Source organism: Ruegeria sp. YTSA075, assembly GCF_059610245.1.
Genome location: NZ_JBXWNG010000001.1, coordinates 441468 through 556575 on the forward strand (window position 1 = coordinate 441468; position 115108 = coordinate 556575).

The window sequence follows — 115108 nt, forward strand, 5'->3', positions numbered from 1 at the left end:
GGCCATATGGGCCAGCCCGCGGGCGGCATCGGCAAAGGGGTAGACGGCGAACTTCCAGGCGTCGGCTTCGGCTACGACCTGTGTAGGCAACACGGCGTCGATCTTTTCAGCAAGGGACTCGGCTGCAGCCTTGAGATCCGGATCGGCGGCTTCGGCGACGATGGCCATGCCGAGGTTCAGCGCCTCGAGCTCGGACGGGGTCAGGTTCAGCGGGGGCAGGGTGATCTGTTCGCGCACCATGTAGCCCACACCACGCTCGCCTTCGACCGGAATGCCAGAAGCCACCAGCGTGTCCATATCGCGGTAGATCGTGCGGACCGACACCTCAAGCCGGTCCGCGATGTCCTGCGCGCGGTGCAGTTTGCCGTCGCGCAGGATCTGGATGATATCGAACAGACGATCAGTGCGGCGCATGACACGCCATTCTGGAAGCGATTAGGCAGTCATGTTCCATAGCACATTCTCATGCCGCATCTGCAGGCTGTCGGGGTTGATGGCCGCCATCAGGGCCGGGGCGAACTCCTGTTCCGGGAACTGTGCCGCCGCGTTTTGCGCCGCCTGCATATCCTGCCAGACGACATAGTCGGTCCAACGCCCGTCATCGCTCTGGCTGAGCTGGCGATGGGCAAAGCCGGGTGCGGCGCGCACGAAGGCTTCGGTGGATTGGCTGAGCGCGACGAATGCTTCGGGCGAGGTGCCGTCGTTTAAAGTGAAAGTGACGATTTCTGCGACATGGGTCATATGAGTCTCCGTTGACCAGGTTGCGATATCGCTGTTTTAGCCATCCACAACTGACATAAACCTGTCAGTTGAAAAAAGCGAGCCCTGTAAAATCGCAAGTTTAGACCGGATTTTGGGGGCGCCACCTTGTAAGCCCCCTTTTTGCGATGGGGGTTTGGGGCATAAACACAAGACCAGATCATATTCCCGGCGCGATGCGCTGACGTTAAAGGAGAAGAAACATGCTCAATAATATCGGCCTTCCTGGCCTACTGCTGATCGCTGTTGTGGTGCTGGTGCTGTTTGGTCGTGGTAAGATCAGTTCGCTGATGGGCGAAGTTGGCAAAGGCATCACGTCGTTCAAGAAAGGCGTCAAGGAAGGCGCAGATGAACTGGAGCAGGATTCAGCCGAAGTTGCCAAGGACGTCACACCGGAAACCGAAAAAGACAAGGTCTAAGCGCAGATGTTTGATCTGGGCTGGACCGAGCTTCTGGTCATCGGCATCGTTGCGCTGATTGTGGTGGGGCCCAAGGACCTGCCGGTGTTGTTTCGAAATGTTGGCCGCTGGGTTGGCAAGGCCCGCGGTATGGCCCGCGAGTTCAGCAGTGCGATGAACGAAGCTGCGGATCAGGCGGGCGTGAACGAGATCAAAAAGGGTTTGAATGCCGCCACCAACCCGGTGAATACCGCTATGGACGGTGTGAAACAGGCGGCTCAGGATCTGGGTAAGAGCATCGATCCCACCAAGTTTGATCCTCAGAGCGAGACCGGCAAGTTGGCTACTGAACGGGCCGAGCAAGCCAAGAAGATTCAGGCGACGAGCGCTCGTGCAACGGCCGAGCGCAAAGCCAAAGAAGCCGCAGATGCATTGGCCAAGGCCGAAGAGGCCGAAGCCGCGCTGAAGACTGAAAGCAAAACATGAGCAAGACCGACGAAATCGAAGACAGCTCGGCCCCATTGATCGAACATTTGGCTGAGCTGCGCACGCGGCTGATCCACTGCGTTGTGGCGTTTCTGATCGGTATGATCATCTGCTTCACGGTGGCCACGCCGATCTTCAATTTCCTGACGCACCCGTTGTGCGAGGTGCTGAATGAGCGCGGCCAGGATTGCGGGCTGATTTTTATCTCGCCGCAGGAAGGCTTCTTTGTTGCGATTAAGGTTTCGCTGTTGGGCGGGTTCATCCTGGCCTTTCCCTATATCGGAATGCAGATGTGGCGGTTCGTGGCACCAGGGCTTTACCGAACCGAAAAGAACGCGTTTTTGCCGTTCATGATCGCATCGCCATTCATGTTCCTGTTGGGTGCAAGTTTTGCCTTCTACGTCGTAACACCCTTGGCCTATGATTTCTTTCTGGGCTTCCAGCAGTTCGGTGCTGAGGGCGAGGCCGTAACCGATGGAGCGACAGCTGCACCGCTCAGTGTGGTGTTCCAGGGTTCGGCGCAGGAATATCTGAACCTGACAATCAAGTTCATCGTGGCCTTTGGTCTCTGCTTCCAGTTGCCTGTTTTGCTGACCTTGATGGGTAAGGCAGGATTGGTCAGCGCCGAAGGGCTTGGATCCGTCCGCAAATATGCGGTCGTCGCAATCTTGGTGCTCGCTGCGCTGGTCACGCCCCCGGACGTTATCACTCAGGTCATCCTGTTCGTCGTGGTCTATGGTCTCTACGAGATATCGATCTTCCTTGTCGCCCGTGTCGAGAAGAAGCGCGAAGAACAGCTGCGCGCCGATGGCTACTATGATGACGAGGCTGATGCGGATGAGGAGATCATTCAGGAGGAAGAGGGCAGATAACCCGCTCTGAAGACAAAGATAGGCGCGCCGGGTTCGGCGCGCCTTTTTCGTTTGAGGCCCTTGTTGCATCGCCCGGATCATGGTTTGACAGCGCCACACCAAGATCCGGAGGCCCCGATGGATGACCAAGCCCTGAACCGTATCGCCGACGCGCTGGACCGCATGGCCCCTGCGCCCTTGGCTGCTCCGGACTTCAACGCGGCCCCCGCCTTTGTCTGGCATGTCGGCCCGGATCGGTTAGAGCCTGTCACACAGGTCAACCGGGTCGATCTGGACCTGTTGGTGGGGATCAACCGCTCACGCGATACGTTGCTGGACAATACCCGTCGCTTTGCCGAAGGCTATAAAGCCAATAACGCGCTGCTCTGGGGCGCGCGCGGGATGGGGAAATCCAGTCTTGTGAAGGCCGTGCATGGCACACTTCAGGGCGGTCATCCGAACCTGAAACTGGTCGAATTGCAGCGTGAAGACATGGGCTCGGTCGCGCGCTTGCTGAACCACCTGCGCGCCGCGCCGCATCGGTTCATCCTGTTTTGCGATGACCTATCGTTCAGCCATGATGACCAACACTACAAATCGCTCAAAGCTGTGCTGGATGGCGGGATCGAAGGGCGGCCCGAGAATGTGGTTTTCTACGCCACCTCAAACCGCCGCCACCTGATGCCACGGGACATGATCGAGAACGAGCGTTCCAGCGCCATCAACCCGTCCGAGGCGGTTGAAGAAAAGGTCTCGCTTTCCGATCGGTTCGGCCTTTGGCTTGGCTTCCACCCGTGCGATCAGGATGAATACCTGGCCATGATCGATCGCTACTGCAGCGCCTATGGTGTCAGCGTCGACCCCGAAACCCTGCGCGCTGAGGCCATCGAATGGCAAGCGACCCGAGGTGCGCGCTCGGGCCGCGTTGCCTGGCAATTCTTCGTCGATCTAGCCGGGCGCAACGGCGTCAACATCGCCTGATCCCAGCTTCATCTGGCTAGAAATATCCCCGCCGGAGGCATGGCCCAAAGGGCCATTCCCCTACAGCAGTGCCAAAATCCGAGCTGCCTCATCCGCCGTGTTGGTCAACACATCCCGATCTTCACCGGGATGAAACCGCGCGCGCACGGCGGTGGGCATTGGCGCAGGTTGCACGATCGAGACGCGGGGCCCCGTGCGTTCTGTTTCAATCTGCCAACTGCGGGCCAAAGCCATCTGCGCGGCCTTTGTAGCCCCGTAGATACCATAGAATTTCTCACCGGCCTTGGGGTCGTCAAAGAACACTGCGTGACCGGCTTCGCCCAGCAGGGGTGTTACATAGGGGATCAAGACCGATGTGGCATTGGCGTTGATATTCATCGCCTTGGCCCATTCTTTCGGGTCGACAAAATGCGCCGGCGTCAGGGCTGAGCTATGGACGGCTGTGTGCAACCACAGATCCACCTTGCCCCAGCGATCATGGATGCCCCGGCACAGGGTCGCCATGGCATCCGGATCGGTGATGTCCATGGGCGCGAGGGTGGCGGACCCGCCCTTGGCCTTGATCCGATCGTCCAGCTCTTCCAGCCCGCCGGTTGTGCGGGCAACAGCGACGATGTGATAGTCGGGGGCCAGCGCCTCGGCCAGGGCTGCACCCAACCCGCGTGAGGCCCCTGTGATAAGGGCGATTTTGGTCTGATCGGTCATGACTGCGGTTTGAACCCCATCGCGCAGGCCGTCAAGAGGCGTCAGTCCCCAGGGATCGCGATCCGCCGGGTCTGGCCGCTTTGTCGCAGCATCACGCCATGCTCGTCGATGGCCACGATGGTGCCCGACCCAACGCGGCTGCCGGTTTTCACCTCCTTGACGCGACCAGAGGACATTCGCATGAGCGCGCGCAAATCCGCCTTGGGACCAAATATCCCAAGTACAGAGACAGAGTTTTTCTTCAGCGCGCCTTTTTGCGTTGCCGCGCCTTTGACGGTGACATTGGACATAAGCTGTGGTCGGGCAGGGCCTAGACCCCTTTGGTGAGTGGTAGCGGCGGGTTGGTTAACAAAGGCGAAAAGGGAACAAAAGACTGCCGCAACGTCGCATCGCCTGACCTTAAACGCAGGGTTTGCGAAGTCTTTGCATTCGCTGCGATTTCGGGGTCACGCCCGTGTGTCACATTTTCATGAACGGTAGCGGGTTGGTGAAAAACGCGAAACGCGATGTCTCAGCCAACCCATCTGATTCGGGGTGTCAGATCATCCCGAGGCCAGTTTGGCCCCGTTCCATGATCCGCCCACAAGCTCCATGTCCTCGCGCTTTTTGCTGACACGGGTGCTGTTTTCCAGACTGTCGAGATAATCATCACTGACGCTGCCGGTGATGTAATCGCCGTTGAAGCACGAGCAATCGAAGGCCTCGATCTCAGGGTTGCCTTCCTTGGCAGCCCAGACCAGATCATCGAGATGCTGGTAGAACAGAGCATCCGCGCCCAGCTCCTCGCGGATTTCCTCGATCTCTTTGCCATCGGCGATTAACTCGGCCTTGGTGGGCATGTCGATGCCATAAACATTGGGATATTTGACCGGAGGAGACGCGCTGGCGATATAGACTTTCTTGGCCCCGGCCTCGCGGCACATCTGTACAATCTTCTTGATCGTATTGCCGCGCACGATTGAATCGTCGATCAGCAGAACATTGTGATCTTTGAATTCCAGCGGAATGGCATTCAGCTTGCGGCGGACAGATTTCTGCCGCTCTTCCTGACCCGGCATGATGAAGGTGCGGCCGACATAGCGGTTCTTCACCAGACCCTCACGATAGGGGATGCCGGTGATTTTCGCGGCCTCAAGCGCCACGGGGCGGGCGCTGTCCGGTACTGGAATGATCCGATCAATATCCAACCCCGAGTCCTGAATTTGCTTGGCCAAAGTCTGACCCATGCGCATCTGGGTTTTGTAGACGGACACGCCATCCAGCAGCGAATCTGGACGGGCCAGATAGACATACTCGAAGATACAGGGCGTCAGTTTGCCCTCGACCGCCTGGAATTCATGCATGTTGCCATCCAGATCAATCAGGATGGCCTCACCCGCGCGCAGATCGCGCAGTTTATCGAACCCGTTGATGCCGAATGCTACGTCCTCGGAGGCAAAGGCGTAATCACTGCCGCCGCCTTCGGTTTCACGAACAGCGACAGACAACGGGCGGATGCCGTACGGGTCACGGAAGGCCAACATGCCCACGCCTGCGATCAGGCAGATCACGGAATAGGCACCTTGAACCCGCTCCATCGTCATCTTCACGCCAGCAAAGATGTTGCGAATGGGTTCGACATTGCCATTGACTTTGATCGCATCGGCCACCTTGTCGGCCAGCACATTCAGCAGGATTTCAGAATCCGAGGTGGTACGCAGGTGGCGGCTGTATTTGCCCGTGACCTTTTCGCGCTGCTCAGCCGTGTTGGTGATGTTGCCATTGTGGACCAGATATATCCCGTAAGGCGCGTTTACGAAGAAGGGCTGCGCCTCAGCCGCGCTGAGTGAACCGGCGGTTGGATAGCGTACATGCCCCATGCCGACTTTACCCAGGAGGGTTTCAGCATCTGTGGCGTGGAAGACATCCTTGACCAGACCGTTGGCCTTTTTCTCGCGGAAGAACTCACCGTTATATGTGACGATCCCCGAGGCATCCTGACCCCGGTGTTGCAGCATCAGCAAGCCGTCATAGATTTCCGCAAACACATCATGTGTCCGGCTTGCGATCCCCAAAATCCCACACATGTACGGGCTCCAATTCCTATGGCGTTGTGACGAGAGGTTTGACCGACTGTCGGGATCGATAAGGGGATGCTGCCTGCACCATGCGTGCGATTGCCTGTGTTTCATAAGCCAGATGGCAAATCATCGATGCGACGCACGCAGATGAAAACACAAAGAACAAGATCGGCAGCTCCGATTCCGTGGCGGGTTGGCCCTCACATACTGCCTTCGAACGCCCCTGTCATCAAAGGATCACAATTACACAATGCCGCAGGTGGGATTTGTGCTGTCTCGACCGCGCACCAAGTCTGATGACATATGAATATAATTGTGCTGACATGGCGGAAACCGGATCAAAATGCGCATGTTGAACGGGCAAGGGGGCGTGATGTGGCAAAACCGGCCGCCGTCTAAGGCAGAGGAAACACCCAAGCGGCGGTGCCATCGGTGTCGCGGCATGGGGCGCGCGCCTTGTCAGATCTGCAACGGTGCCGGACAGGTCGTCAAAGGCCGCGATATTCATGGCAAACCGATATTCAGCCGCTGCGACGGGTGTTTTGGATTGAAAACCATCCGATGCACAGTGTGCGGCGGGGAAGGGTTCATCTGAAACAAAAAAAGCCCGGGCAGTGCCGGGCTTTTCGAAATACTGATACCTGCTGGATCAGCTGTCGGTGCTCTCTGCAGCAGGGGCCGTTCCGCTCGCGGTGCAGCTGCCTACAAGTTCTTCATATTGTGCGGTTACCCAGCCCAATGCCGCTTCGGGGTTCTGCTCTTCGATCTGTGTGCTGAACTGTTCGAACACCTTGGCCGAGCGGCTTTCATCGACAATCGTATAAGACTGGCCGGTCATGACCGTGTCGTAGACAAAGAAGGCGATGGCCACCAACAGGATGCCGCGCGCGATGCCGAAGAAGAAGCCAAGCGCTTGGTCCAGACCGCCTAGCGCCGAGCGCTGCACCAGCGACGAAAACAGCGGCGTAAAGATGCTGACCACGATCAGGGCGATGGCGAATACGGCGGCAAAGCCCGTGATCACCGACAATTCGCAACTGTCACGCAGGAAATCCCCGACAACCGGGATCTCTTTGACCAGAGGCACAGCTTGCGGTGCAAAGATGAACGCCAGGACCGCAGCAGCGACCCAGCCCGCGATGGCCAGAACCTCACGCATGAAACCGCGCGAATAGGCCAAGAGGCCTGACAGCACGATGATCAGGGCCACAACCCCGTCAATTATTGTAAAACCTTCCATGGCCCTCGCCTGTTCTTTTGCTGCCCCTCGCGGCGCGACTTTAACCTGCTCCGAAGGTTTCGCCAACAAACCCAACCAAATCAGAGGGTCGGGTGAGTGTCAGACCTGCCACAGTGCCGGTTTTGCCACCTGCCGGAGCAACTGCCGCTGTGAAACCAAGTTTTTGCGCTTCTTTCAACCTATTTTCGGTCTGCGGGGCGGGTCTAAGTGCACCGGATAGCGAGATTTCTCCGAAAACGACGGTATCGGCGGGCAGGGCGGTGTCTTCACGGGCGCTCAGCAGCGCGGCGGCAACGGCAAGGTCGGCAGCGGGCTCGCTGACCTTAAGACCTCCGGCGACATTCAGATAGACGTCGAGCCCCGCAAAAGGGATACCGCAGCGGGCTTCGAGCACGGCAAGGATCATGGCAAGGCGCCCGCTGTCCCAGCCCACAACCGTGCGGCGGGGTTGGGAATGAGGGGAGGGGGCGACAAGCGCCTGAAGCTCGACCAATACGGGTCGTGTGCCCTCGATCCCCGCAAAAACGGCCGATCCAGGGCTGGGTTCTCCGCGTTCTGACAGGAACAGGGCCGATGGGTTGGTGACTTGTGCCAGACCCTTGCCCGTCATCTCGAACACGCCGATCTCATCGGCGGGGCCAAAGCGGTTCTTCACGGCGCGCAGGATGCGGAACTGATGACCGCGCTCGCCTTCGAAATAGAGCACGGTGTCGACCATATGTTCAACGACCCGGGGGCCTGCGATCTGGCCTTCTTTGGTGACGTGACCAACCATGATGATCGACACGCCGTGTCGTTTCGCAAACGTGGTCAATTCATGCGCTGCGGCCCGGACTTGTGATACCGAGCCGGGCGCGCTGTCCACATTGTCGGCCCACATGGTCTGAATCGAGTCGATAATGGCGAGGCCGGGTTTTTCGGTTTCCAACGTCGTCAGGATATTGCGCAGGTTGGTTTCAGCAGCCAGTTGAACAGGCGCGTCCTCCAGCCCCAGCCGCCGCGCGCGCATACGGACCTGTGCACTGGCTTCTTCGCCCGAGACATAGATTGTTTTGACGCCTGCACGGGCAAAGCGCGCAGCAGCCTGCAGCAACAGGGTGGATTTTCCGATACCGGGATCGCCGCCCACCAACAGGGCTGAGGCGGGTACCAGACCACCGCCCAGGACGCGGTCCAACTCGTCCACCCCGCTGAGTGTTCGGGGTGGCGGTGTCTCCTCGGTCGACAAGTCCGTGAGCGTGACAGACTGTCCCCGCTTGCCGCCGAGGGATTTCTTGGCCGGGCCAGCCGAAAGCGGCACGTCCTGGGTAATGGTATTCCATTCCCCACAGGCATCGCAACGCCCGGACCATTTGGTGAAGCTCGCACCGCAGGCCGAGCAAGAGAAGGTTGGTTTTGCCATTCCGCTTTGGTGCCCGAGGATGGGCGGTTCTTCAAGCCCTTGCGGGCTTTCATCTCCGCCGGTGGCGCGCTGCGGGTTCGGGCCCTGCGGGCCGTCACCCGCAGCGGGCGCATGCGCGCCGGGTGTCAGATAGAGGTTTGGGCCTTTGCCTGACGTTCGGTCAGAAGGCCCAGCACCAGCGAGGCGAGGATGCAGAGGGTGAAGAGGTAGAGGCCCCAGGCGGTCTCAATGGTGGCGTAAGAGATGCCCTTGGCCAGAGTGATATAGAGCGCGATGAGGAAGATATCGGCCATGGCCAGCTTGCCGAGGATGTTCAGCGCGGGCTGGACGCGGGCGTCCAGCAGGTTCCACTGGATCAGCGCGGTGCCGATGGTTTTGATATACGGCGCAAAGAGCGCGAAGATGGTGACGACCAGCGCGAGGAAGACGTCGGACTTCCATAAGGACTGGAGGCCGGTGATGACGCTGATCTCGCTGAGGCCGAAAATTGGAAGCAAGCCGGCGCGCATCAGCGGGGCAAACCACGCGATGGGGTAGAGGATCAGGAGCGAGAGGGTGGCGAGGCGGAGGGTCATTTATCTGGTTATTACAAAAACACGTAGCCGTGCCTTCTATTGTCTGAGCTGACGACTATTCTAGTCAAGCGGGCGTTTGAAGCGATGGAACTAAATTATTACTTTGGTCGCACCGCGGTAACTTTAGAAGCTCATAATATCTCATAGCTTCCAGCACCTGAAAAAATGCGCAGACAAGAATCGCAATAAGGATTCCGGTAGGGATCAACTCGAACTCTCTGGGTCTCCATCTAGTTTTGAATGCGCCGATCAACCAAATCAATACAAGGAAAACGTAGAGAACGAACAGAGCCAAACCAAAAACAATGCTGTAGTACCTTACAAAGTCTTCGCTTGCTTCAGAAATCATTGGTAGAAACAACCTAGTAAGCGCCAATGCCGTCAGTAGGCAAAAGGAACCGAGCCCAACACCAACTGCGCGCGTTGTGAGACCAAGCTTTCGTTTGATCAAAAGCGACATAAATATTGCGAATGGCAACAACAGAACCAAAGCGAATGTTGCGAAGCCTAAGCTTGAATTCTTAGACCGATATAGTTCGCCAACATCAACGCAGCTCTGTTCCATGCTCAACGCACCGCCTCAATCGGCCCGTCAGCGCTGCCGCTGATGAATTGCTCCATATACGGATCGCCCGAGGCATCCATCTGAGCCACAGGCCCCGTCCACTGGATCACCCCGCCATGCAGCATCGCCACATTGTCGGCAATGGCGCGGACCGAGCTCATGTCGTGGGTGATGGTCATGGCCGTTGCCCCCATCTCGGTCACGATTTCGCGGATCAGATCGTTGATGACGCCGGACATGATCGGGTCCAAGCCGGTGGTCGGCTCGTCAAAAAAGATGATCTCGGGCTCGGCGGCGATGGCGCGGGCGAGGCCGACGCGTTTTTGCATACCGCCGGACAGTTCGGCGGGCAGGCGGTCAGCCACGTCGGGTTTCAGGCCCACGCGGCGCAGTTTCTCGATGGCGATCTCACGGGCTTCCTCGGTAGGGCGTTTCAGCGAGCCGCGCAGCAGGCGGAAGGCGACGTTTTGCCAGACGGGCAACGAGTCAAACAGCGCCGCGCCCTGAAACAGCATGCCGAACCGGGCCAGAAACGCATCGCGGTCGCCCTTGGTGGCGTCTTTGTCGTCCACATAGATCATGCCACTGTCGGGCTGGATCAGGCCCAGAATGCATTTCAGCGCCACCGACTTGCCCGTGCCCGAGCCGCCGATGATGACCATCGAGGTGCCCTTGGGGATCTCAAGGTTCATGCCTTGCAGGACGCGGTTGTCGCCAAAGGCTTTTGTTACGTTCTCCATCCGGATCATAGCGAGAAGAACACCCCTGTGAGGACGAAATTGGCGGCGAGGATCAGCACGGCGGCGGCCTCGACCGAGCCTTTGGTAGCGCGGCCCACACCTTGCGCGCCGCGGCCCGAGGACATGCCATAGTAGCAGCCCATGATGGCGGCGATCATGCCGAAGGCGGCCCCTTTGACCAGGGACGAGACGATGTCGCGGGCCTCAAGAAAATCCACGGTGTTTTTCAAATAAGCCGCCGGGTTGAAGCCCAGATTTTGGGTCGCGACGGTGTATCCGCCCATGATCCCAATGACATCTCCGACCGCGACCAACGCGGGTACGGTGACCAGCGCCGCCAGCACGCGCGGAGCGGTCAGGTATTTCATCGGGTGGGTGGAGAGCGTCACCAGCGCGTCAATCTGTTCAGTCACTTTCATTGTCGCGATCTCAGCCGCGATGGAGGAGGTCACGCGGGCGGCGATCATCAGCCCGACCAGCACTGGGCCAAGCTCGCGCACCATGCCGATGGCGACTATCTGAGGCACCACCGCCTCGGCATTGAAACGTGCACCGCCTGCGTAGATTTGCAGGGCCAGCGCACCGCCGGTGAAGATCGCGGTCAGGCCGACCACGGGCAGGGACAGCCAGCCGATATTCAGCAGCGCCATTGCAAATTCACGCGGGTAAAACGGGGGTCGGAAGATATGAGAGATTGCGTCCAGCGCAAACAGCGCCACCCGGCCAAACGCGGCCAGCAGGGTCAGCGCGGCGCGGCCTAACCCGCTGAGCAGTAAGACAGGGTTCATTCCACATAACCCCGCGAATATCGGCGACCCATCGAGGTCAGGATTTCATAGCCAATCGTGCCCGCCGCTTCGGCCAGATCATCCACGGTTTGATGCCCGTTCAGGATGCGTAGGCGTTCAGGGTCATCGGGCAGGTCGGTGACATCGACCGTGATCAGGTCCATCGAAATTCGGCCCACAACAGGGCAGGGCTGATCGCCCGCAAACGTGTCGATCCCGCCACCGATGGCGCGGTGCAGACCATCCGCATAGCCTGCCGCAACTGTTGCGATGCGCGACGGGCGCCGGGCGCTCCAACTGTTGCCGTAGCCAACGGTTTCGCCGACCTCAAGCGCGCGCACCTGGATGACCGGCAGATCAACAGTGACAACAGGCCGGGCCCCGGCAAAAGGCATCCCGCCATATAGGCCAATGCCCGGGCGGCAGAGGTCGAAATGAAATTCTGGCCCCAGAAGCGTGCCACCGGTGGCCGCCAGCGAACGCGGCGCGGTGATGCCATCGGTCATCTCGCGGAAGGTTTTCAACTGTTGCCGGTTCATCGGATGATCGGGTTCGTCCGCACAGGCCAGATGAGACATCACGACAACCGGGTTCAGCGCCTCGGCCTTGGGGCGCAGTTCGGCCCAGTCAGCAGGTTCCAGGCCCAAGCGGTTCATACCGCTGTCCAGCTGGATACCAAAAGGATGATCCGGCAGCGCTTGCACATGGCGCAGAAACTGCTGGGGTGAGTTGATCAGGGGCGTCAGATCATGGGCGCGCAGCAGGTCTGCATCCCCCTCCATATGGCCGGAAAACACGCAAATCTGCGGCCCCGGTCCAATGGCCTGACGCACGTCTGCACCTTCTTCAGCCACCGCGACGAAAAACTTGCGCACGCCTTCTTCGGCCAACGCATTGCTAACCGGCCCGGCGCCCAGACCATAACCATCGGCCTTGACGACAGCAGCGGTTTCAACATCGGTCTGTGCATCCAGCGCCCGCCAGTTGCCGGCAAGGGCCTGAAGATTGATTGTCAGTCGTGCGGTACTCATGGCGTTGTTCATGACATTGCGCCGTATAAGGTCAAGAGGGAATGACGTTTTTGCGACGCCGTTTCAGCGTTGTACGGGCGACATCCGGCGAAATTTGCCAAGTTCTTGTGAATTCTGGCAGTTTGTTGCTGTGATGATAGTAAGTGGGATTGCGAATGCACGCTGGTCTGGTCAGGTGCGGCCTTCCAGTTTTTGGGCGGTAAAACAGATGCAGTGCCCGGAGGGGATCATGGAGTTTTCGACCGGTATAGGATCAGATGTTCAGGCTGTCGTCGATCTGTTTCAACACGTCTTTTCAGCCTCGGAGAGCACTGATGAAGGCGCGTTGATCGGCGCGTTTGTGCAAGACTTGCTGAGCATGACGCCTGAGACTGATGTAATGCTTTACACCGCGTATCAGGATGCGGAACTGGTGGGCGCTGTGGCGTTTTCTCGGATCAACTACCCGCAGGACAGCCGAGATGTCTTTATACTGTCGCCGATGGCGGTGCGAACGGACCGGCAGAAATCGGGGATTGGGCAGGCTTTGATCACCTTCGGGCTGGACCAGCTGCGCGACTCTGGCGTCGAAGTGGTGCTGACCTATGGCGATCCAAACTACTATCGCAAAACTGGTTTTCTGGCCATTTCGGAAGAGATCGCGCAGCCACCGCTGAGGCTCAGCTATCCACATGGTTGGCTAGGGCAATCTTTGGACGGGCACGAACTGACCCCGCTAATGGGGCCATCGCATTGCGTTGCGTCGCTGAATAATCCTGCCTTGTGGTAGGGGTCAGTAGCCTTCGATCTCGCCGCCTTGTTGCCAGGGTTTGATCAGATTGCCAAAGCGGGTGAACTGGGCCTCGAACGAGAGCTCAACCGTGCCGATGGGGCCGTGGCGCTGCTTGCCGACGATCACTTCGGCCTTGCCATGCAGGCGTTCCATGGCCTGCTTCCACTCTTCCATCTTTTCCAGCTCATGATCGCCGGGCTTTTCGCGTTCCTTGTAGTATTCCTCGCGGAACACGAACATCACCACATCCGCATCCTGTTCAATCGAGCCCGATTCACGCAGGTCCGAAAGCTGCGGGCGTTTGTCGTCGCGGTTTTCCACCTGACGAGAAAGCTGCGACAGGGCGATGACGGGGATGTTCAGTTCCTTGGCGATGGCCTTCATGCCCATCGATATCTCGGCGATTTCGTTGACGCGGTTGTCAGCCATGCCGCGGCAGAGTTGCAGATAGTCGATCACCAGCAGGTCCAGCCCATGTGTTCGCTTCAGCCGACGTGCGCGGGCAGCAAGCTGCGCGATGGGCAGGGCCGGCGTGTCGTCGATGAACAGCGGGCAGGCTTCCAGTTCTTTGGCGGCATCCACAAACCGTCGGAACTCGGCCTCGGTCATGTCGCCCTGACGGATCTTATGGCTGGAAATCTCAGAGGCTTCGGCCAGAACGCGGCCTGCCAACTGTTCGGCACTCATTTCCAATGAGAAGAACCCAACCACGCCGCCATCAATCGCGCCTTCACTGCCATCAGGCTTGGTGCCGCGTTTATAGGCCTTGGCCACGTTAAATGCCACGTTGGTCGCAAGCGAGGTTTTACCCATAGAGGGACGGCCGGCAAGAATGATCAGGTCCGATGGATGCAAGCCACCCAGCTGCTTATCCAAATCGGCCAGACCGGTCGAGATGCCGGCCATCCCGCCCCCACGCTGGTATGCTTCGTTGGTGACATTGACGGCTTCGGTGACCGCCTTGAGGAAGGATTGAAAGCCCTGTTCTGTCTGGCCTTGTTCCGACAGCTGATACAGCTGCTGCTCGGCCTCGATAATCTGTTCCTTCGGCTCGCTGGACACATCAACCCGCGCAGCCTTGTCCGAGATATCCCGGCCCAGCCGGATCAGCTCGCGCCGAATGGCCAGATCATAGATCATCTGGGCGTAGTCATGTACGGCAAAAGCACTGATCGAGGCCCCGGCCAGTTTGACCAGATAAGCCGGGCCACCCAGTTCCTGCAGGCCCTCATCCTCGGCCATGAAGGATTTCAGCGTCACTGGCGAGGCCAGCGCGTTCTTCGCAATCCGATTGGCCGCGACCTCATAAATGCGCGCATGGACCGGGTCATAGAAATGTTCGGACCCGATGATCGAGGCGACCCGATCATAGAGATCATTATTCGTCAGAATCGCACCCAGAAGCTGCTGCTCGGCCTCAATGGAATGCGGCATGGTTTCGGCGTTCTGAATCTGTGCCGCTGCCTGTTCGATACTGCTGATCTCGTTCATCTTGTCCCCGCTGCCCGTTCGGAGGTTTTACACAGGAAACGCTGCCGCAAGCTATCTGGAAATACCTGTGGGTAACCTGCGGTAAGGTCTTGGGATAACTTTCCCGACGGATTGGATGCCCGTGTATGCGTAGCCTATTATGTATGAATTGAGGGGAAAGTCACCAGATATCGTGGCTGCATGGCCGATTCTTCTGGGCTTATCCCCAATTCGTTCACAGGCGGTTTATGTGGATTTGCGCGCGTCCTGCCAGCCGCGCGGGTCGTTCAGAAAGGCCTCGACCCCGTCAAGTGTCTCTTGGTCAAAGGCTTCCTGTGCTTTGGCCTCGGCCAGGACATCCCACCAGGTGCACAGCGAATGCAGTTTCACACCATGATCGCCAAGGGTCTTTTCGGTTTCTGGGAAGATGCCATAGTAGAAAATCACCGCCGTATGGCCACAAGTCGCGCCGGTTTCACGGATCGCATCGACGAAGGACAGCTTTGATCCGCCATCGGTGGTCAGATCCTCGACCAACAGTACCCGTTCGCCTTCGCTCATCGCGCCTTCGATCCGGGCGTTACGGCCGTAACCTTTGGGCTTCTTGCGCACATAGGTCATGGGCAAGGCCATGCGTTCGGCGACCATCGCCGCAAATGGGATACCTGCCGTTTCGCCCCCGGCGATATTGTCGAATGCCTCAAATCCTGCGTCGCGCATCACGGTGAAGGTTAGAAAATCCATCAGCGTCGAGCGGATTCGCGGGTATGAGATCAGCTTGCGACAATCGATATAGGTTGGGCTGGGCAGGCCCGAGGACAATGTGAATGGTTCGCGCGAATTGAAATGAACGGCTTTGATCTCCAGCAGCATCCGAGCGGTCAGGCGGGCGATTTCGGTGCTGTCGGGAAAAGAACTGGGGATCATGGCGCAAACCTCTGGGCTGAAAGAGTGTTGCGGGCTGATAGCCTGACCCTTGGGCCGGAGTCGAGAGGGCGACAAAAGAAAAGCGGACCCTTGTGGGATCCGCTTTTTGCCCTTTCGGGCAGAGCGGCCAAGGTGGGCTTGGCTGCTCGGATCATTGCTCCGATCATGGTCTGCCGATTGATCGAATGCCGGTGTTTCGGTCACAGCGTCTATGCGACGCGGGGTGAGTAGTGCAACCTGTTTGACGGCTGCAAGCGCGGCAAATGACGCAAAGGAAGCAATGTCATCTAGTCGAACTTCGAAAGCGCGTTTTGCAACAGGTTCAGCGCATGATCGCGTGCCGCCTGCCGCACAGCGTCGCGCCCGGGTGCGCCGAACTCCACAGTTTCAGTTAGGGTGGTCAGCCCCTCACCAGCCAGCCCGAAGCACACACGCCCCTCGGGTTTAAACTCGGAACCTCCCGGACCCGCGATGCCGGTGATCGAGACGGCCAATTGCGCCTGAGAGTTTCGTACTGCGCCTTCTGCCATTTCGCGCGCGACCTGTTCTGAGACGGCGCCATGGGCCTCCAACGTCTCGGCCCGGACACCCAGCATGTCCTGCTTGGCGCGGTTGGTGTAGGTGACGAATCCACGCTCGACCACCGCAGAGCTGCCGGGAATGTCGGTCAGCGCAGCGGCGACCATACCGCCCGTGCAGCTTTCGGCAGTGGCGATCATCATGCCATGCGCCTTGGCCAAATCGAGCAGAGCAGCGACGGTCATAGCCCCAGTATTCCATGTGCGATCCCGGCCAGCACCACGATACCGATGGCAGCAAAGACCCCGGCGATCACATCGTCCAGCATCACGCCCATCGCGTCATTGCGTCGATCCGCCCAGCCAACAGGGCCGGGTTTGGTGATGTCGAAAAGCCGGAACAGCAGGAACCCCGCGACCCAACCGGGCCAGAGCGCGGTGATCTCGATTCCATGTGCCCAGCTTGGGTAGGAAATGGCCCAGAGCGCGACGAACTGGCCCGCGACCTCATCTACCACGATTTCGGACGGGTCGTGATCCTCTTGCCCGGCGGTCATCACTTTTGTGGCCCAAAACCCTGCGATGAACACGACGAGCGTCGCAAGCACGAGCAGGGGGAACCCGCCCAAAACGTGCAGGACCCAGACCAGAGGCAGGGCCGCAAGCGATCCCCATGTGCCGGGGGCAGGGCGCAGATATCCGACACCGCAGACGGTGCCGATCAGACGCGCGATACTCATGCTTTTACCAGGCAGGCTGTGGCGAGTGACGCGATGCCTTCGCTACGGCCAGTGAAGCCCAGACGCTCGGAAGTGGTTGCCTTGACCGAGACCTGATCGGTGCGCAATCCCATGATTTTAGACATTTCTTCTTTCATTTTTTGGGCATGAGGGCCGATCTTTGGGTATTCACAAACCAGTGTACAATCGACGTTCGAGATGCGGTAGCCCATGGTTTGGGCAAGATCGACAGCGTGGCGCAGAAAAATCTTGCTGGCCGCACCCTTCCACTGCGGGTCTGACGGGGGGAAATGTTGGCCAATATCCCCCTGCGCCAATGCGCCATAGATCGCATCCGTCACAGCGTGCATGCCGACATCTGCATCGGAATGACCTTGCAGCCCGCGGTCATGTGGCACTTTCACACCGCACAGGATCACATGATCCCCGTCACCAAACCGGTGCACGTCATAGCCGTTGCCCAGCCTTACATCCATATTCAGCCCCAATATGCGTTCTGCCCGGGCAAAATCCTCGGGTCGTGTGATTTTGATATTGTCCGGATCGCCCGGCACGATGGTCACGTCCAGCCCGGCGGCGCGTGCGACCTCGACATCATCCGCCGCGCTGCCAGAATAGGCAGAATGAGCGTCCGTGATCGCATCATAGTGAAAGCCCTGCGGCGTTTGCGCCGCGAACAGGCCCGTTCGATCCTGCGTTCCGGTGACCGAGCTCTTGTCTCCGGTCCAAAGCGCGTCTGTAACGGCCAATCCGGGGGCGGCTGCTTGGCTTGTGCTTAGCGCGTGCAGCACGTTCTGAATGATATCTGCACCCACGCAAGGCCGCGCAACATCATGAATCAAAACGTAATCTACGCCCTGATCTGCCAGCGCAGCCAGCCCATTACGAACGGATGTCGCACGATCCGCGCCACCCGCGGCGAGGATCAGATCGCTGCCCTGATACATTTCCCATGCTTCGGAATCCTCGGGTGACAGTACCAGAACGATCTGATCGACATGCCTGCGAAACCTGTCGATCGTCCAATCTGAAACCACGCGCCCGCCCAGCATGCGCCATTGCTTGGGCGTACCCCCTCCGGCGCGGGTTCCGCGACCGGCGGCAACGATGATGGCGGCGGTTGTCATTCTGTCGTTTGCTCCTGCGATTTAGGCCATTGTTTAGGCGGCGGTGAATGCAGAGGCAATCACCCGCGTCAATCTGCCTAAAAATTAAGCGAGTGATGATTTTGCAGGCTTGTAGGTGGTCGTTTTGTTGTTCATATGCACTGGATTCGATATCTAAAGCCCAACTGCTCAAGGATTAGGCACGTTGACCCTGCATCTTGCTGACAAAACTCTGAACCCACCTGTGCTGCTGGCGCCGATGGCTGGAATCACGGATCGCCCGTTCCGCGATCTTGTGATGCGGTTTGGGGCGGGCATGGTCGTCAGCGAAATGGTCGCCAGCCAGGAGATGGTGCAAGCCAAGCCGGGCGTGCGCGAACGGGCGGAGCTGTCGGCGGATGTCGAGAACACCGCCGTTCAATTGGCCGGGCGCGAGGCGCATTGGATGGCCGAAGCCGCCCGTCAGGTTGCCGACCGGGGCGCGCGGGTGATCGACATCAATATGGGCTGCCCGGCCAAGAAGGTGACCAATGGTTATTCCGGCTCGGCCCTTCTGAAAACGCCAGATCATGCCCTGACCCTGATCGAAGCGGTGGTTGAGGCGGTCGATGTACCCGTCACCCTGAAAACGCGGCTGGGCTGGGATGATGCGCTACTGAACGCGCCTGATGTGGCGCGCCGGGCCGAAGGGGCGGGTATCAAGATGGTCACGATACATGGGCGCACGCGCTGCCAGTTCTACAAAGGCCACGCCGATTGGCAGGCGATCCGAGCGGTGAAACAGGCAGTTTCGATTCCCGTCATCGCCAATGGCGATATTGTTGATACCAAAGCGGCCCGCAAGGCGCTGGATCAGTCTGGCGCAGATGGCGTGATGGTCGGGCGAGGTGCGCAGGGAAAACCCTGGCTTCTGGCGCAGATATGCCACGACATCTACGGCACCGACGCACCTGAAATCCCCAAGGGCGCTGAATTGGTCGCGCTGGTGCGCGCGCACTATCAAGCCATGCTCGAATTCTACGGCACCGATTTGGGCCTGCGCGTCGCGCGGAAGCATCTGGGTTGGTACATGGATGAAGCCGATACACCCGCGCCCCTGCGTCGCACTGTTTTGACCTCACGTGATACGCAAGAGGTGCTGAGCCTGCTTGATGAGGCGCTGGATTGCGCAGCTGAGGTGGCCGCATGAATTCGGATCAAAGCATCTGGAACTCATTGCCCGTTCCGGCCTTTATCATCGATCAGGAGGATCGGATTTCAGATGTGAACTCCTCGGGCGAAGGGTTCCTGAACGCGTCGCGCAAATCGGTGATCGGTCATCCGGTCTGGGACCAGATCGCCGTAGATGCCCCACTGGAAGAGGCGTTCCTGCGCGCGCGTCATCAAGGCACGCCCCTGTTCGTCAATGATGTCGATGTCGGGTCGGGTAACCGCGCACCGCTGCAATGCGCGCTACAGATCGCGCCGCTGGTTGGGCATCCGGGATTAATGATCATGATTATCTCGCCACGCGAATTGGCGGGGCGCATGACACGTGGCAACACGGTTAAGTCAGCAGCGCAATCCGCCATCGGTATGGCAGAGATGCTGGCGCATGAAATCAAGAATCCTCTGGCTGGTATCACGGGCGCGGCGCAGCTCCTTAGCATGAATATCTCAGCGCAAGACCTTGAACTCACAGATCTTATCGTGGCCGAAAGCCGCCGCATCGTGAAGCTGTTGGAGCAGGTTGAACAATTCGGAAACCTGCAGCAACCAGATTTCAAACCGGTCAACATTCACGATGTACTGGACCGCGCCCGCCGTTCGGCCTTGCTGGGGTTCGGTGCGGACATGACCATTATCGAGGATTACGATCCATCGCTGCCGCTGGCCTATGGTGACCCGGATCAAATCCTGCAAGTGGTTCTGAATCTGTTGAAAAACGCGTCCGAGGCCGCTGGCCCGAATGGCGGCACGATTCGCCTGCGCACCTATTTCGAGCATTCGTTCCGCTTGCGTCGTAGTGACGGCTCGGGTCATTCGCTGCCGTTGCAGATTGAGATCATCGATGATGGCCCCGGACTGCCCGAGGACATTCGCAGCGACATTTTCGACCCGTTTGTCTCGGGCAAGGAAAATGGAACGGGTTTAGGGCTGGCGCTGGTCAGCAAGATCATCTCGGACCATCGCGGCTGGATCTCGGCTGATTCCGTTCCGGGACGCACCGTTTTCAAACTGTCACTGCGCCGCGCGCCGGCAGAGAGCATAACGAAGGAGAGCACCTGATGGATGGCACCGTTCTGGTTGCAGATGACGATCGCACGATCCGCACAGTTCTGACTCAGGCACTGACCCGAGCCGGATGCAAAGTGCATGCCACCTCTTCGCTGACCACGCTGATGCGCTGGGTGGGCGAAGGCAAGGGGGATGTGGTGATTTCGGACGTGGTCATGCCGGACGGGAACGGTTTGGAAATGCTGCCGAAAATCGCACAAGACCGCCCCGGTTTGCCGGTGATTGTGATTTCGGCCCAGAATACCATCATGACCGCCATCCAGGCGGCTGAGGCGGATGCCTATGACTATTTGCCCAAACCCTTCGATTTGCCCGATTTGATGAAACGCACCGCACGCGCCCTGGAACAAAAGCAGCGCCTGCAATCAGAACCCGAGGCAGAAGCGAATGAACGCCCGGATGAGTTGCCTCTGGTCGGGCGCACATCCGTCATGCAGTCACTGTATCGATTAGTCGCACGGGTGATGAATACCGATCTATCGGTCATGATTTCTGGTGAAAGTGGCACTGGTAAGTCTCTGATCGCACGGGCAATTCACGATTTCTCAGACCGTCGTACATTGCCGTTTGTAACCGCCACAGCTGCAGATCTGCGTGATTTGGAGGGGCCCGCCCGCGTCATGGCGCGCGTGCGAGGAGGTACGCTGTTGATTGATGAGATCGCCGATCTGGATGATGAGCTTCAGGCCCGCATCGTGCGCATGATGGACACGCCAGGCGATCACGTGCCGCGTTTCATGGCCACCAGCCAGTCGGATCTGGCCGAAGGCATGGAGGGCGGTCGTATCCGGCAGGATCTGTATTACCGCCTGTGCGGGGCGACGATCCATGTACCAGCGCTGCGCGAGCGTGTGGATGATATCACCTTGCTGGCCGAGCATTTTCTGGCACGCGAAGAGCGTGATAGCGGCACCAAACGCTGGCTCAGCCCGGATGCGGTTGAATTGATCCGTCGCTACTCCTGGCCCGGCAATGTGCGGCAGTTGGAGAACGCGGTCCGTCGTCTTAGCCTGACCAGCCGCGCTGATGAAATCTCAAAAGCCGAGGTCGAGATGGTGCTGGGCAGCCAGCCCGAGGCCGAACCTGTGCTGAGTGGGGGCGAGCGCGAGAAGCTGTCCACCTCGGTGGAACGGCATCTGCGGCGTTACTTTGATCTGCACGGCAACATGCTGCCGCCTCCGGGCCTGTATCAGCGTATTTTGCGCGAGGTAGAGGCCCCGCTGATTGAAATTGCGCTGGAGGCAACAGGCGGTAATCAAGCAAAATGCGCTGATTTGCTTGGGATAAACCGAAATACGCTGCGGAAAAAGATTACTGACCTCGATATTCAGGTGACACGCCGTCGCAAACTGATGTAATATCGCCACACAAACCGTGGCATCCGGGTATCTCCGGGGAAACGACCACGACATATGGCGGTCAGTCGCGGAAGCGACACATCAGGATGAGGGCAGACGGTGGCAACCCGAGCACAGAGCGGGATTATCCCATCAATTAGTCGATGGCGAAAATCCCGAAAACTGCGCAATTTCGGCACCTTGGGGCTGGTTCTTCTAGGCCCAGTGCTGGCGCTTGCGACCTATCTGGTCATTGGTCCATTTGACCTGGGCGCGACCGCGCCGACCCTGCGTCTGATTCTGCTTGCCGACCTTGTTTACGTCCTTGTAGTGGCGGCTCTAGTGCTCAGCCAGCTAGGCTCTCTGATCGCAGCCAGACGCGCGAAATCGGCGGGGTCTCGCCTACATTTGCGTCTGATCGGTGCTTTCACACTCTTGGCATTGGTGCCCACGGTCACGGTTGCCATCTTTGCGGGTCTGACCGTGAATATCGGTCTTGAGGGCTGGTTTTCAGACCGTGTGCGTCAGGTCGTCGGGTCATCGCTGACTGCAGCTGAGGCGTATGAGCTGGAACACCGGCAGGGTTTGACCCAGGATGCAGCCGTTCTGGCGCTGTTTCTGGACAACGCGCGGGCCCGCGATTTCTATATCTCGGACGCGGAACTGCGCGAGGTTCTGGCGCAGGGGCAGGCGCAAATTCAACGGGGTCTGCGCGAGGCTTACGTGATTGATGGCAGCGGCGAAATCCGGTCACGCGGGGATCGATCCTACCTGTTCAGCTACGAAGAACCCACGCCCGAGCAGATGGTCGAAGCGGCTGATACCGGCCTGTTGATCATCGCCGATTGGGAGAACAACGAATTCCGCGCGCTTGTTCCGCTGCAGGCCTATCTGGACCGATACCTCTATGTCAGCCGCGAGGTTGATGGTCAGCTACTGACGCTGCTGGACGATACCAAGGAAACGGCGCAGTTCTACCAGCAGCTTGAAAGTGAACGCGGCAGGGTCCTGTTTAACTTTGGCCTTCTGTATCTGGGGTTTGCCTTGATCCTTATCCTTGCCGCGATGTCTCTGGGCATGTGGTTTGCCGAACGCCTGTCGCGCCCTGTCGGTCGTCTGACCACAGCCGCGCAACGCGTCGGTGCCGGCGATCTGAGCGTACAGGTCATTGAAGAGGCCAGCGACGACGAAATCGCGATGCTGGGCCGGTATTTCAACCAAATGACCCGGCAGCTTAAAGGCCAGCGCGATACGCTGCTGGAAAACACGCGCCAGATTGAAAGCCGCCGCCGACTGTTTGATTCCGTGCTGAGTTCGGTCACATCGGGCGTTGTGGGTGTTGACCCCGACGGCGGTATAACCTTCGTGAACCGCTCGGCCGAGCGTTTGCTGGACTGGTCGCGGGGCGAACAACATCTGTCGATCGGTATCGCAGTGCCCGAATTCCTGCCGCTGTTTGAAAGCCTGAAAGAGGGCGGGCAGGAGGCCGTACAGGGCGAGATCAAGGTGACCCGCAAAGGGCAGTTGGAAAACCTGCTTGTGCGCATGGCCACGCGTCGGGGTGAGGATGGCACGCTTGAGGGTTACGTGGTGGCCTTTGACGATGTCACCGATCTGGTCAGCGCCCAGCGTATGGCCGCCTGGGGTGATGTGGCCCGGCGCATCGCGCATGAGATCAAGAACCCGCTGACACCGATTCAACTAAGTGCCGAACGGATTAAACGCAAATTCTCATCCAAACTGGATGAGGCAGATTGCGACACGCTCGAGTCAATGACCGATGTGATTGTCCGGCAAACCAATGACCTGCGGCGCATTGTCGATGAGTTCTCAAAATTTGCACGGATGCCGGAACCAGAGCGGCGACAGGAGGATGTGGTTGCGTTGGTGCGTGAGGCCGTTTTGCTGCAGCAGGCGGGTCAGCCAGATGTGCAAATCGATGCGGATTTGCCGGAACAGTCGATCACGGCTGATTTGGATGCAACCATGCTGAACCAGGCGTTGACAAATCTGATCAAGAATGCGGGCGAGGCCATTGGAACCTTGAAAGAAAAAGGCGCGCCCGAGAACCTGAAGCCACAGATAAAAGTGGCCGTTTCCACGGATGATGCGGGCACGATCATCACCATTGCCGACAATGGTATTGGCCTTCCCGAAGATCGCGCGCGCTTGTTCGAACCTTATGTAACCACACGCGACGAAGGGACCGGGCTGGGCCTGCCCATCGTCAAGAAGATCATCGAAGAACATGGCGGAGCGCTGACCTTGGAAGACGCGCCCGTATTCGACGGACAGGACCATTTCGGCGCAATGGCGGTGATCCGTTTACCGGGGGCGTCCCTCCCACCAAATTCAGCGCCACAAAAACAGGCGATTAAAACCAACAAACTGAAAGCAGGCCAAAGATGAGCGACATTCTGATCGTAGATGACGAACGCGATATTCGCGAACTGGTGTCCGACATTCTGGAGGACGAAGGCTATTCCACCCGGCTGGCGGCAAACTCGGATGAGTGCATGTCGTCGATCAATTCCGAGCCGCCAGGGTTGTTGATCCTGGATATCTGGCTGAAAGACAGCCGTATGGACGGGATCGATATCCTGAAGACGGTGAAGCGCGACAACCCGGATGTGCCGGTGGTGATCATTTCCGGTCACGGCAATATCGAGATCGCGGTCGCCGCGATCAAGCAGGGCGCGTATGACTTTATCGAGAAGCCCTTTAACATTGATCAGTTGATGGTGGTGATCCGCCGCGCGATGGAGACCTCTCGCCTGCGCCGTGAGAATGCCTCGCTCAAGCGCAAAGAAGTCAGCAGCTCGGATATGATCGGCAAATCCGCCTCGTTCCGGGCAATGCAGGGCCAGTTGGACAAGGTCACAAAATCGAATGGGCGCGTGATGCTGAGCGGTCCAGCAGGATCAGGCAAGGAAATTGCCGCTCGGTATATTCACGCGCATTCAAACCGTGCCAACGCGCCTTTTGTGACCGTCAATTGCGCCGGGATCGAGCCAGAGCGGGTCGAAGAGGTTCTGTTTGGCCGAGAATCCTCAGAACGCGGGGTCGAACCAGGGTTGCTGGAAGAGGCCCATGGCGGTGTGGTCTATTTTGACGAGGTTGCCGATATGCCTCTGGGTACGCAGTCGAAAATCCTGCGGGTGCTGGTGGATCAACAGTTCCAGCGCGTGGGTGGCAGCGACAAGGTGCGGGTGGACTTGCGCGTCATATCATCCACCAACAAGGATCTAGACGAAGAGATCGCAGCCGAACGGTTCCGGGAAGAGCTGTATCACCGTCTGAACGTTGTGCCAGTGGACGTGCCATCGCTGGAAGACCGGCGCGAGGATATCCCTGTTCTGGCCCAGCATTTCATCGAAATGTGCAACGAAACCCAAGGCTTGCCGATGCGCGAGCTGTCGGAAGAGGCTGTGGCCCTGCTGCAAACCATGACTTGGCCCGGCAATGTGCGCCAGTTGAAGAACCTGATCGAACGCGTGCTGATCCTTGGTGATGGGACCGGCCCGATTGAGGCGCGCGAGCTGCCAAGCGATGAGGACAAGGCCGAAGAATCGGGCCGCGTCGTTCTGTCGGGTGCTCTCGCGACCCTGCCGCTGCGCGAAGCGCGTGAGGCGTTCGAGCGGGAATACCTGCTGACCCAGATCAACCGCTTTGGTGGCAATATCAGCCGCACCGCCAGCTTTGTCGGGATGGAGCGCAGCGCGCTGCATCGCAAGCTGAAATCGCTGGGTGTTGTAACCTCGAACAAATCCGGGGCGCGGGTGGCGCAAATAGATGAGCCGGAACCGGCAGAGTAATCTGCAGGTCTCATAAGGCAGGGGGCGATGCATACAGTTCCGTCAAAACCGGGTGGTATCAGCCTGAGGTCTTGCGCCTATCCGGGTTTCGGCAAGCGCCTGAAACGCCTGCGTCAATCCATCGGTTACAAGCAATCTCATCTGGCCGAGTTGTTGCAGGTCGATCAGGCAACTGTTTCACGTTGGGAGCGGGGCGGACAAACCCCGCCACCAGATACGCAGCAGGCGGTCTTCGCCGCGTTCGGACCGGCACGCGCAGATGACAGCGCCCTGCGACGACTGGTTGAGACCTCATCGGATTGCCTTCATCTGGTCGAGGAGGCCAGCCATAGATGCCTTGCCTATTCCGCCAGCCGGGCAAGGGACTGGAAAACCAGCCAGAATGCACTGTTGGGCGTATCTCTTTGGCAGTTTGCTACCGAGGAAATTCAACAGGCCGAGGCCGAGTTGGACCGGGAAGGGTGGTGGGATGCCCACACACCCATGCCAAAGTCCTTTCTGACTTCTGAAGCTGTGCATGATCGCATTCGCATCAGTGCCGGAGAGATCATTTGGGAGCGCCTTTATCTGTCGGATGGAACACCGGTGCGACTGGTCAGCGGCGCCCGGCGCCAGGCCGCATAATTTATGCGTTCCCCGACCTGACCGGGCGCTGTAGAAGCGCCTTATGACGCAACTGTTTCAGGTTCTCTTACTTTGGCTGGCGGGGCTGGGTGCCGCGACGCAGTTTGCCAAGATTGCTGTGCCATTTCCCGAGGTATTGCAACTCTACCCCGATCACGCCGAAACCATGGGTTGGCTGCTGTCGATCATCAGCCTGCTTGGTGCTGTTCTTGGCGCCGTATCCGGGTCAATCGTGGGTCGTCTGGGGCCAATCAAACTGTTGATGTTTGGCCTTGTGCTTGGTGGTGCACTTTCTATCTATCAGGCGACCGGGCCGGGCTTTCAGATCATGCTCGCCAGCCGATTTGTCGAGGGATTGTCCCATCTGGCTATTGTTGTGGCTGCACCAACCTTGATTGCACAGATCACAACCGGCAAAGCGCGCAATATGGCCATGGTTTTGTGGAGCACGTTCTTCGGCGTGGCCTTTGCCCTGAATGCCTGGCTTGGGCTGCCCTTGGTCGAAATCTATGGCCTGTCCGTCTACTTTGCGTTGCATGGCATCCTGATGATCGCCATCGCGGCATTGATCCCGATCCTTCGACTGAAGGTCATACAGACAGCCGAACCCGCTCCGTGGCATTGGCGAGAACTGTGGGCAGTGCATCTGCGCACCTACCGCTCGCCATTCGTATCGGCCCCGGCAATAGGCTGGTTTTTTTACACCCTGACGTTCGTCTCGCTGCTGGCGATCCTGCCGGGGCGCTTGCCGGATGACATCAGCGCGACTGTTGCGGGTCTGATGCCGCTGGCCGGGATTGCGCTGAGCTTGGTGGCGGTGCCGGTCTTGCTCAACGTGATGTCAGGCGTTGCGGTGGTTAATCTGGGGTTTGCGCTTGCGATCCTGTCTATCTTGGGCGTTTTTGCTGGTCTGCCGCTGGGTTTGATCTGTGTCGCACTGTTTGCGGTGTTGGGCCTCGTGCAGGGCGGCAGCTTTGCGGCCGTGCCGATTCTGAACCAATCCGCTGAAACTCAGGCGCTCGGCTACGGCGCGATGGCGCAGATGGGCAATGCTGGCAATTTGCTGGGTACGCCGGTTCTGTTGGCGGTTCTGTGGCGGGTCGATGAGGCTGGGATGCTGATCAGCGTCATCGCTATTTACGCACTTGCCATCCTGGCGCATTGGGCGCTGGCCCGCAGGCGTGCCGCTAACAGGGATTCAGCCTGACTGACCGGGCGAAATGATCTGGAATGAGCCGTCATCGAATTTGACGAAACAGGATTGCGTGGTCAGAGGCGGCAATGTCGTGGTGCGCTGCACGGGGACACCTGATTTCACAGCCCGTTTGCAGGGTGGCAGGCTGACCGGGCGATAGCCTTTTTGGGCCATACATTGTGCCTCGACCTTGTTGCGCAGGTTCTTGTTCACATCGACCGTATAGATCTGACCGGGTTCCCACCAGCCGGGCGAGCGATAGCAGGACCCACGCCCATCGCAATATGTTCTGCCCGGCCAATAGGTTGGCGGCCCTTGCCGGACCTGATTTGCAACCGGCGCGTCCTTGAGTGCCTGAACTTGACATTGCGTGGTCTCGGTCTGCATGCGCGAGACGCTCTCACCTTCTTGATAATACAGTGACAGCGGTCCACAGGCGGACAGCGCCATCAGTGAAATGAGAAGGGGACCAAGCGTTTTCATGTGCTTATCTTGCCCCACACAGGTGGGGATGACAATTCAATTGACCGTATCGGGGGCATCTGTCATTCAAAGATTTCAGGCAGAAGGGCCAGAAACATGAAGGTCATCATTTGCGGTGCGGGTCAGGTTGGCTGGCAGATCGCACGGCATCTTTCCGGCGAATTGAACGACGTGACCGTGGTGGATAACAATCCTGATCTGGTGCGCCGCGCGACCGAGACACTGGATGTTCAGGGTATAGCAGGTTTCGCCAGCTATCCCGACGTTTTGGACCGGGCAGGGGCCCGTGATGCCGATATGATCATCGCCGCGACCCACTCGGATGAGGTGAATATGGTCACCTGCCAGATGGCGCATTCGGTCTTTGCCATCCAGCGCAAGATCGCGCGGTTGCGTTCGAAATCCTATCTCGAAGCGATCCATTCCGACCTCTATCGCCGCGATCATCTGCCCATTGATGTTGTGATCAGTCCCGAACGCGAGGTGGCCGCCGCCGCCATGCGTCGCCTATCGGCGCCGTCGGCCTTTGACACCGAGATGTTTATGGATGGCAAGGCACAGCTGTTGGGCATCCGCATCGAAGAGGATTGCCCGATTGTCAACACGCCCCTGCGCCAACTGACGGATCTGTTCTCGACCCTCAGCTCTGTGGTGGTGGGCATTCGGCGCGAGGGTACCTTGTTCGCTCCGGAATCCGAGGATCAGCTGTTTGTCGGCGACGAATGCTATGTCTTTGCCAGCGTGAATGATGTGGACCGCACGATGGAGGTGTTTGGCAAGTCGCAGAAACGCCAGGACCGAGTGGTGATCGTTGGTGGGGGTAATGTTGGTCTGGAAGTCGCGCATGCTCTGGAAGAGCGTGAAGGTCGCGTGCGGGCGAAGATCATTGAACGTGATCGTCACTGTGCCGAAAAGGCCGCCGAGGCGCTGGAGCGGACGATTGTTTTGCATGGTGACGGGCTGGATTCGAACCTGCTAAGAGAGGCGGGGATTGACCGCGCAGATGCGATGCTGGCCGTCACGGATGATGATCGCACCAACATGCTGGCGGCTGTACGCGCCAAGGCCGAGGGCTGCGCTTTGGCGATTGCGCTGATCAACGATCCGTCGATGGTGGCGTTGATGGGGCCGCTGGGTATTGACGCCTATATCAACCCGCGCGCGACAACGGTCAGTTCGATCCTGCGCCATATTCGCCATGGTCGCGTGCGGCAGGTCTATTCCATCGGCGATGCCGAGGCCGAGGTGATCGAGGCCGAGGTCCTGTCGACCTCGCCCATGGCCGGGCAGAAACTGCGCGATATCGATTTCCCTGAAGGCGTTCTGGTTGGGGCAATTCGCAAAGGCGATGAACTGCTACGCCCCACTGGCAGTCTGCGGATCGACGAAAAGGATGTGGTTGCCATCTTTGCCATGGCCAAGGATGTGCCCGAGGTGGAACGGCTGATGCAGGTCTCGATCGATTTCTTCTGATGGCGCGCGCGAGACCACAACAGATCGGTGTTTTGCGGCGAATACCGCTGTTCTTGCTGATATGGGGCTGTGTTTCGATCACAATGTGGATTCCGGCGATCTACGCATTGGTGCTGGATGACCACGATACGTCGCGGTCGTTCTTGTATTCCGGCATTCTGGGCCTGTTTCTGGTTTCCACAATTGCGCTGGCCTCATCAAACCGGATTCCGCGGCGTGGAACATTGGGGCAGTTGGCGGTTTTGCTGGGGTGTTTTACAGTCCTGCCGATTTTCCTGGCCATCCCGTTTCATGACGCGCTGGGCAATACCTCCTTTCTGAACGCCTATTTCGACATGGTGAGTGCGATGACCACAACCGGGGCGGATTTGTTTCCCGACCCTAATCGCCTGAGTGCTCCCTTACATCTTTGGCGCGCCTTTGTCGGCTGGATGGGTGGCCTGCTGATGTGGATTTCGGCGGCCGCGATCCTTGCGCCTTTGTCGCTGGGCGGGTTCGAGGTCACGGCCAAGGGGCAGCCGGGGCGCCCCGTCTCTGGCGTCGCACAAAGCGAAAGGATCGACCCGCGTGGTCGCGTGATCCGAGTAACCCGTACGTTGACGCCTGTTTATGCTGGATTGACGGCGGTGATCTGCGTGTTGTTGCTGATTGCCGGAGAGCAAGGCCTGACCGCGATCTGTCATGCGATGTCGATCATGGCGACGTCTGGCATATCCCCCGTAGGGGGGCTTGAGGGGGCGCAGGCGGGCTTTACGGGTGAGGCGATCCTGTTTCTGTTCCTGTTCTTCGCCTTGTCCCGACTGACCTTTTCGGCAGACACAGCCACGAGCGGTTTTTCACGGTTAGACAAAGACCCCGAATTCAGGATTGGCCTGATGATCGTGCTTGGGGTTGCCGTTTTGCTATTTGTCCGCGTTTGGGCCGGTGTGAGCGAGATTGGGGGCCAGATGCAGCCTTTGCAAGCCCTTCAAGTGATCTGGGGCATGTTGTTCACAGGTTTGTCCTTCCTGACAACCGCCGGGTTCGAAAGCGCCAACTGGAATGATGCTCAGCAAATCTCGGGTCTTGGCACGCCGGGCTTGATCCTGATGGGGCTTGCGCTGGTCGGCGGTGGCGTGGCCACTACGGCCGGTGGGGTCAAACTGCTGCGGGTGTTTGCCCTCTACTTGAACGGAGCGCGCGAGATTGACCGCCTGATCCATCCCTCATCGGTCAGCGGCGCCGATGGCGGTAACCGACGCATCCAGAGTGACGGTGCCTTTATCGCGTGGATCTTCCTGATGTTGTTTGCCCTGACGCTGGCGGTGTTCAACCTGTTGCTGGCTGCGATGGGGGCGGGGTTTGAACAGGCCATGGTTCTCAGCGTGGCCGCGCTGAGCACGACCGGGCCGTTGATCGAGCTTGCAACCGACGTGCCGATCCGCCTGATTGACTTGTCGGCGGGGGCGAAACTGACCCTGTGCGCGGCAATGGTAATTGGCCGGTTGGAGGCTTTGGCTATCATTGCCTTGATCACCCCGTCGCTGTGGCGGGATTGAGCCAATACGAAGGTCTGGCGTTACTGCCTGATTTTTCATCTGGAATATCTGTGCGCAGCACTCCATACTCCCCCGGAGGGAGCGCGTTGGTCCGCAGCGCGTAGCAAGAACAACGGCGAGTTAATAAAATATGGCTTCGGACAGACAGAATCTTCAGGACGCGTTCCTGAACAATGTACGGAAAGCAAAGGTCCCGGTCACGATTTTCCTGATCAATGGTGTAAAATTGCAGGGTGTGATCACTTGGTTCGACAATTTCTGCGTATTGTTGCGCCGCGACGGACAGTCGCAGCTGGTATACAAACATGCAATTTCGACGATCATGCCATCGCAGCCGATCAGCCTGTATGAGGGCGAAGACGCCTCTTGATGGAACATGAAAGGGCGCACACCCGGGCTTGGGTGCTGCATCCTGAAATCAAATCAGATGAACAGCGCCGCGTTCCCGAACCAGCGCTGGAAGAGGCGGTGGCACTGGCCGCCGCATTGCCCGATCTGGATGTGATCGGGTGCGAGGTTGTGCGCCTTCAGCGGGCCCAACCCGGATTGCTGTTCGGCAGCGGAAAGATCGAAGAACTGGCCGAGCGTCTGCATGATGCCGAGATCGAGTTGGTTCTGATCGATGGTCCCGTGACACCTGTACAGCAGCGCAATCTGGAAAAGGCGTGGAAGGTCAAGATCCTTGATCGGACCGGTTTGATCCTGGAGATCTTCAGCGACCGCGCCCGCACCCGTGAAGGGGTGTTGCAGGTCGAGATGGCAGCGCTCAGCTATCAACGCACGCGTCTGGTACGCGCCTGGACCCATCTGGAACGACAGCGAGGCGGTCTTGGTTTCGTCGGTGGCCCGGGTGAGACCCAGATCGAGGCCGACCGCCGCGCCATTGACGAACAACTGGTTCGTTTGCGTCGGCAACTGCAAAAGGTGGTCAAGACGCGCACGTTGCATCGGGCCGCGCGCGCCAAGGTGCCTTATCCGATCGTGGCGCTTGTTGGGTATACCAACGCCGGGAAATCAACGTTGTTCAACCGTCTGACCGGGGCTGAGGTGATGGCCAAGGACATGCTGTTCGCCACGCTGGACCCGACCATGCGGCGTGTTGTTCTGCCGGATGGGCCCGAGGTGATCCTGTCAGACACGGTGGGTTTTATCTCGAACCTGCCAACCGAACTGGTTGCAGCCTTCCGCGCCACGCTGGAAGAAGTTCTGGGCGCCGATCTGATCGTCCATGTGCGCGATATCAGCCATGAAGACTCGCAAGCGCAGGCCGAAGATGTGCAAGCGATTCTGACCGCACTTGGTGTAGATGATGAACGCCCAATGCTCGAGGTTTGGAACAAGACCGACCTGTTGGAGGCTGACGAGAAAGAGGCGACACTGGCTCGGGCCGAGCGTGACCCAATGATCTTTGCGATCTCGGCTGTGACCGGCGACGGGGTCGACCCGCTGCTGGCCGAGATTGCGCGTAAACTGCAAGGTGTGCGCCATCAGATCACGCTGTTTCTGGGCTTCTCTGAGGGCGACAAACGCGCCTGGCTGTTCCGTCAGGATGTGGTTCGATCAGAGGAACAGACCGAGGATGGGTTTGAAATCACCGTCTTGTGGACCGAGAAGCAGGCCGCGCAATACGCGGGGCTCTAAGTCTCGTCCCGACCAACTTGCCTTTGATACTCTGCCAGATCAAACCACCAGTTTGAGGACCTGATCTTGTAGCTTGGCTCCAGTTCCCATTCCTCCCATCCGCGGGTCACGACAGCATTGCCGGTCTCGGTATGTTTGCCTTCCAGCGTCCAGACGAATAGGGCCCGGGGCCCGGCCCATCGCAGCATATCGCATCTCAGGTCCAGATCAGGGATCTCCGCAAACAGGTCTCGCGCCATAGCAGCAATCGCATCGCGGCCTTCCAAAGGTGCAGCACCGTTTATCACCATCTGGCAATCCGCCGCGAAATAGGCTGCAACGGCTGCAGCGTCGCCGGAACTCCAGGCGATGGCATAGTCGCGCGCGAGGTTGTTCAGGACGTCCCGAATGCTGGCCATGATTGCCCCCTTGATCCCAGTAGATCGGTGCCAGGATGGTAGGCGAAATTGGTCAACCATTCCATGACGCCCCACCAAACGGGGCGGGGAGTCGCCGAATGGGCGGATTATTGCGGGATCAGGTTGGTCACACCAACGGCGGCCGCACGCGCCAGATCGATATCCAGCGACATCGGGATGTACTCACCGCGTCGCCACAGCTGTGCCTGATCATCGTAGTAGCGTGACAGGAAATGCCCAGACTGCCCGGTGGACGTGATGAAGACCGAACTGTCGGGATCGGCGAAGTCATAGACGCCGCGATAGCCTGCGCCGTGCACGTTCTGGAACGGATTGGGCCCTTCGCCCGAGGTGCGACCGCGCAGCAGTGTGTTGTCCCCTCCGCTGGTCGATTGGCGGATGTTTACGAAATAGCGCAGCACGGGCACTTCTCCCAAAACGGGGTGGTCATGGGTGGCCTGATGGGCATCGCCCCAACGCAAGGTTTCCAGCGCGCGCCCGTAGTTTTCGGAGATCCAGATCAACGCATCGTCCAGCGCCAGCCGCGCCATGTCCGTGCAGGTTTCAACCGGCGCACTTTGGCGCACATCACACCAGACCGAGGCGCCATCGATATCGCGGTACACCCGTTCAATGAACAAAGGTTCGACATGTTTGTATTCGCTGGCCAGTGGGCCAAGCTCATCCGCGATCAAACGGATTTGCAGGGCGCGCAGCCAGGCTGCATAGATCAGTGGCTCGGGCAGATGTTCATTCATCTCACCATTCCAGTCGGCCAGCAGGGACAGGGCGATTTGGCGCTGACGTTCCGGTGTGCCCTCGGGCGCGGATTCGCCGGTAAACCACAAATCAGCCCCAATCAGTGGCAGCAGCGACCGTGCGGTGAAGCTGACCGTGTCCAGTTGTGCCTCGATAAAACTGTCGCGGGTGTGTACCTCGCGCGATTGCATCAGGCGTTCCCAACGATGGACGCGCTGCGTATCGCCCCATTCGTAGGAGACATGGTTGGGAAAGGGGCGGTCGATGATCTTATTGTTGGTATTGCCCAGCAGCCCCCCGACCGGAGACACAAATTCCGGGTTATTGGCGTAAGGCAGGCGGCCTTGCCATCGGTTGGCCTCGATCCAGCCAGGGGTTGGGATGCGACCCTTGCTTTGATTGCGCAGATCGCGCTGGGGCATTGCGCCGATCAGCTTCATGCCAATGGTGTCCGTGTCGACCAGCGACAGGTTTTGTGAAGGTGAGATGAACAGTTCGGCGGTTTCGATGGCCTCTGAGACCGAGTTTGCGTTCATCAGACCCATCGACGCGGTCATCGAAGTGTCGTTGGGGCTCAGCGCCGTCCACGACAAGGAAACGACATGACCCGGTGGTGTCACGGTTTCAAGATCGTAGTGGCTGCCGGGCAGCACGGGACCGTTCTCGGTCCAACGCAGTGTCAGGGTAATGGGCGCCTCGTCCTTGATCTCAATGATCGACGGGCGTGTGCGGAATTCCTTGTACCCGTCGGGCGTCAGATATTCTTCGGGGTTATCCGGGTTCAATTGCTCGATGTGCAGGTCCTGATCGTCCAGATAGGACGAGGTCAGCCCCCAGCCCAGCCGATCACTGCGTCCGCTCATGACGGCGGGAATTCCAGGGATCGTCGCGCCGATCACGCCACCGTTTTCCAGCCCAAGACGCGCCAGATACCAAATGCCGGGTGCGGTGAACCCCAAATGCGGGTCATTGGCCAGCAAGGTGCCACCGCTGGCCGAACGCGCGGGCGCAGCACCCCAGGCGTTTGAGGCCCCAGCCAGCCCGCGTTTCGGGAAGGGTGATAGGGGCGTATCAGGCATATCTGTCCCCGCAGCGTATCGGGGAAGACCTGGGAATAGGTCGGCATATTCCGGCAGGGCCGCGATCCCGGCGCCGGGAACGTCCGGCAATATGTCGGCCAGGCGCGCAGGGTCGTTCAACATCAAAGAGGTGCGGGCGCGCAGAACCTCATCCTGCAGGTGGCCGGAAAGCTGTAGTCCCATAAGCTTGATCACAGCGATGCTGTCGCCCGGTTGCCAGGGAGATACCGGAGCGTTGAACAGAAACATCTCGGGCGCGCCGCGACCAAGCGCGTCTTCGTTGATCTGGCTTAGACGGGCATTGACGCCAGCCGCATAAGCGCGCAACGCGGCTTTGGTATAGTCGTCCTGCGCATCGAATGAACGATGAGCCAATCCATAGAGATCAAGGCGGCGCAGCAGTTTGTCGATAGGCACGGTACGGGCCCCGAAGATCTCGGACAGACGGCCCTGTGCGGTGCGGCGCATCACCGTCATCTGCCACAGGCGGTCCTGCGCGTGGGCAAAGCCCAGACCAAAGAACACATCCGGGTCTGTTTCCCCCAGAATATGGGGGACGTTGGCGGTGTCTCGAATGATCTCAATAGGGGCGGATACCCCTTTTACTTCAAGGGTTTGATCGTAATCGGGCAGGGACTGGCTGGCCAGATAATAGATCAAACCAATCGCTGCAAGCACCAGCAGGATCAGGCCTGAGGTGATACGCACCAGCCAGCGAAAAACAAGACCCATAGTTGCCCCACATACCCGTTCAGTTTCTGTTTGCGCAAAGACTAAAGGATGGGGCCCCTAATCAAAAGAGGAACGCGGGGGGAACTTGCGCCAAACCCGGACAAAGACAAACCCCGCCGCAAATACCACGACGGGGTTAGCCAAGGGGGGTGGTGCAACTGGTTCAGGGAATAATGCGGGTGTATTTGGTGCCTTCAACTGTGGCACCGATTTGCAGACCAGCCTGCCCGAAGACGGCGGCCAGAACCGGTGAACGCAGCGTTGTGGTGTCGGTTGACAAGGATTCACCCTGATCACTGACCACATAGCCCACATCGGCCCCGGCGGTCCAACCGCTGGAGCGGCGGAAATCATTCAGCGCGTCTTCGGTCATGAAGAACAGCACATGGGCGTATTGCTGGGCCCCGATCTGCAGACCCGCCGTGCCTTTGACGGCCGAGTAGTAATCGACCGTTGCATCATTGATGCGCAATGCGCCGCGACCATATCCACCGCCAAAGACAAACCCGGCTTCGGTGATCAATGGCATGACCAGTAAGCCATTGGCTTTGCTGGCAATTTCAACCGTGTTGGGGTAACGGCTGTACATTTCGGTCAGGGTTGCATCGACGCGCGCATCAATCGTGGCTGCGTTCGCGTTGCCGACACCGTTTCCGCAAGCGGCGGTTACGGTCAGCCCGGCCATGCCAAAGGCAAAGCCGCGACGGCTCAGTCGGGGGGATTGGGAACTGCTCATGTTTCCTGTCTCTTGTATTATGTGCCTGATATGTCGGGTGATCCCGATCTTATGTGCAAGAATACGCCGATTGCCGCGCCATGTCACGGGAAAGCTTTGGTCTGCTCAGCGGAGATCGGCGAAATACCGCGACAAACAAGGGTTTTAGCCCTGCATGATGCGCGCGACTTGCGGGGCGAAATAGGTTAGGATGCCATCACATCCGGCGCGTTTGAACGCCAGCAAGCTTTCCAGCATCACCTTGTCGCCATCGATCCAGCCGTTTTGCGCCGCGGCCTGGATCATCGCGTATTCGCCCGAGACCTGATAGGCATAGGTGGGCGCGCCGAACGTGTCCTTCACGCGGCGGCAGATATCCAGATAGGGCATACCGGGCTTGATCATCACCATATCGGCCCCTTCGGTCAGATCGCGTTCGATCAGACGCATCGCTTCGTTCGAATTCGCCGGATCCATCTGATAGGTCTTCTTGTCACCGGTCAGCGCGCCGGACGCGCCCACCGCATCGCGGAAGGGGCCATAAAAGGCGCTTGCATATTTTGCGGCGTAGCTGAGGATCATCACGTTATGATGGCCTGCGCCTTCCAGCGCCGAACGCATCGCGCCGATCCGGCCATCCATCATGTCTGACGGTCCGATGATATCGGCCCCGGCTTCGGCTTGTGCCAGAGTCATCTTGACCAGCGCCTCAATGGTCTGATCATTCATGATCTCGCCATCCACCACATAGCCGTCATGGCCGTTGATGTTGTAAGGATCCAGCGCCACATCGGTCATGATTGCCATGTCCGGCGCCGCTGCTTTGATTGCGCGGATGGCCCGGTTCGACAGGTTGTCAGGATTCCAGGCCTCGGCGCAGTCTTCGGTTTTCAGTGCCGCGTCCGTGTAAGGGAAAATGCAAATCGCGGGGATACCAAACGCCTGCGCCTCAACTGCGGCCTTCGTGATCAGATCGACAGAACGGCGCACAACGCCCGGCATCGATGGGACAGGTTCCTCGATCCCTTCACCATCACGTACAAAGACGGGCCAGATCAGATCATCTGTGGTTAATGTGCTTTCGCGCACCAGTGCCCGGATCGCACCGGATTGGCGGGCCCGGCGAAAGCGGGTCAAAGGGTAGGGGGCGATGGTCGGTTTCATGGCGCGTCCTCCTTGAACATTGCCGCATTGGGTGGCATGAATTCGCCAAGGGCTCAAGGGTACCAATGAACGCGCCGCTGCGATAGAACCCCCTGAGGATTTTGAATAAAGGGCTGGGTTTGGACTGGTACACCTCGATCTTCGAACTCATCGACATGCGCAGCTTTTCGAATCTGTGGTTCTGGATCGTCCTTGCCGTCATGTGGTCGACGGCCAGCCATTGGGTAATGGGGGTCCCTTACGATCTGGTCGTTCGTGCGCGTCGTGTGGGGGGGCAGGTTGAGGTTGATCTGCTGGACATCGTGCGGATCAATACCAATCGTTTGCTATATTTCCTTGAAATGTCCGGGGTTATTATGTTGGCGTTGGTCTGCTTTGTCTTTACCGGCATGGCGACGATGGGCTTTTACTATGGGGTCGAGTTTGCACAGGCCCTGTTTCTGTTGATGTTTCCAATGGCCATCGTCACGGTGATTAACATCTTTCACGCCCGTCGCTTAAGACAGCATGAACTTACAATGGATAGGGTCGCCAAAAACTTGTCGCGTTGTCGCTTGTACACGCAAATCATCGGCATGATCTCGATACTGGTCACTTCGCTCTGGGGCATGTATCAGAACCTCTCGATTGGCGTTCTGGGATAGCGTAATCTGAAAGGCAAGACGATGAAGGCTCCGAACCACGTGACAGTCGGCGGCGCCCCGGAAGGGTATGATGCGCAGCTTGTCCTGAACGAGATCGCGCGTTTGGGTGGGCCAGTATGTCACGTAGCGCGGGACGACAAACGAATGGAGGCGATGCGCGCCGCATTGGCCTTTTTTGCGCCCGACATGCCGGTCTTTGTATTCCCTGGCTGGGATTGTCTGCCCTATGACCGGGTGTCGCCCAATGCCGATATTGCGGCGGCGCGGGTGGCGACCCTGGCGGCTTTGGTGCACCAGATGCCGGATCGGTTCGTATTGCTGACCACGTTGAATGCAGCGACCCAACGCGTGCCGGCGCGGGAAGTGTTGCGCGAGGCCGCGTTCACGGCGCGTGTGAACCACCGCGTAGACGAAAATGCACTGCGCCAGTTCCTGGTGCGCATGGGGTTCACTCAAAGCCCAACAGTGATGGAGCCCGGTGATTACGCCATACGTGGCGGCATCATCGACATTTTTCCGCCGGGAGAATCCGGCCCTGTCCGGCTGGACCTGTTCGGCGATGTTCTGGACGGCGCGCGCCGATTTGATCCGGTCTCGCAGCGCACGACCGAGAAGCTGGAGGTGGTGGAACTCGCCCCCGTTTCCGAGGTCATTCTAGACGAGGCAGCGATCACCCGATTCCGCCAGAATTATCGTATCGAGTTCGGTGCCGCTGGAACGGATGATCCGCTCTACGAGGCCGTCAGTGCAGGTCGTAAACACCAGGGTGTCGAACATTGGTTGCCTTTTTTCCACGAAAAGCTTGAGACCTTGTTCGCCTACCTGCCTGGAGCAACCATTTTGCTGGACGATCAGGTCACACCCGCGCGGCTGGCCCGTTGGGACTCGATTGCCGATCAGTATGAAACCCGGCGTCTGGCGCTGGAAAATCGCTCGCGCATGGATACTGTCTACAAACCAACACCGCCCGGTTTGCTCTATCTCGATGATATGGCGTGGGAGAAGGCGGTGGGCGACCGTCGGGTGATGCAGTTCAGCCCGCTGCCACAGGCCAGCGGGCCGGGGGTGATCGACGCAGGCGGTCGGATTGGGCGCAACTTTGCCCCGGAACGCCAGCAGGAAAGCATCAGCCTATTTGGGGCTCTGGCCAGTCACATCTCCGACAAGCTGTCCAAGGGCCCGGTGCTGATCGCGTCTTATTCCGAGGGTGCGCGTGAACGTCTGACCGGGTTGATCGAGGATGAAGGTCTGGCCGAGGCGATCCCTGTCACCGATGGCACCCGTGTCGGCAAACGGGGTCTGCACCTGGCTGTCTGGGCGCTGGAACATGGGTTCGAGGCGCCAGACCTGACGGTGATCGCCGAACAGGACGTGCTGGGCGACCGTCTGATCCGCCAACCCAAGAAACGCCGCAAGGCCGAGAACTTCCTGACCGAGACCCAGTCGCTGTCTCCCGGTGATCTGGTGGTGCATGTGGACCACGGCATTGGGCGATATTTGGGGATGGAGGTCGTCACCGCAGCGGGCGCGGCCCATGAATGCCTGCTGCTGGAGTATGCCGAACAGTCCAAGCTGTATCTGCCGGTCGAAAACATCGAGCTGCTGTCGAAATACGGCCATGACGAAGGGCTGCTGGATCGTCTGGGCGGCGGCGCATGGCAGGCTAAAAAAGCCAAGCTGAAAGAGCGCATTCGCGAGATGGCGGACAAGTTGATCCGTATCGCGGCCGAACGCGCCCTGCGCAAAGCGCCCGTCATGGACCCGCCGCCCCATGCGTGGGACGAATTCAGCGCGCGGTTCCCATATCAGGAAACTGACGATCAGCTGCGTGCGATTTCCGAAGTGATGGAGGATATGCACTCGGGTGCGCCGATGGATCGTCTGATCTGTGGCGATGTGGGTTTCGGCAAGACCGAGGTTGCCATGCGCGCGGCCTTTGTCGCCGCCATGTCAGGCGTACAGGTTGCGGTGATTGCGCCAACCACGTTGCTGGCCCGTCAGCACGCGGCCAGTTTCAAGGAACGGTTCCGGGGCTTCCCGCTGGAGGTGCGGCAGCTGTCGCGTTTCGTCTCGGCTAAAGAGGCGCAGCAAACCCGCGACGGGCTGGCGCGCGGCACGGTTGATATCGTGATCGGCACCCATGCGTTGCTGGCCAAGGGTATTCGGTTCAACAATCTGGGCCTGCTGATCATTGACGAAGAACAGCATTTCGGTGTGGGGCACAAGGAACGTCTAAAACAGCTGCGCAGCGACATCCACGTCCTGACCCTGACCGCCACGCCGATCCCACGAACACTGCAATTGTCCCTGACCGGTGTGCGGGACCTTTCGATCATCGGAACCCCTCCGATCGACCGGCTGGCCATCCGCACCTATGTCAGCGAGTTTGACGCAGTGACGGTCCGCGAGGCGCTGCTGCGTGAGCACTATCGCGGCGGGCAAAGCTTCTACGTGGTGCCGCGCATCTCGGACCTGCCGGAGATCGAAGAGTTTCTAAAGGAGCAATTGCCAGAGCTGACTTACGTCGTCGCTCATGGGCAGATGGCGGCAGGTGAACTCGACGACCGGATGAACGCGTTTTATGACGGCAAATACGACGTGCTTCTGGCCACCACGATTGTGGAAAGCGGGCTCGACATTCCGACCGCCAACACGATGGTCGTGCACCGAGCCGATATGTTCGGCCTTGCGCAGCTTTATCAAATTCGCGGCCGGGTGGGGCGGTCGAAAACCCGCGCCTATGCCTATCTGACCACCAAGCCGCGCCAGAAACTGACTGCTACCGCCGAAAAACGCCTGCGGGTTCTAGGCTCTCTGGATACGCTAGGGGCTGGTTTCACTCTGGCCTCTCAGGACCTCGACATTCGCGGGGCTGGCAACCTGTTGGGCGAAGAACAATCCGGCCAGATGCGCGACGTGGGCTATGAACTCTACCAGTCTATGCTGGAAGAAGCGATCGCCAAGATCAAAGCGGGTGAGATGGAGGGGCTGTCGGATGCCGACGACCAATGGGCCCCGCAGATCAATCTGGGCGTGCCGGTATTGATCCCCGAGGATTACGTGCCCGATCTGGATGTGCGGTTAGGCCTTTATCGCCGTCTGTCCTCACTGTCGACCAAGGTAGAACTGGAAGGCTTTGCCGCTGAACTGATCGACCGGTTCGGCTCATTGCCGAAAGAAGTGAACACGCTGATGTTGGTCGTGCGCATCAAGGCGATGTGCAAACGGGCCGGGATTGCGAAGCTGGATGGCGGACCAAAAGGCGCAACCATCCAGTTCCACAATGACAAATACGCCTCACCCGAAGGGTTGGTTGAGTTCATCCAGAACCAGCGCGGCCTGGCCAAGGTCAAGGACAACAAGATCGTGGTGCGGCGCGACTGGAAGAAGGACAGCGACAAGATCAAAGGGGCCTTTGCCATTGCCCGTGATTTGGCGGAAAAGCTGATGGCCCAGAAGAAAAAGGCGAAAGCCTAGTCGCCGGTCACAAAGGTGCAAAGCTGCCAGTTGCCTGCGTCGGATTTCACAAATGCGGCGCGGTAGCCGACCATGGACCACAGAAAATCGCTGTGCATGTAGCCGAATGTGCCATCAGTCAGGCGGACCAGCTGGTATTCGGCCCCATCCTGATAGTCGGGGATCAGGACGACCTCGTGGCTAATGAAATCCACGATGGCCCCGCTGCGCGCCGGTGAACGACGCAGGGTGACCCGGTCTCCGGTTACAAAATAGGCCAGAAACGGGTCCAGTGTGGCGGGCAGGGTGATCTGCCATTGATGCGGCATCCAGAACTCACCCTGATCGTCGAAATAGCCGGGTTGGGACAGGGTGTTTTCTAGCGCGAACCAGTATTCCGTGCGCATATCATCGGCCTGATCCCGGTATTCCTCATCCAATGTTTCGGGCGGCAACGTCAGGCTTTCGCGAAATGCTTCGGGGCCGCTTTCGGTGCCGTGGCTGACATAGATATCCGGGCAGGCGGCCGCGATCACGGCCTCGGTGTCGCGGGCGGCGATTTTGGTCAGAAGATCGTCCCGGAACGCGGCGAGCGTTGGGTCAATTCCTGCTTGATCCACTGGGGGAAAGCTTTGACGGTCGGCCCAGGCTGGTGCGTAGGTCAGCACAGCCAGCGCGAGTGTCAGTGATTTCATTCGGCCGCCCTCATTGCGGCTTGGGCGCAGAAACAAGACGCGCCGACCGCACCGTCGGCACGCGCCAGCGCAAGGTCAAGCCGTTGTTTGATCTGTTTGATCTCCGCCGTCTCCCTGCGCGCCTTCAGGCAATCATGAAGCCCTTTCAAGCTCCACACATTGTCCGGGTGGATTGAGGCGCGGCTGAGGTCGCCGCCCAACCCAAGATCCTCGCGATAGATCGCCTCGGCCTCGGTCACATGGCCCTGTTCGAACAACAAGGCGCCAAGGGCGTGGCGCGTGGGCTGCATCCAGCCCCAGGGCTCATCATAGGGCAGCGAGTCGTCCAGCTCGACCGAGCGGCGTAGATGGTCGAATGCCATTTCGAAATTACCCTTGCGATACTCGATCTCGCCACGCAGCATTTCCGACGCGATTTCAAGCAGATCGATGACGCGATTGTTGTGCATCAGCCGCGTCTCGGGCACGCAGGCTTTGGCGCTGAGGAACAGCTGCTCCTCGGCCTCGGCCAGCGCAACATCGCCGGTCGCGGCATGGGCGATGGCGCGGGCATAGTGGGTGGTTGCGGTCAGCGTGCGGTACAGGTCGGGGTCTTCGGGCAACTCCAGTGCCTTGGCCTCTTCCCAGCGGCCAAATCGGATCAGGATATGAGGGCCCATCGACATGTAACTTTCGAAGAAATCCGCCATGGGCGGGCTTTCGATGCGCAGCATTTCTTCGGGGGTGGTGTCCCATAGCCTCTGATTGGCGCGCAGCGCGGGTTCGATCTGACCCAGAAACAGCGCGCCATAGATGGCGAAGTGATAGTTGTGTTGACGGTAACCGGTGTAGATATTGAACGCACCCTCGCGCTCGTAATACTTCAGGTCCGCAACCGAGGCCTCTTGGTTCCAGTGCACCACGTTCTGATAGTGCCCGCAGAGCACGTCGATATGAGTGGGCATATGCACCAGATGTCCGGCGTCTGGCACCAATGTGCGCAACACATCGCCTGCTTTCAGAGCCTTTTCCGGGGTCGGCGACATTTCCATCAGATGGACATAGAGGTGCAGCAGGCCGGGATGGGACATGGCGGCTGGGTCATTTTCCATCGCCCATTCCAACGCGTCCTGCGCCTCAAGCGTGGCAGCCCCTTCGGCAGGCTTTCCGGTGCTCAGGTTCCACATTTTCCACGGTGTGAGGTTCAGCAGGGATTCAACATAGATCGTGCGCAGGTCCAGATGTCCGGGCTGGCCCGCAAAGGCCGCGCGCATCGCATCGGCGAAGTCGATATCCCAAGGATGCATATCCTCAATCGGATCGCGTCGCGGGTAGCGTGCGGGCAGGGCCTGGATCAGTGCCTTTTCGAACTGGGTGCATCCATCCAGCAACGCCAAGGCCTGCTGTGTCGCATCGTAAGCCTGCGCCAGCGCCTTTTGCCGCCCCCGGTCGTCCTGCACATCCCAGGGCAGGTTGTAGTTCGGTCCGGCGGCGTAGGCGACGCCCCAATGGGCCATGGCGCAACTGGGATCCTGCGTGACAGCCTTTTCGAAACAAGCCACAGCTTCAGTGTGATTGTAGCCATAGGTCCAGATCAGACCACGGTCGAACCATTTCTGCGCTTCGGTCGAGGATGTGGTCACAGGGCAGGTATGGCTGCCCAGATCGTAATCATAGCTCATTGCAGAACCTCCCCCGAATTCGGAAGCAGGGTAACGCGATTTAACCTGTCTGCACAGGGTCAGGTGGAAATCTGTTTTCGATCCGACCCATGTGAACCATCAGGCCAAAGGCCGTGATACACATGGTCAGAATGCCAATGGTCAAAGGGGTAATCGAGCCGTCGAACAGCAACCCGATCGGGGCGGCAATGGCGGCGGCCAACACGGTGGCGACCGATCCGATCACCGAAGCGGCCATGCCCGCGATATGGCCCATCGGCTCCATCGCGATGGCGTTGAGATTGCCCATGGTCACACCGGCCATGAAGAAAACAGTTGTTTGCCATGCCACAAATAACGCGAAGGACGCATTGGGTGACATGGGGATTGCGCTGAGTACGATCACAAGCGCCGTGATCAGGATTTGCCCCCCAAGTGCCCATGTCACCATGCGGCGCATTCCAATACGCACCACCAACGCGGCGTTCAGCAAACTGGCAGAACCTGAGATCAAAGCCACAAACCCAAACCAGAACGGAAAGCTGTCCGCGCGATCATGGATCACGTCATAAACAGGCTGCACCATGGTCAACATAGTGAACAAGATGCCCATGCAGAGGGTCTGCACCAGGATCGAGAGGCGCACAGTAGGGTGGGCAAACATCTCTTTCGTGGCGGCAACCATCAGCGGCAGGCGGAACGGGCGGCGGTTTTCTTTCGCCAGCGACTCGGGCAGGCGGGTGCCCATCCAGATGCACACGATCACGGCGAACAGAATGAACAGGGCAAAGATGCTGCGCCAGCCGAACAGGGCGATAACGCCTGCGCCCAGCATGGGTGCGACAGCAGGCACCAGCGTGAAGATCATCATGGCGATCGAGATGATCCGAGCCATGATCCGACCGGAATACAGATCGCGAATGATCGCCATTGCCACAACGCGCGGACCTGCGGCACCAAGGCCCTGCGCCACGCGGGCTGCCAGAACCATCTCGAGCGAAGAACTGGCCCAAGCTACGGCAGAGGCCACGATATACAGCGCGACGCCACCATAGATCACTGGCTTACGCCCGAACGCATCTGACAGGGGGCCAGTGAAGAAGGTTCCGATGCCCATGCCTAAAACAAAAGAGGTCAGGATCAACTGCGCGCGGTTGATATCATCGGGGCTGAGCTGCGCGCCGATCTCGGGCAGGGCGGGCAGCATCGAATCGATTGAAAAGGCGATGGTCGAGAACATCATTGCGATCAGCGCAATGAATTCCCCTCGGGACATGCGATTGGCCATGGGCGCTCCTTATCTGTTCGCGCTATCACGGCAGACCAGGTTGCGCCAGACCGGAATTTTGCACATGGCTCTGTGCTTCTATGCAGATGAAGCCTCAAGTTGAGACATGATTTCGCCAATCACTTTCTCCCACATTTCAGGGGGTTGAGCACCTGGAACGGCGTGTTGATTGGCAACGATAAAGGTCGGAACCGAACTGACACCCATTTCACGTGAATGTGTGTCGCGGTTGCGGATATCTTCGCGGTCGGCGTCTGATTTCAGCAGTTTCAGCACCACCGCTGCATCCATACCCGCGCTGTCGGCAATGTCAGACAGAACCTCCGGGTCGCCGATATCGCGGGCCTGAACGAAATACGCGTCGAACAGAGCATCCACGACGGCGTTTTGCTTGCCTTCGATCCCGGCCCAGTGGATCAGGCGATGTGCGTCGAGCGTGTTTGGGGTGCGCTTCATCCCCTCAAAATCGATCTTGAGGCCCGCATTTTCCGCATGCTCAACCACGGGTGCATAGGCGCGTACCGCACCGTCCTTGCCGCCGAACTTACGTTCCAGATATTCGCGCCGATCCATGCCTGCATCCGGCATATCGGGGTTCAGCTGGAACGGGTGCCATTCGATGACAAAAGGATGTTCCGGGACTTTGGCCAATGCCTTGTCCAGATGGGTTTTTCCGATGTAGCACCACGGGCAGATCGGATCGGAAAGGATATCGAGCTTGACGGTCTGGGTCATTCGGTGGTCGCCTTGAAATAGGCCGGCAATGCGCGGCGCAAGAGTTTGCCGTTGCCGCCGGTCGGCAACTCGGGAAGGTGAACGAAGGCGCGCGGCTGTTTGTAACGCGCCAGATTGGTTTGGACATAGGCGTACAAAGCGTCCTCGTCCAGCCTTTGGGGGCCAGTGTAAAAGGCCGCTATCACAAATGTGTCCGGTTTGACTTCAACCGCTGCGGCCCCGACCTGTGTGATGCCGGGATAGTTGGACAGGGCGGATTCAACCTCAACTGGTGAGACGCGGTAGCCGCCTGCGTTCATCATGTCATCATCGCGCCCCAGATAGGTGATCTGTCCATCCACGGCCATGGCCCCCTGATCGCCGGTCAGGAACCAGTCGCCCTGCATCCGGTCGGTAACCTCATCCGGTGCGTTGAGATAGGTCAGCATCAGGCCTGGGTCAGATCGATGGATGGCAATGGTGCCGTCTTGTCCCTGTGGTACGGGACCATCCGGCCCAAGGATCGCAACGCGGCGACCGGGTTGTGGCTGTCCCAGCGCTTCACCACGTGCGGGGTGCGTCGGACTGGACGAGATGAAGGTCGAGCATTCCGACATTCCATAGGCCTCATAGAGCTCAGTGCCGGTGGCGGACTGCCAGCGCGTATGTAGCTGCGGAGACAGCTTTTCTCCGGCGCAAAGCCCATGACGCAGATTGGGCAGATCGATCTGTTCAGAACCTTGCAGCATCTTTCGGAAAACGCCGGGCGCGGCGGCAAAGATCGAGGCCCGGCTGCGCTTTAGTAACCCGGGTAAATCCGATAAATCGGTGCCGGGTTCCGGGATCAGAGCAGTCGCGCCAATGGTCCATGGATCCATCAAACCTGTGCCCAGCGTGTAAGTCCAGTTGAACGCACCGGCGTGGCACAGCCGATCCTTCTGTGTCAGCCCATACCAGCCATCCACCATCATCTGTCGCGCCCATATGGCACGGTGGGCGTGGGCCACGGCGCGCGGTTTGCCCGAGGTGCCCGACGTATAGACCACATAGGCCAGCCGCTCGGGGTCACCCAATTCAAATTCGGCGGCGGGCAGGTCGCGCATTGTCTTCAGCGCCGATAGGTCAATCTGATGCGGATGCGCGGCGCAAGCCACCGATGGGTCGCGCAGGATTGCAGCAGGGGAAAGATCGGCGATGATGCGGGCCGTTTCCGGTTCGGTCAGTTGCGACGAGGTTGGTACCGGCACGATCCCCACCGCGATCGCACCAAGATATGCGATGGGGAAATCGACGGTGTTTCCCAACCGCATCAACGCGATGTCTCCGGGGATCAGACCAGCCTGCAACAGGCCGGCGCCCGTTCCCAGAACGGCGCGTTTCAACCGGCTGTAACTCCAATCATCCGTGTTGTTTGCGCCCAGAACCGACAGGGCGGTTTTGTCCGGCAAGCGATCCGCATGGCGCAGCACATGGGCGGCCAGATTGAACGGCGCAGGGCAGGGCGCGGGTGACCCCTGATCAAAGATCGATAACATGCTGTCTGGCTAACGCGGCGTCTGCTGCGTTGCAAGCTGGGCTGGCTGGTCCTATAGAAAGGCCATGAGCACGCAAGATCCCAAGTCCCTAATCCGCATTGCCCGCGAATCCGGTGTTGAGGCAGAGGTTGAACCTCTGGACCTTGGCGTGCGTGTCCGCGAACTGCGCAAGGCACGAAACTGGACGCTGGAACAGGCCGCCACGCAGGCCGGGTTGGCGCGCTCGACCCTCAGCAAGATCGAAAACGGGCAGATGTCGCCCACTTATGATGCGTTGAAAAAGCTGGCCATCGGGTTGGAGATTTCGGTGCCGCAGCTGTTCACCCCACCACAGCGTGATCAGGTGATCGGGCGCATGGCAGTGACCCGGGTGGGCGATGGGACGGCCCACGCCACCACAACCTACGAACACGAGTTGCTGGCTGAGACGCTGACGAAAAAGCAGATGTTGCCCTATCGCGCGCGGGTGCGTGCGCGGTCAATGGACGAGTTTGACGGATGGGTGCGCCATGATGGCGAAGAATTCCTGTATGTGCTGACCGGGGTCGTGCGCTTGTATACTGAATTCTACGAACCCGTCGAAATGCGCCGGGGGGACAGTGCCTATTATGATGGCAGCATGGGGCACAATGTCGTGTCGGTCAGCGACGAAGATGCCACGATCCTGTGGGTGACGTCACTTAGCTAGGGCCGCATGCGCCAGTTCGTGGTTCAGGCGTTCGGTGAACAGGAAATCCTCGACCTCTTCATGGGCTTCGTTCACCGTCAGATGATGGCGTTCTGCCAGGTAGGCCTCGAACTGTTCCCGATTGTTCCAGACGCGGTCCATATCCTGATCTCTCAGGTTTGGAAAACGCCGTTTTGCGCGGGCATAGGTGGCGCCCAGCTCTTTCGTAAGTTCTGCCCAGTTCAACATGTGCGAGCCTCCCGTGATCCGACCTGGTCTGCTCTCCCCCACGGGTAGGGTACGAAGCTGTTACAGGAACGTGAGACATGACAAAATGTCGCAGGTGCTGTGCGGGGTGTTTGCCAAAGAAAAACCCGCTGCGGGTTGTCCGCAACGGGCCTTTGGACCTGAGTTCGTGAGTGAGTGGTAGCCGGTCCTGTTAAGCGAGGTCAGGGGCGACGTCCTGCCGGTTTAGGTATCTGATATAAAAGTGCTATTTCTCTGCTGATCGCATGTTTCCCTACACTCAGGCTATATCAATAGAATATGATGAGTAAAGTGAATTGATGACTATGATCGGAAACCTACCAAATTTGGACATTTGTCACGCATTTTGCCGATCCTGCTAGGTTACACTACTAAACATAGGGCGTATGTTGCCCTGTGCTGATTTTTGCCGAAGTAGAATAGCAAATGGGTCAAGGCGCGATCTGAGCCTCGCATCCGGTGTTCTGTTCAACAGGCCATTCGCTTTGTCAGGCTTTCGCGCAGCGCAAAGGGGCTTAACCTTCGTACCACCAAATCTCTGGCATGTATTGCGGCCCGTCGCCGTAGATCGGCAGCGTTTCAGGGAATTTCAGTTCCCGGATATGCGCGATACGCCCAACATCGAAATTCCAGATCGGAATGACATACCGACCTGCTGTCAGGACCCGGTCCAGCGCGCGGGTTGCTGCTACAAAATCCTCGCGAGACTCTGAGGCCAGCATCGCATCGATCATCCCATCCACAGCCGGTGAGGCAACGCCCATAAGGTTCCGCGTTCCCGGTGTATCGGCGTTTTCGCTGCCCCAATACAGGCGCTGTTCATTACCCGGAGACAGTGACAGCGCACGGCGGAACGGGGTCATGTCAAAATCTAATTCGGCGATGCGGCCCGTATATTGCGCATTATCCACCTGTTCAGTGAGGACCTGAATGCCTAACCGCTCCAACGCGCGGGCATAGATCTCGACCGCTGTTTGCATCTCGGTATCGCCCTGTTGCAGCAAAACGCCGATCCGGAAGGGCTCACCATTCTGGTTCTGTAAAACACCACCCTGAATGGTCCATCCGGCCTCGGCCAGCAGCTTGGTTGCTTCGCGGATATTGCTGCGATTGCGGGCTGATCCGTCGCCTTGGGGCAATACATAGCCCTCGAGAGTGCCGGGGGTCAGGACCTTGTTAAACGGTTCCAGCAGTGATTGTACTTTGCCGGTGGCGGGTCCGGGCTGCATCGCCAAAGCGGAGCTCGAGAAATATGAGGTAATTCGGGGCTGCGCACCGCCCGTGATCGTGTCGTTGATAAATTCGAAGTTGAAGGCCAGTGTCAGCGCCTCGCGCACGCGCCAATCGTCGAACGGGGCTTTGCGGGTGTTCATGACCAGCCCGGTCATGCCCGAGGGCTTACCATGTGGGATTTCGGTTTTGATCACATCGCCGCGCTGGATGGCAGGGAAAGCATACTGGTTATCCCATTTGTCCGCATTGAATTCACGCACAGCGGATAGCTCTCCGGCCTTGAAGGCCTCAAACAAAACCGTGGCATCGCCGTAGAACTCGATCCGCATCTCATCAAGATTCATTGTACCGCGGCGGAACGGGATGTCCGCGCCCCAATAGTCGGGATTTCGGCGCAGGTTGACGTATCGGCCCGCCTCATAATCGTCGATGACATAAGGGCCTGTACCGATTGGGATGTCTTGCAGTGGGGCGTCGGCAAAGCTCTTGCCCTCCCACTGGGCCTTTTGCAGGATGGGGCGCAGCCCGGCGATCAGGGCCAATTCGCGATCGGGTTCATTGAACGAAATCCGGACCGTGCGTGGGCCGGTTGCTTCGATACTGTCGATCTTGGACCACAGCCCGCGATAGCGCAGATGACCTTCGGTGCCCAATGTCTGGAACGACCAGATCACATCTTCGACCGTGACCGGTGTTCCGTCGGAAAACGCAGCCTCTTCCCGCAGCGTGAATTCGACCCAGGACCGGTCTGGTGCCGTCTCAACCGATTCGGCTAACAGCCCGTAAAGAGTGAAAGGTTCGTCCCAGGACCGGCCCATCAGGCTTTCATGGGTCCAGAATCGCAACTGCCAGGGCGAGGTGCCTTTTTGCACAAAGGGGTTCAAACTGTTATAGCCGCCCGTATTCCCAAAAACGACCTTGCCACCTTTGGGCGCATCTAGGTTGGCATAGGGCAGAGACACAAAATCCGGTGGTAAAGCCGGATCGCCATACATAGCTATGCCATGTGACGAATCTGCCTGGGCCAAAGGGGCGGCCAAAATGCAGGCGATTCCCGCTGCGAGTGAACGTAGAGGGCGTAGAAAATCCGGGCTCATTTTGGAAACAATCCTGCTCTGGCCTTATTTTGTTGGGTATCATCGTACCGATGATTTTTCTTATTTTCAAACTTTTAGCTTGGATGAAGGCATGGAATTGCTTATAAAGGTCTCACTGCTCGATAGGTTTCTTGCCTGTATGAAACCTGCCTCAATAACTTAACGCCCGCTTCGTGCGGGCGTTTTTTTTGGCTGCGGCAAGCTGTATCAGCGCGAGACTTTATCGGCGTCTTTCCCCGTTTTCTTTGCAGGTGCAGCATGGCATGCTGCGTTTGAACAGAGGTCAGTGGAGAATGGTTATGAGCCTGTCGGGAAAAACAGCGATCATCACGGGATCGAATTCGGGGATCGGTTTGGGCATTGCGCGCGAACTGGCCAAAGCCGGGGCAGATGTGGTTTTGAATTCCTTCACGGATCGGGATGAGGATCATGCGCTGGCCGCGGAGATCGCAAAAGAAACGGGAACCAAGGCGCGCTACATCAAGGCCGACATGTCGAAGGGCGATGAATGCCGGGCTCTGATCGCGCAGGCGGGGGCTTGCGATATTCTGGTGAACAACGCGGGTATTCAGCACGTCTCGCCCATTGATCAGTTTCCAGTCGAGAAATGGGATGCGATTATCGCGATCAACATGAACTCGGCCTTTCACACTACGGCGGCAGCATTGCCGGTGATGCGTGCGGCAGGATGGGGCCGGGTCGTCAATATTGCGTCGGCCCATGGTCTGACCGCATCGCCTTATAAAGCGGCCTATGTCGCGGCAAAGCACGGCGTTGTCGGGATGACCAAATCGGTTGCTCTGGAGACCGCGCAGGAGCCGATCACCTGCAATGCGGTTTGTCCGGGCTATGTGCTGACACCGCTGGTTGAGGCGCAAATCCCAGACACGATGAAGGAATACAACATGAGCCGCGAGGATGTGATCAAGAACGTCATGTTGGAGCGGCAACCATCCAAAGAGTTTGCGACAGTCGAGCAACTGGGTGGCACCGTGCAGTTCCTGTGTTCGGATGCGGCGGCGCAGATCACAGGCACGACCATTTCCGTAGATGGCGGCTGGACGGCGCTGTAGTTTCCATGGGGGCTCTGCCCCCATACCCCCGAGGTATTTTCGAACAGAAGAAGGGGCGCGATCGTGAAACAGATCAATCTGGCATTGCAGGGCGGTGGGGCGCATGGGGCCTTCACTTGGGGTGTTCTTGACCGAATTCTGGATGAAGAGGATATCGAGGTTGCGGCGATCACCGGAACATCGGCCGGGGCGTTGAACGGGGCGGCGTTCAAATCGGGGATGGTGCATGCAGGCCGCGACGGCGCGCGGGCGCGATTGGATGAGTTGTGGAGACAGATGGGCGCTGTGGGTGACATGCGCCTGACCAACTGGTTTCGCGGATTGGAGCCGTCGAGCATTGCGCAGGCTATGGAATACTCGCTGCCCTATTCGGTGGGTGAGGCCTGGTCGCGGATGGTGTCGCCTTATGCCTATGGGCCCTTCTATACAAACCCGCTTGAGCCCGTTGTTGACCGGTTCAATTTTGAAGAAGTCTGCGCCGACCAGGGGCCTCGCCTGTTTGTCTGTGCGACCTGTGTGCGCAGCGGCAAGATCCGTGTGTTCACGGGCGGTGAGATATCAACGGATGCCATTCTGGCCTCGGCCTGTTTGCCGACCTTGTTCAAGGCGGTGGAGATTTATGACCCTGAGACCGAGCGGACCGAAGCCTATTGGGATGGCGGATACACGGGTAACCCGGCCTTGTATCCTTTGTTCGGTGATGACCTGCCGGATGATGTTGTGATTGTGAACATCAACCCGCTGGAACGGGATGAATTGCCGGTTACGCCGCAACAGATTCAGAACCGGATCAACGAGATCAGCTTTAACTCATCCCTGTTTCGCGAGTTGCGGGCGATCAGTTTTGTTCAGCGGTTGCTGAAAGAAGGCAAGCTGAAAGCGGGCGAGATGAGCCGCGTGTTGGTGCACATGATCGCGGATAACGATCTGATGAACAGCCTGTCCGTTGCCACCAAGACGGTGCCGAATCCGGTAATCCTACATAAGCTCAAACAGGCAGGTCGGGATGCGGCGGATGGGTTCCTGTCGCGGCACAAGAATGATCTGGGGCAGAACAGCACCGTTGATCTGCCCGCGATGTTCGGCTGATCACTCGGGCGGTTGGGTCGGGTCTTTTTCGTTTGGATAGACCAGACCCGCCGAGATCACCAGTTTGGCAGCATCCTCGATGCTCATATCCAACAGGATGACGTCTTCCGACGGAAAGAACAGCAAGAAGCCCGAGGTCGGGTTTGGCGTTGTCGGGATGAAAACGCTCAGCAGGTCGTCGCCGGTTTCGGCTCTGATATTGACTTCGCCCTTGGCTGTGGTCGACACGAACCCGATGGCCCAGATGCCGCGGCGTGGGTATTGAACAAGACAGGCTTTTTCAAAAGACCGCTCTGTCTGGGCAAACACGGTTTCCGAGATTTGTTTGATCCCGGAATAGATCGACCGCACGATGGGCATGCGGTTTACCAGGCCTTCGGCGAATGAGATCAACGAACGGCCAAGGATGCCCTTGGCGATCCAACCGACCAGAATGGTGAAGATCAGGAAGATAATGACGCCGACGCCGCGCAGGTTGATGCCTACATATTGTTCGGGCTGGAACTGTTGAGGCACCAAAGGCAGCACCGCGCTGTCGATCCAGCCCACGACGGACCAGATCAGCCAAACGGTCAGCCAGACCGGCGCAATCACGACGATCCCCGTCAGGAATGACGCACGCAAGCGCGCGAACAGGCCGGGGCGGCGATGGGGCTTTTCGTCAAACGGTGTATTCATTGCGGATCCGAGTGGCTTGCCGGACTAGTTAAGCAGTCCGGCGGGCCGGTGCAATAGGGCAGAATTACGCGCTGTTTGCCAGTGCTTTAGCAATATTCGCAGCCAGTCGCGCATTGTTACGGACCAATGCGATATTTGCCGTTAGCGAACGGCCTTGGGTCTTTTCGAAAATCCGTTGCAGCAGATAGGGTGTGACGGCCTTTCCGGTGATGCGGTGGGCATCCGCATCAGACTGCGCCTCGGCTATGATCGGGGCCAGTTCTTTGGCAGGGATTTGATCGGTGTCGGGGATCGGATTGGCGACCAATTGACCGCCGGGCAGACCCAGAGCGCGGCGCGTGGCATGGGCCTTCGCAATGGCCTCGGCGCTGTCTATCCGCAGGGGCGCAGCATAGGGGGATTTGGCCGACCAGAAGGCCGGGAACTCGTCTTGACCATGGGCGATGACGGGCACACCCAATGTCTCGAGCACTTCGAGTGTCTTGGCCAGATCAAGGATGGCTTTGGCCCCGGCGGCCACGACGGTCACAGGGGTTTGCCCAAGCTCGTGCAGATCGGCGGAGATATCGAATGAGGTTTCGGCCCCTTGGTGAACGCCGCCGATCCCGCCGGTCGCAAAGACCTCGATCCCTGCGCAATGCGCCGCGATCATCGTTGCTGCGACGGTGGTGGCACCGGTACCACCGGTTGCGATGCAGGCTGCCATATCCGCGCGCGAAAGCTTGGCGACGCCTTGCGCTTGGCCCAAGGACTGTAACTGATCAGGTTCAAGACCCACATGCAGCACGCCTTCGATCACTGCCATCGTAGCTGGAACCGCCCCGGCATCGCGGATGTCCTGTTCTACCTGCGCCGCAACCTCGATGTTCTGGGGGTAGGGCATGCCATGGGTGATGATGGTGCTTTCGAGTGCGACGATGGGCTGACCTGCGTCTTTGGCAGCGCGGACCTCAATGGAATAGTGGATGTTGATCACAGGGGAGTTTCTCCGGAAACATAGGTTGCGGCGGCGTTCAATGCGCGGGTGAGGGCCGTTTGTTCATCGGCCCCATTTGATTCCGAGGCGATATGCGCCGCCATGAAAGTGTCACCCGCGCCGGTGACGCGGGTCACTAGTACGGATGGGGGTGTCTGGGTCAAAACGCCTGTTGCTGATCCCACGGTCGCGGAATTACCACCATCGGTGACCAGGACCCGCAGCGCACCGCGATCCAACAGGCCTTTGGCGGCGGATTCGGAATCGGTGAACTCGCGCTGGCAGAGCAGGCCGGCCTCTTCCAGATTGACATATAGCGTCGCGCGGGCGTGTTTCAGGAAAGGCAGCAGCCGTTCGGCCTTGCCGGGTGAGGCAGGGGCCACCCGCAGATCCGCCTTGGCAAAGGCTGGGCTTTGCGCGATTTCTTCCAGCAGGTTCAGCGTCAGGTTCCCGTCCAGCGCTATCGGGCCTTCAAAGGGTGTGTTTTCGTATCCCAGAGGACCCTGCATCAACGGGCGCAGGATTTTGGCCCCGGCAGCCTCAAGAGAATGCGCATCGGCAATGGCGGCAATCAAACCATTCGCCCCTTCGACCGCCATGTAGCGGTCAGTGGGTAGATCCTGAGAGCGGTAGATGTATTCGGTCACCATGCCCAGCCGTGCGCAGGCATTGACCAACTCGTCACCTTCGGGATCGCGCCCAATCGCGGTCAGCAGAGTCGGTGTCATGCCAAAGCGCACCAATGTCATGGCGATGTTCATCGCGACGCCACCAGGAAGACGCGTGATCCGGCCGGGCACGTCCGATCCTTGCCGCATGGCGCTGGCAGATCGTCCGATCACGTCCCATAGAACTGAACCGATACACAGGATTTCGCTGTTCTGAGTCATGCTGTTGTCATGCCGCAGCACCGGAGGGCGTGCAAGAGGGCGCGCGCAGATAAAGCTGCGCGCTCAACTGTTCGGGCTTGCGATCCGATGCGTTCGGCGGGAAACTCGCGGCATATGGTTTCTGATTTGATTTCAAAAGCAGAGTATCACGCATGAGCGGTTTGTTCCGCCTAATCCTGATTTTGCCGGTCGTTTTGATCTTAATTGCTGCGCCGCTCAGGGCGCAAACGCATCCGCCGAGCATTGTCGAGTTCTGGACCAAAGCGGATAGCCTGCTGATCGAGATCAGCCTGAATGCCGAGATGTTTCTGGCCGGGCTGGACCCCGAAGCGCAACCGGATGTCGCGGGCAATGCGCGCTACCGCGAACTCCGCCGGCTGGTCTCATCCGAGTTGGAGGCCGAGGTGCGGGGCTTTGTCAATGACTGGGCGGCCTCGTTGCAGGTTGAGGTCGAAGGGCCGGTTCGCCTTTCCTATGAAGGCGTGCGCATCCCGGTGGTTGGGGACCCCGACGAGCCCCGTCTCTCAAAGCTTCTGCTGACGGCCTCCTTGCCCGAGGGGGCATCGGCGCTGCGGCTGACCTGGCCTGCCGGTCACGGCCCCGTTGTGATCAAACAGCAGCGTGTCGAGGCACCCTATACCGGCTACCTGATGGCCGGAGAGACCAGCCCGCTGATCCCGCTGCAAGGCGGCGCGGCGCTGAGCGGACAACAAACGATGCTGGTGTTCCTGGTCAAAGGAGCAGAGCAGATCGTAACGGACGGAATGCGTGTATTTGCGCTGGCTCTGGCTTTGGTCTTCTTGTCGCTGTCCCCAAGGTCGCTGGTCCTGCAATTGGTCTTCTTGTCCCTCGGTGCGATCTTTGGGTTGGCGTTGTCGGCATTCGGAGCGTTGGTGCTGTCGTCCTTTGTCGCGTCGATATCGTTGACGGCGGCGGTTGTGGTGCTGGCGCTTTGGAATCTGATCCTACGCGGTGTTCATGTGTTTCGCCTGTTGGCGGTGTTTGCCATCGGCCTGCTGTTAGGCAATGCCCTAAGCCAATCGCTGAGTGCGATCGGCGCGCCGCCGGACCATCTGCCGCCCGCACTTTTGGGGTATGTGATTGGCTATCTGGCGGTTCTGTCAGCAGCTGCTGCGACCGCGTTGGGTGTTGTGACCGTGATTGCGGGCGGATCCCATCGCTTTCGCGGCCGCATCTCGGTTCTGGGCTCGATCCTGATTGTCGGTCTGGGCGTCTATTGGATGATCGAGCCTTGGTTGTTTAGCTAGTCATACTCTCAAGCAGAGTGTTCAGCGCCACCATCGGGTCTTCGGCAGACCAGATCTCGTCACCAATGCCAAAGAAATCTGTGCAGGGGGACAGGTCGCGGATCAGGTCGGGCGTCAGGCCGCCCTCGGCCACAACCGGAACTTCGATCATTTCGGACCACCATTGAAACAGGTCCTTTTCCGCCAATGTGCCGTCACCCAGGGAAGACGCGCCCACCGGGCCAAAGGCGACATAGTCGACGCCTGCCTCACCTGCGCTCATGCCGTCATGGCTGGAGGCCCCGCAGAAACTGCCAACAATTGCGTCGGTACCCAGTTCCTTGCGCGCGGCGCGCACCGACCTTGCCCCATCATCCAGATGCACACCATCCAGCCCCAACCGCTGTGCCATCAGAACATGGTTGGAGATCACAATCGCCACGTCGCGCGTATGGGCCACCTCGCGGCAGGCATCGGCTGCGCGGGCAATGGTATCCTCGTCATTTCCGGCCAGAGCGAGGCGAATGCACGCGATCTCGGCCCGGTCCAACACCCGCGCCAATTGGTCCGGATACGTGCTGAGCGTGATGGTCGGCGGCGTGATCAGGTAAATCTGCGGCTGCTCGGGGGTGTCCGCGGTAGTATTCATGGGGGCGCGTCCTTCGGTATTCAGTTCCAGCGCGGTTTAGCGGATTGCCGTTGGGAAGCAAACTTTTTTGCCTCCGGCGGAGGTATTTGGGAACAGAAGAAGCATGGGGCGGCTTGCCCTTCGTTTATGCGGCGACTAGAGCAAGCTGAGTTTTTCGGAGATAACCATGCCCAGCGACCCATCCCAGCCTTCTTTTGTGCTTGTGCGCCCGCAGATGGGTGAAAACATCGGGGCCGCTGCGCGGGCGATGTGGAATTTCGGGCTGGATCGGATGCGGATCGTGGCCCCTCGGGACGGGTGGCCGAACCCAAAGGCGGTGGCGATGTCCAGCGGTGCCGGTCGACTTCTGGATGAGGCGCAATTGTTTGATGATCTGGCAGGTTCGCTGTCCGACACCACCTTTGTTTTTGCCACCACCGCACGGCAACGCGGGCTGACCAAGCCTGTCTATAGCCCGGAACGTGCCATGCAGCTCGCCGCTGAAAAAGTTGCTGCAGGTGAAAAGGTCGCGGTTCTGTTTGGCCCCGAACGCGCGGGGCTCGAGAATGAAGATATCGCCAAGGCCAACGCCATCATCTCGGTGCCTGTTAACCCAGAGTATGCTTCGCTCAACCTTGGGCAATGCGTCTTGCTGACCGCCTATGAGTGGTTGCGTCAGACCGGTGATGTGGTGCATGAAGCCACCGATCTGGGCAAGGGCGATTGGGCGACCGGTATCGAGGTCGAGAAATTGGTTGAACACTATGAAGACCGGTTGGAAGAGGCAGGTTTCTTCTATCCACCGGAAAAGGCCGAGGGTATGAAGACCAATTTGCGCAACCTGTGGTCGAGAATGCGGATGACGCGGGCAGATGTGCAGATGTTGCACGGTGTCATGCGTCAGATGGTCCGTTGGAAAGACAAAGGGTAAGGCTGGACCTTGCCCCTCAGTGGCCCTAGCTTGCGACGAAATCCAGGACATATGAGGACAGCATGAGCGCCAAGCGCAGCATCTTCGAAGACGTCTCAGACACCGAAAAACAACAAGCCGTTCAACCCGGTATGATTGACAAGGGCCGTGGCGGGGCGCGCAAGGCGATCCGGGCGTGGCTGATGATCCTGTTCGCTCTGGTCGTTGTGATGATCGCCGTGGGCGGCCTGACCCGGCTGACCGATAGCGGGCTGTCGATCACTGAATGGCGTCCGATCACCGGGGCCATCCCTCCGATGACCGAGGCCGACTGGCAATCGGAATTCGACAAGTACAAAGAAATCGACCAGTGGCGCATTCAGAACCAGTGGATGCAGCTGGATGATTTCAAATTCATCTACTGGTGGGAATGGGGCCATCGTCAGTTGGGCCGTGTGATCGGGCTGGTCTGGGCGATCGGTTTCTTTGGCTTCCTGATTGCGCGCAAGATCCCTACGGGTTGGACGGGTAAACTGTTGATCCCGGGTGCCTTGGGCGGCGTTCAGGGGGCCGTCGGCTGGTGGATGGTTGCCTCGGGCGTGACGCAGGGCGAGGGGATGACGGCCGTTGCCAGCTATCGTCTGGCCACCCATCTCGGCTTGGCCTTCGTGATCCTCGGGTTCCTTGCGTGGTACATCTTTGAACTCGGCCGCGAGGAACGCGACCTGATGCAGGCCCGCCGCGCGAAAGAGGCGAAACTGTTCTCGCTCTCGACTGGCTTGTTGCATTTTGCCTTTTTGCAGATCCTCATCGGTGCGCTGGTCGCTGGGATCGACGCTGGACGGTCGTACACCGACTGGCCTCTGATCGGTGGGCAGCTATTGCCGCCAGATGCGACTATGCTGGAACCGATGTGGCGCAACTTCTTCGAAAGCCCCGGTCTGGTGCAGTTCATCCACCGTTGCGCGGGGTATCTCCTGTTCATCTTCGCCATCATCGTCTGGCGTCGGGGGCAGGGCAGCGCCCATCCGCAGACCCGTTTCGCCTTCAACGCAGCCTTTGCGGCCCTGTCGCTGCAGGTGGTGGTCGGCATCGTCACGGTCGTTTACGCGGCCCCGTGGCAAATCGCCATTTTCCACCAGTTCATGGCCGTTGTCGTCTGGACGCTGATCCTGCGCGCGCGCTTCCTGACGGCCTATCCAATTGCAACTTCAGTGCGCGGAGTTTGATCCCATGACTGCATTCAATGACCTGATGGCCTTTCAACGTGAAACCTCGGCCTTAGCTCAGATCGCAGGGCGGCTGGGGTGGGATCAGGAAACTATGATGCCACGTGGAGCCGCCCCGCAACGGGCCGAAGAAATGGCCGCGATCGAGGCTGTGCTGCATGCCCGCCGGTCTGACCCGCGCGTGTCGGATTGGTTGGACCAGGCCGCCCCGCAGGATGAGGCAGGCAAGGCGCAGCTGCGCGAGATCCGCCGGGCTTATGAACGGGCGGTCAAAGTACCGGCCGATCTGGCAACTGCAATTGCCCGGGTGACCTCGGCAGCTCAGGGGAAATGGGCGCAGGCGCGGGCGGACGAAGATGTCTCGGCCTTCCTTCCGGTGCTCGAAGAGGTGGTCGCGCTGAAGCGGCAAGAAGGCGAGGCGCTGGCGCAGGGCCGTGACGTCTATGACGCCATGGTCGAGGACTACGAGCCCTACACAACCGGCACCCAGATTGCGGCGATCTTTGATGAAATGCGCCCACGCCTGGTGGCTCTGCGCGCTGCAGTGCTTGCACGCCCACAGCCCGCAGAACTGAGCGGTCACTTCGATGAACGCATTCAGATGCAGCTTACCCAAAAGCTGGCGGTTGCCTTTGGGTATGACCTGAACAATGGCCGTGTGGACAAGGCGGTGCACCCGTTCAGCTCGGGCAGCGGGCTGGATGTGCGGATCACCACCCGCACCAGCGAAACCGACCCGTTCAATTGCTTCTATTCAACCATTCACGAAGTCGGCCACGCGGCCTATGAACAAGGGATTGATCGCGACTATCTGCTGACGCCGCTGGGTCAGGGCGTGTCGATGGGCGTGCATGAAAGCCAAAGCCGGATTTATGAGAACCAGTTGGGCCGGTCGCGCGCCTTCACCGGATGGCTGTTTGGGCAGATGAAAGACGCGTTTGGTGACTTTGGCATTGCCGACGCTGATGCGTTCTATGCCACCGTCAACCGCGTCCATAACGGCTATATCCGGACCGAGGCGGATGAGGTGCAGTACAACCTTCACATCATGCTGCGCTTTGATCTGGAACGCGCGCTGATGGCGGGGGATTTGCAGGTTAGCGATCTTGAGGCCGCGTGGAATGACCGCTTCAAGGCTGATTTTGGCTATGCGGTAGACAAGCCTTCGAACGGATGTTTGCAGGATGTGCATTGGTCGGTGGGCCTGTTTGGCTATTTCCCAACTTATTCCTTGGGCAATGTCTATGCCGGGTGCCTCTATCAAGCCTTGCGGAAGGCGGTGCCCGAACTGGAGGCCCAACTGGCCGAAGGTGATACATCGCAGGCAACCGGATGGCTGCGCGAAACGGTTCAGCGTCACGGCGGTCTCTATGCGCCGCGCGAGATCATTCGGCAGGCCAGCGGGATCGAACCGGGGCCGGGTCCGTTGCTGGACTATCTGGAGCAGAAATTCGGGGCGCTCTACGGTCTTTGACAGGTTGCCGTCACGTTGTTGTGCGGCAACGTGGCGTTTGATCTCTGGATCGGTAGAGTAGGCGGCACCATACCCGACGGAGAGCCGTTTGTCCTTGAAAACAAATCTGAAATCCTATCTGGCAGCGGCCATCACAAGTGATCAATTCATGAATGCCTGCCGAGGGGTGCATGATTTGCGCCGTCGCCTGCGTGGTGCAGATCATGTGGTGCATTATTTCCACGATGCCGCTGATCCTTATTGTGCGCTGACCGCGCAAGTGCTGCCCGCTTTTCACGCACGGTATGGGGTTACGCTATGTCCGCATCTTATCTCGGGCCCAGCATCAGAGGCCGTGCCCGAACCCGAAGCCCATCAGAAAAACGCAATGGTCGATGCGATCCGATTGGCGTTGAAACAGGGGTTGAATGCGCCAGTGAAGCCCTCCATCGAAAGGATACGAAAGGCCAACCGTCTGTTCGCAGCCGCGTTTGGCACCCAGGATTGGGCTGCTCGATTGAGGGATGCATCTGTTTCTCTCTGGACCGGTCGCGCGCTGCCGGATGAACCGGACGTGGACCCTTCCCACGCGATGGCTGCGGGGGATCGAGCCTTGGCGTCAAAGGGGCATTATTTGGGCGGTACGTTCTTCTATGGCGGCGAATGGTATTGGGGGATCGACCGCCTGCATTATCTGGAACAGCGGTTGCAGCAGGCCGGATTGGGTCAAGGGACTCCGATCATTTCGGTTCCTGATCTCTCGGCGCACGCGTTTACCGGCGGAGAAAAAGAACTGGAGTTCTTCTTCTCGTTCCGCAGCCCGTATTCCTATCTGGCTTTCGACCGCGTCGTTGATCTTGCCAAGCGGCACAACGCCCGACTGACGTTAAAGCCAGTGCTGCCCATGCTAATGCGTGGATTGCCGGTTCCCAAGGCCAAATCGCGCTACATTCTAAACGATTGCACCCGCGAGGCACGGCGCCTGGGCATCCCTTTTGGCCGGATTTGTGATCCGTTGGGCGCCGGAGTCGAACGAGGCTATGCGCTGTTCGACTATGCAGAAGATCAATGCAAATTGGTGCCATATTGTTCGGCCTTCATGCGCTCCGCCTGGTCGCAGGGCGTGGATGCCGCGACCGATAGAGGCATGGAGCGGATCGTGACCAGCGCAGGTCTGGAGTGGAACATCGCGCGACCCTTGCTAAATGCGCAGGATTGGCGAAGCCGGGTGGAGGCAAACCAGCACCGCCTGCAAGAGGTTGGCCTGTGGGGTGTTCCCAGCTTTTGCGTCGATGGGCAAAGCCTCTGGGGGCAGGATCGGCTTTGGGCGGTCGAGGAGTTGTTGATGGCAAACCACGTGCGCTAGAGGGCAGGCAGCAACTGAATCCGCGCGGCGACGGCGGCGAAAAACAAGACACTGCCCACCAGTACAAACACATGCCAGATCGTGTTGTGATAGGCCATCCAGTCAGACAGGTAGAACGCGACGCCTGCAGTATACACCAGCCCTCCGGCGATCATCAGCACCAGAACGCTGGGCGCAAGCTCTGCCAGCATGGATTGCCCGGCCCAAACTGCGGCCCATCCCATCATCAGATACAGCGCCAGGCCGAACCAGCGAAAGCGGTTTGGGTCGAGCATCTTGAGAACCGACCCCAAGGTGGCCGAGGACCATAGCCCCAGCAAAAGCCCCGTTGCCTGTGTGCCTGATAACAATAGGAACGGCGTATAGGTGCCTGCAATCTTTATATAAATCCCCGAATGATCAAGGCGGCGCAAAAGCTCGGCCCAATCATCGCTCTCGATCATGTTGTACAAAGCGGACAAGCTGAGCATCAGGATCAGTGTCACGCCATAGATCGAAACGCCAACAACCGCCGCCGGGTCGTACCGGTAAAGCACGGTCATGGTGATCAACAGCGGCACGCCGATGACTGCGGCGCATATGCCCAGAATATGGACCACCCCGTCACTCAAACGCTCGGCTCGGCTATAGGCGGGGCGGATATGTGCGAAGGACCACATAGGAAAAAGTTAAGCAGCAGCAGGGTTTCGAGCAAGTTCATGGATCGCGTCAGTGTCAATAACGTGATCCAAAACGACAAAACGCCCGCATTGCGGACGTTTTGTTTCAGTTCTGTTGTGGAATGTGAGGGTTATTCCTCGACTTCTTCATCCCCCTGATCAGCGATCCAGGCGACGGAAACGACCTCTTCACCCTTGCCGGTATTGAACACACGCACGCCACCTGCGCTGCGCGAACGGAAGGAAATACCATCAACCGGCACCCGGATTGATTGGCCCTTGGAGGTGGCCAGCATGATCTGATCATCGATCTCAACCGGGAAGGAGGCGACAAGTTCACCGCCCCGCATCGCCTTATCCATCGCGGCGACTCCCATGCCGCCGCGTCCACGCACCGGATAGTCATGGCTGGAGCTCAGCTTACCCGCGCCCCCGGTGGTGATGGTCAGGATCAGGTTTTCAGCGGCCGACATCTCGGCATAGCGTTCCTGGGGCAACACGCTGTCAGCGTTGCCTTCGTCTTCATCGCTTTCGGTCTCATCCGTCACACCGGCCATCAGGCGGCGCATCTTGAGATAGGCGGCGCGTTCGTCCGACGTGGCCTCGAAATGACGGATCACGGACATCGAAACAACCCGATCACCATTGGATAGCTTAATGCCGCGCACACCGGTCGATTTTCGGCCTTTGAAGACGCGCACATCGGTGGTCTGGAACCGGATCGCGCGGCCTGAATTGGTGACCAGCATAACATCATCATCTTCGGAGCAGATGCGCGCATTCACCAGTTCGACATCTTCGGGCAGATCCATGGCGATCTTGCCGTTGCGTTTGACATTGGTGAAATCACTCAGCGCGTTGCGGCGCACGTCACCGGCGCTGGTGGCGAAGACGATCTGAAGGTTTTCCCATTCCTCATCCGGGACATCGACGGGCATGATCGCCGCAATGGAAACCCCGGTTGGGATCGGCAGAATGTTGACAATCGCTTTGCCCTTGCCAGTCCGGCTGGATTGTGGAAGGCGCCAGGTCTTGAGCTTGTAGACCATCCCATCGGTGGTGAAGAACAGCAGTTGAGTATGCGTGTTCGCCACGAAGAGGTTGGTGACCACATCCTCTTCCTTGGTCTGCATACCCGACAGGCCCTTGCCGCCACGCTTTTGTGCGCGGAAATCGGCCAGCGGCGTGCGCTTGATGTAGCCGCCCGAGGTGACCGTCACGACCATGTCCTCGCGTTCGATCAGGTCCTCGTCTTCCATGTCGCCGGACCAGTCGACGATCTCGGTACGGCGCGGAACGGCGAATTGTTCGCGCACGCTGCGCAGCTCGTCGCCGATGATCGACATGATCCGTTCCCGTGAGGACAGAATATCCAGGTATTCCTTGATCTTGGCAGCCAGTTCCTCCAGTTCGTCGGTGACCTCTTTGACGCCCAGTTGGGTCAGGCGCTGCAGGCGCAGTTCCAGGATGGCGCGGGCCTGAACCTCGGTCAGGTTATAGGTGCCATCGTCGTTCATCTTGGACAGAGGGTCATCGATCAGGCGCAGGTAGCCTTCGATCTCGGATGCGGGCCAACGGCGGGTCATCAGCTTTTCGCGCGCTTCGGCGGCGTCGGCAGACGACCGGATGGTTGCAACCACTTCGTCCACATTCGAGACGGCCACGGCCAAACCGCACAGGATATGGCTACGCTCGCGCGCTTTACGCAGATCGTATGCGGTGCGGCGGGCGACGACATCCTCGCGGAAGTCGATGAAGGATGTCAGGAACCGCCGCAGGGTCAGTTGCTCGGGCCGGCCACCATTCAGGGCCAGCATGTTGCAGCCAAAGGACGTCTGCATTGGCGAGAAGCGATAAAGCTGGTTCAGCACCACCTCAGGCGTCGCGTCACGCTTCAGTTCAACGACCACGCGCACGCCGTTGCGGTCGGATTCATCCTGTACATGAGCGACACCTTCGATGCGCTTTTCGCGCACTGCTTCAGCAATCTTTTCGATCATCGAGGCTTTGTTCACCTGATAGGGAATCTCATCCACGATGATGGCGTAACGATCCTTACGGATTTCTTCCGTGCGCGTCTTGGCGCGGATGATGACGCTGCCGCGACCCTCAAGATACGCCTTGCGTGCGCCGGACCGGCCCAGCATGACGCCACCGGTCGGGAAATCGGGGCCCGGAACGTATTCGATCAGTTGTTCGGATGTCAGATCGGGATCGTCGATCAGCGCCAATGTGGCGTCGACCACTTCGCCCAAGTTATGCGGTGGGATGTTGGTTGCCATACCCACGGCAATGCCGCCAGCGCCATTGACCAGCATATTCGGGAAACGCGCGGGCAGGACCGTTGGTTCCCGGTCCTTACCGTCATAGTTATCCTGAAAATCAACCGTCTCTTTTTCGATATCGGCCAGCAGGGATGCTGCGGGCTTGTCCATGCGTACCTCGGTATAGCGCATGGCCGCCGGGTTATCGCCGTCCATCGAACCAAAGTTGCCCTGTCCATCCAGCAAGGGCAGTGACATCGAGAAATCCTGCGCCATCCGCACCAACGCGTCATAGATCGCGCTGTCACCGTGCGGGTGGTATTTACCCATCACATCGCCCACAGGACGGGCCGATTTGCGATAGGATTTGTCGTGGGTATTGCCGGTTTCGTGCATCGCATACAGGATGCGGCGGTGCACCGGTTTCAATCCATCACGCAGATCGGGGATCGCGCGGGAGACGATGACCGACATGGCATAGTCCAGGTAGGATGTGCGCATCTCGGATTCGATGGAGACCGTCGGGCCGTCATAGACAGGGCGCTCAGGCGGGTTTTCGTCCATGTTTTCAGGAATTTCTGGCGTATCGCTCACGTAAACTGCCCGTTTATTGTTCTGGGTCTATATCTTGTGGATTCACCCTATCAGACACAGCATATAAGGTGCAAGCAAGCAACAATTCCGAATGCAAAAAAACACCAGTAACACTCGCGTAACACATTGTTAATCAAGAATTAGCCCCTTTGCGTGTTATGCTGAAGAGACCTTTCATGAAACCGGAGGTCTGAATGGAGCAGCGCGAAACAGAATTGATGCTGAAAGGATATGGGCTGACGACGGCAGAGTTTTTCTATCACATGCCCGACTACATCCACGTATTGAATACCTTTATCTGGCAGGAATACGATCTTGCTCCCGACCACCCCAAACTGTTTGAATTCATAGACTTCTGGCAGCGGGAGATTGATGGGCCGCTGCATTCGGTCAAATTCACACATCGCAAGATGATTGCACCCGGGGAATGGCGCAATATGGTTGGAGAGTTTCGGGTGAACTAGCCCGAACAGCTGGCCCCGCCCAAGACGCAGAACTTTGCGCAGTGGGGGTGATTCAAATGCACATCTGCCTCGGCCTCGGCCAGTGTTTCGCCAAGTTCGAACTCAGGTGAGTAGGGCAGCAAGGTGCAGGCCAGAACGGCCGGACGCGCGGCGCCTTTGCGTTTCACTACCATGCGCGCGCTGGCACACATGACCGCGTCGGGGGATTTGTTCAGAATGCCCCAGCAGGCGGTGGTGATTTCCGGAACCTCAGCTGTTTCGTCCATTTCCGGGAACAGAACGGTCTGCGCGGGGTTGTTTGCATCGATATCAAATCCGTGCGCGTCGAAAAACGCGGCATAGCCTGCGCGGCTGTCGGCATCGCTGTCACCCCAGACGGTGCGCCCTGCCACGGCCATGTTAAAGCCGTGATCGCGCAGCCATTCCATCCCTGTCAACGTTTTGGCAAAGCTGCCTTTGCCGCGTTCTTCGTCATGTAGTTCAGGCCGATAGTGATCGACTGAAATGCGTAAGGTCAGTTGGTCATTAAAATCGCGATGAAGCTTTAGCAGACCTTCGCGCATCTTGCGTCGCATCATGGGCAGCATCGCATTGGTCAGAATCAAGACCTCGTACCCACGGTCCAGTGCGGCGCGGGTGATCTCGATCATCTCGGGGTTCATGAAGGGCTCACCGCCGGTGAACGCAATCTCTTTAACAGGCCAGTTGCGCTGTTTAATCTGATCCAGATAGTCGGTGACTTCGGCAGCCGTGATATAGACCAGCGCATCATTGGTTGGGCTGCTTTCGATATAGCAGTTCGCGCATTCGATATTGCACAGCGTACCGGTATTGAACCACAGGGTCTGCGGGTTTGTCAGGGCAACTGACGCGCGGGTTTGCCCGTCTGCCGTCACCAATCTGTCTTGAAACTTGCCGATATTGGCAAGCTGAGGGGCGTTGTCTTTCATTCCCGCATCCGGTCCTTTGAAGTCGTTTGACTGATTTATCTGTTTGTTGTCCTGATGGTAAGGGTCTGGTGGCGTTCTGACAGAGTTTTGATGAACGAGAGTTTTTCCGCTAAAAGGCACGAAAATGATTGCGCTAACATTGGACATGTCGATGGGGGCAGGATAAGGACAAGCCATGGTTTCTCGTGTCATACCTGTTGACCCATTTGATCTGGTCATTTTCGGCGCTACTGGTGATTTGGCGCAGCGCAAGATTTTGCCAGCCCTGTTTCGCCGGTTTTGTGCAGGTCAATGGCCAGAAGACGCACAGATTATTGGTGCTGCGCGATCCGATCTGTCTCCAATTGATTTCAGAGATATCGTGGCTGACTCGTTGCGACGAGACGCGCCGAGACGGGCCCAAAACATCGAAGCGCTGAGTGGGTTCCTGCAACGGATCGACTATGTCGTGTTGGATGCAATGTCCGGGCACGGATGGTTAGATCTGGCTGGACGGCTGACCAAGGACCGCATACGGGCGTTCTATTTCTCGGTTGGTCCACGCCTTTTTGGGCCTCTGGCCGAGCAGATCCGGTCGCATGGTATGGTGTCAGACCAGACGCGTATCGTGGTCGAGAAACCGTTTGGCCATGATCTCGACAGTGCCCGCGGCCTGAATGCAACCTTGGCAGCGCATTTTGACGAAGGACAGATTTACCGGATCGATCACTATCTGGGCAAAGAAACGGTCCAGAACCTGATGGCCGTGCGCTTTGGCAATATGCTGTTCGAGCCGCTCTGGAACAGTCAATACGTTGACCACATCCAGATCACCGTTGCCGAAACGGTCGGTGTAGATGGGCGCGAGGAGTATTACGAACGTGCGGGTGCCATGCGCGATATGGTGCAGAATCATCTGATGCAACTGCTCTGTTTGATTGCCATGGAACCGCCTGCCAAGTTCGACCCCGACGCGGTGCGCGATGAAAAGCTGAAAGTCATTCGCGCGCTTGATCCGGTCGAGCCGCATCACATCGTGCGTGGTCAGTTTGCAGCGGGCGAGGGTGGGCCGGGCTATCGAGAGGTTGTGGACAACCCACGTTCAACCACCGAAAGCTATATCGCTTTAAAAGCGCATGTCAGCAATTGGCGGTGGGCGGGCACTCCGTTCTACCTGCGGACAGGCAAACGGCTGGTCGCGCGATCTTCGGTCATCAACGTTCAGTTCAAAGATGCGCCGCATTCGATCTTTGGTGAGGCTGCTGGACGGCACGCAAATGCCCTGTCGATCCGGTTGCAGCCGAATGAAGGCATCACGCTGAAAGTGACGATCAAGGAACCAGGGCCGGGCGGTATGCGCCTGATCGACGTGCCGCTGGATATGAGTTTTGCCGATGCGCTGGGGCCTGAAAACCAGGATCCCCCTGATGCTTATGAGCGTCTGGTGATGGATGTGATCCGTGGCAACCAAACCCTGTTCATGCGCGGGGATGAGGTCGAGGCCGCATGGGCCTGGACCGACCCGGTCATCGCCGGCTGGCAGGCGCGCGGTGATGTGCCCAAACCCTATGACAGCGGCAGCACAGGCCCCGGCGACGCCGAGCTGCTGATGAAACGTGATGGTCGCCGCTGGCAAGGAATAAAGCCATGATGATTCAAGATTATGCCGATCGGGATATGTTGGCCATTGATGTCGCAAATATGCTGGCCGGAGAGCTTGAAGCCGCGTTGTTGCACAATGAAACCATCGCGCTGGCGGTTCCGGGGGGGACAACTCCGGGCCCGGTGTTCGATGTTCTCTGCGCGGCTGATCTGGAATGGGAACGTGTGCGGGTCATGCCCACCGATGAACGTTGCGTTCCCGCTGACAGTGAGCGTTCAAATCAACGCCTGATCCGCCAGCGATTGCTGACCAATCGTGCATCGGGCGCAACATACGTCCCGCTTTATGTTTCGGGAGCTGAACCCGAGGATGCCTTGCCGGAAATCGAATCTCTGATCGCGCCGGTTCTGCCGCTGTCCGTTCTGGTACTGGGCATGGGGGAAGACATGCACACGGCATCCCTGTTTCCGGGGATGGAGGGGCTGGAGGCGGCCCTCGACAGCCATGCCCCCACGCTCGCCGTGGCCCGCACACAGGTTCAGCCCGAGCCGCGTATTACATTGACGGGCCCGGTTCTGGACGGGGCCTTGTCAAAACACCTGATCATCTTCGGGGCGGCCAAGCGCGATGCATTGGAGCGTGCCATGGCGCTACCACCGGAAGAGGCGCCAATCGCGGCGGTGCTGAGTGGTATGACCGTACATTGGGCGGAGTGAGTGTGATGGACCTGAACAATCTCAAAGCGCTGGCCACTGCGCAGACCGACCGCATCGTGGATTTGTTTGCGGCAGACCCGGACAGGGCGCAAAATTTCTCGGCCTCAGCGGGAGATATGGTTTTTGACTACTCGAAGACCCGCATCGATGCTGATACGCGTGACGGCCTGATCCGACTGTGCCACGACGCCAACCTGGCCGAGCGGCGCGGTGCCATGTTTGCGGGCGAAAAGATCAACGAAACCGAAGGGCGCGCTGTTCTGCACACCGCTTTGCGAAATCTGGATGGCGACGCTGTGCAGGTCGATGGTCAGGACGTCATGCCTGATGTACTGGCAATCTTGCAGCGCATGCGTGTCTTTGCCGAAGAAATTCGCGGAGGTGCCATTGCCGGGATAGGCGGTAGCTTTACGGATGTGGTGAATATCGGGATCGGCGGGTCCGATCTAGGGCCGGTGATGGCGACCCATGCTCTGTCGCCCTATCATGACGGACCGCGCGTCCATTATGTCTCGAATGTGGATGGGGCGCATATCGCGGATACGCTGCGGCAGCTTGATCCGACGCGGACGTTGATCATCGTCGCCTCCAAGACCTTTACGACCATTGAGACCATGACCAACGCACGCACCGCGCGGGCATGGATGAGCGATGGCGGGGGCGACCCGGCCAAACAGTTTGCAGCCGTGTCCAGCGCCTTGGACAAGACGCAGGAGTTTGGCATCCCGGCGGACCGCGTCTTTGGCTTTGCCGATTGGGTCGGCGGGCGCTATTCGGTTTGGGGCCCTGTCGGGCTGCCGGTGATGATCGCCGTGGGCACGAACGCGTTTGATGCGTTCTTACGAGGCGGGCAGGCAATGGATGTGCATTTCCGATCAGCCGACTGGGCCGAGAACATGCCTGTCATGCTGGCTCTTGTCGGCATTTGGCACCGTCAGGTTCTGGGCTATGCGAGCCGCGCCGTTCTGCCCTATGATCAGCGCCTGCTGCGCCTTCCAGCCTATTTCCAACAGCTTGAGATGGAATCGAACGGGAAATCCGTGGCGATGGATGGCACGTCGCTGAGCATACCTTCGGGCCCGGTTGTCTGGGGCGAACCCGGCACCAATGGTCAGCACGCGTTCTACCAACTGATCCATCAGGGCACGGATGTCATCCCCTGTGAGTTCATGGTGGCTGCAGAAGGGCACGAACCGGAACTGGCCCATCATCACCGCCTGTTGCTGGCCAATTGTCTGGCCCAGTCCGAGGCGCTGATGCGCGGGCGGTCGCTGGAGGAAGCGCGCGCGCTGATGGCCGAGAAAGGCTTTGAAGGGGAAGAACTGGACCGTCAGGCCCGCCACCGTGTGTTTGGAGGCAATCGGCCGTCGACCACCTTGATCTATCCGAAACTGACACCCTTTGTGCTGGGGCAGATCATTGCGCTCTATGAACATCGCGTCTTTGTCGAAGGCGTTCTGCTGGGCATTAACTCCTTCGATCAATGGGGTGTAGAGCTGGGCAAAGAACTGGCCACCTCTCTGGGTCCCATTGTAGATGGTGAGGAAAGCGCCACAGGCAAGGATGGCTCGACTGCGGCGTTGGTTGCTTACGCGTTGAAACACCGAGACTAGCGCAAAATCTAGTGGCTTGCCCTTAGGGCAGGCAGCATTCTGATATTGTAAGACAATTAAATGCTTGGCAGGGTTCCTTCTGAGGAGAACGGAATTGACCCATGGGGCATCGCCCCTAGGTGTCGATGACACGGCCATGGCCGCAAAAGGCTAAGCCGAGAAATGGGGAGGATGTCCATGCTGGGACAGATGATGACGCAGCCTTTGCTGATCTCGTCGCTGATCGAACACGCCGAACGCTATCACGGTCAGACCGAGATACACTCGGTTGAAACGGATGGAACGGTGACGCAGACCAGTTGGTCTGAGGTCGCCACCAATGCGCGTAAACTGGCCTCGGCGCTGGGCAAGCTGGGCCTTGAGCCACAGGACCGGATCGGTACGCTGGCTTGGAACAACCGCCGCCATCTTGAGATCTACTACGGAACCTCGGGCGCCGGATATGTGTGCCACACGGTCAACCCGCGCCTGTTTCCCGAGCAACTGACCTATATCATCAACCACGCGCAAGACCGGGTTCTGTTCTTTGATGCCACCTTCATTCCATTGGTTGCTGCACTAAAGCCATCGCTGACAGAGGTTCGCCATTTTGTCCTGATGGGGCCGCGCAATGACGAAGCGCTGGCCCAGATTGATGGGGTCGCGTTCTATGACGAACTGATCGAAACCGGCGATGCAGACTATGCCTGGCCCAGCTTTGACGAAAACACGGCGTCCAGCCTTTGCTATACCTCGGGCACCACAGGTAACCCAAAGGGGGTTCTGTATTCGCACCGGTCAACCGTGCTGCATAGCTTTGGATCGAACACACGGGACGTGATCGGCTATTCCGCCATGGATGTGGTGATGCCGGTTGTACCGATGTTCCATGTCAATGCCTGGGGCTCTCCCTATGCCTGCGCGATGTCAGGATCCAGAATGGTTCTGCCGGGGCCGGGCTTGGATGGCGCGTCTCTGGTCAAACTGATCGACACCTATGGCGTGACACTAGCCATGGGGGTCCCGACGATTTGGCAGGGATTGCTGGCGCAGGCAGCTCAATCTGGCAGCGAATTGACCAGTCTGGAACGCACCGTGATTGGTGGTGCGGCCTGTCCACCGTCGATGATCGAAACCTTCCGCGACACTTACGGTGTCGATACGGTTCACGCCTGGGGCATGAGCGAGATGAGCCCTCTGGGCACGGCAAATACACCGATGGCCAAACACCGGGATCTGCCAATCGATCAACAACATAAGCTGCGCGAAAGTCAGGGGCGACCGCCTTACGGGGTTGAGCTGAAAATCGTCGATGATGATGGAAAGGAACTGCCTCATGATGGTGTCACCCAGGGCGATCTGCTGGTACGTGGCCCATGGGTGTTGGACAGCTACTTCCTGATGCAGGATCAGACGCTGTTGCAGAATGGCTGGTTTGCCACCGGAGATGTGGCAACACTGGACCCGGATGGGTACATGACGATTCGAGACAGGTCCAAGGACATCATCAAATCAGGCGGCGAATGGATCAGCTCGGTCGAGCTGGAAAACATCGCCGTGGCTCATCCCAAGCTTGCCACCGCCGCTGTTGTGGGTGTCCCGCATCCAAAATGGGATGAACGGCCCTTGCTGGTGGCGGTCAAGGCCGAGGGGCAGGACCCCAGTGAAGAGGAATTGCTGGCTTTCTTCGAGGGCAAGATCGCGAAATGGCAAATCCCGGATAAAGTTGTTTTTGTTGAGGCTTTGCCCCTGAACGCCACGGGTAAAGTGCTGAAACGGAACCTGCGTGCCGATTTCGAAACAGCCATGACCGACTGATCCTGCGATACTGGGGAAGAATGGCTCCGGCGGTAGGGATCGAACCTACGACCAATTGATTAACAGTCAACTGCTCTACCGCTGAGCTACGCCGGAACGGTTCGCGCCGTATAGCAACCAGATTTCGCCCCGTCCAGAGTGAGTTGTAAGTTTTTTCCAAAAAAGAAAGCGGGCGCTCGTGAGACCTTTTGAGGGGCTTGCTAAACCGAAACCAACGACCTTGAGCCAAATGGAAATCAAGAGCGGTTTAATGCGTAAATTGTGATTTGGGCGCTGTTCTTCTTTAGTATTCTGCCTCCGACGCAGCCAAGCTAGGTCGAAGAAATGTTATGACATGAGATGTCGTTGCCACTTGGTCGTGTGGATGAGAAGATAAGTGGTATCGCTGGATTACATTTGGTATTCATCGCGACCTTCGACAAAGGTTGGGGGAAACTGCACTTTGGACCTGGAGAGTGTGTTGAAGACATCCGTACTAGAAAAACCTGTTCTTACAATGCCTGAAGAGGCGCAGAACGTTCTGCGCGAGCATTATGAGGCCGCCTCTGTCATTCTTGAATACGGGTCTGGTGGTTCCACCGTTCTGGCTGCCGAGATGAAAGACAAAACGGTTTTTAGTGTCGAGAGTGATCGAATTTGGGCGCGTAAAATGCGGCGTTGGTTTCGTGAGAACCCTCCTAGCACTGGCAGCGAAGTTAACATCTCTTGGGTGGATATAGGTGATACAAAGAAGTGGGGCTTCCCGGTAAATCAGGACAAATCAGGACGATACCCCCGATACCCTTTGTCAGTTTGGCAAAGCGAAGGGTTTAAGCACCCGGACGTCGTGCTTGTCGATGGTAGATTTCGCGTTGGCTGCGCCTTGGCAACGGCTTTCAATATCACCCGACCAGTGACACTTTTAATTGATGACTACGGTGATCGGCCACGTCTGCAGGCGACCGAAGAGTTTCTGAAGAAGCCGGTTCTTGTTGGCCGTATGGCAATCTTCAAAGTTGAGCCTATGCAAATACCAGCGGATCGGTTGGTTCGTATTATCCGCCTTTTGACGCTTCCTTAAAATGACCGCCGAACGGCGTTTGAGTTAGGCAAGTCATAGACACCCAATCGGCGTTTTGTACGTCTGGCGATCTGGCGATATAGAAACGCGGCAACCAAACAGAGACTCGCGATAGTCCTTTTGGTCGCCGACGAGCGACAAGACCGGGATCAAATGGCATGGTTTGCGGTACTGACCCGGTACTCGCAAAGAAAAAGGACCTAGCGGGCAACCGCTAAGTCCTTGAAATCTTTGGCTCCGGCGGTAGGGATCGAACCTACGACAAATTGATTAACAGTCAACTGCTCTACCGCTGAGCTACGCCGGAACGGTTTGCGCCATATACCAACCCCGATTTTTGCCGTCCAGTGGGGAAGCGCGCGTTTTGGGAAAAAACTTTGCGCCTATGCCTGCCGGTAAAAGACGGCCTCGGCCGATAGTACTCCTTCGTGCGTTGCATTGGATTTTCCAACCAGGTCAACCAGATGAGCAAAGACATTCCGCTCTGCTGCGGGCAGCAGCGCTTTGGGTGTTTCCGTGTAGATGCGCTGGGCCAATTGCCGGGCGGTGCCGGGGCGGTCTTCCAGCGCCGTCAGGATTTGCGCCTCGCGGCCGAGCCTGTGTTGAATCAACCACGCCAATCGCCCGGTCGGGTCGGTGATAGGTGCGCCGTGACCGGCATGAAACACAGACCAACTGCGTTCTTGCAGGCGATAGCAGGCGGACATGAAATCCGTCAGATCTCCATCCGGAGGAGAGACCAGCGAACTGGCCCAACCCATCACGTGATCTGCGGTAAAACAGGTCTGACCCCAGGCCATCGCGATATGATTGCCCAGATGCCCTGGTGTATGGATCACCTCAAGTTGCCAGTCGTCGCCTTCGATCAACTCACCATCCGCGATTTCAACATCCGGGCGAAACGTTTGATCAATCCCCTCGCCACCACCAGCCAGGCCGTTTTGCGCCAACTGGGACATGACCGCGCTGCGCCCGGCCTCCGGTCCTCCAAACGCGTGGATTTGCGCGCCCGTTCGAGCGGCCAATGGTGCAGCCAGCGGCGAATGATCCAAATGGCTGTGGGTCACGAAAATATGGCTGATCTTTTGACGGGGCTCTAGTGCGTCCAGAATGGCCTGCAGATGTGCCTCGGACGCAGGGCCGGGGTCGATAACTGCTAGATCCCGTGTGCCCAGTAGATAGGTATTGGTCCCACGATAAGTCATGGGTGACGGATTGGGGGCCAGAATGCGCCTTAGTCCCGGTTGCAATTCCATCGCAAGCCCGACGGGTGGGTCGAAATCATCTGGCGCCTGCATTCTGTCCTCTTCCTCTTGCCCGGGCAGCCCGCTAGGTTTAGCGCATGTCTTCGCAATGGCTCAAACCCTATCTGCCGCGCAGCCTTTACGCCCGGGCGGCGTTGATTCTGGTTTTGCCGGTGATTGTCCTGCTGCTGGTTGTTGGAAATGCTTTCCTGCAGCGACATCTTGAGGACGTGACAGCGCAAATGGTCCGTGCTGCTGCGCGCGAGGTCAATCTGGTGACCGGTGCGATGGAGGGCGTTGAGACCCAGCAACAGGCACTGGCTGCTGTGCGCCCCGATCTGGCCGCGCTTGAGATGAGCGTTCGGTTCCTCGATCTCAACGAAGCGCCGGATATCGGCACCGGGCGCTGGTATGATTTCATCGCCCCGCAGATTGAGGCGGATTTGTATGCTCTGCTGCCTGATCTTGAGGCGGTGGCTTTACCCAATGGACCGGACGTGCGGCTCTACATGGACACGCCCTTGGGCACACTGGAACTTGTGTTCGACCGCAGGCGGCTTGCGCCTACGGCCCCGCACCAGTTGATCGTGACAATGGTGTTTTTCGCCATCGTGATGACTTCGATATCGTTTCTTTATATGCGCAATCAGCTGCGTCCGATCACGCGGCTGTCCAAGGCTGCCGAGGCCTTTGGGCGGGGGCGGGTGGTTGACTACACGCCCGGCGGAGCGATTGAGGTGCGCGCAGCAGGCAACGCCTTTCTGGACATGCGCGCCCGGATCGAACGGCAGATCGAACAGCGAACAATGATGCTTTCTGGTGTCAGCCATGATCTGCGAACGCCTTTGACCCGGCTAAAGCTGGGCTTGTCGATGCTGCCTGAAGATGAGGCCGCACCGATGCAGCAGGACGTGACCGAGATGCAGTCTCTGTTGGATGCCTTTCTGGACTTCTCGCGCGGGGCAGCCGAAGGTGCGCCGGAAGAGGTCGACATCGAAATCCTTGTGCACCAGATCGTTGAAGATGCCAAACGGGCGGGCCATGCGGCCGTATTGGTCGAGGTCGACGGGCAGGGCACCGTCATGCTGCGTCCGATGGCCATGAGGCGGGCGGTTGAGAACCTGATCAGCAACGCGGTGCGCTATGGCAGCCGTGCCGATGTGAGCCTGTCGATCACCCCAAAATCCTTGCGAATCCGGGTTGAAGACGATGGGCCGGGCATTCCCGCGGATCGACGTACCGAGGCGGTAAAGCCGTTCTCGCGCCTTGATCCGGCCCGCAACCAGAATCAAGGCAGCGGAGTCGGGCTGGGTTTGGCAATTGTTGCGGATGTGGCGCGGGCACATGGCGGCGTTCTGCGGCTGGCTCAAAGCGAGCGATTGGGCGGTTTGTGTGCCGATATCATAATCGGACGATAGGGGGCCTAAGAAATACACGCGCCCAAGAATCGATTGTTAGAGCGCTGTCTCGAACTCAGTTCAAATCTTCCAGCAGCCGTCCATGTTTGCGGGTCTCTGAAATTACCGCGCCGAAGGTGGTCATCCCGCGCGCCTCAAGCATCGGCAGCATCTTGACCAATGCATCTGCCGTCGCCACCGCATCCCCCAATGCCGTATGACGCAAAGCGTCAGGAATGGTGATGTCCAGCCTTTCGCATAGGGCGTCCAGCGTGTGCGTCTCACTGGCGCCAAACAGAACTGCTGACATCAGGACGGTATCCAGAATGGGGTGGTCCCATTCAACGCCCATACGCTGCGCATGACGGCGAAGAAAAGCCATGTCAAACGGAGCGTTATGGGCGACGATCACCGCATCCTGCGCGAATTGGTGGAGTATCCGCCCCGCCTGACCAATATCTGGTGCGCCCTGAACCATGTGGTCGCTGACCTTGTGCACTTTGGTCGAAGCCGCTGGGATTGGAATGCCCGGATCGACCAGCATATCCAGCTGTTCACCCGCAACGATCCGACCCTTGATGACGCGCACCGCGCCGATTTGAACGATCTCATCCTTGTGGGGCAGCAGGCCGGTTGTTTCCGTATCGAATACGACAAAGCACAAATCCGTCAGGTTCCGGGTTTCAAATGCTTCCTCTGCCGCGCTTGTCAGCAGATCGAAATCATAGACCAGCGGGCGTGCCGAATCCGGTGCAATGCGGGCCGCGCTATCGTCGAAGATAAGCATATATCCCGGCGCATCACCCAAGGGTTTCATCCGCGCCTGATAGCTTTGCTTGTCGTCGACGCTGTGCAAGGTGCAATCCACATCCAGCCCGGTTTTTGTCAGGCGTTTAAACGCGGCCTCCAGCGAGTCTGATTTGAGATACTCAAACAGAGAAGCATTCAGGCGCGGATGCGCAATCTGGGCCAGAACCTCAGCCGCCTGCGCATCATAAAGTACGATCTTGTGCGTCGGACTTGCCAGCAGCATGGCCACCGGAATTTCGGTGAGCAAAGCGGTCAGGCGTTCTTTTTCCGTGGCCAAAGCAGCGGTTTCGGTCGCCACAGCCTCGGCTATATTCAACGTCTTATCCGACAATTGATCGGCAAGCCCCGCGGCTGCGGGGGCCAGATCGCCAAGGTAGCGCGCGGCCTGCATATCCATGTCCGTGCTAACGCCGGCATGGGCACGGGCGCGAAGCTGTGCCGAAATGCGCTCAATCGGTTTTGCGATATTGTCGTCAAACAGCAGCCAAATCCCTGCGACCAGTGCCAGCAGGCCAAACCCGATCAGAAGTCCAGAGAAAACGAATGCATCCAGAAGTTCTGGCTGGCCTGCGCGGGTATAGCTGAGCCCCAAAGCCAAAGCCGTCACCAAGAGCCCGCCTAAGGCAAGCAAACAGAAGAACAGGAAAATCCTAAGTCGAAGGCTGAGGCGGGTCAGCATGATTACACTCCGCAGGTGGCCTCAATGATTGGGTCACTGCTACCAGCTGTGAACCAATCGGCGTTTACCAGTTGTCCGTCAGCCCCGAACTCGGCCCCATCGGCCAGATTGGCGCGCCGGTTCTGAGCGCAGTCAACCGCAACAGGAACCATCGAACGCGGCGCCCAGCGGCCAAAGAAATACAGGTCGACCAGGCGTTGATCCGGCACTTGATCATTGGTCCGCAGCGAGACCGTGTCGATGGCGGCAAAGCGATCGACAAAGGGCACCGCATAGGTCCATGGGCGGTAGATTGCGCGGCTTTCAACCTCTTGAATCACCGTCAGACTGTCAGGCAGCGTGTCGCGGGTGCGGTCATACCACGAATACTCGCTGGCAATGGTCATCCCGATCATACCCAGACCTGCCGCAACTGGGGTTGCCCATCGGGGCAACAGGCCACCGGTTACCTTGTTCAGCACCATCACGACCCCGGCAAAGGCGAAGCCTGCGAATATTGTGCCGATCAATTCCAGAAACATCTGTTTCCTCCACTTTCGGGGCGCAGACGGCCCCTTCTTCAATTCATTTGCTGTACCAGAGCGTCAACAGATCCTAGCCCAGCATCCCTTTGCCATGACCAACCGCAGATTGCATTGTCTTAATCACCACAAAGGCGTCGCGCAGATGGCTGCGCTCGAAATCCGATAGATCCGAGGGGGGCAGGTAATTATCCGGGCCCGTGCCTGATTTGACCCTTCGAACCTGATGTTCCAGGCGGGTTTCAGCGATCAGGTCATAGGCATCCAAAAGGTCCCGTGCACCCGAGGGGCTGAGCACGCCAGCCGCCTCAGCCGCTTTCAGCCGCGCGCGGGTATTGGCTTCGGTCAACTGCCCTTGCAGGGCGTAGATGCGGCCCAGATCAACCACAGGCACCACGCCATTATGTTTTAGATCCAATGTGTTGCGATGTTCTCCTGACCGAACAGTGGCAAACCCGCGAAACAGCCCCAAAGGTGGGGTGTGCTTCAGCGAGTTTGCGATCATGTGGGCCACAAAGATCGAATTCGAACTGGCCGCTTTCAGCGTATTTGCCTGAAGATCGGCAAACAGATCAAACGTGCCGCCGATGGGACGCAGGTCAAACATGACTGAGGCCAGCATCTGCGCCTCAGGGTTGGGTTTAGCGATCCAGCCGCTGAAATACTCGCGCCAGACCCGCAGAGGCTGGCACCAACGCGGATTGGTCGCCATCATGTCGCCGGGGCAATAGAAATACCCGCAGACATCCAACCCGTCCGAGACGAATTTGGCCAGAGATTGAAAGTAAGGCATGTCGTCGTCGGTGACACTGTCGTCCAGCATCAGGCAATTGTCCTGATCGGATACGCCTGTCTGTTCCTGCCGACCTTGCGAGCCACAGGCCAGCCACAGATATGGAACAGGCGGTGCGCCTAGTTTATCCTCGGCCAGCGCGAGCAAGCGTCGTGTGGCGGTATCAGCGATATCGGTAATCAGACGCGTCACGATCTCGTGCCGGTTTCCTGCGGCCACAAGCTGGACCAGCAATTGCGGTATCTCGGCCGTAACGGTTGCCATTTCAGCGGGGGAACCGGCATGGGCAATTCTGCGCACCAACTCAGCCGAGTTCACCGCTTGATAATGGGTCAGGTCGGTTTGCGTCACAATTCCGACCAACTGACCCGCATTACAAATGGGAATATGACCGATCCCACGCTCCATCATGATATGCAGCACATCAGACCCGATGTCCGTGGGGGAAAGCGTAATGGGGTTTGAGGTCATGATCTCCGAAATCGGAGTGTCTGGGGGCAGTGCATCCGCCACGTATTTGCCTGAGATATCGCGCAGGGTTGCGATCCCCAACAACGCCTCGGCATCTGTCACGCAAAGGGATGAAATCTTCTTGTCGCGCATCAGGCGCGCGGCCTCGGGGACGGGGGTATCGGGTAGGCAGGTCGCGGGATCACGGGCCATCAGAACGTCGATGGCACTGGTGGCCAGGCTCTGCGGGCCGGAACGATCCCCGCGGGTCCGGTTGAAAAACCGGGATACGATCTCATGCGAGGTGACCAGATCCTGTACCAGATCGGGCGGCAGGATGATCAGGATGGATGCGCGTTGCGCGGTTGCACGTGTCGCGGCTTTGCCATTGCGCAGCAAGCCCCGTTCGCCAAAGGAATTGCGCAATCCGAGTTGCGAGACAACGGCACCGTTTTCATCCGTGATCTCAACCAGCCCTTCGTAGATTAGAAACACGCCGGGCAGGGTGTGCCCCAGATCATAAAGCTGCGCATCCGCGTCCACATCCTGAATGTCCGCCCGGCGCGCAATATCTTCCAGCACGTCCTCGGCCAAAGCGTCATAGGGATGGACGGATTTCAGAAACCGGGTGATCTGCGATTGGGACAGGGTCATCAGAACGCTCAATAATCTCCAAGCAAAAATCCCGCCCGGTGGAATGCCGGGCGGGAACAGTAAGTCGAAAGACGCGGCACATAGAGGTTATCCATGCACCGCATCATGCTCATTTATTCTGAGCTGCGCCAGCACCACGGGGAATGCGAACGCTTTCGACCAATTCAACGATCTCCTGCGGAGTCTCTTTGGTCATACCGGCAACGACGTAAGCAACGCCGAAGTTGATCATTGCACCGATAGCGCCGAACGAGGTCGACTTGATCGGACCCAGCAGCGGGTCAGCATCGGTGAACGAGTTGGTACCCGGAATGAACAGCCAGCCTTTGTGCAGGAAGATGTAGACCAAGGTCACAACCAGGCCAGCCATCATGCCAGCGACCGCGCCGGTGTTGTTGATGCGGGTCGAGAAGATCCCCATCATCAGCGCCGGGAAGATCGAGGCTGCCGCCAGACCAAAGGCCAGGGCCACGGTTTGCGCCGCAAAGCCCGGTGGGTTTAGACCCAGCCATGTTGCGACCACGATGGCCACAGCCATGGCAATCCGCGCCGCCAGAAGCTCGCCCTTTTCAGAGATCGACGGGTTGATCGCCCCTTTGACAAGGTCGTGGGACACCGCTGACGAAATCGCCAACAACAGACCCGCAGCTGTGGACAGCGCCGCAGCCAGGCCACCGGCAGCGACCAGACCCACAACCCAACCCGGCAGGTTGGCAATTTCCGGGTTCGCCAGAACCAGGATGTCGCGGTTGAACTTGGTCAGCTCGTTACCAACCCAGCCTTTTTCTTCCGCAATGGCCTGCATCGCTTCGGATTTGTCGTTGTAGTACTGGATTTTCCCGTCGCCGTTCTTGTCCTCCCAGTCCAGCAGACCGGTTTTCTGCCACGTGGCCATCCAGTCATATTGCTGGTCATTGTCGATCTGTTCGACACTCACAGCACCACCTTCGATGCCGCCATTGGGCCACATCATTTCACTGATGTTCAGACGCGCCATGGCACCAACCGCAGGGGCGGTCAGATACAGCAGAGCGATGAACACCAGCGTCCAGCCAGCGGACCAACGGGCGTCAGACACTTTCGGCACAGTGAAGAAGCGCATGATCACGTGCGGCAGACCAGCAGTACCGATCATCAGCGACAGCGTGAACAGTACCATGTTCAGCGTGTTCGAGTGGTGGGCTGTGTATTCGTTAAAGCCCAGCTCGGTCACGATCGCATCCAGCTTGGTCAGTAGCGGCTCACCGCTTGCGGTGTCGCCAAACAGACCCAGGGCCGGGATCGGCGTGCCTGTCAGCTGCAGCGAGATGAAGATGGCCGGGATGGTGTAGGCGGTGATCAGCACGCAGTACTGAGCGACCTGAGTGTAGGTCACGCCTTTCATCCCACCAAACACCGCGTATGCAAACACAACTGCGGCACCGATCAGCAGGCCTGTGGTGTTGTCGACCTCAAGGAAGCGACCAAAGGCCACGCCTACGCCGGTCATCTGACCAATCACGTAAGTCACCGACGCAACGATCAGACAGACAACCGCAACGACACGTGCGGTTTGGCTGTAGAACCGGTCGCCAATGAATTCCGAGACGGTGTACTTGCCGAACTTACGCAGGTAGGGGGCAAGCAGCAGAGCCAGCAGCACGTAGCCACCGGTCCAACCCATCAGGAAGGTCGAGTTGTCATAGCCGGTAAAGGCAATCAGGCCCGCCATCGAGATGAACGAGGCCGCAGACATCCAGTCTGCCGCTGTCGCCATACCATTGGTGACCGGGTGAACGCCGCGACCGGCGGCGTAGAATTCAGATGTGGACCCAGCACGGGCCCAGATCGCGATGCCGATGTAGAGCGCGAAGGATGCGCCAACAAACAGCAGGTTGATGGTAAACTGATCCATTGCTCGCTTACTCCTCGTCCACGCCGTATTCAGCGTCCAGCTTGTTCATGCGCCAGGCGTAGTTGAAGATCAGCACCAGAAAGACCAGGATTGATCCTTGCTGAGCGAACCAAAAGCCCAGATCGGTGCCGCCGATGGCGATCCCCGACAGAAGCGGACGCAGCAGGATGCCGAATCCAAACGACACCAGCGCCCAGATAACGAGGCTGATGTAGATGAGGCGCAGGTTGGCCTGCCAATAGCCCTTATCGGCATCGGCAGCCTGCGCGGAGTTTGATGAATGATCCGCCATGCGGTGTCCTCCTTCGCTTCCCTCTTGGGCGACGCTGCACAACTCCTCCAGTGCGATGCGCCGCTTCTTGGTTGTGCCAAACGCTCTTAGACGTTCGGCAAAACTCCGCTGTTCCGCCAAGGCGGTTCAATCGAAGTATTCGGTTTCAGGATCAAAGCCTTGCGGCCTATCTCCTCCCATTCGTGTGTCTCATCGCCCGCAAGATCCTCCAGAGCGGGCGATGAGGTGGTCTTAGGTCAGGGCCTAGGTGTTGGCCCTGTTTTCGATTAGGTCTTCAACCACTGACGGATCGGCCAGGGTAGAGGTATCACCCAGGCTGCCAAAGTCGTTTTCGGCGATCTTGCGCAGGATGCGGCGCATGATCTTTCCCGAACGGGTCTTTGGCAGGCCGGGGGCCCACTGAATGACATCCGGGCTGGCAATCGGCCCGATCTCGGTCCGAACCCAAGTGCGCAGCTCTTTCAACAGCTCATCCGAAGGCTCACGATCATTCATCAAAGTGACGTAGCAATAGATACCTTGCCCTTTGATTTCATGGGGATAGCCCACTACGGCGGCCTCAGCCACGGCGGCGTGCGCCACCAACGCGCTTTCGACTTCGGCAGTGCCCATGCGGTGGCCCGAGACATTGATCACATCGTCAACGCGACCGGTGATCCAGTAGTCACCGTCTTCGTCTCGACGGCAGCCGTCACCGGTGAAGTAGTAGCCTTTATAGTCCGAGAAGTAGGTCTTTTCGAACCGTTCATGATCGCCCCAAACGGTGCGCATCTGGCCGGGCCAGCTGTCTTTGATACACAGAACGCCTTCGACGCCGTTGCCCTCGATCTCCACCCCGGATTGCGGGTCCAGAACCACGGGCTGAATGCCAAAGAAGGGTTTCATGGCCGAACCTGGCTTCATCGCGTGTGCACCGGGCAGGGGGGTCATCAGGTGGCCACCGGTTTCGGTCTGCCACCATGTATCCACGATTGGGCATTTGCCCTTGCCGACAACCTCATTGTACCAGTTCCAGGCTTCAGGGTTGATCGGCTCACCTACGGTCCCCAATGTGCGCAAGTCGCTAAGATCGCAATTCTCGACGAACTCAGTGCCTTGGCCCATCAGCGCACGGATAGCGGTCGGGGCTGTATAGAACTGATTGACCTTGTGTTTCTCACACACCTGCCAGAAGCGGCTGGCATCCGGATAGTTTGGCACGCCTTCGAACATCAGCGTGGTCGCCCCATTGGCTAACGGTCCATAGACGATATAGCTGTGGCCCGTGACCCAGCCCACATCCGCGGTGCACCAGTAGATATCGCCATCGTGGTAGTCAAAGGTGATCTCATGCGTCATGGCCGCGTAGACCAGATAGCCCCCGGTCGTATGAACAACGCCTTTGGGCTGACCCGTTGAGCCAGAGGTGTAGAGGATGAACAGCGGATCCTCGGCGCTCATCTCAGCAGGTGCGCAATAGTCATCTGCCTCCAGCGCCATTTCGTTGTAGTCGCAGTCGCGCCCGTCAATCCACGTGGTCTGACCGCCTGTGCGCTTGACGACGAGGCATTTCACCGTGTCCTTGCAGTGCAGCAGGGCCGCATCAGCGTTGGATTTCAGCGGCGTTTTACGGCCCCCGCGCGGGGCTTCGTCAGCGGTGATGACAACCTTGGCGTCACACCCATTGACGCGTGCAGCTAAGGCGTCCGGTGAAAATCCTGCAAAAACAATAGAATGGATCGCGCCGATCCGTGCGCAGGCCAGCATCGCATAGGCCGCCTCGGGGATCATCGGCAGATAAATCACAACCCGGTCACCTTTGCGCACACCCAGCGTTTCCAGAATGTTCGCCATCCGGCACGTGCGGCGGTGCAACTCGGCATAGGTGATGTGCTGGGCGGGATCATTTGGATCATCGGGTTCCCAAATGATCGCCGTCTGATCTCCGCGTGTCTCAAGATGGCGGTCTAAGCAGTTGGCGGATACGTTCAGCGTACCATCAGCGAACCAGTTGATCTTGACCGAGCCGAGATCGTAGTTGACGTCTTTGACCTGAGAGAAGGGTTTGATCCAGTCGACGCGCTTGCCTTGCTCGGCCCAGAATGCGTCAGGGTCACTGATCGAAGCTGCATACATCGCGTCATACTTGGCGGCATCAACATGCGCGCGGGCGATGGTATCTGCGGACGGCGCATATGTCTTGGCATCTGCCTGGGCAGCGGTAGTCATTTTTGAGGCTCCTCCCTCTGGACTGGATTGTTCTGGATCTTCTTTGCCCGCCGAACGGGTAATGTCGATCCCATTCCTCCCCGAGCGCAGTATTGCTGCGTTCTGAAAATAAATAAATAAATTGCGGTAATCCCTGCATTTGTTTGTCAAAAAATTTCTTTCTCAAGTATATTTTTGTAAATAAATTTTAAAATATATCGGAAAAGTAATGATAATCAACGCATAAGCTGTAATGCTGCCTGCCATCGTCGAAATCATCCCTTTCGTCGTTTCGTCTCAAAGTCAGACTGGGCCAAGGCCTGATCCATGGTGTGAACATGACCTGCGCGTATCCATTGGCACCTCTGCGGGGTTGGCAGAGGCGGGGGTTGGCGCTAACTTTTTCCCAAGCGCCTCGGGAGGAGGTGCATGTAAGGGAGACATCAGAATGAAAAAGTATTTGAGCGGTGCGGCTGTCACCGTCCTTGGGATTGCCTTTGTCACCGAAGCCGTCGCAACGGAGTGGAATGCGTCGGTCTGGGGCAAGCGCCGTGCCTTTACCGAGCATGTTGAAAAACTCTCCGAACTGGTGAGCGAAAAAACCGGTGGCGAGTTCACCATCAATGTCAGCTATGGCGGCCTGTCCAAACCGCGCGAAAACCTAGACGGGATCGAGATTGGCGCTTTTGAAGTCGCGCAGTTTTGCGCAGGTTATCATCGCGACAAGAACCGCGCGATTACTGTGCTGGAACTGCCTTTCCTGGGCGTGAACAATCTGGAAGAAGAAGTCGCTGTCAGCCATGCGGTCTATGACCATCCAGCTGTGGCCGACGAAATGGCGCAGTGGAATGCACGTATTCTGATGACGTCGCCCATGCCGCAATACAATCTTGTGGGTACCGGTGATCCACGCGATCAACTGGCCGATTTCGAAGGCATGCGCGTCCGCGCCACCGGCGGTCTGGGTCAGGCATTCGAGGCTGTCGGCGGGGTTCCGACATCAGTTCCCGCTACCGAAGCCTACAACGCGATGGAATCCGGTGTTGTCGACACCGTGGCCTTTGCCCAACACGCGCATCTGTCCTTCGGCACGATCAATGAGGCCGATTGGTGGACCGCAAATCTGAACCCCGGCACGGTGAATTGCCCGGTTGTTGTGAACATCGACGCATATGAGGCATTGTCGCCCGAGCATCGCGAAGCGCTCGACAGTTCGATTGACGAAGCAATTGCGCATTATCTGGCGAATTACGGCGGTCTGCTGGAGCAATGGGATAGCGTTCTGTCCGAAAAAGGCGTTCAGAAAGTGATGATTGACGACGCGGTCATCGAAGAGTTCCGCACAAAGGCGGCTGACCCGATCCGAGAACAGTGGATCGCGGATATGTCTGCCCAGGGCCTGCCGGCGCAAGAACTCTATGATCTTGTTCAAGCCACGTTGCAGCAACAGCGCGGCGGGAACTAATCCTATTTTCGGGCACCCTTACCGGGTGCCCGAATAGCTTCACTACAAAGGATCACCGGAATGGCAGGTCAAGCCACGGTGCTGGAAGATGGCAGCCGCCTCAGCCAGCTGGATCAGCGTTTGCTGATGCTAGAGCGTTTCATGGCGCTGATAAGCGGATTCGCCGTGTTCAGCCTGATGGTTCTGGCCGTTGTTTCGGTCAGTGGTCGGAACACCTTTAATGCGCCGCTGCCCGGCTATGTGGACTGGATCGAACAGGCCATGCCGCTGATCGCGTTTCTTGGCATTTCATATGTGCAGCGCGACGGTGGGCATATTCGGATGGATATCGTGATCTCTCGCCTGCATGGGCGGGCCTTGTGGCTGTTTGAACTTGTTTCGATCGTCCTTATCCTTGTCCTGATGCTGGCTCTGGTCTGGGGCAGCTGGTCACATTTCGACCGGTCCTTCGATTTCGGCGCTCCGCTGTGGAGCCGTGACAGTTCAATCGACATCGGCATCCCGCTTTGGCCTGCGAAATTGTTGGCGCCTGCGGCGTTTTCTGTGCTGTGTTTGCGGCTGGTCCTGCAAGCCTGGGGATATGGGCGGGCCCTTTTTCTGGGGCTCGAAACGCCGGTTGCCGTGCCATTGATCCAGGATGCTGCCGCGCAAGCCGCTGCCGAGGCTGAACAATTCGACGGGCAGGGCTAGCACATGGATACGATTGAGATCGGCCTTTGGGTCACAGGCTTCCTGCTGCTTCTTGTTGTAACCGGTATGCGCGTGGCCTTTGCTGCGGGTCTGGCCGGGTTGTTCGGACTGGTTTGGATTTTCTGGGCCAAGTTCGGCTACGACCCGGATCGTTTTGGCAAGGCCGTCACGGTGGCCGTGAAAACAGCCGGGCAGGTGCCACATTCCAAGGTGGCGGCCCATACGCTCAGCCTGATTCCGACCTTCATCCTGATCGGCTATTTGGCCTACTACGCTGGTCTCACCCGTGCCTTGTTTGAAGCGGCCAAACGCTGGATCGCCTGGGTGCCGGGCGGGCTGGCCGTTTCGACCATCTTTGCCACTGCAGGTTTCGCCGCGGTGTCTGGCGCTTCAGTAGCCACATCTGCCGTGTTTGCCCGCATTGCGATCCCAGAGATGCTGAGCGTTGGCTATAACAAACGCTTTGCCGCAGGTGTGGTGGCGGCGGGTGGCACTTTGGCGTCACTCATCCCTCCATCAGCGATTCTTGTGATCTACGCCATCATTGTTGAACAGGACGTCGGAAAACTGCTACTGGCGGGGTTCATACCCGGGGCGTTTTCAGCGCTTGTCTATGGTCTGCTGATCGTCGGCATTGCAGTTGTGTTCAAATCCGTAGGCCCGCCGGTCACGGGCTTCAGTTGGAAACAACGCTTCGCCGCACTGCCCGGAGCCCTTCCGATCGTGGCCGTGATCCTGATTATCATCTGCTTTGTCTATAACCCTTTTGGCGACAAAGCCTGGGGCACCCCTACCGAAGGCGGCGCAATCGGCGCATTCATCGTTTTTTGTTTCGCCCTGTTCCACGGCATGCGCTGGCCGGAGTTCAAATCTGCCCTGTTGGAAACCGCCAAACTGACGGCGATGATCTTTTCGATCATCTGGGGCGTCTTGATCTATGTGCGTTTTCTGGGCTTCGCGGATTTGCCGGGTGCGTTCTCAGATTGGATCACGTCGCTCGAAATGTCCCCGATGCTGATTCTGATCTGCATCCTGCTGGCCTATGCCGTGCTGGGTATGTTCATGGATGCCATCGGGATGCTCTTGCTGACCCTTCCGGTTGTCTATCCGGCGGTGATGGCCCTGAACGGTGGCGAAACCGTCAGCGCCGCAGACAGCGCCTTTGGCATGTCCGGTCCGATGTGCGCGATCTGGTTCGGTATTCTGGTCGTCAAAATGGCCGAGTTCTGTCTGATCACACCACCTATTGGTCTGAACTGTTTCGTCGTCGCCGGTGTGCGGCCTGACCTGAGCGTTCAGGATGTATTCAAAGGTGTGACACCGTTTTTCATCGCCGACGCGTTGACAATTGCGCTGCTTGTGGCTTTCCCGGGCATTGTCCTCTACTTGCCATCCTTGGCGGGGTAGGGGCAGCGAGGCTCTGCCTCGCGCTCCGGGATATTTTTGGCCAGATGAAGCAGGGATCCACCCTCTGAACCTCCGCCCAGAGAGCTTCACCTGGCGCGGTCATCGGCATCCCTGCCTGTACCGCCTCTCCATACTGGGTGGTTTTGGTTAATGATCCATTACTTCATCTGGCCAAAAATATCCCGGGGGAGGCGCCCGAAGGGCGGCGGGGGCAGAGCCTCCTCCTTCACGGTCACTAAAGGATCGGCGCGGGTGTTACTTTGCCCGCATCAACATTCCAAACAGATCGCGAGGATCGTCCGGGTCTGCCAACATATCGAGTGGCTCATAAAACGCTGTATCGGCAACCACGTTTTTGACGACACGCAGGGCCGAGAAATCTTCGATGGCAAAGCCCACGCTATCGAACAGGGTAATCTGGCGATTGTCTTTGCGTCCCTCGGCTTGTCCCGTCATCACCTGCCACATCTCGGTCACCGGGTGATCATCTTCAAGCGCTTGAATCTCACCTTCGATCCTTGTCTGCTCGGGGTATTCCACGAAGATCTCGGACCGCAACAGGATATCGCGGTGCAGCTCGGTCTTGCCCGGGCAGTCACCGCCGATGGCGTTTATGTGCACGCCGGGGCCGACCATGTTGTCGGTCAGGATGGTGGCATATTTCTTGTCAGCGGTGCAGGTTGATATGATCTGCGCGCCTTCAATGGCCTCTTCAGCGGTTTTGCTGGCGATGACGTTTAGGCCCTTGCCTTGCAGGTTGGCGGCGCATTTGGCGGTGGCGTTCGGGTCGATGTCATAGAGGCGTACTGTGTCGATCCCGCACATGGTTTTGAAGGCCAGGCACTGGAATTCTGACTGCGCGCCATTGCCGATCATTGCCATTGTTGTTGCGTTCTTCGGGGCCAGATACTGACCGACCAAGGCTGACGTTGCTGCAGTACGCAGGGCCGTCAGCATGGTCATCTCGGTCAGCAGGGTGGGGTAGCCTGTGTAGACATCTGCCAGCAAGCCAAAGGCGGTGACGGTCTGAAGACCCTCGGAGGTGTTCTTTGGGTGGCCGTTGACATATTTAAACCCGTAAGCTTCGCCATCCGAGGTGGGCATCAATTCGATCACACCATGTGGGGAATGGGCCGGGATGCGAGGGGTCTTGTCGAAGCTTTCCCACCGTTTGAAATCAGCCTCGATCTGAGCTGCGATCCTGTTGATCATCTGTTCGACACCGATATGGTGGACCAGCCGCATCATGTTGTCGACGGATACAAAAGGAACAAGGGCCTTGTCAGAGGGTGCGGTCATCAGAAGCTCCGGGTGGGGCGGTCAAAGATCCGGCGTCCCATCAATGAGGCGGCCAGATCGACGATCAGTTTCGCGGTGCGTCCGCGTTCATCAAGAAACGGGTTCAACTCAACCAGATCCAGCGAGCAGAGCAATCCGCTTTCGTGCAGCAACTCCATGGCCAGATGGGCCTCGCGCTCAGTCGCGCCTCCGGGGACGGTTGTACCGACGGCAGGCGCGATGGCCGGATCCAGGAAATCTACATCCAGTGAAACATGCAGCAGTCCGTTTTCGGCGCGGACACGATCCAGAAAGGCCATCAATGGCGCTTTGATTCCATGTTCGTCGATGCTGCGCATATCAGCCAGCATCGCGCTTTTCTGTTCCAGGACGGCGCGCTCTGCCGGATCGACTGAACGCAGACCGATCATCCCAACGCGATCTGTGGGGATGGTGGCAGGCAGCGCAGGGAAAGCCTCGAAACCGTGCTGCCCCGTGAAATAGGCCACGGGGGTGCCATGAAGGTTTCCGCTGTCTGTGCTTTGCGGCGTGTGAAAGTCGCTGTGCGCGTCAAGCCAAAGCACAAACAGGGGGCGGTTCATCTGTTTCGCGTGCGCGGCCATGCCCGCAACGCTGCCCATCGACAGGGCATGATCGCCGCCCATAAAAATGGGCGTACCCTCAGACGCCGCCTGTTCGGCAGTACGGCTGAGCGCGCGGGTCCAGCCCACGCATTCGGGAAGTGAGAACAGATGGGAATGCGGTGCCAGATCCACCTGATCCGGGTCCACATCGCCCCAATCCGCTACGTTATGTCCCAGATCGGCGAGCGCCTGATCCAGGCCTGCGACGCGAAGGGCATTGGGGCCCATCCGGCATCCCTGTCGTCGTTTGCCCGAATCCATCGGGGCCCCGACCAAAATAATGTGTTTGCTTTCCATAGATTCATTTAGCCGTTCGATATATCTTGCTGGAAGCCCGCAAATTGTTCAAAATGGGCTTTGAAAATCCGAAACGGAAAGGTTCAATGGACGAACTGGATACACGGCTGATCAGTGCTTTGCATCGAGATGCGCGCGCATCTCTGTCGGAACTTGCGGAAACATTGGGCGTGACCCGCACGACCGTGCGCAGTCGGATGCAGCGATTGAAGCAGTCCGGCGAGATTGTCGGGTTCACCGTGTTGACCCGGCAGGACGAGGCACAAAGTCCGGTGCGGGGCCTGATGATGCTGGAGATCGAAGGGCGCGGTACCGAACGAACCATGGCGCGTATCGGTGCCATGCGTCAGGTGCGTGCCGTGCATTCGACCAATGGCAGTTGGGATCTGATTGCCGAGATTGGCACTGAAACGCTGGTTGAGCTGGACGAAGTTCTGTTTCAGATCAGACGGATGGAGGGGATCACCCGGTCCGAGACCAACCTGCTGCTGTCAACGCGCAAGGGGCGGTTGTGATTTCCAGTCTTAATTGCCCTAGTGCTTTGACCGGGAAGGAAATTGTGACACAGTTCCGCCACGGGTGATCTACAGGCAGGGGCCAGAGCCATGACCGCACAAGACCAAGGCGTTGAGCCCAAAGCCCTGCAATGGGCCGAAAAGCTGACAGGCCTTCTGGAAAAGCCGTGGGTGCGGATTGCCATTCCAGTTGTGATCACGTTGGTCGCTTTGACAGTGCTGCATGACCTTTCGTCCCATGTGAAATGGGCGGATGTGCAATCTGATATCGCAGCTACCCCTTGGACCGTGTTTTTTATCGCGCTGTGCTGGACGGCCGTCAGCTTTTTATCGCTATCCTTTTATGATGTCTTTGCCGTCCAAAGTGTTGCAGACGGCGAGGTACCGTTGCCAGTTGCGGGCATGGCCGGGGCCTGTGGTTATGCGGTTTCGAACTGTTTAGGATTTTCATACATCACAGGTACCGCTATCCGGTATCGTATTTACGCCTCACTGGGTTTGGATCTGGCTCGGGTCGCAGGGGTGATCGCCACGTCTTGGGTTGCGTTCTGGATGGGGCTGACTTTGATCCTGGGGGTGCTTTTGACATTGCACCCGGACGGGATATCCAAAGTTCTGCCCGTCAGTGAAACGATTGAGACGGCTATTGGTCTGATTTTACTGGCCGGATTGGTGGCGGTTTTTATCTGGCTGGCCACCGGTGGGCGCCGCTTTTCATTCGCGGGGTTCGAGTTTGATCTGCCTGGCGGGAAACTGGCCAGCCTGTTGACACTGGCGGCGATGGGCGACCTGTTTGGCGCATCCATGGTACTTTATGTGCTGATGCCGGACGATCTGGGTGTAGGTTACCCCTATTTCTTTGCGATCTTTGTGGCGGCTATTGCGGCTGGCATTCTAAGCCATGCGCCTGGCGGGATCGGCGTATTCGAGGCTACAGTAATTGCGGGATTAGGGGCGTCGGGTCGGTCGGATGTGATCGCTGCGCTGCTGTTGTATCGCGTTGTCTATACCTTTCTGCCTTTCGCTATCGCCAGTCTGTCGATCGCCGTCGCCTCGGCCTTGACGCAGCGCCAGAGGATTGGTGGCGCAGCCAGCTGGGTCTATCGGGCGATCCGCCCGATTGTTCCGATGGTGGCGGCGGGTGTGACAGCGATTGCTGGTGTGATTTTGCTGGTTTCTGGCGCGTTACCATCAAATTCGCAAAACCTCAGCGTCTTGCGCGATGTCTTGCCTTTGTCGTTCATCGAAGCCTCGCATCTTGTGGGCAGTGCCGTCGGCGTATTGCTGTTATTGGTCTCTAGGGGCCTGTTCCGCAAACTCTACCGGGCTTGGGTCGTGGCCATGTTGCTGATGGTGGCAGGGTTTGCAGCGTCGCTTGCTAAGGGATTGGATACACACGAAGCCGTTAGTATGTTGGGCACAATCGCGGTTCTGGCACTGTTCCGCGGGGCGTTTTACCGGGTCAGCGGGGCGTCGATCTTCCGGCTGAATATCCCGTGGCTGATCAGCGTAGTCGTTCTGCTGGCGGTGATCTTCTGGATCGGCCTTTTTGCCTATTCCCATGTCGAATACCAAAATGCGTTGTGGTGGGAATTTGCTTGGAACGGCGATGCCTCACGCTTCTTGCGCTCCAGCCTTATAGTAGCGGTGATTGTGGGCATTGTTGCGGTCACCTCGCTGTTCGGGCGCGAGATTCCGGTGCCAGAGCGCGTTGAAATCCCCGAGGTCGTGGAACGGCTGGTGATGCAGAGCGAAGACACGGAGTCCCAGATTTCATTGACTGGAGACAAACAGTTCCTGATTGCGCCGGACGAGACAGCGTTTATCGCCTATGCCGATACGGGCAACGCCATCATTTCCAAGGGTGAACCCGTGGGGGACGAAAAAGCCGGGCAGCAACTGATCTGGCAACTGCGCGAAATGGCTGATCGGGAGGGAAAGCTATGCGCCTTTTACAGCGTCTCGACCAAATACCTGCCGACCTTCCTCGATCTGGGCCTATCGATTCTAAAAATCGGTGAGGTTGCCCGCGTTCCGCTTCAGGAATTCTCGCTGGACGGCAAGTCCCGCAAGCGGTTCCGGCAGGCCAAGAATCGGGCTGAGCGGGAAGGCTATGTGTTTGAGGTCATCCCGAAAGAGAAGCTTGCGCCGCTATTGCCAGAACTTCGCAAAATCTCGGATGATTGGCTGGCGCAAAAAGCGGGGGCTGAGAAGGGGTTTGCGCTTGGCGGGTTCGATGACACTTATCTGTCCTATTTTGATCATGCCGTGCTGAGAAACGGAGAGACCGGGCAGATCAAGGCCTTTGCCAATCTGTTTCAGGGGGGCAATAAATCCGAACTCTCGCTGGACCTGATGCGGTACGAGCCCGACAGCCCCAGCTTTGTCATGGATGCGCTCTTTGCCGAGATGATGGTCTGGGGGTCCGAGCAGGGGTTCCACTGGTTTTCACTCGGCGCGGCGCCGTTTTCGGGGATCGAGAACCGCCAACTCGCCTCGATCTGGAACCGGATTGGCGGGTTTGTATATGAACACGGAGAGCAGTTTTATCACTTCGAAGGGCTGCGGGCGTTCAAACAAAAGTTTGACCCGGAATGGAGCCCAAATTACTTGGCCAGCCCCGGTGGGTTCTCTGCGCCACGCATCCTTTATGAGGTGAACATCCTGATCTCGGGCGGTTTGCGCGGGTTGACGAAGTAAAGGTTAGTTCAGGCTGGCGCCAGTCGGGGCCTGTTGCAAAAGATCACCCCAATCGGTGCGATATGCCATCTCGGCCAGAACCGTTTCGGGCAGGAATTCCCGGTTTTGGCGGATTTGCCAGCCGCCGCCCAGACCCTTGTAGACAGCGACCAGATTGCTGGACACCTCTTGCCGCGCCTCGATCAGATTGGCCTGAGAACGCAGCAGCGCAGTCTGGGTGTTCAGAATGCGAGAATAGCTGGCGATCCCGTCACGATATTGGCTGATCGCGATCTCTGCAGCCTTGCGCGAGGCCTCGACGCTTTGCTGATAGAACCCGACCTGCTTACGCGCCTGCGCATAGGCGACCATGGCGCTTTCCACCTCGGAATAGGCCGTTAGAACGGTGTTCTGGTAGTTTGCGATCAGCGCCTGATAAGCCGCATCCTGCGCGCGCACGTTGTTCTTGACACGCCCATAGTTCAGCACGTTCCAGACAACGCCCGCGCTGGCCAGACCCGTTGTGCTGTTCGAACTGAACAGATCGCGCCCGCCCGATGCTTGCAATCCGATTGAGCCCGACAAGACAAACTGTGGATAGAGGTCTGCCATGGCGATACCCACCTGCGCCGATTGGGTGGCGGCGGCCAGCTCGGCGGCGCGAACATCAGGGCGACGGCGCAGCAACTCGGCCGGAACGCCCACGGCGACATTGGAACGCGCCGATGGGATGCGACCGGAATTGCCCAGAAGGCTGGTCATCCGCGAAGGTGTCGCGCCCAGCAATACGGCCAGCGCATTCTTGGTCTGTTGCAGATCGCTCTCTAGCTCGGGCACCAGCGCTTTGGTGTTGTTTAGCAGGGCGGTCGATTCCTGAACGTCCAGTTCGGTGGTAACGCCGTTGTTGAACCGCAATTGCGTCAAATCCGCCGATTCCTGCTGTAGTTTGATGTTCTCTCGGGCGACGCTAAGGGACTCCTGCAAAGCACGAATATTCACATAGAGCGCGGCGACGTCACCCGTTAGCGTGACCAATGCGTCATCGTAATTCGCCACCTGCAAGGCGAGGTTCGACCGTGCCGCTTGTACGCCGCGACGTTGTGCCCCCCAGACGTCCAGTTCCCATTGGGCATCAAAGCCCACTTGCGAGGTTGAAAACTCGGTATCCAAAGGGATGATCCGGTTGATATCTGCAATCGGGCCAAGATTGTCACTGATCTGGCGCCTTTGCAGGGATCCGCCAAGCGCCTGCGATTGCGGATAAAGCTCACCAAAGGCGATCCCCAGCTGCGCCCGCGCTTGCAATACGCGCGCCCCTGCAACTTGCAAACTCAGGTTCTGGGCATAGGCTTCGGCCACAAGTTTGTTCAGGGTGGGGTCATTGAACGTCTCCCACCACTTCACAACCGGTGCGCTGCGCGCAGTCAGGCCGCTTTGTCCGGCACTGGGATTGTTGACCTCGATCCATTCCTTCACGACAGGCGAGTTAGGGCGTACGAAATCGGGGCCCAGCGGAGCGCAAGCGGCCAACATCGCCGCGCACAGGGCCGTTCCCATCAAATGGCGAAAGGGTTTGGCCCGTTTCATGATCTGTGTCCTCAAATGTCCAGCGGTCGGATGAAGTTGGCGAAGGAATAGAGGCGTATGTTGATGCGCCTCAGGAACTCAAAGCTCTTGCCCTGACCAGTATAGATGGCAACGGCAGCGTGGCCGCCCGCTGGCAGGATATGCTCTTCGGGCATCTCGACCGTGATCTGCACCGCGATCCGACCGGGAAGCTTTGGCAGCTCAAAGCCGGGCAGGCGGCCCGATGGCAGATACTGACCCTGACGCGTGGCCCACCAGATCGCCTCGACCTTACCGGGCAGGATTTCACCGGGATAGAGGTCCAGCGCGACCTCAACCTCTTGCCCAACCTCAACGAATTTCAGGTTCTGCTGGCGGAACGTTGCCAGAAGATAGGGGTTATCTTCGGTCACGAAGCTGGCAATCGCGCCCAGACGGATATCGCCAACGACCAGACCGGGACGGGCCTGTTGTGAGACGATCATACCGTTTTCCGGTGCGTAGATCGTTGTATTATCAAGGAAATATTTGGCTTCGGCCAATTGCGCCTGCGCTTGTAGGATCCCTGTGTTTACCCCGTCGATCTGGGAGTCCTGCGCCAGAACGGCCTTTTGCAGGTTTGCTTCGGCTTGTTTGACGGCTGCTGAATCCTCAGCCACCTGTTCGTTCCAGCGGTCGAGCTCATCTTGTCGGGCGCCACCTGCAGGAACCAGGTTTTCGTACCGGGCTTGTTCGGTCAGCGCATAGTCCAGCTGTGCATTTGCCCGCTCGACCGCTTCGGTTTTGGCAATTACGTCCTGTTCCAGGATTTTGGCATTTTGCTGCGCCGCGACCAATTGCGCCTGTGCATTGTCTACAGCCAGTGAAAACACAGTGTCATCAAAGCGATAGAGCGGATCGCCCTTTGTCACAGTTGTGTTCGGTTCAACCAGAACTTCGGTCAGGATGGTGGGTTGCGTCAGCTTCGGGACGATCTGAATGGTGGATCGCACCACGTGGCTGTCGACCGAGAAGGGCTGAAAGAACCGCAATGCGACGAGGAAAATCAGCAGCAAGTGCGCACCCACCCAGAACGAGACAATGCCCCAGGCGATGTTGAACTTCAGCCACTCCATCTTGAAGAAGATGAACCAGACGAAAATGATGTAGAACAGCGTAATGCCGAGGGCGACGAACATGTCCGAGTGTTTCCTTTGGCCTTAGCTTTTCTGCGTCTCGTCGGACGCGGCCTGATATTCTTCTTTCACCGTTCCGCCTAGACGTTCGATATCTTTGCGGATGGCGTCCTTTTCTTCGTCTGGGCCCCGGCGAATGTCGACGGTCACACCATCATGAAACGCCCACATGAAGGCATGGACCCAGGGCACAACCGCCAGAAATCCCATCCAGCCCATGATTTTGACCGCTTCGGCATGTGGGTGGTTGCGTTTGATCGCAATCCGACCGGGCAACCCCATGATGAATAGGAACAACGCCATCACAGCGGCCAGGAGTAGAATCAATGCCACGAAGGTCAGATAGTCGTAGTAGCCAAGCGGCTGCCCCAATAGTCCCATGCTCGTGCCTCCTGTTTTGGATGGTGCTTCTATCCTCCGGTCTAGGTGGAGGGTCGTCAATCCATTTATGGTGGATTTACGCCGCAGTTCCCTGCGCGTCGCAGATACGAACCCTAGTTTCCCATGTACCACAATTCTGCACCAGGGACACAGGCAGCGGTTTATCCGTATAGATGGTGTCCATCTCTGCCATAGAGGTGATCCGGGCCGGGGCAGAGCGCTGGAATTTCGAATGATCCGCCACAAGATAGCTGCGCCGCGCCTGTGCGATGATGGTTTGGCTGACATGAACTTCTTGAAAGTCGAAATCCAGCAGATCGCCATCTACATCCAGTGCGGAACATCCAATCACCGCGTAGTCGAACTTGAACTGGCGTATGGTTGACACGGTCAGGTTGCCGATCAGCCCCCCGTCCGCGCGGCGCAGCATGCCGCCCGCCACCACGATTTCGCAATCAGGGTTGTCGACCAGAATATTGGCGACATTCATATTGTTGGTCACAACCATCAGGTTCTTATGGGTCAGCAACTGGCGGGCAACGGCTTCGGTCGATGTGCCGATGTTCAGGAAAACCGATGCGCCATCGGGGATATCCTGTGCACAAGCTTGCGCCATCAGGGTTTTCGCGTCGGCATTCAGGGTGCGGCGATCCTCGTATCCGATATTGGCCAGGCTCGACCGAAGAACCGCGCCACCGTGTACCCGATCCAGCTTGCCGGCTTCGGCCAGTTCGGACAGGTCGCGCCGGATGGTTTGAACGGTGACTCCGAACCGTTCGGCCAACCCATCGACTGTAACGCGCCCTTCGGTGCTGGCGATCTCAAGAATATCGGCTTGGCGAAAGGACAGGGACATCGGCATTTCCATGTGGTTCTGGTATCTTCGTTTATGTTCTTTCACGTCGATTTGGCAAGTTTCCCTGCGTGAAATTCATAGCTGTGTTGCAAAACGAAAATAAACGAACATAAAGCTTGATCACGCGAAGGGTGCTCTGATTAATGCAGGCAACCGGATTGTAGTGGGAATCACTGGCCATGACGTCGACAAACGATCACATCGCAGACCTGTTTATCATCGGTGGCGGGATCAACGGCTGCGGTATCGCGCGTGACGCCGCCGGGCGTGGGTTGTCGGTGACCTTGGCCGAGATGAACGATCTGGCCTCGGCCACGTCGTCAGCCTCGACCAAACTGTTTCATGGGGGCCTGCGCTATCTGGAGTATTTCGAAATCCGACTGGTGCGCGAGGCGCTGATCGAACGCGAGACGCTGCTGCGCGCAATGCCGCATATCAGTTGGCCGATGCGCTTTGTGCTGCCGTACCACAAGGACATGCGCTTCGATTCCGAAACGCCGACCTCAAAGCTGCTCAGCACAGTCATGCCGTGGATGCGCGGACGGCGCCCGGCCTGGCTGATCCGTTTGGGGTTGTTCCTGTATGATAATCTCGGTGGGCGTAAGATATTGCCGGGGACCAGATCGCTGAACCTGCACAGCGCACCCGAAGGCGCGCCATTGCAGAAAAAGTTCGAAACCGCCTACGAGTATTCCGATTGCTGGATCGAAGACGCGCGGTTGGTCGTGTTGAACGCCCGTGATGCCGAGGCGCGCGGGGCGCAGATCATGGTTGGGACTGAGGTGATATCCGCCCACAGGGTTGACGATCTTTGGGAAGTTACGGTCAGGGATCGCGACAGTGATGAAACGCGCGTGATCCGCGCTAGGATGCTGATTAATGCAGGTGGCCCATGGGTTGGTGATATCATTCAGTCCAAAATCCATGTGAATTCGCGCGAAGGTGTGCGGTTGGTGCGCGGCAGCCATATCGTGACGCGCAAGCTGTACGACCATGACAAGTGCTATTTCTTTCAAGGCGAAGATGGGCGCATCATCTTTGCCATTCCGTATGAGCAGGATTTCACCCTGATTGGCACCACCGATCAGGACCACGCGGACCCATCCGAACACCCGTTCTGTACCGAGGCTGAGAAGGATTATCTCTGCGCCTTTGCTACGAGTTACTTCGCACAGCCGGTTACCAAGGACGATATCGTCTGGACCTATTCCGGCGTGCGTCCGCTCTATGACGATGGGGCCAGCAGCGCGACGGCGGCAACGCGGGATTATACGCTGAAAGTGAACGCAATCGGCGGTGCGCCGGTGCTGAACGTGTTCGGCGGCAAGATCACCACCTATCGCCGTCTGGCTGAAAGCGCGCTGGAGAAGGTGGGCGAGCATTTCCCGGATTTGCCGGGCCCCTGGACGGCGGGTGTGGCACTTCCCGGCGGGGATTTCCCCGTTGATGGCCTGCAGATGCTCAGAGACAGTCTGGTCGCCGACTATCCGTTTTTGTCTGTGCCTTGGGCGGCGCGTCTGATCCGTGCCTACGGGACCGAAGCGCAAGAGGTCTTGGGTGATGCGTCCGAGGCAGCCGATCTCGGCGAAGATTTCGGCGCAACACTCACCGCGCGCGAGGTTGCCTGGCTCATGGACAAGGAATACGCACGCAGGGCCGAGGATGTGGTCTGGCGGCGTAACAAGCTGGGTCTGCGGCTGAAGCCAGAGCAGATCGAACGGATCGATCAGTGGATGGCGCAGCGCCTGCAGGCATAGATCATCGAAGGCTTGGCTGCCGGGGCAGAGCATGTTAGCCCTTGGGCACGGTCGGCAGACACCGAGGCGTCGCTGCTCCTGTGGGAGAGCTAAACCTGCCATTCAGATTGAAACGACATCGCAATCCCTAGGGGCGTTGTTTCGTTAAGTCAGCGACCGACGAGCGTATGAAACGCCCGATATGGATGCATGATGACCAAAACTCCTATCCCTTTGCACGTGGATGACCTGACCGGGTTCGCGCGTGCCTTGAACCAACAATTGGGCGAGGCCAGCCCAACTCATCTCAGCCTGATGAACATGCTGGCCCGCGCGGCCGGGTTTCAGAACCTGCAGCATATGCGGGCCGCCAACGCGGCCAAGCGGCGTATCGAAACACGACCTGATGCAGGGCCGCTGGACATGCGGACGGTCGAGCGGGCGTTGTTTCAGTTCGACGCCGCAGGGTGCCTGAAACGATGGCCGTCCAGACGTGCTGTGCAGACCCTTGCCCTGTGGGCCTTATGGGCCAGCGTTCCCGCCGGGATCAGCCTGACCGAGACGGAGGTCAATGAACGGCTTGTGCAAGAGCACCTGTTCGATGACCCGGCGACGTTGCGGCGCACTATGATCTCCTGCGGGTTGCTGACACGACAAATCGACGGTAGTGACTATCGCCGGATTGAGCAGGCCCCACCACCAGAAGCGCAGGCCGTAATCCGCGAGGTTACTGTGCGACGACGCAACCGGGCAGAGGCCAGTGCCGCATAGCGTCGCAGCAAAAAAGCCCCGTGACCAGCAAGGGGCTTTATCATGTTTCATGACAGTTGATCTCAGCTGGTCTCGGTTGCCGGATCAGGATCGCCTTTGCTACCTTTCAGCCATTCGCGCAGGCTCTGCATCAGGGCATAAAGCACCGGCACAAGGATCACGCCAACCAGGGTGGCCGCCAGCATGCCGCCGAACACGGCCACACCGATGGCCTTCTGGCTTGCGGCACCAGCCCCGTTGGCCGCCAGCAGCGGTACAACTCCAAGCAGGAAGGACAGCGCTGTCATCATCACGGCACGGAAACGCTGATAGGCGGCTTCGGCTGCGGCGTCCTTGATCGACAGGCCTTTGGCGCGCTGCTCCATGGCGAATTCCACGATCAGAATCCCGTTCTTCGAGGCCAGACCCACCAACATGATCATCCCGATCTGGGTATAGAGGTTGATGTCGCTGCCCACGATGGCCACGGCGGCCACCGCCCCGAAAAGGGCAACGATCACCGACAGTAGGATCGACACGGGCATCGACCAACTCTCATACTGGCCAACAAGGAACAGGTAGCCAAACAGGATCGCCAGCCCAAGGATGATGATCACCAGACTGCCCGAGGCCAATTGCTGCTGTGCCGTCCCCGTCCATTCGAAGGCATAGCCGGGGGGCAGGGCTGTGGCGGATTCCTCGGTCATCACACTGATCGCGTCGCCACTAGATAGCCCTGGGGCAGGCACCGCCGTGACTGTGGCCGAGCGGAACAGGTTATGTCGTTTCAGCAGAACCGGGCCCAATACGTTCTCAACATCGATCAACGTGCCCAGAGGCACCATCTCGCCTTGTTGAGAACGAACATAGAGGTTCGAGATATCCTCGACATTGTCCCGATAGGTCCCATCCGCCTGAATCATCACCCGATAGACCCGACCAAACAGGTTGAAATCGTTCACGTAATACGACCCCAGCTGCGCCTGCATGGTCTGGAAAATCTCAGCCACTGAAACCTGCAGGGTCTTGGCTTTTTCCCGATCCAGATCGACAAACAACTGCGGGACATTGGCGCGGAAGGTCGTGTAGGCTTGGCCGATTTCTGGCCGCTGATTTGCAGCGTAGACAAAGGACCCCACGGCCGAGGCCAGATCCTGCGGTGTGCCACCTCCGGTTTGCTGCACCTCCATCTCAACCCCGGCGGACATGCCGAGACCCTGAATGGGTGGTGGATTGAACGCCAGGACCGAAGCCGCGGATTCACCATTCGCAATGGCCAATATCTTGGCGAGAATGGCATCAGCACTCAGATCATCCGCTTGACGGTCATCCCAGTTGTCCAGGTTGACGAAAATCGCGGCACCGTTGGTGATGGTGCCGTTCAGCAGGGAAAAGCCGTTCACCAGAACCGTGCTGGCAACACCGGGTATTTCGCGTATCTGATCGTCCAGACGCGCGGTCACCGTTTCCGTCCGCTCCAGCGTGGCCGCATCCGGCAATTGAACATCAACGAACAGATAGCCGTTGTCCTCAAGTGGGATAAACCCGCTGGAGGTGTTGGACATGATCGTTCCGGTTCCCATCGCAAGTGCTACGATCACACCCAGCGCAACGACCGGCAGGATCAGCAGCTTGCGCACGATCGAGACATAGCCGTTCCTTACCGTTCCAATGAACCGTTCGAACAGGGCCAGCACACCTTTGGGAGGGCCGGAGCGGGCCCGCAGAACCAACCCGCATAACGCCGGTGACAAGGTCAGCGCGTTGATGGATGAGATCACAACAGCGGTCGAAATGGTCACCGCAAATTGCGAATACAGCTGGCCTGAGATGCCGGGCATGAAGGTCACGGGCACAAATACGGCCAACAGAACCAGTGTGGTTGCGATGACCGGACCGGTGATCTGGCCCATGGCTTTGCGTGTGGCTTCTGCAGGCGGAAGGCCCTCGTCAGCGATGATCCGTTCGACGTTTTCCACGACCACGATGGCATCATCCACCACGATCCCGATGGCCAGCACCAAAGCGAACAGCGAGATCGTGTTCAGTGACATGCCAAAAACCAGCAGGAAGGCGAAGGTGCCGATCAATGACACAGGGATGGCGACGGCCGGAATGATGGTCGCCCGCCAACTGCCGAGGAAGACAAACACCACCGAGATCACAAGGATGAAAGTCAGGATCAGGGTTGAAACTACATCGTTCAGCGAGGCTTCGACAAAGTCGGTGGTGTTAAAGGGGACGGCATATTCCACATCCGCCGGGAAAGAGCGTGATAGCCGTTCCAACTCGGCCTGAACCCGATCGGATACGGCCAGGGCGTTTGCCCCCGGTGCCTGATAGATGCCGATGACCGTTGCAGGAACCGCTTGGAAATACCCCGAGGCTGAATAGAACTGTGCGCCAAGTTCAACGCGTGCAATGTCGCGAACCCGCACGATTGAACCGGCATCGCCTGTACGGATCACAATTTCCCCGAATTCGGCGGCCGAAGTCAAACGACCCTTGGATTTGATCGTGTACTGAAAGGTTTGCCCCTCCGGCACTGGCGGTGCGCCGATCGAACCGGCAGAGACTTCGATATTCTGTTCCTGAATCGCGCTGATCACGTCACCAGGTGTGATGGACAGGGCAGCCATCTTGTCCGGGTCCATCCAGATGCGCATCGCATATTCCAGATTGGTCAGAACATCAGCTTTGCCGACCCCCTGAACCCGCGCCAGCGCATCGCGCAAGTTGATTGACGCATAGTTCGACAGAAACACACTGTCATATGTGCCATCCGGCGAGGTCAGCGTGACCAGCATCAGCATATTGGTCGAAGACTTCTGAGTGACCACGCCAGAGGAAGTGACTTCGGTGGGCAGAGAGGATGTGGCCTGCGACACCCGGTTTTGCACGTTGACCGACGCGATGTCAGGATCCGTACCGACTTCGAAGGTGACATTCAGCGAATAAGAGCCGTTGTCGGATGAGGTTGACGTCATGTAAATCATGTCGTCAACACCGTTCACCTGTGCCTCAATCGGGGCGGCAACGGTGTTTTCCACCGTTTCGGCATTTGCGCCAGTGTAGGTGGCAGTCACACTGACCACAGGTGGCGTGATATCCGGGAACTGAGCGACTGGCAGGACCATGTAGCCGATGCCGCCCATGATTGTCAGGACAAGCGAAATGACAAGCGCCAGCTTGGGCCGGCTGATGAAAAGGGCCGAGAACATGTGTTATTCTCCCGGCTGCTCTGAGGCCACAACCGCGTCAACCGCGACGCCCGGGCGAACCCTTTGCAAACCTTCGACGATCACGCTTTCGCCTTCACGCAATCCATCCAGCACGATGATCGCCGTATCGACCGTATCGCCCGTAGTGATATAGCGCTGTTCGACCATTTGTTTGTCATTGACGACCAGAACAAATTCACCGCGCTGGTCGCGTTGCAGGGCGGCCTGCGGGATCAGTACTTGTAGTGTGGGCTCCAACGCCTCGATGTGAACAGTCAAGAAAGCGCCATCAAGGATCAGACGTTTGGCATTGTCGAACTGGGCGCGCATGGTGATCGCACCGGTCAGCGGATCGATGCGGTTATCAACAAAGACGATCTCGCCTGTCTCATCCAGTTCCGTGCCGTTCGGCAGGGTCACATGGACATTCGGGCTTTTACCGCTTTCCGCAAGCGAAGCGGCGTTTTCGTTAAACTGCTCAAGGATCGAGGTGAACTGCTTTTCGTTCAGCGAGAAATTCACATAGATTGGGGCTTCGCTGACCAGATTGACCAATGCCGGGTTCGAGGGGCCAACCACATCGCCAACGCTGGTTGTCACTCGCCCGATCCGCCCGTCAAACGGGGCGTGGATTTGCGTATAGCTCAGGTCAAGTTCGGCTTGCTGGATCGCGGCATTGGCAGCTTTAACCTCTGCCTCGGCGACCAGTTCATTTGCGCGGGCCGTATCGCGTTCGGATTCGGGCGTGGCGTCGCGTTTGAACAGCTCTTCCTTACGATCAAGGTCAATCTTAGCCAGTTCCAGATTGGCCTGGGCCCGGTTCAGGTCGGCTTTGCGGGCCTCAAGCGTGGCCTGATACAGGTCGGGCTCGATTGTAAACAGCAGCTCATCCTTGGTGACAAGCGCGCCGTCTTCGACATTCTGGCTTTCCAGAAACCCGTTCACACGCGCCACGATATCGACCTTGTTGATCGCTTCGGCCCGTCCGATGAACGCCGCCTCATCTGTGATTTCTTGCGTATAAGCCGCCGCGATGGATACTTTGGGGGCTGGCGCCTCGCTTTGATCCTGGGCCAGCGCAGTATAACTGACGCCCAGACTGGCCAGGGCAGCGATGGCCAAAGCCGGACCCTGATAGCGGAGGATAGAGTTCTTCAATGCAAGGGGCATGGCGGACGCCTCGTTCAAAAGGAATTTGCGTAATGGCGCACGGCCATGGCGAGTCGATTGATGTCTGGGTCAGGATGGCTCGTTTAGAGACATATCTCAAGCGTCTTGAATCGTGCCATATGTTGGAGTGGGCCAGAAATTGTTCTGATTGCAGGCCAACTTAGATGTGCAACAGATGTAGATTTGGGTGCTGAACCTGCGGATAATCAGAGCGCAGAGAACGAAAAAGGCGAAGGTTGGAACCTTCGCCTCTGATCAGTTGTCAGACCAAAACAGCCTGCCTATCAGTCGCGCGTTCCGGCAAAGCGGGTTTGCCAGTCTTCGCGTTGCTCATCTGTGATCTTTGCGAACAATACGTCCGGAACCGTAAACGCGTGCCCGGCGGGCAGGGCGTTCAGCGCGTCATCGGCACTGTCGGGCCAGCTTGTATTCAGAGTGTTCATCGCACTCAGCATCCGTGCTGAGGCGTCTGGGATGAACGGTGCGCTGAGCACGGCATAGAGACGGATCAAGTTCAGGCCCAGACGCACCTGTGCGGCGGCCTGTTCCGGGTCTTCCTTGAAGGTCGACCACGGGGCTGCGGCTTGCAGATATTCATTGCCTGCGACCCAGATCGCGCGCAATTCCTGCGCCGATTTGCGGACCTCCATCGCTTCCATATGGGTTTCATAGGTGCGGATACGCTTGGAGATGTCTTCGATCAGCGCAGTCTCGCGTTCTCCAAAACGTCCGCCTTCAGGCACGGTTTCACCGAATTTCGAACGGCAGAACTTGGTGATCCGGCTGACGAAGTTGCCCAGGACGTCAGCAAGGTCCTTGTTCACCGATTGCTGGAAGTTCTCCCACGTGAACTCACTGTCACTGCTTTCCGGTGCGTGGCTCAGCAGCCACCAGCGCCAGTAATCGGCTGGCAGGATCTCCAGCGCTTGGTCCATAAACACGCCGCGACCCTGAGAGGTCGAGAACTGACCACCGTCATAGTTCAGATAGTTGAACGATTTCAGGTGGTCGACCATCTTCCACGGCTCGCCCGAACCCAGAATGGTGGCCGGGAAGGATAACGTGTGGAAGGGGACGTTGTCCTTGCCCATGAACTGTACGTAACGCACGTCATCCGCGCCCTTGTCAGTGCGCCACCAGCGCTGCCAATCAGCATCCGTCTTGCCATTCGCATCGGCCCATTCCTTGGCGCAAGCGATGTATTCGATCGGCGCGTCGAACCAGACGTAAAAGACCTTGCCCTCCATCCCCGGCCAGTCCTGATCGCCTTTCTTGACTGGAACGCCCCAGTCCAGATCGCGGGTGATGCCGCGGTCCTGCAGGCCGTCGCCGTCATGCAGCCATTTCTTGGCAATGGATGTCGTTAGGATTGGCCAGTCGGCCTTGCTGTCGATCCAGGCATCCAACTGATCCTTCATTGCCGATTGGCGCAGATACAGGTGCTTGGTTTCACGCACCTCCAGATCGGTCGAACCCGAAATGGCCGAGCGCGGCTCAATCAGGTCGGTCGGATCCAGCTGTTTAGTGCAGTTCTCGCACTGATCGCCGCGCGCTCGGTCGTAGCCGCAATTGGGGCAGGTGCCTTCGATATACCGGTCAGGCAGAAAGCGCCCGTCGGCATTGGAATAGACCTGTTTCTCGCTGACTTCACGGATCAGCCCCGCATCATCCAGCTTGCCTGCGAAATGCTGGGTCAGCGCCTTGTTCTGCTCGCTGGAAGACCGGCCAAAGTGATCAAAGCTCAGCCCAAAGCGCTTTGCGATATCGGCCTGCGCCGCATACATATCGGCGCAATATTCAGCCACCGGCTTGCCTGCTTTGGCGGCAGCCAGCTCAGCAGGGGTGCCGTGTTCATCGGTGGCGCACAGGAACATGACCTCATTCCCCCGGCCGCGCTGGTAACGTGCGTAAAGATCGGCAGGCAATTGCGAGCCGATCAGGTTGCCGAGGTGTTTGATCCCGTTGATGTATGGGATCGCCGAGGTAATTAGAATCCGGGCCATGTTGCGTTTCCACCTGTCTGTCTGCGCGCCCGTCTACCTTAAGTAACCGGGCAGCAAAAGCCCGGGTTTGAAACTGACGGCAAGAAACGCGCGAAGAGCAGATTTTTTCACGTGACGTAGGGGCAGGGATTGTTGCCTGTTACGGCGGCGTAATACCTATAGGATGTAATTATTGTTCACAAACACTTGAAAATCGACAGTCACTTCCCATTTTAAATGTATACTAAGGTATACAATAACGAGGGCTAAAACCATATGTTCAACTTTCTTCTCGAGGGTGCATTTGCGCCCTTCACCTTTTCGCTCGCGCTTCTGTTCGGCCTCCTGACGCTGGAACTTTTGGCCCTGGCTCTGGGTGGCAGCCTGTTGGTCGGCGAGGGTGAGTTTGATCTTGATGTGGTCGATGGCCCCGATGTGGACCTTGCTGATTTCGGTCTGGACATTGATGCGGATGTCGATCTGGGCGATTTCGAACTGGCTGAGGTCGAGGCGGAGGCACCCGGCCTCGTCTCAACAGGCCCGTTCTCATGGCTTGGCGTCGGAAAAGTACCGGTCATGATCTGGCTGGTCGTGGCGCTGGCTGGATTCGGCCTCAGTGGCTTTGGGTTGCAAATCGCCCTGCTGGAAGGGTTTGGATTTGCCTTGCCGGCAACGATTGCGGCGCTGCCTGCCGGCGCATTTGGTCTGTGGTTCGCCCGTGGTTTCGGCGGTGTCTTTGCCCGCCTTCTGCCCAAGACCGAGACCGAGGCAATGTCAGAGCGAATGCTGGCCCGTCGCCGTGGCGTGATCAGCCAGGGCACGGCGACACGTGGACGCCCGGCCGAGGTTCGGGTCATGGACCGCTTTGGCAATACCCACCATCTGCGGGCTGAACCACTGCAAGACAGCGACGCACTGGAGCAGGGCACCGAAGTGCTTGTGCTGCGCGACCGACGGCAAGACCGGTTCGTTCTGGTCGGCCTTTCGAACTAACAAATATTTAACCCCAAATCGGAGGATTTTGCATGGAACTTACTTTCCTGATCACTACAGTTGCGACCATTTTGGCGGTCGTCCTGTTTATCGGCCTGGTGCTGGGCCGACTTTACAAGCGCGCAACCCGCGAAGTCAGCCTGGTTAAAACCGGGGCAGGCGGCAAGAAGGTCATTATGGATGGTGGCGTCATCATCGTGCCCTTGTTGCACGAGGTCAGCCCGGTCAATATGAAAACCCTGCGCCTTGAAGTGCAACGCAGTGGTGAGGCTGCTTTGATCACCAAGGATCGCATGCGGGTTGATGTGGGTGTCGAGTTCTACGTCTCGGTTATGGCCACCGAAGAAGGGATCGCACGCGCGGCCCAGACCTTGGGCGACCGGACCTTTGATGTCGAACAACTGCGCGAGATGATCGAAGGTAAACTGATCGATGGTCTGCGCGCTGTGGCGGCGCAGATGACCATGGACGGGCTGCATGAAAACCGCGCCGATTTTGTACAAGAGGTGCAGAACGCAGTGTCCGAAGACCTGTTGAAAAACGGTTTGTCGCTCGAATCCGTCTCGCTGACTGCGCTGGACCAGACGCCGTTTGAGGCGCTGGATGAAAACAACGCCTTTAACGCGGTGGGTATGCGCAAGCTGGCCGAGGTGATTGCGACCTCAAAGAAAGAGCGCGCGCAGATTGATGCTGAGGCTGAGGTTGAAGTGCGCCGTGCCGCGATGGAAGCCCAGCGGCAGAAGCTGTTGATCGAAAAGGATGAAGAACAGGCGCGGATCGAGCAGACGCAAGCGGTCGAAACCCTGCGCGTGGCGCAAGAGGCCGAGATTGCGGCGCGGACCGAAGACTCGGTACGGGAAACCGAACGCGCCCGGATCGCGCGGGAAGAAGCCATCCGCTCGGCCGAGATCGAACGCGAGCGCAAGATCCGCGATGCGGAGATCGCCAAAGAGCGTGAGATCGAAGTGGCTGAACAGGAGCGCCAGATCATCATCGCGCAGAAATCCGAAGAGGAAAGCCGCGCGCGTGCATCGGCTGATCTGGCTCGGGCCGAGGCGACCAAGGCGACCGAAGCCGTGGCAACCGCACGCGAGGTGGCCGAGGCTGAGCGTCAGAAGCAGATCGTTCTGATCGAAGCCACGCGCGAGGCAGAACGTCAGGCCACCGCGATCCGTCTGTCTGCGCAGGCCGAGAAAGAGGCCGCCGCCGACCGTGCCGAAGCCCGCCGCGAAGAGGCGCAGGCCGAAGCGGATGCGCTGAACATCCGGGCCGAGGCCAAGAAGAACGACATGCTGGCCGAGGCGGAAGGTAAGCGCGCGATTGTTGAGGCTGACAATGCCTTGTCCGCTGCGCAAATCCGCATGAAGGTCGACATGGCGCGTATCGAAACCATGCCGTCGATCATCTCCGAGATGGTCAAGCCTGCGGAAAAGATCGACTCGATCAAGATCCATCAGGTTGGTGGTATCGGTGCGGGCGCGATTGGTGGGGCCGCCAACAGCGACAAGCCGGTGGTGAACCAGGCGCTCGATTCGATCATGGGCATGGCGGTGCAGATGCCCGCGCTCAAGAAATTGGGCGAAGAACTGGGTCTGTCGATGGAAAACGGAGTTGGCGGCGTGGTGAATGGTGCGCTTGAGGCAACGCCTGAGCCCGACGTGGCCGAAGACGAACCACCTGCGACCCAGCAGTGAGCGACGAAAGGGCCGGGATTATCCCGGCCCTTTTTAATCTTCGCGCGATCGTTTCAATAGTCGCCCGATGGTAAAGGATGTGCGCGGGGCATAGACGTAGTTGGTGCGCGCATCCGGTGTCGGGCGTGACCGCATGCGGGCCAGACCAAACCCGATCAGACCCAGATGGCCAACAGCCACAAAGGCAAACAAGGCGCCAGGGCCAAATTGTTCGATCAATGTTGAAGACACATAGGGCGACGCAATTGCACCCAGCGCGTACCAGAACATCAGAGCTGCAGACAGTTCGACCCGTTGTTCGGTGGTGGCAAAATCATTGGCATGGGCGGATGACAGCGAGAAGATCGGGAAGGTTGTCAGCCCAAAGAACCCGGCGGCCAGCATCACGCCCAGTGTTCCCGCCCCGCTGGCGGCCATGGTGACCCCGCAGCTGAGTACGGCGGCGGCGGAAAGCCAGATCAGAACCCAGCGTCGGTCGTATTTGTCGGCCAGCCAGCCCAACGGGTACTGGGCTAGCGCCCCGCCCAAAACGAAGGATGCGAGGAAGAACGCGATCTGATCCAAGCTCAAACCCACCTCTTGCCCATAGACCGGGCCGACCATCCGGAAGGACGCAGAGCTCAGTGCCGAAACGATGACGCCAGCAACGGCCAGCGGTGAACAGGCCCAGGCCAGTTTGGGCCTCAGGCGCGGGGCGTTTGGGGTTTGAGGCTGGCTGGCCCGCGTTAACGTCAAGGGCAGCAGCGATGCACAACACAGGATCGCCAACAGGTTATATGATACATAAGATGCAGGCGGCAAAACCGCGATGATCAACTGCGCGCTGAGCGAGGCCCCCAGATCCGCGATACGATAGGTGCCCATCGCCCGCCCGCGCGTTTCATTGGTGACCTTGGCGTTCAGCCAGGCCTCGATCACTGTGTAGCACCCGGCCACGCAGGTGCCCGAGGCAATTCGTAATGCGGCCCAGATATAGGGGTTTTCGGTCAGGGTATGCCCGATCAGACCCATCGCGCCCAGGGCCGTGCACACGGCAAAGGCGCGCGAATGTCCGACGCTGCCCATCAGGCGCGGGGCCCACCAGCAACCGATAAAGAAGCCGATGAAATGTGCCGATCCCAGCAGACCGATCTGCTCGGTCGTGAAACTCAGCGTGATGCCCGAGATCGCATCGAGTGGTCCAACACCGCCTGTCGATAGCTGCAACAGAATGACGGACAGGAAGAGGGCGGCAAAGGAAATGATCGTGCGCATAATGAGACCACGCTCTACCTGTCTCTGGTCTTTTGCGCGCGCCTAATCGACGCCTTGGTGTCGTTTTTTGCGAATTTGCAGATTAGTTCAGGCGTGTGATCTGCGCCCGGATGTCCAGGCCCACTGTGTTGTCGACCAGATCAGGATAGCCAGAGGCCCCGTATGCATGACGATCCAGCGCGCCGGTCAACTGGATCGACAGGGCGCTGAGGTCATCCGCAGCGCTTCCGGGTGCACGGTAGAGCGCTGCATCAAGGGTCACTGGCCGGGTAATGCCACGCACGGTCAGATCGCCTTTGATCGCAGCCCCATCCGAAAGGCGCCCACCCGGGCCAAGCTGGATTTTGGTCGAGGTAAAGCGAATGGTTGGATGCGCATCAGCATTCAGCACACTTTCGCCCAGCATGGGCCCGCGCGCAAAAGGCAAACGCGTTCGTGCGGCCGCTACATTCAGGATGACGTCGACCTTGCTGTTCTGCAGGCGTTTTGTATCCAGCTGAATGTTGGCAGATTGGATCGGCATGGTGCCCGATTGCGCCACCCCGGACAGATCAAAGGTGAACCCCACCGATGTGCCCTTTTGCGCAAGCGCATAGGGGATCATGACGGATTGGGCCGCCCCCAGGCTGGGCCATATGGCCAATCCAGCTACAAAACTGCGTCTGGTCATTCTGGTCATGTCGATCCCTCTCGCCTGCGCTGCTTTGTCGGATGTGGTCAGATCCGCCCTGTGTTGATGTTTGCTGCCCTGACGCTAGTACGCAGGACGTAATGATTGGTTAACACGCGAACTTGCTATCTTATTCGGCCTGAACTCAAAACAACTGCTGTCGGTGGTTTGCCTGCAACAATCGGTTTGCGCGTTTATCCGTTGGAAACAGCCAGGGCGATGGCTTTGGCCCGGCCAATCACATCTTGCGTGAGCGCTCTTCGCCGCTTCTCGCAGGTTGCAGATGCATCCTGGCGGGTGGGGCGGCCAGCGTGGCGTGCCAACTGGCCGGGGGCAGGGCGCGGGCGCGACGACGGGTCAGGGTCCAGCGGTTTGCCTCATCCCGATGTGCGGCGGCCATGTGCCAGCGCGTTTCGACCCCTTGCGCACCACCATCGCCGGGGGTCAGCAACAGGCCCAGCGGGGGCTGCCCTATATCACCCTGTTCCGCTGCCAGATGCAGCCGTCGCACCGGTGTCAGGCCCGGCGCGCCGGGCAAATCGCTGATGACCAGCGGAACGGCACGGCTGCGCAGGGCTTCTTCCATGCACCACAGCAGGTCCTCAGCCCGTTTGGGGCGGGCAAAGAGGAACCTTCCGGGGTCAGCAAAATCGACCATTCCGTGAGGGTTCAGCTGGCCCAGCTCCCATGCGGGATAAATCCACAAGACCGGTCCTTGGGTCTGCCCCGCCAGCCACATGGCGAAACTGCGCCGGGCGGGGCCGCAGGCTTCGTGCACGCGGCCCTGTTGCAGGGTGACCTCATCATGAAGTTTGACCCCCGGCGCGGCACGCGCGGGCTTGGCACCAAGAAGCTGAGCAGACATGATATGCGCATATCATGTTCTCACTTTGTTCTCAAGCTGCGAACGCGTCTAACGGGACAGGATCATCCGGCCATCGGTGAACTGGATATTGGAAAACCGGTGCAGGTAATCCATACCCAACAGCGACTGGTGCAGCTCTCCTTCGTTGATCCAGGCCGAGACATTGCGATCCGCAATCGGACCCAGTTCGAAACTGTCCAGCCGTACCGGAGCTGTCCGAACCTCTCCATTCGCCGTGATTGCACGGCCGAAATAATTCAGCTGATCAGGATTAATACCCACACGTTCCGCATCCTGCGCGCTGAGCACGATTTGGCTGGCCCCGGTATCCACAAGGAACACAATGGGTTCACCATTTACGATAACCGGCAGGTAATAGTGCCCGTCCTGGGCGCGCGGCACCTCGATCATATCGCCAGTAACAGCCATTTGCGGGGCAGGGCTGACCGAGGATTGGATATCCTCCCACAGGCCAACGACCGCAATGACACCCACGAAGATAAACACCCAGGCCATGACCTGTTGCAGGGTCTTGTTCAGGGATTGACGGTTCTGGGCGACAAACCACAGCACTATGGCCGCGCCGAGCACGACCAGATACACCAAACGCCCGATATCGTCGCCATTCATGCCGTTGCCCTTACAGTTTACTCCGCACTCTATATGGGGATTTACGACGCAAAACCAAAGGCCTTGAGGCCATCCAGAATGAACTGAACCGACAGGGCAGCCAGCAGCATGCCAAGCAGCCGGGTCAGCACATTCAGGCCCGTTTTACCCAGTATACGCGCGATCAGGCCCCCTGCCAGAAAGAACAACAGAACCACGGCCATGACAGCCAGCATCACGGCCACTGCCGCTGCAATTCCCTGAAGGCCCGGATGCTGTCCGGACAACAGAATAATCGTCGCAATCGATCCCGGCCCGGCGACCAGAGGGATGGCGAGTGGAAAGACCGACGGGTCGTTGTGTTCCTCTTCCTCAGCCCGATCCTCGCGTCGTTTGGTGCGGCGTTCGAACAGCATGTCCAGTGCGGTCAGGAACAAAAGTGCGCCACCGGCAACCTTGAACGCTTCCATCGAGATGCCGACAAAGCCCAGAACCGCCTCACCAAAGGCCGCGAAGGCAATCAGAATGCCGGTTGCGACCAGACAGGTGCGATAGGCCGTGCGCCGCCGGGCGCGCGCGTCCATATCCTGTGTCATCGCGACAAATATGGGTGCCGTGCCGAACGGGTCGATCACGACGAACAAGGTGGTGAAGGCGGTGATGAAGAAGGCGGCGTCAATCATGCGGCACTCTCCGCCTGTTCCAGTTTTTCGGCGGCGGCGACCCACAGCGCCTCGGCTTTTTGCATGGCCTCTGTCACCTCGGCGAATTTGCGGTTCCAGGTTTCCAGATCATCGATCCTGTCATCCTCGTATAAGCCTGGGTCCGCCAGTTTGGCCGAGAGTTTATCGTGCATATCCGTCAGCTTCTCGATCCGATCTTCGCATTTGCGCAGATCGGCGCGCAGGGCCAGCATGGTATCGCGTGAGGGGCGTTTGGGTTTCGCCGTCTGAGGCTTTTGCTTCACCGGCTTATCTCGGGCCAGAAGCATCGCGCGATAGGCTTCGAGGTCTTGATCAAAATGTTTGACTGTGCCGTCCGAGACCAGCCACAGCCGGTCTGCCACCAGTGACAGCAGATGCATGTCGTGGCTGACCAGAACAACCGCGCCGGAATAGGCTGTCAGCGCCTCAACCAACGCCTCGCGGCTTTCGATGTCCAGATGGTTGGTCGGCTCATCCAGGATCAGCATATGAGGGGCGTCGATGGTGGCGATCAGGAGTGACAGGCGGGCTTTCTGACCGCCCGACAAACGCCCGACTTCTGTGTCCGCTTGATCGGCATTCAGTCCAAAGCCTGCCAGCCGCGAGCGCCACTTGCCCGGAGCCTCATCCGGACGCAGACGGCGCAGATGGTCCAAGGGCGTTTCGTCCACATAAAGCTCATCAACCTGATGCTGCGCGAAATAGCCGATGCGCAGCTTGTTGGACCGGGTCATCTTGCCTGCCATCAGGGGCAGGCGGTCTGACAGCAGTTTGGAAAGTGTCGATTTACCCTGACCGTTCTTGCCCAGCAGCGCGATGCGATCATCCTGATCAATGCGCAGGTTCAAGCGGCGCAGAACCTCGGTCTCTCCATAGCCTGTGACACCGCCTTCGATCTGGATGATCGGCGGCGATAGCTCTTCGGGTTCGGGGAATGAAAACGCACGTAGGGCAGCCTCTTGCGGGGTTGAGACCAGCTGGATGCGTTCGATCATCTTCAGGCGCGATTGGGCCTGTACGGCCTTTGACGCCTTGTACCGGAAGCGATCTACAAAGCTTTGCAGATGGGCGATGCGGGCCTTTGCCTTTGTATTCTCAGATTCCGCCTGTGCCAGACGTTCCGCCCGGCGTTCCGCGAATTTGTCATAGGGCACCGCGTAGTAGGTGAGCTTGCGGTCTTCCAGATGCAGGATCGAGCCCACAGCGCGGTTCAGCAACCCGCGGTCATGGCTGATGACGATCACCGTATGCGGATACTTTGCCAGATAACTTTCCAGCCACAGCGCGCCTTCCAGATCCAGATAGTTGGTTGGCTCGTCCAAAAGCAGCAGATCGGGCTGCGAAAACAGCACCGCCGCCAAGGCAACACGCATTCGCCAACCGCCCGAGAAATCGGAACAGGGTTTCAACTGGTCTTCGTCATCAAAGCCAAGTCCCTTGAGGATCGACGCCGCCCGGGCCTCCGCCGACCAGGCATCAATATCGGCCAGACGAGTCTGGATATCGGCAATACGGGCAGGGTCCGTGGCGATTTCAGCCTCAGCCATTAGCGTGCTGCGTTCCGTGTCAGCCGCCAGAACGGTGTTGATCAGGGATACATCGGACGACGGCACTTCTTGCGCCACCCCACCAATTCGCGCCCGTTTGGGGACTGAGATAGCGCCGGATTCCAGCGCCAGCTCCCCTCGGATCAGGCGAAACAGAGTGGTCTTGCCGGTGCCATTGCGACCTACCAGACCAACCTTGTGGCCGTCGGGGATGGTTGCGC

General features: G+C 58.4%; 100 protein-coding genes and 2 tRNA genes (2 of these 102 only partly in view). 42 read left to right on the forward strand and 60 right to left on the reverse strand.

The genetic code is table 11. The features are described 5' to 3' along the window. Nucleotides 1–414: the 5' portion of a helix-turn-helix transcriptional regulator gene (locus AC2FGE_RS02300; RefSeq protein ID WP_496817557.1), read on the reverse strand. 258 nt of this gene lie to the left of the window's left edge; the window shows 414 of its 672 coding nt (coding positions 1–414); the start codon lies at nt 412–414; the stop codon falls past the left edge of the window. A gap of 21 nt (nt 415–435) precedes the next feature. Next, nucleotides 436–741 (reverse strand): hypothetical protein, encoded by a 306-nt coding sequence (locus AC2FGE_RS02305; protein WP_496817558.1) that lies wholly within the window; start codon nt 739–741, stop codon nt 436–438. Between the two features lie 221 nt (nt 742–962). On the opposite strand from AC2FGE_RS02305, the gene AC2FGE_RS02310 reads away from it, so the two are divergent. The 4 genes from AC2FGE_RS02310 (at nt 963) to AC2FGE_RS02325 (ending at nt 3475) form a co-directional block, all read left to right on the forward strand. Further along, nucleotides 963–1178, forward strand: a complete 216-nt coding sequence (locus AC2FGE_RS02310) for a twin-arginine translocase TatA/TatE family subunit (protein WP_496817559.1) — start codon at nt 963–965, stop codon at nt 1176–1178. A gap of 6 nt (nt 1179–1184) precedes the next feature. Continuing rightward, complete coding sequence (tatB, locus tag AC2FGE_RS02315) at nt 1185–1643, forward strand: Sec-independent protein translocase protein TatB (protein ID WP_496817560.1); 459 nt, start codon at nt 1185–1187, stop codon at nt 1641–1643. After that, complete coding sequence (gene tatC / locus AC2FGE_RS02320) at nt 1640–2515, forward strand: twin-arginine translocase subunit TatC (protein ID WP_496817561.1); 876 nt, start codon at nt 1640–1642, stop codon at nt 2513–2515. Before tatB ends, tatC begins: the two co-directional genes overlap by 4 nt. Before the next feature lie 117 nt (nt 2516–2632). Beyond that, on the forward strand, nt 2633–3475 hold the full coding sequence (locus tag AC2FGE_RS02325) for an ATP-binding protein (RefSeq protein WP_496817562.1): 843 nt from the start codon (nt 2633–2635) through the stop codon (nt 3473–3475). Nucleotides 3476–3535: 60 nt separating this feature from the next. On the opposite strand, the gene AC2FGE_RS02330 is transcribed toward AC2FGE_RS02325, so the two are convergent. The 9 genes from AC2FGE_RS02330 to alr form a co-directional block, all read right to left on the reverse strand. Then, nucleotides 3536–4180, reverse strand: a complete 645-nt coding sequence (locus tag AC2FGE_RS02330; RefSeq protein WP_496817563.1) for an SDR family NAD(P)-dependent oxidoreductase — start codon at nt 4178–4180, stop codon at nt 3536–3538. A gap of 41 nt (nt 4181–4221) precedes the next feature. Continuing rightward, the gene (locus tag AC2FGE_RS02335; protein ID WP_496817564.1) at nt 4222–4470 is read right to left on the reverse strand and encodes a hypothetical protein; all 249 of its coding nucleotides are present in this window, start codon (nt 4468–4470) and stop codon (nt 4222–4224) included. A gap of 252 nt (nt 4471–4722) precedes the next feature. Next, nucleotides 4723–6246 (reverse strand): amidophosphoribosyltransferase, encoded by a 1524-nt coding sequence (gene purF / locus AC2FGE_RS02340; RefSeq protein WP_496817565.1) that lies wholly within the window; start codon nt 6244–6246, stop codon nt 4723–4725. A gap of 643 nt (nt 6247–6889) precedes the next feature. Beyond that, nucleotides 6890–7480 carry a CvpA family protein gene (locus AC2FGE_RS02345; RefSeq protein WP_496817566.1) on the reverse strand — a complete coding sequence of 197 codons (591 nt, stop codon included), beginning with the start codon at nt 7478–7480 and terminating at the stop codon, nt 6890–6892. A 40-nt stretch (nt 7481–7520) separates the two neighbouring features. Then, the gene (gene radA, locus AC2FGE_RS02350; RefSeq protein ID WP_496817567.1) at nt 7521–8882 is read right to left on the reverse strand and encodes a DNA repair protein RadA; all 1362 of its coding nucleotides are present in this window, start codon (nt 8880–8882) and stop codon (nt 7521–7523) included. A 125-nt stretch (nt 8883–9007) separates the two neighbouring features. Beyond that, the gene (locus AC2FGE_RS02355; RefSeq protein ID WP_480547042.1) at nt 9008–9457 is read right to left on the reverse strand and encodes a paraquat-inducible protein A; all 450 of its coding nucleotides are present in this window, start codon (nt 9455–9457) and stop codon (nt 9008–9010) included. A 567-nt stretch (nt 9458–10024) separates the two neighbouring features. Further along, nucleotides 10025–10771 (reverse strand): ABC transporter ATP-binding protein, encoded by a 747-nt coding sequence (locus AC2FGE_RS02360; RefSeq protein ID WP_496817568.1) that lies wholly within the window; start codon nt 10769–10771, stop codon nt 10025–10027. Then, nucleotides 10768–11550 (reverse strand): MlaE family ABC transporter permease, encoded by a 783-nt coding sequence (locus AC2FGE_RS02365; RefSeq protein WP_496817569.1) that lies wholly within the window; start codon nt 11548–11550, stop codon nt 10768–10770. The genes AC2FGE_RS02360 and AC2FGE_RS02365 overlap by 4 nt, the downstream gene beginning before the upstream one ends. Next, nucleotides 11547–12581, reverse strand: a complete 1035-nt coding sequence (gene alr / locus AC2FGE_RS02370) for an alanine racemase (protein WP_496817570.1) — start codon at nt 12579–12581, stop codon at nt 11547–11549. The genes AC2FGE_RS02365 and alr overlap by 4 nt, the downstream gene beginning before the upstream one ends. 229 nt (nt 12582–12810) lie before the next feature. Here alr and AC2FGE_RS02375 point away from each other — a divergent pair, with 229 nt between their 5' ends. Next, the gene (locus AC2FGE_RS02375; protein ID WP_496817571.1) at nt 12811–13350 is read left to right on the forward strand and encodes a GNAT family N-acetyltransferase; all 540 of its coding nucleotides are present in this window, start codon (nt 12811–12813) and stop codon (nt 13348–13350) included. 3 nt (nt 13351–13353) lie between these two features. Here AC2FGE_RS02375 and AC2FGE_RS02380 read toward each other — a convergent pair whose 3' ends face one another. The 5 genes from AC2FGE_RS02380 to AC2FGE_RS02400 all read right to left on the reverse strand — a co-directional run bounded on the left by AC2FGE_RS02380 (nt 13354) and on the right by AC2FGE_RS02400 (nt 18135). Continuing rightward, the gene (locus AC2FGE_RS02380) at nt 13354–14844 is read right to left on the reverse strand and encodes a replicative DNA helicase (RefSeq protein ID WP_496817572.1); all 1491 of its coding nucleotides are present in this window, start codon (nt 14842–14844) and stop codon (nt 13354–13356) included. A gap of 225 nt (nt 14845–15069) precedes the next feature. Further along, on the reverse strand, nt 15070–15750 hold the full coding sequence (locus tag AC2FGE_RS02385) for an orotate phosphoribosyltransferase (protein WP_496817573.1): 681 nt from the start codon (nt 15748–15750) through the stop codon (nt 15070–15072). Nucleotides 15751–16037: 287 nt separating this feature from the next. Beyond that, entirely contained in the window at nt 16038–16514 is a 477-nt protein-coding gene (locus tag AC2FGE_RS02390; protein WP_496817574.1) for a CinA family protein, read from the reverse strand. Further along, complete coding sequence (locus tag AC2FGE_RS02395; protein ID WP_496817575.1) at nt 16511–17008, reverse strand: phosphatidylglycerophosphatase A family protein; 498 nt, start codon at nt 17006–17008, stop codon at nt 16511–16513. The genes AC2FGE_RS02390 and AC2FGE_RS02395 overlap by 4 nt, the downstream gene beginning before the upstream one ends. Then, complete coding sequence (locus AC2FGE_RS02400) at nt 17005–18135, reverse strand: bifunctional 2-C-methyl-D-erythritol 4-phosphate cytidylyltransferase/2-C-methyl-D-erythritol 2,4-cyclodiphosphate synthase (protein WP_496817576.1); 1131 nt, start codon at nt 18133–18135, stop codon at nt 17005–17007. The genes AC2FGE_RS02395 and AC2FGE_RS02400 overlap by 4 nt, the downstream gene beginning before the upstream one ends. Before the next feature lie 184 nt (nt 18136–18319). On the opposite strand from AC2FGE_RS02400, the gene dusB reads away from it, so the two are divergent. The 7 genes from dusB (at nt 18320) to AC2FGE_RS02435 (ending at nt 27374) form a co-directional block, all read left to right on the forward strand. After that, nucleotides 18320–19303 carry a tRNA dihydrouridine synthase DusB gene (gene dusB, locus AC2FGE_RS02405; RefSeq protein ID WP_496817577.1) on the forward strand — a complete coding sequence of 328 codons (984 nt, stop codon included), beginning with the start codon at nt 18320–18322 and terminating at the stop codon, nt 19301–19303. Beyond that, a complete protein-coding gene (locus AC2FGE_RS02410) occupies nt 19300–20382 on the forward strand; it encodes a two-component system sensor histidine kinase NtrB (protein ID WP_496817578.1) in 1083 nt (360 codons plus the stop codon). Before dusB ends, AC2FGE_RS02410 begins: the two co-directional genes overlap by 4 nt. Continuing rightward, entirely contained in the window at nt 20382–21749 is a 1368-nt protein-coding gene (locus tag AC2FGE_RS02415; RefSeq protein ID WP_496817579.1) for a response regulator, read from the forward strand. Before AC2FGE_RS02410 ends, AC2FGE_RS02415 begins: the two co-directional genes overlap by 1 nt. A gap of 99 nt (nt 21750–21848) precedes the next feature. Further along, a complete protein-coding gene (locus AC2FGE_RS02420) occupies nt 21849–24137 on the forward strand; it encodes a sensor histidine kinase NtrY-like (RefSeq protein WP_496817580.1) in 2289 nt (762 codons plus the stop codon). Further along, on the forward strand, nt 24134–25543 hold the full coding sequence (gene ntrX, locus AC2FGE_RS02425; RefSeq protein ID WP_496817581.1) for a nitrogen assimilation response regulator NtrX: 1410 nt from the start codon (nt 24134–24136) through the stop codon (nt 25541–25543). The genes AC2FGE_RS02420 and ntrX overlap by 4 nt, the downstream gene beginning before the upstream one ends. Nucleotides 25544–25570: 27 nt before the next feature. Beyond that, complete coding sequence (locus AC2FGE_RS02430; RefSeq protein ID WP_496817582.1) at nt 25571–26167, forward strand: helix-turn-helix domain-containing protein; 597 nt, start codon at nt 25571–25573, stop codon at nt 26165–26167. A 43-nt stretch (nt 26168–26210) separates the two neighbouring features. Beyond that, the gene (locus AC2FGE_RS02435; RefSeq protein WP_496817583.1) at nt 26211–27374 is read left to right on the forward strand and encodes an MFS transporter; all 1164 of its coding nucleotides are present in this window, start codon (nt 26211–26213) and stop codon (nt 27372–27374) included. Here the strand turns inward: AC2FGE_RS02435 and AC2FGE_RS02440 are convergent. After that, nucleotides 27366–27845 (reverse strand): hypothetical protein, encoded by a 480-nt coding sequence (locus tag AC2FGE_RS02440; protein ID WP_353006938.1) that lies wholly within the window; start codon nt 27843–27845, stop codon nt 27366–27368. The two genes, AC2FGE_RS02435 and AC2FGE_RS02440, sit on opposite strands and share 9 nt — an antisense overlap. Nucleotides 27846–27941: 96 nt before the next feature. Here AC2FGE_RS02440 and trkA point away from each other — a divergent pair, with 96 nt between their 5' ends. From trkA to hflX, 4 genes are all read left to right on the forward strand, one after another. Beyond that, on the forward strand, nt 27942–29318 hold the full coding sequence (gene trkA, locus AC2FGE_RS02445) for a Trk system potassium transporter TrkA (RefSeq protein ID WP_496817584.1): 1377 nt from the start codon (nt 27942–27944) through the stop codon (nt 29316–29318). Continuing rightward, nucleotides 29318–30856, forward strand: a complete 1539-nt coding sequence (locus AC2FGE_RS02450) for a TrkH family potassium uptake protein (RefSeq protein ID WP_496817585.1) — start codon at nt 29318–29320, stop codon at nt 30854–30856. The genes trkA and AC2FGE_RS02450 overlap by 1 nt, the downstream gene beginning before the upstream one ends. A gap of 130 nt (nt 30857–30986) precedes the next feature. After that, the gene (hfq, locus tag AC2FGE_RS02455; protein ID WP_010440340.1) at nt 30987–31226 is read left to right on the forward strand and encodes an RNA chaperone Hfq; all 240 of its coding nucleotides are present in this window, start codon (nt 30987–30989) and stop codon (nt 31224–31226) included. Then, complete coding sequence (gene hflX, locus AC2FGE_RS02460) at nt 31226–32497, forward strand: GTPase HflX (protein ID WP_496817586.1); 1272 nt, start codon at nt 31226–31228, stop codon at nt 32495–32497. The genes hfq and hflX overlap by 1 nt, the downstream gene beginning before the upstream one ends. Here the strand turns inward: hflX and AC2FGE_RS02465 are convergent. The 4 genes from AC2FGE_RS02465 to hemB all read right to left on the reverse strand — a co-directional run bounded on the left by AC2FGE_RS02465 (nt 32494) and on the right by hemB (nt 37344). After that, complete coding sequence (locus tag AC2FGE_RS02465; protein ID WP_496817587.1) at nt 32494–32895, reverse strand: SgcJ/EcaC family oxidoreductase; 402 nt, start codon at nt 32893–32895, stop codon at nt 32494–32496. The genes hflX and AC2FGE_RS02465 overlap by 4 nt on opposite strands. 107 nt (nt 32896–33002) lie before the next feature. Then, nucleotides 33003–35465: a penicillin acylase family protein gene (locus AC2FGE_RS02470; protein ID WP_496817588.1), complete on the reverse strand. Its 2463-nt coding sequence runs from the start codon at nt 35463–35465 to the stop codon at nt 33003–33005. A gap of 163 nt (nt 35466–35628) precedes the next feature. Beyond that, entirely contained in the window at nt 35629–36201 is a 573-nt protein-coding gene (locus tag AC2FGE_RS02475; RefSeq protein ID WP_496817589.1) for a lipid-binding SYLF domain-containing protein, read from the reverse strand. A gap of 144 nt (nt 36202–36345) precedes the next feature. After that, complete coding sequence (gene hemB / locus AC2FGE_RS02480; protein WP_496817590.1) at nt 36346–37344, reverse strand: porphobilinogen synthase; 999 nt, start codon at nt 37342–37344, stop codon at nt 36346–36348. 119 nt (nt 37345–37463) lie between these two features. Here hemB and AC2FGE_RS02485 point away from each other — a divergent pair, with 119 nt between their 5' ends. Both AC2FGE_RS02485 and mfd read left to right on the forward strand, forming a co-directional pair. Continuing rightward, entirely contained in the window at nt 37464–37988 is a 525-nt protein-coding gene (locus tag AC2FGE_RS02485; RefSeq protein WP_496817591.1) for a component of SufBCD complex, read from the forward strand. A 21-nt stretch (nt 37989–38009) separates the two neighbouring features. Beyond that, on the forward strand, nt 38010–41465 hold the full coding sequence (gene mfd, locus AC2FGE_RS02490; RefSeq protein ID WP_496817592.1) for a transcription-repair coupling factor: 3456 nt from the start codon (nt 38010–38012) through the stop codon (nt 41463–41465). On the opposite strand, the gene AC2FGE_RS02495 is transcribed toward mfd, so the two are convergent. The 5 genes from AC2FGE_RS02495 to AC2FGE_RS02515 all read right to left on the reverse strand — a co-directional run bounded on the left by AC2FGE_RS02495 (nt 41462) and on the right by AC2FGE_RS02515 (nt 47316). Further along, a complete protein-coding gene (locus AC2FGE_RS02495; RefSeq protein ID WP_496817593.1) occupies nt 41462–42139 on the reverse strand; it encodes an SH3 domain-containing protein in 678 nt (225 codons plus the stop codon). The two genes, mfd and AC2FGE_RS02495, sit on opposite strands and share 4 nt — an antisense overlap. Further along, nucleotides 42136–43800 (reverse strand): tetratricopeptide repeat protein, encoded by a 1665-nt coding sequence (locus tag AC2FGE_RS02500; RefSeq protein ID WP_496817594.1) that lies wholly within the window; start codon nt 43798–43800, stop codon nt 42136–42138. Before AC2FGE_RS02500 ends, AC2FGE_RS02495 begins: the two co-directional genes overlap by 4 nt. A 40-nt stretch (nt 43801–43840) precedes the next feature. Continuing rightward, nucleotides 43841–45067, reverse strand: a complete 1227-nt coding sequence (locus AC2FGE_RS02505) for a multidrug effflux MFS transporter (protein ID WP_496817595.1) — start codon at nt 45065–45067, stop codon at nt 43841–43843. Nucleotides 45068–45145: 78 nt separating this feature from the next. Further along, nucleotides 45146–45802, reverse strand: a complete 657-nt coding sequence (locus AC2FGE_RS02510) for a DsbA family oxidoreductase (RefSeq protein ID WP_496817596.1) — start codon at nt 45800–45802, stop codon at nt 45146–45148. Next, on the reverse strand, nt 45799–47316 hold the full coding sequence (locus tag AC2FGE_RS02515) for a class I adenylate-forming enzyme family protein (RefSeq protein WP_496817597.1): 1518 nt from the start codon (nt 47314–47316) through the stop codon (nt 45799–45801). The genes AC2FGE_RS02510 and AC2FGE_RS02515 overlap by 4 nt, the downstream gene beginning before the upstream one ends. 64 nt (nt 47317–47380) lie before the next feature. Here AC2FGE_RS02515 and AC2FGE_RS02520 point away from each other — a divergent pair, with 64 nt between their 5' ends. Next, nucleotides 47381–48004 carry a helix-turn-helix domain-containing protein gene (locus tag AC2FGE_RS02520; RefSeq protein ID WP_496817598.1) on the forward strand — a complete coding sequence of 208 codons (624 nt, stop codon included), beginning with the start codon at nt 47381–47383 and terminating at the stop codon, nt 48002–48004. On the opposite strand, the gene AC2FGE_RS02525 is transcribed toward AC2FGE_RS02520, so the two are convergent. Together AC2FGE_RS02525 and AC2FGE_RS02530 are read right to left on the reverse strand one after the other, a co-directional pair. Continuing rightward, on the reverse strand, nt 47993–48232 hold the full coding sequence (locus tag AC2FGE_RS02525; protein WP_496817599.1) for a hypothetical protein: 240 nt from the start codon (nt 48230–48232) through the stop codon (nt 47993–47995). The genes AC2FGE_RS02520 and AC2FGE_RS02525 overlap by 12 nt on opposite strands. Nucleotides 48233–48765: 533 nt before the next feature. After that, complete coding sequence (locus tag AC2FGE_RS02530) at nt 48766–50580, reverse strand: extracellular solute-binding protein (RefSeq protein WP_496817600.1); 1815 nt, start codon at nt 50578–50580, stop codon at nt 48766–48768. A 299-nt stretch (nt 50581–50879) separates the two neighbouring features. Between AC2FGE_RS02530 and AC2FGE_RS02535 the strand changes: the two genes are divergently transcribed. Both AC2FGE_RS02535 and AC2FGE_RS02540 read left to right on the forward strand, forming a co-directional pair. After that, a complete protein-coding gene (locus AC2FGE_RS02535; protein ID WP_496817601.1) occupies nt 50880–51653 on the forward strand; it encodes a 3-hydroxybutyrate dehydrogenase in 774 nt (257 codons plus the stop codon). A 60-nt stretch (nt 51654–51713) separates the two neighbouring features. Next, complete coding sequence (locus tag AC2FGE_RS02540) at nt 51714–52742, forward strand: patatin-like phospholipase family protein (protein ID WP_496817735.1); 1029 nt, start codon at nt 51714–51716, stop codon at nt 52740–52742. Here AC2FGE_RS02540 and AC2FGE_RS02545 read toward each other — a convergent pair whose 3' ends face one another. From AC2FGE_RS02545 to AC2FGE_RS02560, 4 genes are all read right to left on the reverse strand, one after another. Further along, nucleotides 52743–53420: a DUF502 domain-containing protein gene (locus tag AC2FGE_RS02545; protein WP_496817602.1), complete on the reverse strand. Its 678-nt coding sequence runs from the start codon at nt 53418–53420 to the stop codon at nt 52743–52745. Nucleotides 53421–53484: 64 nt separating this feature from the next. Further along, nucleotides 53485–54396 carry a pseudouridine-5'-phosphate glycosidase gene (locus tag AC2FGE_RS02550; protein WP_496817603.1) on the reverse strand — a complete coding sequence of 304 codons (912 nt, stop codon included), beginning with the start codon at nt 54394–54396 and terminating at the stop codon, nt 53485–53487. Beyond that, nucleotides 54393–55286, reverse strand: coding sequence for a PfkB family carbohydrate kinase (locus AC2FGE_RS02555; RefSeq protein WP_496817604.1), 894 nt, complete (start codon nt 55284–55286; stop codon nt 54393–54395). The genes AC2FGE_RS02550 and AC2FGE_RS02555 overlap by 4 nt, the downstream gene beginning before the upstream one ends. A gap of 7 nt (nt 55287–55293) precedes the next feature. Next, a complete protein-coding gene (locus AC2FGE_RS02560; protein ID WP_496817605.1) occupies nt 55294–55440 on the reverse strand; it encodes a hypothetical protein in 147 nt (48 codons plus the stop codon). On the opposite strand from AC2FGE_RS02560, the gene AC2FGE_RS02565 reads away from it, so the two are divergent. Further along, nucleotides 55439–56554, forward strand: coding sequence for a HupE/UreJ family protein (locus tag AC2FGE_RS02565; RefSeq protein WP_496817606.1), 1116 nt, complete (start codon nt 55439–55441; stop codon nt 56552–56554). The two genes, AC2FGE_RS02560 and AC2FGE_RS02565, sit on opposite strands and share 2 nt — an antisense overlap. On the opposite strand, the gene AC2FGE_RS02570 is transcribed toward AC2FGE_RS02565, so the two are convergent. Then, entirely contained in the window at nt 56547–57182 is a 636-nt protein-coding gene (locus AC2FGE_RS02570; protein ID WP_496817607.1) for a thiamine phosphate synthase, read from the reverse strand. The two genes, AC2FGE_RS02565 and AC2FGE_RS02570, sit on opposite strands and share 8 nt — an antisense overlap. 166 nt (nt 57183–57348) lie before the next feature. Between AC2FGE_RS02570 and AC2FGE_RS02575 the strand changes: the two genes are divergently transcribed. From AC2FGE_RS02575 to AC2FGE_RS02590, 4 genes are all read left to right on the forward strand, one after another. Next, nucleotides 57349–58092: an RNA methyltransferase gene (locus AC2FGE_RS02575; protein WP_496817608.1), complete on the forward strand. Its 744-nt coding sequence runs from the start codon at nt 57349–57351 to the stop codon at nt 58090–58092. Between the two features lie 62 nt (nt 58093–58154). Then, nucleotides 58155–59300: a heme A synthase gene (gene ctaA, locus AC2FGE_RS02580; protein WP_496817609.1), complete on the forward strand. Its 1146-nt coding sequence runs from the start codon at nt 58155–58157 to the stop codon at nt 59298–59300. A 4-nt stretch (nt 59301–59304) separates the two neighbouring features. Further along, nucleotides 59305–60774 (forward strand): carboxypeptidase M32, encoded by a 1470-nt coding sequence (locus AC2FGE_RS02585; RefSeq protein WP_496817610.1) that lies wholly within the window; start codon nt 59305–59307, stop codon nt 60772–60774. A gap of 88 nt (nt 60775–60862) precedes the next feature. Beyond that, on the forward strand, nt 60863–62119 hold the full coding sequence (locus tag AC2FGE_RS02590) for a DsbA family protein (protein ID WP_496817611.1): 1257 nt from the start codon (nt 60863–60865) through the stop codon (nt 62117–62119). Here AC2FGE_RS02590 and trhA read toward each other — a convergent pair. Together trhA and gyrA are read right to left on the reverse strand one after the other, a co-directional pair. Beyond that, entirely contained in the window at nt 62116–62778 is a 663-nt protein-coding gene (gene trhA, locus AC2FGE_RS02595) for a PAQR family membrane homeostasis protein TrhA (RefSeq protein ID WP_496817612.1), read from the reverse strand. The two genes, AC2FGE_RS02590 and trhA, sit on opposite strands and share 4 nt — an antisense overlap. Before the next feature lie 131 nt (nt 62779–62909). Further along, nucleotides 62910–65636: a DNA gyrase subunit A gene (gene gyrA, locus AC2FGE_RS02600; RefSeq protein ID WP_496817613.1), complete on the reverse strand. Its 2727-nt coding sequence runs from the start codon at nt 65634–65636 to the stop codon at nt 62910–62912. Between the two features lie 194 nt (nt 65637–65830). On the opposite strand from gyrA, the gene AC2FGE_RS02605 reads away from it, so the two are divergent. Beyond that, complete coding sequence (locus AC2FGE_RS02605) at nt 65831–66100, forward strand: usg protein (RefSeq protein WP_496817614.1); 270 nt, start codon at nt 65831–65833, stop codon at nt 66098–66100. On the opposite strand, the gene AC2FGE_RS02610 is transcribed toward AC2FGE_RS02605, so the two are convergent. Continuing rightward, entirely contained in the window at nt 66097–67050 is a 954-nt protein-coding gene (locus AC2FGE_RS02610; protein WP_496817616.1) for a radical SAM protein, read from the reverse strand. The genes AC2FGE_RS02605 and AC2FGE_RS02610 overlap by 4 nt on opposite strands. A 175-nt stretch (nt 67051–67225) precedes the next feature. Between AC2FGE_RS02610 and zwf the strand changes: the two genes are divergently transcribed. From zwf to AC2FGE_RS02630, 4 genes are all read left to right on the forward strand, one after another. Continuing rightward, nucleotides 67226–68680: a glucose-6-phosphate dehydrogenase gene (gene zwf / locus AC2FGE_RS02615; RefSeq protein WP_496817617.1), complete on the forward strand. Its 1455-nt coding sequence runs from the start codon at nt 67226–67228 to the stop codon at nt 68678–68680. After that, nucleotides 68677–69348: a 6-phosphogluconolactonase gene (gene pgl, locus AC2FGE_RS02620; RefSeq protein WP_496817618.1), complete on the forward strand. Its 672-nt coding sequence runs from the start codon at nt 68677–68679 to the stop codon at nt 69346–69348. Before zwf ends, pgl begins: the two co-directional genes overlap by 4 nt. A gap of 5 nt (nt 69349–69353) precedes the next feature. After that, nucleotides 69354–70961: a glucose-6-phosphate isomerase gene (gene pgi, locus AC2FGE_RS02625; protein ID WP_496817619.1), complete on the forward strand. Its 1608-nt coding sequence runs from the start codon at nt 69354–69356 to the stop codon at nt 70959–70961. 177 nt (nt 70962–71138) lie between these two features. After that, a complete protein-coding gene (locus AC2FGE_RS02630; protein ID WP_496817620.1) occupies nt 71139–72758 on the forward strand; it encodes a long-chain-fatty-acid--CoA ligase in 1620 nt (539 codons plus the stop codon). Nucleotides 72759–72779: 21 nt separating this feature from the next. On the opposite strand, the gene AC2FGE_RS02635 is transcribed toward AC2FGE_RS02630, so the two are convergent. Continuing rightward, nucleotides 72780–72854: transfer RNA gene (locus AC2FGE_RS02635), tRNA-Asn, on the reverse strand. A gap of 361 nt (nt 72855–73215) precedes the next feature. Here AC2FGE_RS02635 and AC2FGE_RS02640 point away from each other — a divergent pair. After that, complete coding sequence (locus AC2FGE_RS02640; protein WP_496817736.1) at nt 73216–73818, forward strand: hypothetical protein; 603 nt, start codon at nt 73216–73218, stop codon at nt 73816–73818. Nucleotides 73819–74050: 232 nt separating this feature from the next. Here the strand turns inward: AC2FGE_RS02640 and AC2FGE_RS02645 are convergent. Together AC2FGE_RS02645 and AC2FGE_RS02650 are read right to left on the reverse strand one after the other, a co-directional pair. After that, nucleotides 74051–74125: transfer RNA gene (locus AC2FGE_RS02645), tRNA-Asn, on the reverse strand. A 76-nt stretch (nt 74126–74201) separates the two neighbouring features. Continuing rightward, nucleotides 74202–75116 (reverse strand): MBL fold metallo-hydrolase, encoded by a 915-nt coding sequence (locus AC2FGE_RS02650; RefSeq protein WP_496817621.1) that lies wholly within the window; start codon nt 75114–75116, stop codon nt 74202–74204. Between the two features lie 44 nt (nt 75117–75160). Here AC2FGE_RS02650 and AC2FGE_RS02655 point away from each other — a divergent pair, with 44 nt between their 5' ends. Continuing rightward, a complete protein-coding gene (locus AC2FGE_RS02655; RefSeq protein ID WP_496817622.1) occupies nt 75161–76480 on the forward strand; it encodes an ATP-binding protein in 1320 nt (439 codons plus the stop codon). Nucleotides 76481–76535: 55 nt separating this feature from the next. On the opposite strand, the gene AC2FGE_RS02660 is transcribed toward AC2FGE_RS02655, so the two are convergent. The 6 genes from AC2FGE_RS02660 to acs all read right to left on the reverse strand — a co-directional run bounded on the left by AC2FGE_RS02660 (nt 76536) and on the right by acs (nt 84760). Further along, on the reverse strand, nt 76536–77948 hold the full coding sequence (locus AC2FGE_RS02660) for a 3'-5' exonuclease (RefSeq protein ID WP_496817623.1): 1413 nt from the start codon (nt 77946–77948) through the stop codon (nt 76536–76538). Nucleotides 77949–77950: 2 nt separating this feature from the next. Then, entirely contained in the window at nt 77951–78469 is a 519-nt protein-coding gene (locus AC2FGE_RS02665; RefSeq protein ID WP_496817624.1) for a hypothetical protein, read from the reverse strand. Between the two features lie 73 nt (nt 78470–78542). Next, on the reverse strand, nt 78543–80366 hold the full coding sequence (locus tag AC2FGE_RS02670; protein WP_496817626.1) for a putative nucleotidyltransferase substrate binding domain-containing protein: 1824 nt from the start codon (nt 80364–80366) through the stop codon (nt 78543–78545). A 109-nt stretch (nt 80367–80475) separates the two neighbouring features. Next, on the reverse strand, nt 80476–82260 hold the full coding sequence (locus tag AC2FGE_RS02675) for a sodium:solute symporter family protein (RefSeq protein ID WP_480547136.1): 1785 nt from the start codon (nt 82258–82260) through the stop codon (nt 80476–80478). Between the two features lie 7 nt (nt 82261–82267). Beyond that, nucleotides 82268–82552, reverse strand: a complete 285-nt coding sequence (locus tag AC2FGE_RS02680) for a DUF4212 domain-containing protein (RefSeq protein WP_170530242.1) — start codon at nt 82550–82552, stop codon at nt 82268–82270. Between the two features lie 243 nt (nt 82553–82795). Then, the gene (acs, locus tag AC2FGE_RS02685; RefSeq protein WP_496817627.1) at nt 82796–84760 is read right to left on the reverse strand and encodes an acetate--CoA ligase; all 1965 of its coding nucleotides are present in this window, start codon (nt 84758–84760) and stop codon (nt 82796–82798) included. Nucleotides 84761–85187: 427 nt separating this feature from the next. Here acs and AC2FGE_RS02690 point away from each other — a divergent pair, with 427 nt between their 5' ends. Genes AC2FGE_RS02690 through AC2FGE_RS02700 form a run of 3 tightly spaced genes read left to right on the forward strand, consistent with a single transcriptional unit; the run spans nt 85188 to nt 88301 of the window. Beyond that, nucleotides 85188–86204 carry a C4-dicarboxylate TRAP transporter substrate-binding protein gene (locus AC2FGE_RS02690; protein WP_496817628.1) on the forward strand — a complete coding sequence of 339 codons (1017 nt, stop codon included), beginning with the start codon at nt 85188–85190 and terminating at the stop codon, nt 86202–86204. A 60-nt stretch (nt 86205–86264) separates the two neighbouring features. Then, nucleotides 86265–86894 (forward strand): TRAP transporter small permease subunit, encoded by a 630-nt coding sequence (locus tag AC2FGE_RS02695; protein ID WP_496817629.1) that lies wholly within the window; start codon nt 86265–86267, stop codon nt 86892–86894. Between the two features lie 3 nt (nt 86895–86897). Next, nucleotides 86898–88301, forward strand: coding sequence for a TRAP transporter large permease (locus tag AC2FGE_RS02700; protein WP_496817630.1), 1404 nt, complete (start codon nt 86898–86900; stop codon nt 88299–88301). A gap of 255 nt (nt 88302–88556) precedes the next feature. On the opposite strand, the gene ocd is transcribed toward AC2FGE_RS02700, so the two are convergent. Continuing rightward, nucleotides 88557–89600: an ornithine cyclodeaminase gene (gene ocd / locus AC2FGE_RS02705; RefSeq protein WP_496817631.1), complete on the reverse strand. Its 1044-nt coding sequence runs from the start codon at nt 89598–89600 to the stop codon at nt 88557–88559. Next, complete coding sequence (gene rocF, locus AC2FGE_RS02710) at nt 89600–90520, reverse strand: arginase (protein WP_496817632.1); 921 nt, start codon at nt 90518–90520, stop codon at nt 89600–89602. The genes ocd and rocF overlap by 1 nt, the downstream gene beginning before the upstream one ends. Before the next feature lie 86 nt (nt 90521–90606). On the opposite strand from rocF, the gene AC2FGE_RS02715 reads away from it, so the two are divergent. Together AC2FGE_RS02715 and mprF are read left to right on the forward strand one after the other, a co-directional pair. After that, on the forward strand, nt 90607–91035 hold the full coding sequence (locus AC2FGE_RS02715) for an Lrp/AsnC family transcriptional regulator (protein ID WP_480826911.1): 429 nt from the start codon (nt 90607–90609) through the stop codon (nt 91033–91035). 90 nt (nt 91036–91125) lie between these two features. After that, nucleotides 91126–93735 (forward strand): bifunctional lysylphosphatidylglycerol flippase/synthetase MprF, encoded by a 2610-nt coding sequence (gene mprF / locus AC2FGE_RS02720; protein WP_496817633.1) that lies wholly within the window; start codon nt 91126–91128, stop codon nt 93733–93735. Nucleotides 93736–93738: 3 nt separating this feature from the next. Here mprF and AC2FGE_RS02725 read toward each other — a convergent pair whose 3' ends face one another. The 4 genes from AC2FGE_RS02725 to AC2FGE_RS02740 form a co-directional block, all read right to left on the reverse strand. Beyond that, complete coding sequence (locus AC2FGE_RS02725; protein ID WP_496817634.1) at nt 93739–95301, reverse strand: efflux transporter outer membrane subunit; 1563 nt, start codon at nt 95299–95301, stop codon at nt 93739–93741. 11 nt (nt 95302–95312) lie between these two features. Continuing rightward, nucleotides 95313–96458, reverse strand: a complete 1146-nt coding sequence (locus tag AC2FGE_RS02730; RefSeq protein ID WP_496817635.1) for an HlyD family secretion protein — start codon at nt 96456–96458, stop codon at nt 95313–95315. Nucleotides 96459–96479: 21 nt separating this feature from the next. Further along, on the reverse strand, nt 96480–96836 hold the full coding sequence (locus tag AC2FGE_RS02735) for a DUF3302 domain-containing protein (RefSeq protein ID WP_480497928.1): 357 nt from the start codon (nt 96834–96836) through the stop codon (nt 96480–96482). Nucleotides 96837–96912: 76 nt separating this feature from the next. Beyond that, on the reverse strand, nt 96913–97692 hold the full coding sequence (locus AC2FGE_RS02740; RefSeq protein ID WP_496817636.1) for a DeoR/GlpR family DNA-binding transcription regulator: 780 nt from the start codon (nt 97690–97692) through the stop codon (nt 96913–96915). Nucleotides 97693–97871: 179 nt separating this feature from the next. Between AC2FGE_RS02740 and glpD the strand changes: the two genes are divergently transcribed. Both glpD and AC2FGE_RS02750 read left to right on the forward strand, forming a co-directional pair. Then, entirely contained in the window at nt 97872–99449 is a 1578-nt protein-coding gene (gene glpD, locus AC2FGE_RS02745) for a glycerol-3-phosphate dehydrogenase (protein ID WP_496817637.1), read from the forward strand. Between the two features lie 192 nt (nt 99450–99641). Continuing rightward, entirely contained in the window at nt 99642–100199 is a 558-nt protein-coding gene (locus tag AC2FGE_RS02750) for a DUF2087 domain-containing protein (protein ID WP_496817638.1), read from the forward strand. Nucleotides 100200–100261: 62 nt separating this feature from the next. Here AC2FGE_RS02750 and AC2FGE_RS02755 read toward each other — a convergent pair whose 3' ends face one another. From AC2FGE_RS02755 to metG, 3 genes are all read right to left on the reverse strand, one after another. Then, nucleotides 100262–103399, reverse strand: coding sequence for an efflux RND transporter permease subunit (locus tag AC2FGE_RS02755; protein ID WP_496817639.1), 3138 nt, complete (start codon nt 103397–103399; stop codon nt 100262–100264). A 3-nt stretch (nt 103400–103402) separates the two neighbouring features. After that, nucleotides 103403–104569 carry an efflux RND transporter periplasmic adaptor subunit gene (locus AC2FGE_RS02760; RefSeq protein WP_496817640.1) on the reverse strand — a complete coding sequence of 389 codons (1167 nt, stop codon included), beginning with the start codon at nt 104567–104569 and terminating at the stop codon, nt 103403–103405. 284 nt (nt 104570–104853) lie between these two features. Further along, nucleotides 104854–106572, reverse strand: a complete 1719-nt coding sequence (gene metG, locus AC2FGE_RS02765; protein ID WP_496817641.1) for a methionine--tRNA ligase — start codon at nt 106570–106572, stop codon at nt 104854–104856. Nucleotides 106573–106827: 255 nt separating this feature from the next. Here metG and AC2FGE_RS02770 point away from each other — a divergent pair, with 255 nt between their 5' ends. Beyond that, the gene (locus AC2FGE_RS02770; protein WP_496817643.1) at nt 106828–107544 is read left to right on the forward strand and encodes an OB-fold-containig protein; all 717 of its coding nucleotides are present in this window, start codon (nt 106828–106830) and stop codon (nt 107542–107544) included. Nucleotides 107545–107576: 32 nt separating this feature from the next. Continuing rightward, nucleotides 107577–109238: a flotillin family protein gene (locus tag AC2FGE_RS02775; RefSeq protein WP_496817644.1), complete on the forward strand. Its 1662-nt coding sequence runs from the start codon at nt 107577–107579 to the stop codon at nt 109236–109238. 33 nt (nt 109239–109271) lie between these two features. Here the strand turns inward: AC2FGE_RS02775 and AC2FGE_RS02780 are convergent, their stop codons facing one another. From AC2FGE_RS02780 to AC2FGE_RS02805, 6 genes are all read right to left on the reverse strand, one after another. Next, nucleotides 109272–110492 (reverse strand): MFS transporter, encoded by a 1221-nt coding sequence (locus tag AC2FGE_RS02780; protein ID WP_496817645.1) that lies wholly within the window; start codon nt 110490–110492, stop codon nt 109272–109274. Nucleotides 110493–110574: 82 nt separating this feature from the next. Then, nucleotides 110575–111171 carry a YceI family protein gene (locus tag AC2FGE_RS02785; protein ID WP_496817646.1) on the reverse strand — a complete coding sequence of 199 codons (597 nt, stop codon included), beginning with the start codon at nt 111169–111171 and terminating at the stop codon, nt 110575–110577. 229 nt (nt 111172–111400) lie between these two features. After that, on the reverse strand, nt 111401–112027 hold the full coding sequence (locus tag AC2FGE_RS02790) for an ImuA family protein (RefSeq protein WP_496817647.1): 627 nt from the start codon (nt 112025–112027) through the stop codon (nt 111401–111403). 48 nt (nt 112028–112075) lie between these two features. Then, a complete protein-coding gene (locus AC2FGE_RS02795; RefSeq protein ID WP_496817648.1) occupies nt 112076–112657 on the reverse strand; it encodes a retropepsin-like aspartic protease family protein in 582 nt (193 codons plus the stop codon). Nucleotides 112658–112698: 41 nt separating this feature from the next. Next, complete coding sequence (locus AC2FGE_RS02800; RefSeq protein ID WP_170530189.1) at nt 112699–113319, reverse strand: MarC family protein; 621 nt, start codon at nt 113317–113319, stop codon at nt 112699–112701. Further along, a protein-coding gene (locus AC2FGE_RS02805) for an ABC-F family ATP-binding cassette domain-containing protein (RefSeq protein WP_496817649.1) crosses the window boundary here: on the reverse strand, nt 113316–115108 show its 3' portion. 61 nt of this gene lie beyond the right edge of the window; only the last 1793 of its 1854 coding nucleotides appear in the window; its start codon lies beyond the right edge, outside the window — the gene reads right to left on this strand; it ends in the stop codon at nt 113316–113318. The genes AC2FGE_RS02800 and AC2FGE_RS02805 overlap by 4 nt, the downstream gene beginning before the upstream one ends.

What these genes read in the sequence shown, in the direction of transcription:
- AC2FGE_RS02760 (WP_496817640.1), bottom strand. Translation starts at nt 104,569, where the DNA reads ATGCCCCTTGCATTGAAGAACTCTATCCTCCGCTATCAGGGTCCGGCT.
- AC2FGE_RS02650 (WP_496817621.1), bottom strand. Translation starts at nt 75,116, where the DNA reads ATGCAGGCGCCAGATGATTTCGACCCACCCGTCGGGCTTGCGATGGAA.
- ctaA (WP_496817609.1), top strand. Translation starts at nt 58,155, where the DNA reads ATGAGCGCCAAGCGCAGCATCTTCGAAGACGTCTCAGACACCGAAAAA.
- AC2FGE_RS02560 (WP_496817605.1), bottom strand. Translation starts at nt 55,440, where the DNA reads ATGCGTGATACTCTGCTTTTGAAATCAAATCAGAAACCATATGCCGCG.
- alr (WP_496817570.1), bottom strand. Translation starts at nt 12,581, where the DNA reads ATGAGTACCGCACGACTGACAATCAATCTTCAGGCCCTTGCCGGCAAC.
- AC2FGE_RS02345 (WP_496817566.1), bottom strand. Translation starts at nt 7,480, where the DNA reads ATGGAAGGTTTTACAATAATTGACGGGGTTGTGGCCCTGATCATCGTG.
- AC2FGE_RS02515 (WP_496817597.1), bottom strand. Translation starts at nt 47,316, where the DNA reads ATGTTATCGATCTTTGATCAGGGGTCACCCGCGCCCTGCCCTGCGCCG.
- AC2FGE_RS02430 (WP_496817582.1), top strand. Translation starts at nt 25,571, where the DNA reads ATGCATACAGTTCCGTCAAAACCGGGTGGTATCAGCCTGAGGTCTTGC.
- ntrX (WP_496817581.1), top strand. Translation starts at nt 24,134, where the DNA reads ATGAGCGACATTCTGATCGTAGATGACGAACGCGATATTCGCGAACTG.
- AC2FGE_RS02670 (WP_496817626.1), bottom strand. Translation starts at nt 80,366, where the DNA reads ATGACCCTGTCCCAATCGCAGATCACCCGGTTTCTGAAATCCGTCCAT.
- AC2FGE_RS02750 (WP_496817638.1), top strand. Translation starts at nt 99,642, where the DNA reads ATGACCAAAACTCCTATCCCTTTGCACGTGGATGACCTGACCGGGTTC.
- AC2FGE_RS02505 (WP_496817595.1), bottom strand. Translation starts at nt 45,067, where the DNA reads ATGGCCAATCGCATGTCCCGAGGGGAATTCATTGCGCTGATCGCAATG.
- pgl (WP_496817618.1), top strand. Translation starts at nt 68,677, where the DNA reads ATGATGATTCAAGATTATGCCGATCGGGATATGTTGGCCATTGATGTC.
- AC2FGE_RS02730 (WP_496817635.1), bottom strand. Translation starts at nt 96,458, where the DNA reads ATGTTCGTCGCCCTCGGCATTACGCTGTTCTACATCATTTTCGTCTGG.
- AC2FGE_RS02800 (WP_170530189.1), bottom strand. Translation starts at nt 113,319, where the DNA reads ATGATTGACGCCGCCTTCTTCATCACCGCCTTCACCACCTTGTTCGTC.
- AC2FGE_RS02680 (WP_170530242.1), bottom strand. Translation starts at nt 82,552, where the DNA reads ATGGCGGATCATTCATCAAACTCCGCGCAGGCTGCCGATGCCGATAAG.
- AC2FGE_RS02410 (WP_496817578.1), top strand. Translation starts at nt 19,300, where the DNA reads ATGAATTCGGATCAAAGCATCTGGAACTCATTGCCCGTTCCGGCCTTT.
- AC2FGE_RS02390 (WP_496817574.1), bottom strand. Translation starts at nt 16,514, where the DNA reads ATGACCGTCGCTGCTCTGCTCGATTTGGCCAAGGCGCATGGCATGATG.
- AC2FGE_RS02520 (WP_496817598.1), top strand. Translation starts at nt 47,381, where the DNA reads ATGAGCACGCAAGATCCCAAGTCCCTAATCCGCATTGCCCGCGAATCC.
- AC2FGE_RS02740 (WP_496817636.1), bottom strand. Translation starts at nt 97,692, where the DNA reads ATGTCCCTGTCCTTTCGCCAAGCCGATATTCTTGAGATCGCCAGCACC.
- AC2FGE_RS02435 (WP_496817583.1), top strand. Translation starts at nt 26,211, where the DNA reads ATGACGCAACTGTTTCAGGTTCTCTTACTTTGGCTGGCGGGGCTGGGT.
- AC2FGE_RS02725 (WP_496817634.1), bottom strand. Translation starts at nt 95,301, where the DNA reads ATGAAACGGGCCAAACCCTTTCGCCATTTGATGGGAACGGCCCTGTGC.
- AC2FGE_RS02465 (WP_496817587.1), bottom strand. Translation starts at nt 32,895, where the DNA reads ATGGCCAGCATTCGGGACGTCCTGAACAACCTCGCGCGCGACTATGCC.
- trkA (WP_496817584.1), top strand. Translation starts at nt 27,942, where the DNA reads ATGAAGGTCATCATTTGCGGTGCGGGTCAGGTTGGCTGGCAGATCGCA.
- AC2FGE_RS02690 (WP_496817628.1), top strand. Translation starts at nt 85,188, where the DNA reads ATGAAAAAGTATTTGAGCGGTGCGGCTGTCACCGTCCTTGGGATTGCC.
- AC2FGE_RS02510 (WP_496817596.1), bottom strand. Translation starts at nt 45,802, where the DNA reads ATGACCCAGACCGTCAAGCTCGATATCCTTTCCGATCCGATCTGCCCG.
- AC2FGE_RS02545 (WP_496817602.1), bottom strand. Translation starts at nt 53,420, where the DNA reads ATGAATACACCGTTTGACGAAAAGCCCCATCGCCGCCCCGGCCTGTTC.
- pgi (WP_496817619.1), top strand. Translation starts at nt 69,354, where the DNA reads ATGGACCTGAACAATCTCAAAGCGCTGGCCACTGCGCAGACCGACCGC.
- AC2FGE_RS02755 (WP_496817639.1), bottom strand. Translation starts at nt 103,399, where the DNA reads ATGTTCTCGGCCCTTTTCATCAGCCGGCCCAAGCTGGCGCTTGTCATT.
- AC2FGE_RS02355 (WP_480547042.1), bottom strand. Translation starts at nt 9,457, where the DNA reads ATGACCCTCCGCCTCGCCACCCTCTCGCTCCTGATCCTCTACCCCATC.
- AC2FGE_RS02365 (WP_496817569.1), bottom strand. Translation starts at nt 11,550, where the DNA reads ATGAACCCTGTCTTACTGCTCAGCGGGTTAGGCCGCGCCGCGCTGACC.
- glpD (WP_496817637.1), top strand. Translation starts at nt 97,872, where the DNA reads ATGACGTCGACAAACGATCACATCGCAGACCTGTTTATCATCGGTGGC.
- mfd (WP_496817592.1), top strand. Translation starts at nt 38,010, where the DNA reads ATGAAGGCTCCGAACCACGTGACAGTCGGCGGCGCCCCGGAAGGGTAT.
- acs (WP_496817627.1), bottom strand. Translation starts at nt 84,760, where the DNA reads ATGACTACCGCTGCCCAGGCAGATGCCAAGACATATGCGCCGTCCGCA.
- AC2FGE_RS02375 (WP_496817571.1), top strand. Translation starts at nt 12,811, where the DNA reads ATGGAGTTTTCGACCGGTATAGGATCAGATGTTCAGGCTGTCGTCGAT.
- AC2FGE_RS02500 (WP_496817594.1), bottom strand. Translation starts at nt 43,800, where the DNA reads ATGAGCTATGATTACGATCTGGGCAGCCATACCTGCCCTGTGACCACA.
- AC2FGE_RS02360 (WP_496817568.1), bottom strand. Translation starts at nt 10,771, where the DNA reads ATGATCCGGATGGAGAACGTAACAAAAGCCTTTGGCGACAACCGCGTC.
- AC2FGE_RS02415 (WP_496817579.1), top strand. Translation starts at nt 20,382, where the DNA reads ATGGATGGCACCGTTCTGGTTGCAGATGACGATCGCACGATCCGCACA.
- AC2FGE_RS02655 (WP_496817622.1), top strand. Translation starts at nt 75,161, where the DNA reads ATGTCTTCGCAATGGCTCAAACCCTATCTGCCGCGCAGCCTTTACGCC.
- AC2FGE_RS02585 (WP_496817610.1), top strand. Translation starts at nt 59,305, where the DNA reads ATGACTGCATTCAATGACCTGATGGCCTTTCAACGTGAAACCTCGGCC.
- hflX (WP_496817586.1), top strand. Translation starts at nt 31,226, where the DNA reads ATGGAACATGAAAGGGCGCACACCCGGGCTTGGGTGCTGCATCCTGAA.
- AC2FGE_RS02305 (WP_496817558.1), bottom strand. Translation starts at nt 741, where the DNA reads ATGACCCATGTCGCAGAAATCGTCACTTTCACTTTAAACGACGGCACC.
- AC2FGE_RS02495 (WP_496817593.1), bottom strand. Translation starts at nt 42,139, where the DNA reads ATGAAATCACTGACACTCGCGCTGGCTGTGCTGACCTACGCACCAGCC.
- AC2FGE_RS02780 (WP_496817645.1), bottom strand. Translation starts at nt 110,492, where the DNA reads ATGCGCACGATCATTTCCTTTGCCGCCCTCTTCCTGTCCGTCATTCTG.
- AC2FGE_RS02665 (WP_496817624.1), bottom strand. Translation starts at nt 78,469, where the DNA reads ATGTTTCTGGAATTGATCGGCACAATATTCGCAGGCTTCGCCTTTGCC.
- AC2FGE_RS02795 (WP_496817648.1), bottom strand. Translation starts at nt 112,657, where the DNA reads ATGAATGGCGACGATATCGGGCGTTTGGTGTATCTGGTCGTGCTCGGC.
- AC2FGE_RS02555 (WP_496817604.1), bottom strand. Translation starts at nt 55,286, where the DNA reads ATGACTCAGAACAGCGAAATCCTGTGTATCGGTTCAGTTCTATGGGAC.
- zwf (WP_496817617.1), top strand. Translation starts at nt 67,226, where the DNA reads ATGGTTTCTCGTGTCATACCTGTTGACCCATTTGATCTGGTCATTTTC.
- AC2FGE_RS02700 (WP_496817630.1), top strand. Translation starts at nt 86,898, where the DNA reads ATGGATACGATTGAGATCGGCCTTTGGGTCACAGGCTTCCTGCTGCTT.
- AC2FGE_RS02610 (WP_496817616.1), bottom strand. Translation starts at nt 67,050, where the DNA reads ATGAAAGACAACGCCCCTCAGCTTGCCAATATCGGCAAGTTTCAAGAC.
- AC2FGE_RS02630 (WP_496817620.1), top strand. Translation starts at nt 71,139, where the DNA reads ATGCTGGGACAGATGATGACGCAGCCTTTGCTGATCTCGTCGCTGATC.
- AC2FGE_RS02440 (WP_353006938.1), bottom strand. Translation starts at nt 27,845, where the DNA reads ATGAAAACGCTTGGTCCCCTTCTCATTTCACTGATGGCGCTGTCCGCC.
- AC2FGE_RS02570 (WP_496817607.1), bottom strand. Translation starts at nt 57,182, where the DNA reads ATGAATACTACCGCGGACACCCCCGAGCAGCCGCAGATTTACCTGATC.
- AC2FGE_RS02790 (WP_496817647.1), bottom strand. Translation starts at nt 112,027, where the DNA reads ATGTCTGCTCAGCTTCTTGGTGCCAAGCCCGCGCGTGCCGCGCCGGGG.
- AC2FGE_RS02385 (WP_496817573.1), bottom strand. Translation starts at nt 15,750, where the DNA reads ATGATCCCCAGTTCTTTTCCCGACAGCACCGAAATCGCCCGCCTGACC.
- purF (WP_496817565.1), bottom strand. Translation starts at nt 6,246, where the DNA reads ATGTGTGGGATTTTGGGGATCGCAAGCCGGACACATGATGTGTTTGCG.
- AC2FGE_RS02775 (WP_496817644.1), top strand. Translation starts at nt 107,577, where the DNA reads ATGGAACTTACTTTCCTGATCACTACAGTTGCGACCATTTTGGCGGTC.
- AC2FGE_RS02565 (WP_496817606.1), top strand. Translation starts at nt 55,439, where the DNA reads ATGAGCGGTTTGTTCCGCCTAATCCTGATTTTGCCGGTCGTTTTGATC.
- AC2FGE_RS02605 (WP_496817614.1), top strand. Translation starts at nt 65,831, where the DNA reads ATGGAGCAGCGCGAAACAGAATTGATGCTGAAAGGATATGGGCTGACG.
- AC2FGE_RS02735 (WP_480497928.1), bottom strand. Translation starts at nt 96,836, where the DNA reads ATGGGACTATTGGGGCAGCCGCTTGGCTACTACGACTATCTGACCTTC.
- AC2FGE_RS02525 (WP_496817599.1), bottom strand. Translation starts at nt 48,232, where the DNA reads ATGTTGAACTGGGCAGAACTTACGAAAGAGCTGGGCGCCACCTATGCC.
- AC2FGE_RS02335 (WP_496817564.1), bottom strand. Translation starts at nt 4,470, where the DNA reads ATGTCCAATGTCACCGTCAAAGGCGCGGCAACGCAAAAAGGCGCGCTG.
- AC2FGE_RS02695 (WP_496817629.1), top strand. Translation starts at nt 86,265, where the DNA reads ATGGCAGGTCAAGCCACGGTGCTGGAAGATGGCAGCCGCCTCAGCCAG.
- AC2FGE_RS02785 (WP_496817646.1), bottom strand. Translation starts at nt 111,171, where the DNA reads ATGACCAGAATGACCAGACGCAGTTTTGTAGCTGGATTGGCCATATGG.
- AC2FGE_RS02325 (WP_496817562.1), top strand. Translation starts at nt 2,633, where the DNA reads ATGGATGACCAAGCCCTGAACCGTATCGCCGACGCGCTGGACCGCATG.
- AC2FGE_RS02400 (WP_496817576.1), bottom strand. Translation starts at nt 18,135, where the DNA reads ATGACAACCGCCGCCATCATCGTTGCCGCCGGTCGCGGAACCCGCGCC.
- AC2FGE_RS02535 (WP_496817601.1), top strand. Translation starts at nt 50,880, where the DNA reads ATGAGCCTGTCGGGAAAAACAGCGATCATCACGGGATCGAATTCGGGG.
- AC2FGE_RS02530 (WP_496817600.1), bottom strand. Translation starts at nt 50,580, where the DNA reads ATGAGCCCGGATTTTCTACGCCCTCTACGTTCACTCGCAGCGGGAATC.
- AC2FGE_RS02770 (WP_496817643.1), top strand. Translation starts at nt 106,828, where the DNA reads ATGTTCAACTTTCTTCTCGAGGGTGCATTTGCGCCCTTCACCTTTTCG.
- AC2FGE_RS02675 (WP_480547136.1), bottom strand. Translation starts at nt 82,260, where the DNA reads ATGGATCAGTTTACCATCAACCTGCTGTTTGTTGGCGCATCCTTCGCG.
- AC2FGE_RS02470 (WP_496817588.1), bottom strand. Translation starts at nt 35,465, where the DNA reads ATGGGTCTTGTTTTTCGCTGGCTGGTGCGTATCACCTCAGGCCTGATC.
- tatB (WP_496817560.1), top strand. Translation starts at nt 1,185, where the DNA reads ATGTTTGATCTGGGCTGGACCGAGCTTCTGGTCATCGGCATCGTTGCG.
- AC2FGE_RS02715 (WP_480826911.1), top strand. Translation starts at nt 90,607, where the DNA reads ATGGACGAACTGGATACACGGCTGATCAGTGCTTTGCATCGAGATGCG.
- trhA (WP_496817612.1), bottom strand. Translation starts at nt 62,778, where the DNA reads ATGTGGTCCTTCGCACATATCCGCCCCGCCTATAGCCGAGCCGAGCGT.
- ocd (WP_496817631.1), bottom strand. Translation starts at nt 89,600, where the DNA reads ATGACCGCACCCTCTGACAAGGCCCTTGTTCCTTTTGTATCCGTCGAC.
- mprF (WP_496817633.1), top strand. Translation starts at nt 91,126, where the DNA reads ATGACCGCACAAGACCAAGGCGTTGAGCCCAAAGCCCTGCAATGGGCC.
- AC2FGE_RS02660 (WP_496817623.1), bottom strand. Translation starts at nt 77,948, where the DNA reads ATGCTGACCCGCCTCAGCCTTCGACTTAGGATTTTCCTGTTCTTCTGT.
- hfq (WP_010440340.1), top strand. Translation starts at nt 30,987, where the DNA reads ATGGCTTCGGACAGACAGAATCTTCAGGACGCGTTCCTGAACAATGTA.
- AC2FGE_RS02330 (WP_496817563.1), bottom strand. Translation starts at nt 4,180, where the DNA reads ATGACCGATCAGACCAAAATCGCCCTTATCACAGGGGCCTCACGCGGG.
- AC2FGE_RS02310 (WP_496817559.1), top strand. Translation starts at nt 963, where the DNA reads ATGCTCAATAATATCGGCCTTCCTGGCCTACTGCTGATCGCTGTTGTG.
- AC2FGE_RS02575 (WP_496817608.1), top strand. Translation starts at nt 57,349, where the DNA reads ATGCCCAGCGACCCATCCCAGCCTTCTTTTGTGCTTGTGCGCCCGCAG.
- AC2FGE_RS02450 (WP_496817585.1), top strand. Translation starts at nt 29,318, where the DNA reads ATGGCGCGCGCGAGACCACAACAGATCGGTGTTTTGCGGCGAATACCG.
- AC2FGE_RS02395 (WP_496817575.1), bottom strand. Translation starts at nt 17,008, where the DNA reads ATGAGTATCGCGCGTCTGATCGGCACCGTCTGCGGTGTCGGATATCTG.
- rocF (WP_496817632.1), bottom strand. Translation starts at nt 90,520, where the DNA reads ATGGAAAGCAAACACATTATTTTGGTCGGGGCCCCGATGGATTCGGGC.
- hemB (WP_496817590.1), bottom strand. Translation starts at nt 37,344, where the DNA reads ATGAAACCGACCATCGCCCCCTACCCTTTGACCCGCTTTCGCCGGGCC.
- radA (WP_496817567.1), bottom strand. Translation starts at nt 8,882, where the DNA reads ATGGCAAAACCAACCTTCTCTTGCTCGGCCTGCGGTGCGAGCTTCACC.
- metG (WP_496817641.1), bottom strand. Translation starts at nt 106,572, where the DNA reads ATGGCCCGGATTCTAATTACCTCGGCGATCCCATACATCAACGGGATC.
- tatC (WP_496817561.1), top strand. Translation starts at nt 1,640, where the DNA reads ATGAGCAAGACCGACGAAATCGAAGACAGCTCGGCCCCATTGATCGAA.
- AC2FGE_RS02475 (WP_496817589.1), bottom strand. Translation starts at nt 36,201, where the DNA reads ATGAGCAGTTCCCAATCCCCCCGACTGAGCCGTCGCGGCTTTGCCTTT.
- AC2FGE_RS02380 (WP_496817572.1), bottom strand. Translation starts at nt 14,844, where the DNA reads ATGAACGAGATCAGCAGTATCGAACAGGCAGCGGCACAGATTCAGAAC.